This window comes from Mumia quercus (assembly GCF_025506335.1).
Classification (GTDB): domain Bacteria; phylum Actinomycetota; class Actinomycetes; order Propionibacteriales; family Nocardioidaceae; genus Mumia; species Mumia quercus.
Genome location: NZ_JANZYO010000006.1, coordinates 267,961 through 380,607, shown reverse-complemented (window position 1 = coordinate 380,607; position 112,647 = coordinate 267,961). Strand labels below are relative to the sequence as shown.

Sequence of the window (112,647 nt, the reverse complement as noted above, 5' to 3'; positions counted from 1 at the left end):
GAGCGCGAAGCCGAGGATCGCGATCGTCTGGAGGCGCGACTGCGCCTCGGGCTGGCGGGCGACGCCGTTGATGTAGGCGGCGAAGATCAGACCGATGCCGACGCCCGGGCCGATCGCAGCCAGGCCGTAACCGATCATGTTGAGGGAGCCGTCCACGGCTGTTCCTTTCGTCGTGACGCAGGGCTTGCGTCGCTGAGGTGAACCTCTGGGGGTTCGCTACGGGTCGATATGAAGTTGTCGGTCTGGGTCTGCCGGTCAGTGCTCGTCGGCGAGCGCGCCGCCGATGTACTGCGCCGTCAGCAGGGTGAAGACGTAGGCCTGCAGGAACATCACCAGCGCCTCGAGGAAGCTCACCGCGACGGCGAGCAGCCAGGCGACGACGCCGACCGGGGCGTACAGGATGTTGCCCGAGTCGAAGACCAGGTAGCTGCCGCCGAGCGTGAAGAGGATCAGCAGCAGGTGGCCGGCGAACATGTTGGCGAAGAGTCGCAGGGCCAGCGTGACCGGGCGGACCAGGATGTTCGACATGAACTCCAGGGGCACGATCAGCAGCAGGATCGGGCCGGAGACACCGCCGGGGACCGACTGGAGCTTGAAGTAGCCGAGGAAGCCGTGCTTGGCGATGCCGACCCCGTTGTAGAGGATCCACGTCAGCGCGGCGAGCCCGTAGGCGTATCCCGAGTGCGAGAACGTCGGGAACTGGAAGAACGGGATCAGGCCGTAGTAGTTGTTGACCAGGATCAGGAAGAACAGCGCCGTGAGGTACGGCACGAACTTCATGAAGTCGTGGCTGCCGATCGAGTCGCGGGCGATGCTGTTGCGCACGAAGTTGTACGCGTACTCGCCGGCGAACTGAGCCTTGCTCGGGACCACGGCGGCCCGGCGCGAGGCGATGTAGAAGCAACCGAAGATCAGCACGGCCGACAGCACGTACAGCACCATCGGCTTGGTGACGTCGCCGAAGATCGGCGGCAGATCGAAGTCGGCGGGTCCCGGCGGGTGGAACTCGGCGAGGACGGTCCGTCCTTCGGTGGTCACTCGATCACCTCATCTTGGGCACGGTCGCACCGTGGATCCACGGGCGTTGCGGGTACGTCGGGCGTCGCGGCGGCGAGCGACCGCGCGGTCAGGACCTGTCCTGAAGCGCCATGAACACGGTGTAGATCCCGAGCGCCGCTCCGAGGAGGATGCCGATCACCACCATGAACGAGGTCCCCCACCATTGGTCCAGCAGGTAGCCGAGGGCACCGTAGACCAGCACTCCACCGCCGATCCGCCCGACAGCGACCCACGGGTCGTGAGAGGAGGGAGGCTTCGGAGAATCGCTCATTGCCAACCGAAAGGTAGCACGTCGCCCTCATCGCCTTTCCCCCAGGTCCGAGGTCTTGTCCAGGTCGTAGAGCGGCTCACGGTGAGTCGCCGCGGAGACCACCTCGAGCACGGTCACCACGAGGGTGCAGGCGATGACGGTGATCCCCAGGGCCTGCGCGTCGATCCCGTCGCCGAGCAGGCCCGACTCGGAGAGCGCCACGGCGGCGGCCAGGAGGACGAGGATCTTGGTGCCGTAGAGCATGAGCGCGACGAGCATCGCCGAGCCGGTCGCGAGCCGCGTGAGCGGACGAAGGACCAGCTGGGTGATGCCGAAGAACGCGAGCACCACGACGGCCCCGATCAGCGCCCCGAGGGCGCCGGCCCCCCCGGCGACGGCGGCCGACACCGCGATGCAGACCAGACCAGTGGCGACAGCGACGCCGCTCAGCACGCGCGAGAGGCGTGCGGAGTGACGGTCAGTGCTCTTGGTGGTCGTCATAGGGGCGGCCGTCCAAACGTGCGGGTGGGTGTTTGTGAAAGTTAGCACAAGCCCTCAGGGCGCCCCAAACTCGGGGCCTCGTCAGGCCCTGCCCGGCCGCCCGGCACGGGGCAGCCAGAAGACGACGAACGCGGTCACGACCACCATGACGACGACGCCCGCGCTCGCCCGCCAGCCGCCGACGAGACCCAGCGCGACCGCCCCGAAGGCGACGACGCCGGCGATCATGTACATGGCGACGACGGCGCGGCGGTGGGAGTGACCGATCTCGAGGAGCCGGTGGTGCAGGTGGAGCTTGTCCGGGGCGAACGGCGAGCGACCGGCGCGGGTCCGGCGTACGACCGCCATCAGCAGGTCGACGAACGGGACCAGCAGCACCGCGAAAGGCAGCAGGAGAGGCAGCAGGGCGGGGACCAGCGACGCCTGGGCCCCTCCGAGGCCCTGGATCGCCTCGGCCGCCGAGAAGCGTCCCGAGAGCGAGACTGCAGAGCAGGCGAGGACGAAGCCGATGAGCATCGCTCCGGCGTCGCCGATGAACATCCGTGCAGGGTTGAAGTTGTGGGGCAGGATGCCCACGCACACCCCCGCGAGCGCGGCGCAGAGCATGGCGGCGGCGATGGCGTTGGTCTGGCGGTTCTCGGCGACGAGGACGAAGGCGAAGATGAAGAACGCCACCGCACCGATCCCGACGACGCCGGCCGCCAGCCCGTCCAGGCCGTCGACGAAGTTCACCGCGTTCACGCAGATCACGATCGTGAGCACCGAGAAGAGGATCGACTGCATCGGGTCGATGGCCCAGGTGTTGCCGGGGAGCGGGAGGTAGACGAGCTGGACGCCCATCGCGACCGTGATCACGGCCGCGAGAAGCTGGCCGGCGAACTTCGAGAGGGCGTCGAGCTCGTACATGTCGTCGATGACACCGACGACCGTGATCACCGTGGCCCCGACCATCACCGCGCCGGCGTCGGCGAGCACGGCGTCCTCCGAGCTCGACAGGAAGGGCATGCGAGCGGCGACCAGGTAGGCCGCCAGCAGCCCGAACAGCATCGCGATGCCCCCGAAGTACGGGATGGGCACCGCGTGGACGTCACGGTCACGGACGCGCGCGTACGCCCCCACCTTCATCGCGCCCTCGCGGGCCAGCACCGCGAGCAGGTAGGTCACCGCGACGGCGACGAGGAAGACGACGAGATACTCGCGCATGGGTCAGGAGACCTCGAGCCCCAGCTCGGTGAGACGCTCGGCGGTGACGGGGCCGGTACGGACGATCCGCGGCCGCTCGCCGGTGCAGTCGACGATCGTCGAGGGGACGCCGCCGCCCGCCGGCCCGCCGTCCAGGTAGACCGCGACCGACTCGCCGAGCTGGTCCTCCGCCTCGGCGACGGTCGTCGCGGCGGGGTGTCCGGTGAGGTTCGCGCTGGAGACCGCGAGCGGGCCGGTGCGCTGCAGGAGCGCCAGCGCGGTCGCGTCGTCGGGCATGCGGACCGCCACGGTCCCCCGCGTCTCGCCCAGGTCCCAGGCGAGCGAGTCCTGCTGGTGGCAGATCACCGTCAGCGGCCCGGGCCACAGTGCCTCGACCATCGTGTACACGTACGGCTCGACGCCGGTCGCCAGGGCGTCCAGGGTCATCGTCGAGCCGACGAGGACAGGAGGGGGCATGTGGCGGCCGCGTCCCTTCGCCGCCAGCAGCGCGGCGACGGCGTCGGCGTCGAACGCGTCCGCGGCGATGCCGTACACCGTGTCGGTCGGGACCACGACCAGCTTCTGACCTTGGAGGGCAGTCTTGGCGGCCTCCAGGCCTGCCTCACGCTCGTCGTCGTCCCCGACGCAGGAGAACCGTTCGCTCACAGAGCCATGGTGCCAGCCCACGTCTCGGGCTCGTCTGCGCCCTGCCCGAGAGCCGGTCTCAGTCGCGGACGCGGCGAGCGGTGACGAAGCGGGGCCTGCCGGCCAGGTCGGTCCTGTCGCGGACGTCGACGAAGCCCCCGTGCGCCACGAAGACCGCCGGCGCGGACTCGCCCTGGACGTCGGCGTGCTCGGCACCGACCGCCCCTCCCCCGCGCAGCAGCCGTGCCGCGGTCGCGGCGACGTCGCGCATCGCGTCGAGCCCGTCCTCACCCGACCACAGGGCCAGCGCGGGATCGTGGTCGCGCGCCTCGACCGCCACCGACTCCCACGCCGTCAGCGGGATGTACGGGGGGTTGGAGAGCACGAGGTCCACCTGTCCGTCCAGGTCGCCGAAGGCGTCCGCGAGGTCGCCGTGGCGCAGGTCGACGTCCAGCCCTGCGAGGTTGCGCTCCGCGTACGCGTACGCCTCGTCACTGAGCTCCACGGCATGGACCCGGGCGTGCGGCCGCTCGGAGGCGACCGCCCCGGCGATGGCGCCCGAGCCGGTCCCCAGATCGACCACGACGGGGTGCGCGACGTCCAGCGCGTCGAGGACGGTGAGCCCCCACTCCACCAGAGACTCGGTCTCCGGCCGGGGCACGAACACACCGGGCCCGACCGCGAGCTCGCGGTAGCGGAACGCCGCTGTGGCGGTCAGGTGCTGGAGAGGCTCGCGTCCGGACCGACGGATCACGAGCGCCTCGTACGCGCCCGCCTGCTGCGGGTCGAGACGGTCGACGAGGAGCAGGCCCGCACGGCCGGTGCCGAGCACGTGGGCGAGGAGGAGCTCCGCGTCGTTGCGCGGGGAGGCGACGCCGGCCTCGGCGAGACGGCGGGTGGCGTCGGCGAGGGCGGCCCGGGCGGCCGTCACCGACCGGCCTCGACCGCCGCGAGCCGCGCCGCGAGGTCGGCCTCGACGCAGGCGTTCACGACGTCGTCGAGGGCGCCGTCCATCACCTGGTCGAGGTTGTAGGCCTTGAACCCGACCCGGTGGTCCGAGATCCGGTTCTCGGGGAAGTTGTAGGTCCGGATCCGCTCCGAGCGGTCGACCGTACGCACCTGGGAGCGACGCGCGTCCGACGCCTCGGCGTCGGCGGCGTCCTGAGCGGCCTGGAGCAGCCGCGACCGCAGGATGCGCAGCGCCTGCTCCTTGTTCTGGAGCTGGCTCTTCTCGTTCTGGCAGCTCACGACGATGCCGGTCGGGAGGTGGGTGATCCGGACCGCCGAGTCGGTGGTGTTGACGCTCTGGCCACCCGGACCCGACGAACGGAAGACGTCGATCCGCAGGTCGTTGTCGTTGACCTCCACGTCGACCGACTCGGCCTCGGGGAGGACGAGGACGCCTGCGGCGGAGGTGTGGACGCGCCCCTGCGACTCGGTGACCGGGACGCGCTGGACCCGGTGGACGCCGCCCTCGAACTTCAGCTTCGCGTACGGGGCCTCGCCCGGGTCGGGAGTGCCCTTGGCCTTCACGCCGACCGTCACGGACTTGTAGCCGCCGAGGTCGGAGGCGTTCTCGTCGATCAGCTCGGTCTTCCAGCCCTGCGACTCCGCCCAGCGCAGGTACATGCGGAGCAGGTCGCCCGCGAAGAGCGCCGACTCCTCGCCGCCCTCGCCGGCCTTGATCTCGAGGATCGCGTCCTTGGAGTCGGCGGGGTCGCGCGGGACGAGGAGACGCTCGAGTCGCTCGGCGAGCTCGTGCTCGCGGGCGGTCAGGCTCTCGACCTCTGCCGCGAAGCCCGGGTCCTCCTCGACGAGCTCGCGCGCGGCGGCGACGTCGTCGGTGACCTGCTGCCACTCACGGTAGGTACGGACGATGCCGCTCAGCTCGGCGTACCGCTGCCCCAGCCGCTTGGCCTTGGCCGGGTCGCTGTGGACCGAGGGGTCGGCCATCTGGAGCTCGAGGTCGGCGTGCTCACGGACGAGCGACTCCACCGCGTCGAACCTGCTCATCGACTCCTCCTCGTTCCCGGTCCCGGCACCTCAGGACCTGACACGACAACGGCGCCGGCCCACGCATCGTGCGTGGCCGGCGCCGTGACGTCGTTACTTCTTGCCGTAGCGCTTCTCGAAGCGGGCGACGCGGCCGCCGGTGTCGAGGATGCGCTGCTTGCCCGTGTAGAACGGGTGGCAGGCGGCGCAGGTCTCGACGCGGATGACGCCGTCGGTCGCCGTGCTGCGCGTGGTGAACGTGTTGCCGCAGGTGCAGGAGACCTCGGTCGCCACGTACGTGGGGTGGATGTCCTTCTTCATGTCTTCCTCTCGATCGGCGCTGGGTCGGTCCGCCGGTCGGCCCGTGAACCAGTGCCTCAGTGATTGTGCCACCGTCGCTCCGTGAAACACGAATCGCGGGGGTGGCATTCCCGCGACCGTCGCAGGTGACGTGACGTCGCTCACGCCGTGATCATGGACCCGGTCAGCAGCAGGACCGAGACGATGATCATGGCCACCGCCGCCGTCAGGAAGACGGCGAGCTCGGAGATCGCGACCCCTTTGTTGGCCTCGGTGAGGGCGAAAAGCACCGAGGCCGCGGCGAGTGCGTTGAGCAGCACCACCGCGACGAGCAGCGGGTTCACCGCAGGAGCTTCTCGATGTCGTCGGCGATGTCCTCCGGCTTGGTCGTGGGCGCGTAGCGGTCCACGACGTTGCCGTCCGCGTCGACGAGGAACTTGGTGAAGTTCCACTTGATCCGGTCACCGAGAACGCCCGACTTCTGGTCGCGCAGCCACTTGTAGAGCGGGTGCGCGTCCGGGCCGTTGACGTCGACCTTGGAGAACATCGGGAACGTCACGTCGTACGTCAGGGAGCAGAACTCCTTGATCTCGGCCTCGTCGCCCGGCTCCTGGTTGCGGAACTGGTCGCACGGGAATCCCAGCACGACCAGGCCCTCGTCCTGGTACTTCCGGTAGAGCGCCTCGAGCCCTTCGTACTGCGAGGTGAAGCCGCACTTGCTCGCGGTGTTGACGACGAGGACGGCCTTGCCGCGGAACTCGTCGAGACCTCGCTCGTTGCCGTCGATGTCGACGGCACGGAACTCGTAGGCGTTCGTCATCAGTCCTCGTCCCCGCCCCGGCGCCCCGTCGAGGGCGTGCTCTGGTTGATCTGCATGAGGAACTCGACGTTGCTCTTGGTGCTCTTGAGCTTGTCGATCATGAGCTCGAGCGCCTGCTGACCGTCGAGGGCCGAGAGCACACGGCGGAGCTTCCAGACGATCGCGAGCTCCTCGCGGCTCATCAGCAGCTCCTCGCGGCGGGTGCCCGACGCCTCGACGTCGATGGCCGGGAAGATGCGCTTGTCGGCGAACTCGCGGCGCAGGCGCAGCTCCATGTTGCCGGTGCCCTTGAACTCCTCGAAGATCACCTCGTCCATCCGCGAGCCGGTCTCGACCAGCGCGGTGGCGAGGATCGTCAGGGAGCCGCCGTCCTCGATGTTGCGGGCGGCACCGAAGAACTTCTTCGGCGGGTACAGCGCCGACGAGTCCACGCCGCCGGACAGGATGCGGCCGCTGGCCGGAGCCGCGAGGTTGTACGCCCGGCCGAGGCGGGTGATCCCGTCGAGGAGGACGACCACGTCGTGGCCGAGCTCGACGAGACGCTTGGCCCGCTCGATCGCCAGCTCGGCGACCGTCGTGTGGTCCGTCGCGGGACGGTCGAAGGTCGAGGCGATGACCTCACCCTTGACCGTGCGCTGGAAGTCGGTGACCTCCTCTGGACGCTCGTCGACCAGGACCACCATGAGGTGGCACTCGGGGTTGTTGGTCGTGATCGCGTTGGCGATCTGCTGCATGACCATCGTCTTGCCGGCCTTGGGCGGGGAGACGATGAGGCCGCGCTGACCCTTGCCGATCGGCGACACGATGTCGATGATGCGGCCCGACAGCTGTGCCGGGTCGACCTCGAGGCGCAGACGCTCGGAGGCGTAGAGCGGCGTGAGCTTGGAGAACTCGACGCGCTGCTTGGCCTCCTCGATCGTCATGCCGTTGACCGACTCGATCTTGACCAGCGGGTTGAACTTCTCCTTGCGCTCGCCCTCGCGGGGCTGGCGCACCTGGCCGACGATCGCGTCGCCCTTGCGCAGGCCCCACTTGCGGACCATCGAGAGCGAGACGTAGACGTCGTTCTCGCCGGGCAGGTAGCCGCTCGTGCGGACGAAGGCGTAGTTGTCGAGGACGTCGAGGATGCCCGCAGCGGGGATCAGCACGTCGTCCTCGGTCACCGTGGGCTCGACCTCGCGACTGCCACGCTCGCCGCGGTCACGGTTGCGGTTGCGGTTGCGGTTGCGGTTGCGGCGGCGTCCGCCGCCCTCGCCGTCACGCTCGTCGCCGCCACGGGCGCGCGCGTCGCTGTCGGCCTCGGGCTTCTTGTCGGTGCGCTCGCGGCTGTCGTTCGTGGGGCGCTCGCCGCGGTCACGGCTCTCCTCGCGCGGCTTGTCCTCGCGCGGCTTGTCCTCGCGCGGCTTGTCGCGGTCGCGGTTCTTCTCGCTGCGGTCGCGGTTCTTCTCGCCGCGGTCGCGGTCACCGCGCTTGTCCTCGCGGGGCTTCTCGTCACGCGGCTTGTCCTGCCGGGCCGGCGCCTCGCTGCGGGGCGCCTCGGCGGCGGGAGCCGCGGGGGCCTGCGGGGCGGACGTCGCGGCGGTCGGGGCGGACGGGGCAGACGCGCCCCCGCCCTGTGCGGCCTGGATGGCCTCGATGAGAGCGCCCTTGCGCATCTTGCCGACGCCCTTGATGCCGAGGCCGGAGGCGATCTGCTGCAGCTCCGGCAGCACCATCGCGTTGAGCCCGGTGCCGCGGCGGCGGGGCGCCTTCGCGGGCGCGGAGGTGGGATCGCCGGCTCCGTCGAGCAAGGTGGGTGTTTCGGTCACGTGAGGTCCTTCCCACGTCAGGCGACGCGCGGGCGCCGCTCGTTGTCAGCGGTTCGTACGATGTCGCGAACCACCAAGCCCGGCCGCTGAGAGCACGGACGGACGAAGCATTGCGATTTCCGCCGCGGGTCCTGGAACTTCTGAGCGGGTGAACGACTCAGGAGGATGCGGGGAAGAGACGGGATCGAGGGGGAACGACCGATCGGACCCTCTCGGATCACCTGCTAGCGACTGTAACACCCCCCTCGGACCATCTGTTCCTCGCGCGCGCCGCGAGTCATCCAATCGTGACCTTCTGGAGGGTCGTCCCTCAGACGCGCAGGGCGCCGGGGCCGTCGACCGGCAGAGGAAGCACCGCCCAACCGTCGGGTGCGCGCCCGACCAGCGGGGCCGCGTCGAACGCGTCGGTGGCGAACGCGAGGACGGTCGGCCCGGCGCCCGAGATGATCGCGGGGACGCCGTCGGCGCGAAGCGCCTCGACGAGCGCGGCGGAGGCCGGCATCGCGGGCGCACGGTACGCCTGGTGCAGGCGGTCCTCCGTGGCGTCGAGGAGCAGCTCGGGGCGCCCGTCGAGCGCGGCCACGAGCAGCGCGGCGCGGCCGGCGCTGTGGGCAGCGTCGGTGTGCGGCACCTGCTCGGGAAGCAGCCCGCGCGCCACCTCCGTGCTCACCCCCTCCTCCGGCACGTACACGACGACCTGGGCCTCGACGTCGAGCCGGACCGCTCGCGCCACCTCACCGTCACACCAGGCGATGGTCAACCCCCCGAGCAGCGCGGCTGCCACGTTGTCGGGGTGGCCCTCGATACGGGTCGCGAGCGCCAGGGCGGCCGCGTCGTCGAAGCGTGACTCGCCGATCGGCACGACCGTGCCGGTCCCGGCCAGGAGGGCCCGCGCGGCGGTGATCCCGCCGACGATCGCTGCCGAGCTCGAGCCGAGGCCGCGGGCGTGGGGGATCCTGTTGACGCAGTGCACGCGCAGTCCCGGCTGCGCGAGCCCGAGCTCGTCGAAGACCGCACGCACCGAGCGGACGACGAGGTGCGACTCGTCGCGCGGCACGTCCTCCGCGCCGACCCCTTCCACGGTGATGGACAGGCCCTCGTCACCCACGACCTCAGCGGTCACCTCGTCGTAGAGGCCGAGCGCCAGGCCGAGCGCGTCGTAGCCCGGACCGAGGTTCGCAGACGACGCAGGCGTCCGGACCGTCACCGGCCCCTCGACGAAGGGGCTCATGCCAGCCCGGCGAGCTCGGCAGCCTTTCGGACGTCGGCGTCGACGACGTTCTCGGCGATCGCGCCGAGGTGCTGGAGCGGCGTGTCGATGTCCTTGAGGCCGTTGCCGGTGACGACGACGGCGATCGTGGCGCCGCTGGGGACCTCGCCCGCGGCGTGCGCCTTGACCAGGCCTGCGACCCCAGCGGCCGAGGCCGGCTCGACGAAGACGCCGTCGCGCCGCGCGAGCTCACGCTGGGCGTCGAGGATCTCGAGGTCGGAGACGGCCGCGATCCGTCCACCGGAGGTGTCCCGGGCCTCGACGGCGAGGTGCCAGGACGCCGGGTTGCCGATGCGGATGGCGCTGGCGACCGTCTCCGGGTCGGGCACGGGCTGGCCGGTGACCAGAGGTGCCGCGCCCTCCGCCTGGAAGCCCCACATCTGCGGGGTCCGGGTCGCCAGGCCGGCGTCGGCGTACTCGCGGTAGCCCAGCCAGTACGCGGAGATGTTGCCCGCGTTGCCGACCGGCATCACGTGCACGTCAGGAGCGTCCCCGAGCACGTCGACGACCTCGAACGCGCCGGTCTTCTGCCCCTGGAGCCGGACGGGGTTGACCGAGTTGACCAGCGCCACGGGGTAGGAGTCGGCGAGACCGCGCGCGATGTCGAGGCAGTCGTCGAAGTTGCCGCGGACCTGGACCACGAGGGAGTCGAACATGAGCGCCTGGGCCATCTTGCCCGCGGCGATCTTGCCCTGCGGGACGAGGACGATCGGCCGTAGGCCGGCCCGCGCGGCGTACGCGGCCATCGAGGCGGAGGTGTTGCCCGTGGAGGCGCAGACCACGGCCTTCGCGCCCTCGGCCGCAGCGACCGTGATGGCGGCGGTCATGCCGCGGTCCTTGAAGGAGCCGGTCGGGTTGCTGCCCTCGACCTTGAGCCGCACGTCGCAGCCGGTGAGCTCGGACAGCCAGTGCGAACGGACGAGCGGCGTGCCGCCCTCCCCCAGCGTCACGGCCGGCGTGTCGCCGACCACGGGAAGCCAGTCACGGTACTCGTCGATGACTCCGCGCCACGGGCGCGCGCCCTGCTGCTGGATCACAGTCCTTCTCCTTCGACCCGCATGACCGACGAGACGTCGCGGACCATGGGGAGGTCGCGCAGCTGCCGGACGGTGCGCGAGAGCGCCGCGTCGGTTGCGGTGTGGGTGATGACGACGAGCTGCGCGTCGTCGCCGTGGCCCTCCTGACGGACGGCCGAGATCGAGACCTCGTTGTCGGCGAACGCCAGCGCGACGGAGGCGAGCACGCCTGCCTTGTCGTCCACGTCGAGGGCGATGTGGTAGCGGGTGCGCGCCTCACCGATGCCGAGCACGTCGCGCCGGGCGTGGGTCCGCTCGGGCGGGCCGGTGACGCCGAGCAGGCGGTGGCGAGCGACGCTCACGACGTCGCCGAGGACGGCGCTCGCCGTCGGCGAGCCACCCGCGCCCGGCCCGTAGAACATCAGCTGACCCGCCGACTCGCTCTCGACGAACACGGCGTTGTACGCGCCGCGGACGCTCGCGAGCGGGTGGTCCTTGGGGATCATGACCGGGTGGACGCGTGCTGAGACGGACTCGCCGTCGGCGCTCTGGTCGCAGATCGCGAGCAGCTTGACCACGCAGCCCATGTCGTCGGCGGAGCGGATGTGCTCCGCGGTGACCTGGGTGATGCCCTCGCGGTGGACGTCGTCGATGGTCACCCGGGTGTGGAACGCCAGGCTCGCCAGGATCGCCGCCTTGGAGGCGGCGTCGAAGCCCTCGACGTCGGCCGTCGGGTCGGCCTCGGCGAACCCGAGCCGCTGAGCCTCCTCGAGCGCCTCGTCGAAGCCCTGCCCGGTGGTCGTCATCGCGTCGAGGATGAAGTTGGTGGTGCCGTTGACGATGCCGAGCACGCGGCGCACGTGGTCGCCGGCCAGCGACTCGCGCAGCGGCCTCACGATGGGGATCGCACCTGCGACGGCCGCCTCGTAGTAGAGGTCGCGCCCGGCCTTCTCGGCGGCCGCGAAGAGCGTCTCGGCGTCCTCGGCGAGCAGCGCCTTGTTGCCGGTGACCACCGAGGCCCCGGACTCCAGCGCCGCGAGCACCAGCGAGCGCGCCGGCTCGATGCCGCCGATCAGCTCGATGACCACGTCTACGTCGCCGCGGGTCACCAGCGCGTGCGCGTCGGTCGTGAGCAGCGCAGCGTCGAACGAGGTCTCACGGTCGGGCCGGGCGCTGCTCACCGCGACGCCGACCAGCTCGAGGCGCGCACCGACACGCTGGGCCAGCTCGTCGGCGTCACGCGTGAGAAGGCGCGCCACCTCGCTGCCGACGGCGCCGTGGCCGAGCAGGGCGACGCGGAGCGTACGGGTCTCGTGCGGGGTGGAGGTCACCACTCAAGCCTAGTCGTCGGCCCGGGGGGCCGGGCAGCGTGTTCGGAAGTCGGGCAGCCGACGCGCGGTGTCAGCCGACGTCGAGCCGCAGGAGGTCGTCCTCGGTCTCCCGCCGCACGATCAGCCGCGCCTCGCCGGACCTGACGGCGACGACCGCCGGACGCGGCACGTGGTTGTAGTTGGAGGCGAGCGAGCGACAGTAGGCACCCGTGCCCGGCACGGCGATCAGGTCGCCAGGCCCGATGTCGGACGGCAGGAACTCGTCCTTGACGACGATGTCGCCGGACTCGCAGTGCTTGCCGACGACCCGGCTCAGCACCGCGTCGGCCCGGGAGGCCCGCGACGCCAGCGTGCACGAGTAGTCGGCGTCGTACAGCGCCGTACGGACGTTGTCGCTCATGCCCCCGTCCACGGCGACGTAGCGGCGGGTCGCACCACCGTCGAGGGCGACGTCCTTGGTCGTCCCGACCTCGTACAGCGTGAACGTCGACGGACCGGAGATCGCACGTCCGGGCTCGATCGACAGCCGCGGGACGTCGATGCCGAGCCCGCGGCACTCGCGCACGACGATCGCGCGCATCCCGTCGGCGAGCTGCTGCGGGGTCGACGGGTCGTCCTGGGTCGTGTACGCGATGCCGTATCCGCCACCGAGGTCGAGCTCGGGCGCGGTGTAGCCGAGCTCGTCGGCGACCCGGGCGTGCAGCGTGACCACGCGGTGCGCCGCGACCTCGAAGCCCGAGGTGTCGAAGATCTGCGAGCCGATGTGCGAGTGCAGCCCGAGCAGGTGCAGCGACGGCTCCGCCAGGACGCGGCGCACGGCCTCGAACGCGTCGCCCTCGGTGATCGAGAGGCCGAACTTCTGGTCCTCGTGGGCGGTGGCGATGTACTCGTGGGTGTGCGCCTCGACACCGGCGGTCACCCGCACCATGACCCGGGCGGTGACGCCGAGGTCCGCGGCGACGGCGGCGACTCGCTCGATCTCGACGAACGAGTCGACGATGATCTTGCCGACCCCCGCCTCCAGGGCACGGCGGATCTCGCTGACGCTCTTGTTGTTGCCGTGCAGGCCGAGGTTCTGCGGGGGGACTCCCGCGCGCAGCGCGACGGCGAGCTCACCACCGGTACAGACGTCCATGCGGAGGCCTTCCTCGGTGATCCAGCGCGCGACCGCCGTGCAGAGGAAGGCCTTGGCGGCGTAGTAGACGTCCCAGCCGTCGAACGCCTCGCGGAAGGCCCGCGCGCGGGCCCGCAGGTCGTCTTCGTCCACGACGTAGAGCGGGGTGCCGAACTCGGCGGCCAGGGCCGTCACCGGGACCTCGGCGACGGCGAGCTCGCCGTCCTCGCGCCGCTCGACGTGGGCGGACCAGAGGTGGCCGACCAGGGCGTTGGTGTCCTCAGGCTCACGCAGCCACGCGGGCCCGCGGCTGCCGGCCTGCCCGTGGAGGGCGCCGGCCTCGTGCGCGCGCACGCGTCACATCCGCTCGGGCGCCGAGACGCCGAGCAGCTCGAGCCCGTTGGCGAGCACCGTACGGGTGGCGTCGACGAGGATGAGGCGCGCGCTGTGGATCGGCTCCGGCTCCTCGTCTCCCTGCGGGAGCACCCGGCACACGTCGTAGAACTTGTGGAAGGCCGATGCGGTGTCCTCGAGGTAGCGCGCGACACGGTGCGGCTCGTGCAGCTCGGCGGCCCGCGAGACCACCCGGGGGAACTCGGCGAGCGCCCGCAGCAGGTCGCCCTCGCGCGCGGTCGACAGCAGGGAGAGGTCGGCGGTGTCGACGGCGGGCACGAGGCCGAGGTCGGCGGCGTTGCGCAGGATGCTCGACAGCCGCGCGTGGGCGTACTGGACGTAGTAGACCGGGTTCTCGGCGCTCTGGCGCGTCACCTCGGCCACGTCGATCGTCAGCGGGGAGTCGACCGGGTGGCGCGCGAGCGTGTAGCGCAAGGCGTCGACGCCGATGAGGTCGACGAGCTCGGTCAGGGTCACCAGCGTGCCGGCCCGCTTCGAGAGCTTGAGCTCCTCGCCGTCGGACAAGATCTTCACGAGCTGCCCGATGAGCACCTGCAGGTTGTAGCCCTGCTGGTCGCCCGCGCAGGCGGCCATCGCCTGGAGCCGACCCACGTAACCGTGGTGGTCGGCGCCGAGGAGGTACAGGCACTGCTCGAAGCCGCGGGCGCGCTTGTCGAGGTAGTACGCGGTGTCGGACGCGAAGTAGGTCAGGTCGCCGTTGGAGCGGATCAGCACGCGGTCCTTGTCGTCACCGAAGTCGGTGGTCCGCATCCATGTCGCGCCGTCGGCCTCGTACAGGTGGCCTTCCTTGTCGATCACGCCGAGGGCGCGGTCGACCGCGTTCGAGTCGACGAGGCTGCGCTCGGAGAACCAGACGTCGAAGACCGTCCGGAACCGCGCGAGGTCGGCCTTCTGGTGGGCGAGCTGGAGCTCGTAACCCTTCTCGCGGAAGGCGACGAGCTGCTCGTCGGCCGGCAGGTCGCGGATGCCGGGGACCGCCTCCACGACCTCGGCGGCCAGGTCGGCGACGTACGCCCCGTGGTAGCCGTCCTCCGGGACGTCCTCGCCGTTGGCGACCGCCATGAGCGAGGCCCCGAACTTGTCCATCTGGCTGCCGCGGTCGTTGACGTAGAACTCCGTGGAGACCTTCGCCCCGGCCGCGGTGAGGACGCGGGCGAGCGCGTCGCCGACGACCGCCCAGCGCGTGTGCCCGAGGTGGAGCGGCCCCGTGGGGTTGGCGGAGATGAACTCCAGGTTGATCGCCCGCCCGCGGAGGGCGTCGGAGCGCCCGTACGCGCTGCCCGCGCGGACGACCTCGCCGGCGAGGGCCCCTTGGGCGCCCGTGTCGACGCGGACGTTGAGGAAGCCTGGGCCGGCCACCTCGACGGCGCCGACGCCCGGGGCCTGGGCGAGCTGCTCGGCGAGGGCGGACGCGAGGTCGCGGGGCGCCATCCCCGCCTTCTTCCCGAGCTGGAGCGCCACGTTCGTCGCGTAGTCGCCGTGGTCCTTGACCTTCGGTCGCTCGACGACCACCGTGGCCGGGACCTCGGGCAGGGAGACGGTGCCCGCGGCCACCAGGGCGTTCAGGGCGTCGACGATCGCGTCGGACAGCTGTTCGGGAGTCACCTACAAATCGTATCGAGGCCGGTCAACGGCTTAACTCCGCCTCGGTGGCGGGCCGCTCGGCGCCGCGGGTGCTCCCTCGAGCACCTCTCTGACCGTACGGACCAGCTCGGCAGGGTCGAAGGGCTTGGTCACGTACGCCTCCACCCCGGCCTCTTGCCCTCTCAGCAGGTCGTACGCCTGCGCCTGGGTCGTCACCATGACGACCGGGATGTGGCGGGTGCTCGCGGACCGGCGCAGGGCCCGCACGGTCTCCAGGCCGTCCATCCGGGGCATGACGACGTCGATGGTGACGACGTCGGGCTCGGTGTCCACGACCACGTCGAGGCACTCCAGCCCGTCGGCCGCCTCGAGCACCGTCCAGCCCTCCAGCTCGAAGTTGGTGCGCAGGAGCAACCGGATGGAGTCGGTGTCGTCCACCACGAGCACGCGCGGAGGACGGCCGAACGGGAAGGGCATGTGCGCAACCGTACTTCGCGTGCGATACCGTTGTCCGGCGCCTGCAGGAATGCGGGCGAGGGCCGCGCCGCGAGGCGCGCGCCCCCGTAGCTCAGGGGATAGAGCACCGCCCTCCGGAGGCGGGAGCGTAGGTTCGAATCCTACCGGGGGCACCCTGTGCCGAGAGCCCGTTGACCAGCACGAACGGTCGGCGGGCTTCGTCGTGCGACGGCGCCCCGCCCTAGGCCACCCCGGCCTCGGCCGCACGCAGCGCCGCAGCCTCGGCCCCGTCGCGCCACACCTCGCCGTGCCCCGGAAGCACCAGCCGGGCACCCGTGTCCGCGAGGGCGGCGAGCGACTGTCGCGCCCTGCCCGCGTCGTGCGTGCCCGCCCGGGCGACGATGCGGGGTCCCCGGCGCCCCGTGTAAGGGTCGAGCGTGACGAGCGCGTCGCCGGTGAGGACGGCGTCGCGGTCGGGCAGCACCAACGCGACGTGGCCGTCGGTGTGGCCCGGCGTCGGCACGACCCGGACCTGGGCGGCGAACGGCAGCTCGTCGTCGTACGTACGGGGGGCGTCCAGCCCGCCGACCCAGAACGCCCCCGCGCGCGCCATCGCCGCCAGGTGCGGGAGGGAGCCCGGGTGCTGGAACGGGTACGCGAGCCGCGCACGCCCCGGGACGTACCGGTACGGGTGGCGGGCGATCCGCAGGTCTCCCCCACCCACCCACACGACCGCGCCCAGCTTCTCGAGCCTCCGGGCGACGCCCAGGTGGTCGAAGTGGCCGTGGGTGAGGAGGACGTGGGAGACGTCACGGGGCGTGCGTCCCAGGCGGCGCAGCAGCGCGACCAGGTCCGTCCAGAACCCGGGCAGCCCGGCGTCGACCATCAGGAGCCCGTCGTCGATCTCGACGACGTAGCAGACCGTGGAGGCGCGCGTCAGTGCGTGCACCCCGGGTGCGACCTCGAGCGTGTCCATGGGCCACCGGTACCCAGGACCGGCCGCCCCGCACTCAACCCTGGTAGGAGTAGAAACCCTCCCCCGAGGCGACACCGAGCTTGCCCTGGTCGATGAAGTCGCGCTTGAGGATCTCGGCGAACTTCTGCTGCACCGGGTCGTCGGACGCCTTGGCGATGTTGTACGGGGTGACCATCCCGATCACGTCGTAGATCTGGAACGGGCCCATCGGTGCGCCGGTGGCGATCCGCCACGTCTTGTCGATCGTCTCGACGTCGGCGACCCCGTTGACCCACAGCGCCGCACCCGCGTTGAGGAACGGCACCAGCAGCGAGTTGAGGACGTAGCCGGGCTGCTCCTTCTTCACCTCGATCGGCACCATGTGGATGTCGCGCGCGAACTGGACCACCGTCGCGTAGACGGAGGGGTCGGTGTCGGCGGTGCCCATGACCTCGGCGGTGTTCTGGACCCACACGCGGTTCGCGAAGTGCAGGGCGAGGAACCGGTCGGGGCGGCCGGTCGCGTCCTTGAAGTCGCTGGGCAGCAGGGTCGAGGAGTTGGTCGCGAAGATGGTGCGCTCCGGAGCTGCGGCGCCGACCTTCTGCCAGGTCTCGCGCTTGATCTCGAGGCTCTCCGGCACGGCCTCGATCACGAGGTCGGCGTCGGCGACCGCCTGGGCGAGGTCGGAAGAGTAGGAGATGCGCTCGAGCCCCTCCGCGGCCTTGCCTCCGGCGGCGCCCTCGACCTCGGCTTCGTACGTCCGCACGAGGCCCTCGAAGCGGCTCTTGGCGGCCTCGAGCGCTGCGTCGTCGATGTCGTACGCGGTGACGTCGAAGCCGGCGTACGCCGTGGCGTAGGCGATCTGCGACCCGAGGACCCCCGTCCCCAGGACGGTCACGGTCTTCACGGGAGATCCCGCGGTGTTCGTCATGATGGTGCTCCTTCCCGAGCAGTGGTGGGCGCGGCGTCGAGGAAGCCGCGCACGATGAGGCCGACCTGCGCTTCGAGGTCGGACAAGAGGGCGGGCGTCGCCGGCGCCTCACGGGCGGCGCCGAGGATGGCGACGTGGAACACCGCGAGCACCGCCTTGGCGGCCGAGAGCGCCCCCTCGTGCGCTCCCTGACCTGGCGAGGCGGACGCCAGCACCTCGGCGACCTCGGCGACGAGGCCGTCGAACAGTCCCAGCGCCTCGGCGCGGAACGGCTCCTGCGGCGACCCGAACATGACTTCGCGCTGATAGGCGGCGGTGTTCTCGTCGTGCGCCCGCCCGTCCACGACGAGGGGCTCCAGCAGCGCCATGACCTTCGCCAGCGGGCTGCGCCGACGAGCGGCCGCCGCACGCCCCCGTACGAGGGAGTCCGCGACGCGGGAGTTGTAGACCATGAGCAGCAGCTCGGCCTTGGTGGAGGCGTAGCGGAACAGCGTGCCTGCGGCGACGTCGGCACGCTCGGCGACCTCTTGCGTCGTCACGGCGGCGTACCCCCGCTCGTCGAAGAGTGCGCCGGCGGCGGCCTGGATGCGCTCGCGCTTGTCGCGCTTGCTGCGCTCGCGACGGCCGACCGGCTCGGGCACTGCTCCTCCTCCGGGTTCCGGATTGGACTCAATGATGAGTCTACTCCGTTTTCTCGGAGTCCCCACCGAAGCGCCTCCGAGGGCACCGGGCCGACGTAGGCTGGTGTGCATGAAGCCGCAGCGGGAGCACCGGGTCGTGTCGTGGCTCGCCTGGCTGGGCGTCGCCGGCCTCGTCGGCGCCGGCTTCGGAGCGGTGATGGTCGTCGTCCTCATGAGCACGTGCCTTCTCGGGCTCGCGGCCGAGGAGATCAGCTACCGGCGCCGGACCCGCGTCTACTTCGCCCGACTCCACGAGTCCGCGCTGCGACGCCACGACGCCGTGCTCGACCGCTGGATGGAGATGCGCGAGGAGTCCGCCACGCGCCCGTCGGCGCGACTGGTCGACGACGTCACCAAGAAGCCCACCGCGCAGTTCGTGACGGTTGCCGGTCTCGCCACCGACGCGCGCGCGACCGCGCGTCCTGGCCACTACCGCACCATCGCCGCGTACGACGAGGTCGTCGGCGACCTCGAGCACTGCTGGCGCCGCCTCGAGCGTCGGGCCCGCGGCGCCGACGCCCTGGACGAGGCACGACGCTGGGGTCTCGACCGGCTCCCCGACGGGGCGGCAGCCGCCCTCAGTCCCCTCGTACCCGTCGTACGCGCGGCCGCCCGCGCCGCGTGGAGCGCGGCCGAGAGCCGGCTCGGCGCCCAGCAGCGCGCCTGAGGCACGCTCAGCCGCGAGCCCGCCTCCGCGGCACACCGTCCCCGCGCGCCGCGAGAACCGCGCCGAGCACCGCGCCGAGGTGGCCCAGGGTCGCGACCCACACGCCGGTGCCCGCGATCACGTCGATCGTGACCCCGGTCAGCGCGAAGACCGCGAACCCCGCCCAGGCCCCGACCAGCCCGGCCAGCACGCGCAGCGCGAACGGGCGCGCCGTCCGGGCCACCGGCCGTACGGACGCCCCGACGAGGACTCCGATCAGCGATACCGAGGCGAGGGGAAGAAGCATGTCCTCATGCTGCACCGTGACGGGCGCACGCGGATCAGGGAGCACCCTGAACCACCCCCTGTCGGACCGGTCGAGGACACCCCGGCATCGTCCCCGGACGTGACACGCCCCACGCCACGGTCCCGTGGCTGGCGACCCTTCGCTCGGGGTCTACCCTGGTACGCGTATGCCCTGTGGGCGTGGGAGACAACGGACAAACCGGAAGAGGCGATCGAGGCCGTGGCCGAGACCGACAGCCCCCTGCCAGACTTTGGCACCAACCAGTGGCTCGTCGAAGAGATGTACGAGCGCTACAAGTCGAACCCGGCGTCGGTCGACGCGTCGTGGTCGCGCCTCTTCGAGGGAGGTGGAACGAGCACCCCGCCGACGTCCGCACCTGCGAAGGCCCCCTCAGCGCCCGCAGCCCAGCCGTCAGCCTCGACGAAGGTCGCACCTGCCCCGCAGGCCCCGGCCGCCAAGCCCGCCGCCGCCAAGCCCGCCGCCGAGAAGCCCGCCGCGAAGGCTGAGAAGCCCACCGCGAAGCCCGCAGCCAAGGCCGCGCCGGCGAAGGCCGCCCCCGCGAAGCCGGCATCGCCCGACGTGGAGCAGGCGATCCTGCGCGGCGCCGCCGCCCGTACGGCCGCCAACATGGACGACAGCCTGAGCGTCCCGACCGCGACCAGCGTCCGCTCGGTCCCGGTCAAGCTGCTCATCGACAACCGCATCGTCATCAACAACCACCTCGCCCGCGCCCGCGGCGGCAAGGTGTCGTTCACGCACCTGATCGGGTACGCCCTGGTCAAGGCGCTCAAGGCGATGCCGGAGATGAACGCCGGGTTCGACGTCGTCGACGGCAAGCCGACCCTGCTGCGTCCCGCCCACGTCAACCTCGGCCTCGCGATCGACCAGAAGAAGTCCGACGGCACCCGTCAGCTCCTGGTGCCGTCGATCAAGCAGGCCGACACCATGGACTTCGCCGAGTTCTGGACGGCCTACGAGGCCATCGTCGACAAGGCCCGCAACAACAAGCTCACCGTCGCCGACTTCCAGGGCACCACGATCTCCCTCACCAACCCCGGCACCATCGGCACGAACCACTCGGTTCCGCGCCTGATGCGGGGCCAGGGCGCGATCATCGGCGTCGGCTCGATGGACTACCCGCCGGAGTTCCAGGGCGCGTCGGAGCACACGCTCGCGACGCAGGCGATCTCCAAGATGATGACGCTGACGTCGACGTACGACCACCGCATCATCCAGGGCGCGCAGTCCGGCGACTTCCTGCGCCGCGTGGCCGCGCTGCTCCTCGGCGAGGAGGGGTTCTACGACGAGATCTTCGCCGCGCTCAGGATCCCGTACGAGCCGATCCGCTGGGCGCGCGACATCGCCGTCAGCCACGACGACCAGGTCCACCGCCAGGCCCGCGTGCTCGAGCTCATCCACGCCTTCCGGGTGCGCGGCCACCTCATGGCCGACACCAACCCGCTGGACCACTCCCCGCGCAGCCACCCCGACCTCGAGATCTCCTCGCACGGGCTCACCCTGTGGGACCTCGAGCGGGAGTTCGCGACCGGCTCCTTCGGTGGCCGCGAGCGCCGCTTCATGAAGCTGCGCGAGATCCTCGGCATCCTGCGCGACTCCTACGCCCGCACCGCCGGCATCGAGTACATGCACATCCAGGACCCGGAGCAGCGCCTCTGGATCCAGGAGCGGGTCGAGCGCGAGCACTCCAAGCCGCCGCGCGAGGAGCAGCTGCGGATCCTCCACAAGCTCAACCAGGCCGAGGCGTTCGAGGCCTTCCTGCAGACGAAGTTCGTCGGCCAGAAGCGCTTCAGCCTCGAGGGCTCGGAGACGATGATCCCGCTCGTGGACGAGATCTGCGAGGCCGCCGCCGCGGACTCGCTCGACGAGGTCTGCATCGGCATGGCGCACCGCGGACGCCTCAACGTCCTGGTGAACATCGCCGGCAAGAACCCCGGGTTCGTCTTCCGCGAGTTCGAGGGCAACATCGACCCGCGCACCGTCCAGGGCTCGGGCGACGTGAAGTACCACCTCGGCGTCGAGGGCGAGTTCACCGCCGCCAGCGGAGACACGATCAAGGTCTCGGTCGCGGCGAACCCGTCCCACCTCGAGGTCGTCGACCCGGTGCTCGAGGGCATCACCCGCGCCAAGCAGGACCGTCTCAACCGCGGCGAGGAGTTCCCGGTCCTCCCGGTGCTCATCCACGGTGACGCGGCCTTCGCCGGCCAGGGCGTGGTCGCGGAGACGCTCAACCTCTCGCAGCTGCGCGGCTACCGCACGGGCGGCACGATCCACGTGATCGTCAACAACCAGGTCGGCTTCACCACGTCGCCGAGCTCGTCGCGCTCGTCCACGTACGCCACCGACGTCGCCCGCATGATCCAGGCGCCGATCTTCCACGTCAACGGCGACGACCCCGAGGCCTGCATCCGCATCGCCCAGCTCGCCTACGAGTACCGCAAGACGTTCAACCGTGACGTCGTGATCGACCTCATCACCTACCGCAAGCGCGGCCACAACGAGGGCGACGACCCGAGCTTCACCCAGCCGCTCATGTACGACGTCATCGAGAAGAAGAAGTCGGTGCGCGTCCTCTACACGTCGGCGCTGGTCGGCCGTGGCGACATCACGATGGAAGAGGCCGAGAGCGCGCTCAAGGACTACCAGGACCAGCTCCAGCGGGTCTTCGCCGAGGCCGGCACGGCCGCCGACGAGTACCAGACCGCGCCGGAGTACCCCGAGAAGCCCGAGCTGCCCAAGGTCGAGACCGCCGTCACCCCGGAGACGCTGAAGGCGATCGCCGAGGCGTACACGAGCGTGCCGGACGGCTTCACGGTCCACCCGAAGGTGCTCCCCCAGCTGCAGCGCCGCGCCGCGTCGATCACGGCCGGCCCGATCGACTGGGGCACGGGCGAGATCATCGCGTTCGGGTCGCTTCTGCTCGACGGGCGTCCGGTCCGCATGGCCGGCCAGGACTCGCGCCGCGGCACGTTCTCGCAGCGGTTCGCGACGATCATCGACCGCAACAACGGCGCCGAGTGGACGCCGCTGGCGCGGATGACCGACGACCAGGGCACGTTCTACATCTACGACTCGCTGCTGAGCGAGTACGCCGCCCTCGGCTTCGAGTACGGCTACTCGGTGGCGCGCCCGGAGGCGCTGACCCTGTGGGAGGCGCAGTTCGGCGACTTCGTCAACGGCGCGCAGTCGGTCATCGACGAGTACATCTCGGCCGGTGAGGCCAAGTGGGGTCAGAAGTCGGGCGTCGTCCTGCTGCTCCCCCACGGCTACGAGGGTCAGGGGCCGGACCACTCCTCGGCGCGCATCGAGCGGTTCCTCCAGCTCTGTGCCGAGGACGCCATGACGGTCGCACAGCCGTCGACGCCGGCGTCGTACTTCCACCTCCTGCGCCGGCAGAACCTCGAGAGCGAGCACCGCCCGCTCATCGTGTTCACACCCAAGCAGCTGCTGCGCCTCAAGGCCGCCACCTCGCAGCCCGAGGACTTCACCACGGGTGAGTTCCGTCCGGTGCTCTCCGACCCGTCGGAGTCGTCGCTGGACGCGAGCAAGGTCGAGCGCGTGATCCTCGCGTCGGGTCGTGTCTCGTACGACGTGCTCGCGACGCGCACCAAGGTCGAGGCCGAGGCGCCGCGTACGGCGGTGGTGCGGGTCGAGCAGCTCTACCCGCTGCCCGTCGAGGAGATCAAGGCCGAGCTCGCGAAGTACCCGAACGCGACCGAGGTCCGGTGGGTCCAGGACGAGCCCGCCAACCAGGGGCCGTGGCCGTTCATGGCGCTGAACCTGGCGCCCGAGCTCGATCTCCCGCTCGTCCGCGTGTCGCGTGAGGCGTCGGCCGCCCCGTCGGTCGGCAACCACAAGCGGCACCTCGAGGAGAACAAGGCGCTCATGGAGCGCGCGTTCGCCTGAGGAGCAGCCCGTGTACTTCACTGACCGAGGGATCGAGGAGCTCGACTCGCGCCGTGGCGAGGAGGAGGTCACGTTCGCGTGGCTCTCCGAGCGGCTCCAGGAGTTCGTGGACCTCAATCCCGAGTTCGAGGTGCCGATCGAGCGGCTCGCCACCTGGCTGGCCCGTCTCGACGACGACGACTGAGCCCCACCCGTTTGCCACGGTCCTGTGGGAAAGCCGACGGCCCTCCGCAAGTTTGCGGAGGGCCGCGGCATCTGCCACGGCCCGTGGCAAAAAATGCGAAGGGACGGCGGGACGGACGCGTCAGTCAGCGGGTGAGGACGATCTTGCCGAAGACGTCACCCGACGCCACGGCCGCAAAGCCTTCGCGCGCGTCGGTCATCGGGACCACGCGGTCGATCAACGGACGCGTGCCCGTCACGTCGAGGAACTCGACCAGCTGCGCCAGCTCCGTACGGGTCCCCATCGTCGAACCCTGGACCCGCAGCTGCAGGAAGAAGATCCGTGTGAGCTCCGCCTGCGACGGGTTGTTGCCCGACGTCGCCCCGGCGATGACGATCGTGCCGCCCGGCCGCAGCGACTTGATCGAGTGCGACCAGGTGGCCGCTCCGACGGTCTCCATCACCGCGTCGACGCGCGCCGGCAGGCGTGCCCCGGACTCGAAGACCTCGTGGGCACCGATCTCCAGCGCCCGAGCGCGCTTCGCCTCGTCGCGGCTGGTCGCGTACACGCGCAGACCGGCCGCCCGCGCGAGCGTGATCAGCGCGGTCGAGACGCCGCCGCCGGCGCCCTGCACCAGCACGGAGTCGCCCGGCTTGAGGCCCGACTGCGTGAACAGCATCCGGTACGCGGTGAGCCACGCCGTGGGGAGGCACGCGGCCTCCTCGAACGACAGCGCGGCCGGCTTCGGGACGACGTTGCGCCGCGGTACGACGACCTTGTCGGCGAACGTGCCCTGGTAGCGCTCCGAGAGCAGGGAGCGCTTCGGGTCGTGGGTCTCGTCGCCCGTCCACGACGGGTCGCTGATCACGGCGTGGACGACGACCTCGTGGCCGTCCTCGTCGTACCCCGCCGCGTCGCAGCCGAGGATCATCGGGAGCTGCTCGTCGCGGAGGCCCACGCCTCGGAGCGACCAGATGTCGTGGTGGTTCAGCGAGGCGGCCTTGACCGTGACGGTCGTCCACCCCTCCGGCGCCACAGGATCGGGACGCTCGCCCACGACCAGGCCGGACAGGGGGTCGTCGCTGCTGAAGGACTCGGCGTACACGGCAAACATGTCCGCACCCTACCGACGCGCCACACCATCGCGACGCGCTGCTGCCCTCACCGCCTCGGCCACCGCCGGCGCGACCCGGTCGTCGAACGGGGACGGGATCACGTACGACTCGCTGAGGCGGTCGCCCACGAGCTCGGAGAGCGCGCGTGCGGCGGCGACCTTCATGCCCTCGGTCACCCGCGACGCACGCACGTCCAGCGCGCCACGGAACAGGCCCGGGAACGCGAGCACGTTGTTGATCTGGTTGGGGTAGTCGGACCGCCCGGTCGCCACCACCCGCGCGTGCCGGCGGGCGATGTCCGGGTGGACCTCGGGCGTCGGGTTGGCGAGCGCGAAGACGATCGCGTCGTCGGCCATCCGCTCGACGGCAGATTCCCCCACCGTCCCGCCGGAGACGCCGATGAAGACGTCGGCGCCGTCGAGCGCGTCGGACAGCTGCCCCGTACGGCCCCACTCGCTGGTCTCGAAGGCGATCTCCGCCTTGATCGGCGTGAGGTCCGGACGGCTCGGGTGGATGACACCGCCGCGGTCGACCACGGCGAGCAGGCGGACGCCGCTGGCCTGGAGGATCCGCGCGATGGCGACGCCGGCCGCGCCCGCACCCGAGATGACGACCTTGGTCTCCTCGATCGTGCGCCCCGTGAGGCGGAGCGCGTTGAGCAGCGCGGCCAGGGTGACGATCGCCGTGCCGTGCTGGTCGTCGTGGAAGACGGGGATGTCGACGCGGGCCTGCAGCGCACGCTCGATCTCGAAGCACCGCGGCGCGGCGATGTCCTCGAGGTTGATCCCGCCGAAGCTCGGCGCCATCCGCACCACCGTGTCCACAAAGGCGTCCGGCTCGCGCTCGTCGAGGGCCAGCGGGATCGCGTCGACACCGCCGAACTGCTTGAACAGGACCGCCTTGCCCTCCATCACCGGGAGGGACGCCGTCGGGCCGATGTCACCGAGGCCGAGCACCGCGGAGCCGTCAGTGATCACAGCGACCGTGTTGGGGACCCAGGTGTAGTCGTCCGCGACCGAGGGATCCTCCGCGATGGCCTCGCAGACGCGAGCGACCCCCGGCGTGTACGAGAGGGAGAGGTCGTCGGCGTCGCGCAGCGGCGCGGTGCTGACGATCTGCATCTTGCCGCCGCGGTGTACGTCGAATACCGGGTCCCCCGCGTACGGCGACGAGAACGGGACACGGTCGACTGACTCGGCAACCACGAGAACCTCACTGTTGGGCGAAAGGGTGAACGGGACGACGGCCGCGCGGGCGACGTCGTCTGCAGACCGATCGAGAACGGGACCGGTGACCGGAGCCCCACACGCGGCCGGTCTGGCCGCGGGAGCGCACAAGAGGGGGTGACCCGAGAGTCATTGAACCACACGACCTACTGCTGCGACGCGCGCGCCTCCGCGTCGGCCTGTGCGAACAACCGGTTGGTCGCCGGGGAGAAGAGGCACCACAGCACCGTGGCGGCCGTGAGCGCGAAGGCCGCCGAGACCGCGGGGTTGGCGTCGCGGAGGTTCCACGCGAGGCCGAGCTGGATGAGCTGGGTGAACGCGAGAGCGCCGCGCCCCCAGCCGGAGACGTGCCAGAGCGCGCGGGCCGCGAGCAGCTGCAGGCCCGCGTACGCGAAGAGGAAGAGCGACGTGCCGATCGCCAGCACCGCACGGTCCGGGTGCAGGTCGAGCAGGTCGAGGACGGCGAAGACGATGAGCGCCAGAGCCTCGACGGCGACCACCACCACCGCTACCTTGATCCTGGGCGTCGGCGCAGGGGTGGTGTGACCCACGGAACAGGCTCCTTCCGTCGTATTGCCCTTGTGTTAACCAGCGTTTCTTGCGACGATCATAGTGCTGCTGTGCGGCGTCGATTGATGGGCGAGAGATCGCTGTGATTGCAGGCGTCGAGCGGTAGATCGGATCTTTCGAATCCCACCTCCACGGAACGGGTTTCGTTTGCCTCCGCCCAAGCTCGTGAAGAGATTCACAACTGCCGACGGCAGCTCCCCCGGCTGCCACATGAAAGGACGTTTCGCCATGGACTGGCGTCACCACTCTGCCTGCCTCGACGAGGACCCGGAGCTGTTCTTCCCGATCGGGAGTACGGGACCGGCGATCTCGCAGGTCGAGGAGGCCAAGATGGTGTGCCGCCGCTGCGACGTCCGTGAGCAGTGTCTCACGTGGGCACTCGAGTCCGGACAGGACCACGGCGTCTGGGGCGGGATGAGCGAGGACGAGCGGCGTGCACTCAAGCGTCGCACCGCCCGCGCGCGCATCCGCACCGCCTGAGCGGTCTCGCACCGCCGTACCCAGGTCCCGTCACCCGCACCGCGGGGGCGGGACCTTTTTGTGCGCTCTGCCGGCGGTGCCCGTCACCGACGCTTGACCGGGACCTCGATGCGTACGCGTGTCCCGCCGCCCCCCGTCGCCGGGTGACGCGGCCCGAACGCGAGCGTCCCGCCGAGCTCGGACTCCACCAGCGTCGCCACGATCGAGACGCCGAGGCTCGTCGTCGCCCGCGGGTCGAAGCCACTCGGCAGACCCACCCCGTCGTCCAGCACCGCGAGCTCCAGCCGGTCACCGCGACGTCGGACCTCCAGCACGACGTGCCCACGCTCCTCCTCACCGAAGGCGTGCTCGGCCGCGTTCTGGATGAGCTCGGTGAGCACCATGGCCAGCGGGGTCGCGACCTCGGCGGGGAGCTCCCCGAACGAGCCGATCCGCTCGGTGCTGACGCTGCGCGCCGGCGACGCGACCTCGGCGACCATCGTCCGCAGCCGGTCAGCGACCTCGTCGAACTGCACCATCTCGTCGAACGCCTGGCTGAGCGTCTCGTGCACCACGGCGATGGAGCCGATGCGGCGGACGGCCTCCTCGAGCGCCTCACGACCGGCCGCGGTGTCCATGCGTCGCGCCTGCAGGCGCAGCAGCGCCTGCACGGTCTGCAGGTTGTTCTTGACCCGGTGGTGGATCTCTCGGATCGTCGCCTCCTTGCTCATCAGCTCCCGCTCGCGCCGCCGCAGCTCGGTGACGTCGCGCAGGAGCACCAGCGAGCCTGACGGCTTGCCCGACGAGCGCAGCGGGATCGCCCGGAAGCTGAGCGAGGCGTTGCCGTTCTCCAGCTCGGCCTGCGACCCCGTGCGCCCGGTGAGCGCCGACTGCACCGCCTGGTCGGTCGGCTGGTGGGGCGCAGCGATCAGCGTCCTCGTGACCTCGGGGAGGTCGGCGCCCTCCAGGTCGCCGGTGACGCCGAGCCGTCGGAACGCCGAGACGCCGTTCGGGCTGGCGTACGTCACGCGGCCCTGGGGGTCGGTCCGGATCAGGCCGTCACCGACGCGCGGCGAGTGGGACAGGTCCGACTTCTCCCCCGGAAGAGGGAACTCGCCCTCGGCGATCATCTCCGTGAGGTCGTCGGCCATCGCGAGGTACGACAGCTCGAGCCGGCTCGGCGTCCGCACGCCCAGGAGGTTGGTGCTTCGCCCGATGACCGCGATCACCTCGCCGTCGCGGCGTACCGGGATGGTCTCGAGCCTCACCGGGATGTCGTCGCGCCACTCCGGGTCGCCCTCGCGCACCACGCGTCCCTCGCGGAACGCCGCGTCGATCGTGGGACGGCGGTTGCGGGGGACGAAGTCGCCCACGATGTCGTCGAGGTGCGCCGTGACGCCCGTCGTCGGCCGCATCTGCGCACCGGCCCAGAACCCCTTCCCCTCGGCGTCGGGCAGCCAGAGGACGAGATCGGCGAACGAGAGGTCGGCCAGGATCTGCCAGTCCGCCACCAGCTGGTGGAGCCACTCCATGTCCTCTTTCGAGAGGCTCGTCTGGTGACTGGCGACGTCGTCGAGGGAGGGCACACCGCCAGCGTAGCCAGGCCCTGCAGCCTTCCTGCGCGCCCCAGCAGAATTGGGTGTGGGGTGGGTCTCCTTTCGCGCCGCGAACGTGCGACCATAGGCCCGTGTCCGAGTCGTACTGGCAGTCCGTGATCGGCGCCGGGATGCAAGTGCCGAGCGACCGCTCGCTCAACGACCTGACGCTCGAGCTCATCGACATGCTCGCGAGCCCCGATCCTCAGCAGCGTGACGGCATCGCCTTCCCGCTGCTCGCCACCTGGATCCACTCCGGCGAGTACGACGCGCTCCTGCGCGGGTTCGGCAACGGCGTGGTCACCGGCCTGACGAACGGGCTCGGCAGCTCCGGCGACCTGACCGTGCTCCGCCGTTCGTACACCGCGCTGGTCCTCACCGAGATCATCACCCGCGACAACGAGATGCAGCTGCTGCCCGCCGCGACCGTGATGGGCTGGGGCGACCAGGCCACGTCCTGGCTCGTCCGCGAGAAGGACCTCCGCGGCTGGATCCCCGACGTCGGGTGGGCGCACGCGGTCGCCAACGGCGCCGACCTCCTCGGCGCGCTCGCGCGCTCGCCGCACTTCGACAAGCTCGAGCTGACGGTGCTGCTCGACGTGATCGCCGACCGCCTGCTGGCGCCCACCGAGCACGTGCTCCACCACGGCGAGGACGACCGGCTGGCGTACGCCGCGATGGCGGTCCTCCACCGCGACGTCGTCGCGCCAAACGTGGTCGAGCCGTGGATCGCGCGCCTCGGTGCCGGCACGCGGCGTCCGCGGACGCGGGGCAAGGCGTCAGGCGAGTGGCCGACGCCCGCGGCGCACAACACGTCGCGGTTCCTGCGGGCGCTCCACCTGCAGCTCGCGCTCGGCGTCAAGGGCCGCTCGGGCGTACGCGGTGACGACGCGCTGTTCGCCGCCCCGTCGCCGCACCGGGCCGACCTGCTCCTCGCCGCGCTCGAGCAGATCCGCGCGGAGAGCCCGTGGCTGTTCACCACCCCGAAGGCGCACCGCCCCGTCCCGTCGAGGGGCTGACAGGACGGCTCGGCTGGGCGGTCGCCCAGGTTCGCTGTACGGCCCTCTTACCGCTGGGTAACCTAGGTCACATGACCGCAGAGACCCCCACTGCCACCGACGCCGGCCCCGAGGGCCGCGAGGGCCACGGCGGCGACCACGCCGTCGACGCCGCACGCGCCCACGGCGTCGAGACCATGTTCACGCTCTCGGGCGCGCACGTGTTCCCGCTGTACGACGCCGCCGTGAAGGCCGAGTCGCCGATGCGCATCGTGGACGTCCGCCACGAGCCGTCCGCGGTGTTCGCCGCCGAGGCCACCGGCAAGCTGACGCGTACGCCGGGGCTGGCCGTCCTCACGGCGGGCCCGGGCGTGACCAACGGCGTGAGCCCGATCGCGCAGGCGCACTTCGCCGGGTCGCCGCTGGTGACGATCGGGGGCCGCGCCGCCACCCACACGTGGGGCATGGGCAGCCTCCAGGAGCTCGACCACCCGCCGATCGTGTCCACGGTGTCGAAGTGGGCCGACACGGCGCCGACCGTCGACGCGGTGGGCCCGATGGTCGACCAGGCGTTCGCGCTCGCCGGCTCCTCGCACCGAGGGCCGACGTTCCTGGACGTGCCGATGGACCAGCTCTTCAGCCGGACGACCATGACCGGCACCACGTACGGCGCCCGCCCGGAGGCGCTCGAGCCCGACGGCGACCAGGTGGCCGCGGTCGCCCGGCTCCTCGCCGGGGCGCAACGACCGGTGCTCGTGCTGGGGACCGACGTCTGGGCCGACGGGGCGGAGCAGGCGGCGCTGCGCTTCGTCGACGAGACGGGGATCCCCGCGATCGCCAACGGCATGGGACGCGGTGTCGTCCCCGGCGGTCACCCGCTGCTCGTCACGAAGGCCCGCTCGCAGGCGCTCGGCAAGGCCGACCTCGTGGTGGTCGTCGGGACGCCGCTCGACTTCCGGCTCGGCTACGGCGTCTTCGGCGGCAAGGACGGCGCCACCCCGGCGCAGGTCGTGCACGTCGCCGACAGCCCCGGCCAGGTCTCGACGCGCGCGAACCTCGCCGCGTCGCTGGCCGGCGACCTCACGTCGTGCTTCGACCAGGTCCTGCAGGCGCTGCAGGCGACGAGCGGCTCCCGGCCGTCCTGGGCACCGTGGGCCCAGCAGCTCCGGGAGGCCGTCGCGGCGGCCACCGACCGCGACCAGGCCCTGCTCACCGCCGAGGCGGACCCGATCCACCCGGCGCGGATCTACGGCGAGCTCATCCCCCGCCTCGCCGACGATGCGGTCGTGATCGGCGACGGCGGCGACTTCGTGTCCTTCGCCGGCAAGTTCCTCGATCCGGCGCGCCCGGGCTGCTGGCTCGACCCGGGACCGTACGGGTGCCTCGGTGCCGGCCTCGGTGCCGCGATGGCGGCGCGCATCGCCCGACCGGACAGTCAGGTCGTCGTGCTCTTCGGAGACGGCGCAGCGGGCATGTCGCTGATCGACGTCGACACGCTGGTGCGCCACAACCTTCCGGTCGTCATGGTCGTCGGCAACAACTCGGCCTGGGGCCTGGAGAAAGCGCCGATGCAGTTCCTGTACGGCTACGACGTCGCGGCCGACCTCGCCCCGAACACGCGCTACGACCAGATCGTCACTGCGCTCGGTGGTGGCGGGGAGACGGTCACGGACCCGAAGGAGATCGGTCCCGCGCTCGACCGCGCGTTCGCCTCCGGAATCCCGTACCTCGTGAACGTGATGACGGACGTCGACGCGCAGTACCCCCGGAGCACCACGGGCGTCTGAGGTCGCGTACGGGGCTGTTGTCCCCGCATGCGACCATGGAACGAGCACATTTTTCGAGGAGGACCCATGGGCAAGACTGGTCGCAAGCGCCGGGCGCGTCGCAAGAAGGGCGCGAACCACGGCAAGCGTCCCAACGCTTGAGCAGCACGCACTGAGGGCCTCGTACCAGACCGGTACGAGGCCCTTCTGCGCGCTCGCGCCCACTCGACCGTCGGCAACTTTCCGTTGGGCCCCACGCCACGTCCTTCCCCCACCGGAACGTTGCGGTGGGGGCGCCACTCTTCGGTGGGCCCAACGCAAAGTGTCAGAGGGTGCGGCTGAAGCCGATGAGCTGCGTCCCTGGCAGCGGTGACCAGTCGAGGTCGCGGCGACGTACGAAGCCGTGGCGCTCGTACACGCGGTGCGCGGGACGCATCTCGCGCAGCGAGCTGATCACGACCTCCGAGAGCCCTTCCTGCGCAGCCCGTTCGAGACACCAGCGCACCATCGCGGAGGCCACGCCTCGCCCTGCCGCCGACGGGTCGACGCCGAGCATCCGGAACTCACCCTGGTCGTCGCGTGTCGCCAGCTCGCGCATCGGCGACCCGTGGCCGCACCAGGTGAACGAACCGACCAGCTCGCCGTCCAGCTCGGCGACGAGGACGTCGGACTTCGCGACACGCGACGCAACGTCAGCGAGCATCGCGGCGTACCGGGTGTCGTACGACCCGTCCGTGAGCCGCAGGTAGTCCTCGGCCTCGTACGCGGCGACCACCACCTCGCCGGCCCGGGCGTACTCCTCCGGACGGACGGGGCGGATCGTGATCATGCGCCGACGCGGGCCAGGAAACGCTCGACGTCGACGACGACGCGCCGGACCTCGCCCTCGGCGAGAAGCTTGCCGTCGGAGTCGGTCGCCACGACCTCGAACGCCACCATGCGTCCGTCCACCGCTGTCACCGTCGCGACGACCGCGACGGTCGCGCCCACCGCAGTGGCCGCGAGATGGTCGAGCCGCACACGCGTGCCGACGGAGGTGGAGCCGCCCTCGAGAACCGGTGCGATCGCCTCGCACGTCGCCTCCTCGCACCACGCGAGGACGCGCGGGGTAGCCAGCACCTCCAGCGACCCGCTGCCGAGCGCACGCGCCGTGTCGTCGTCGCCGACAGTTCGGGTGAGTGTCGCGGTCAGCCCCTTCTCGAGGGCGCTCACGCGTCCGTCTCGCCGACGCGCTCGGTCCGGACCGTCACGGTGGTGGTGCGGATCGACGTCAGCACCTTCGCGCGGAGCACGTCGGGCGCTTTCTCGCGGCACGAGCGCGCGACGAGCTCCTTCACGATGCGCTCCACGTCGAACTGCGTGAGGCAGGGCGCGCAGTCCGCGATGTGCGCGTGCACCGCGTCCCAGTCACCCTCGGCGAGCTCGTGGTCGAGGAAGAGGTAGAGGTTCTCCAGGGCACGCTGGCAGTCCGGGCCCAGATTGATCTCGTCGCTCATGCCTTGTCACCTGCCGAAACCATCCCGCGCTCGCGCGCGTAGTCGGAGAGCAGCTCGCGCAGCTGCTTTCGTCCACGGTGGAGCCGCGACATCACGGTGCCGATCGGCGTCTCCATGATCTCGGCGATCTCCTTGTAGGGGAAGCCTTCGACGTCCGCGAGGTAGACCGCGTAGCGGAAGTCCTCGGGCAGCTGCTGCAGGGCCTCCTTGACGTCGCTGTCGGGGAGGTGCTCCAGCGCCTCCATCTCCGCCGACTTGAGTCCGCTGGAGGTGTGCGCAGCGGAGCGGGCGAGCTGCCAGTCCTCGATCTCCTCCGTCATCTGCTGCTGCGGCTGGCGCTGCTTCTTGCGGTAGGAGTTGATGTAGGTGTTGGTGAGGATCCGGTAGAGCCACGCCTTGAGGTTGGTGCCCGGCCGGAACTGGTGGAACGACTGGTACGCCTTGGCGAACGTCTCCTGGACAAGGTCCTCGGCGTCGTGCGGGCTGCGCGTCATGCGCAGCGCAGCCGAGTACAGCTGATCGAGGAACGGCAAGGCGTCGCGCTCGAAGCGCGCGGTGCGCTCCTCGGGGCTCTCGCTCGCCTCGGCCCGCTCGGTCGACTCCTGGGAGACGGTCGCGTCAGGGGCTTCGCTGGGATCGGTCATCACCGCCCAGCCTACCTCCGGAGCCACGTTCTGCCCCGGGTCGAGGGTGACGACGTCCGTGGGGCGAGTCAGGGTGGCGAGCACGCGACCTCCTCCGCTGTCAGGAAGCACCGCTCGTGTCGCGGTACGCCGGTGTCAACACTGCTTCGCGCGACGTCATTCCCCGGCGACGTCGACCCGTCCGACGCGCCGCCGGAGGAAGGTGTGGACCCCGTCGACGAGCAGCGCGTCCACCTCGACCTGGCCGGGCTGCGCACGCTTGGGCACCTTCAGCGCGTGGTCGGCGCCGGGAAGCACCACCATCGACGTCCCGACGGGAAACTCCGCCGGGGTGCCGAACGTGTCGCGCTCCCCCTGGACGACGAGCGTGGGCACGCCGGCACCGAGGAGCTCGTCGGCGCGGCTGCGCTCCGGCTTGCCCGGCGGGTGCAGCGGGAAGGCGAGCGCGACGACCCCGACCGCACCCAGCGCGCGTCCTCGTCGGCAGGCGACCCGCGCGCCCGCGCTGCGTCCACCGATGAACATCGGCACGCGAGGACGCAGGTGGTCGACCAGCGCGGTGAACGACGTGTCGAGGACGCTCGGCGCAGGAGCGATGCGCTTGCCCGCCGTCCGCCACGGCATCTCGACCCGCAGCACGCTGACGCCGAACCTCGGGAGGCCGGCCGTCAGGACAGCGAGGTCGTGACTCTCGATCCCGCCGCCGGCACCGTGGGTGAGGACGAGGGCCGCCCACGGCCGGTCCGCACGGCGCGCGACGATCCGCCCGGGCCCGTACGGGGTGTCGTACGTGGTCTCGGAGAGCGTCGTCATCAGAGGTCACCGAGACGGGGCTGTCCCCCGTCGTCGGTCTCCGGCTCTCCCTCGGCGGCGATCGGCTCCATCAGCTCCGGGCCGTTGTTGCGGACGTTGTTGACCGACGTCGATACCGGGTACGCCTCGAGCGCACCCGGCGCGGCGGGGACCAGGAGCCTGCCGAGGCGTTCCTTGTCGTCCAGGTCGGGATCGAGCCAGGTCGCCCACTGGTCCTGCGGCACGAGCATGGGCGCACGGTCGTGGATGCGCCCGAGCTCGTCGGTCGCCGTGGTGGTGATGATCGTGAACGTCCACAGCCACGAGTCGTCGTCCTCCTCAGGACGCGACTTGTCGTGCCAGATCTCGTACAGCCCCGCCATGGCGAGCGTGCCGCCGTCGGGGGCGTGGATGAAGTACGGCTGCTTGATCGGCTTGCCCTTGGCGTTGAGCCGGTCGGTCTCGTACCACTCGTAGAAGCCGTCCGCGGGCACCAGCGCGCGACGCTTCGCGAACGCCGCCCGGAACGACGGCTTCTCGCCGAGGGTCTCCGAGCGCGCGTTGATGAGCCGGTTGCCGATCGCCCGGTCCTTGGCCCAGCTGGGCACGAGCCCCCAGGTGAGCGCCTTGACCAGGCGGTGCTTCACCTCCGGGTCGTCGGAGGAGCGCCGCTCGAGGATGAGCGGGACGACCTTCGTCGGAGCGACGTTGTAGTCGGGACGCAGCTCGGGCAGGTCCTCGGCCGGCTCGGCCTCGAACTCGGCGCTGAGGTCGGCGGTGGAGCGGGTGGTGGCGTAACGACCGCACATGGGGCCAGCGTTCCACATCGCGACGACACGAGGCGGGACGACCGCCGACGTGCATACCGCTCCGGCGTCCGCCCGACCCGAGAGCGAGCGGACGCCGGCGCGGTCAGCCGAGCCCGTCCGCGGAGGACCCGCGTCCGAGCTCGTTGAGCAGGCGGCTCGCTGCGTGCGAGCTCGCCGGGACGCCCTCGACCCACACCCGGGTCGAAGGGACGTCGGACGACTGCGCGAGGAGCTCGCGCAGCGCTACGTACCCGCGTGTCGCGTCGGAGCGGTGGACCAGCGCGACGGCCCGGCGCTGGCCGAGTCGCGCGAGGGTCTCGTCACCGTCGAAGCACGCCCTGAGGAGCTCGGCCACCGCGATCATCGACAACGACCGCAGCAGCCCGATCTCCGGCCCACCGGTGGACGTCAGCTCGACGACCACGAAGGCCCACTGGTCCGACGCGGAGACACCGTTGCGCTCGGCGAGCCGATAGGCGTCGTCGAGCCTCGTGCGCAGGTGCTCCGGAGTCGTCAGACCCGTCAGAGGGTCTTCGCACGACATCGCGTACGCATCCTGGAGGGCGGTCTCGGTCCACGCGATGCTCATCGCGCGGACCATCTCGTACGGTGGGAGCGAGCCCGAGACGCTGCGACACACGTCTTCGACGTCGCGCAACAGCTCGCTCCACCCGATCCCCTCCGCCGCTGCCGTCGTCCCCAGCTCGACGGCAGCACCTTCGGGGTCACCTCCTCGACGAAGCACGTCGCGCAGGGCGTCCAGGTGGCGCGTCGGGACCACGAACAGCGTCTCGGCCGAACCCCGGAACGCGGGGTTGGAGGCCCTCTCGTCGTGCTTCATGGTCCTGAGACGCGGCTCCCCGCCGTCTATGACGCCGGTTCGACAACTTTTTTGTCCCGAGTGCCCCGGGTCGCCCGTTCTCGCCTACCGTGGGAGGCGCGATGACCGACATCCCTGCTGATCCGACCGTCCCGAGCGACGCCGAGCTGATCTCGGCCGTCCGCGCGGGCGACAACGATGCGTACGGTGTGCTGTTCGAACGGCACCGCGACGCCGCCCGCAGGCTGGCCGCACAGCTGGTGCGGGGTCCGGACGGCGACGACCTCGTCTCCGAGGCCTTCATCAAGGTCCTCGACCAGCTCCGCGCAGGAGGCGGTCCGGACGTCGCGTTCCGCGCGTACCTGCTGACGGCGGTCCGTCGGCTGCACATCGACCGCGTCCGTGCCGAGAAGCGCGTGCAGCCCACCGACGACCTCGAGAAGTACGACGGTGGGGTCGAGTTCGACGACACGGCCGTCGCCGCGTTCGAGAGCTCGGCCGCCGCGCGTGCCTTCGCCTCCCTCCCCGAGCGCTGGCAGCTCGTCCTGTGGCACCTCGACGTCGAGGGCGCCAAGCCTGCCGACGTCGCGCCGATGCTCGGGATGACCGCCAACGGCGTGTCGGCTCTCGCGTACCGAGCACGCGAAGGGCTGCGCCAGTCCTACCTCCAGCTCCACCTCGCCGACACCGCCGAGGAGCAGTGCCGCTGGACGACCGAGCACCTCGGTGCGTACGTCCGCCAGGGCCTGGGCAAGCGCGACAGCGTCCGGGTCCGCGAGCACCTCGACGAGTGCGCGCGCTGCACCGCCGTCTACCTCGAGCTCGTCGAGGTCAACTCCGGTCTGCGGGGCCTGCTCGCGCCGATCCTGCTCGGTTCGGTCGGCGCCGCGTACGTCGCCGCGACCCGCGGCGAGACCGTGGCCGGGGCGGCCGCCGCCGGTGCCGGCAGCAGCGCCGGAGGCGGGGGTGGTGGCGGTGGCAGCAGCACCGTCGCCGGGCGCGCCCGCGACTGGATCATGGCCGCACCTTCCCACGGCATCACCGCTGCCGGCGTCACCGTCGGCCTCATCGGCGCTGCTGTCGCCGGCACGATGCTGGCGATGACGCTCGGGACGCAGTCTTCTCCCACCTCCGACGAGGCCTCCGACGGTCCGCAGCTGCAGCTCCCCGGCCCGCAGGGCGGTGGCACCCCGGTGCCACCGGCCGCGCCGGGTCCCGACCCCGCCGGGCCTGCTCTCCTACCTCCGGCCCTGAGCCTCCCCGGCCCGCTGCCGACCACTCCCGGCTTCCCGTTGACCGATCCCGGCTCGCCGGTCGTCCCGGGCGTCCCGGACAGCGACGCACCCGGCCCTGACTCGCCGGAGGCGGACGGGCCCGGACCGGACGAGCCGGAGGTGCCGCGCGATCCCGGCGAGGGCCCCGTACCGACCGACCCCGTACCGACCGACCCCGCCCCGACCGAGCCCACCCCGACGGAGCCGACGCCCACGGAACCGACTCCGACCGAGCCGCCGGAGGAGCCTCCGTCGTCGCCCACCGGCCTGGCGCTGAGCGACGAGTCGGACGGGGTGACCCTGCGCTGGGACGAGGTCCCCCGCGCGACCGGGTACGAGGTCTACCGAGCCGCGAGCACCGCGGGAGCCGCGGGCCGCTTCTCCCGGGCCGCCGCCATCACGGGCGAGCTGATCTCTGGGCCCGAGCCGATCACGGCCCGGACCTTCGTCGACCGTGACGCACCGAACGGCGGACGTGTCCTCTACGAGGTCGTCGCCGTCGGCCGTGGCGGCCGCTCGCAGACGGCCACGGTCGGGCCCCTCGCGCTCCCGAGCACGGGCACCCTCTCGGTGCGCCCGGTGGGGCTCGGGACCCGTTGCCTGGACGTCCGAGGCCGCCCCGGCGCGGCGACGGTCCGGCTGACCGCCGACTGCGGCTCGGCGACGTCGTGGCGCGTCTGGGACGGGACCGAGGCGGACGGGTGGGTCACCCTGAAGGCGCAGACGGGTCCGTTCGCCGGCTCCTGCCTCGCCTCCGCCGCGACCCCCGTGATCTCGACCGTCACGATGACGGAGTGCGACCCGGGTGCGGCGCGCCAGCAGTGGGACCTCGACCCGACCGACGACGCCGCTCAGCAGGTGGCGGCGCGCGCACGGCCGGGCCAGGTGCTCGACGCGACGGTCGCCAGCGTCGGCGGCCCACTGCTCACCGCCCCGCGCATCCACGACGCCCGGCTCGACCGCAACCAGCGGTTCACCTTCTCCGTGGGCGACCAGGGTCCCCCGACGCGCTGAGCCGTCCGACCCCTGGCGGTCACCGCGCGGACGGCCTACCGTCTGGGCATGAGTGACGAGACCTATGTCGTCGTGGGCGGCGGACTGGCAGGCGGACGTGTGGCCGAGACGCTGCGCGACGAAGGGTTCGAGGGCCGGGTCGTGCTGGTGACGGTGGAGGACCGTCCGCCGTACGAGCGCCCCGTCCTCTCCAAGGGTTACCTCCTCGGCAACGAACCCCCGACGGCCGCGTACCTGCACGACGCGAGCTGGTGGTCCGAGCACGGCATCGACGTCCGGACGGAGACGATGGTGACCGGCCTGCGACCGGCCGAGCACGAGCTCGTCCTCGAGGACGGCACGCTGCCGTACGACAAGCTGGCGCTCGCGACCGGCTCGTGGCCTCGGCGCCTCGAGGTCCCCGGGGCCGACCTCGACGGGGTTCTCTACCTGCGCGACCTGCCCGAGGCCGAGCAGATCAAGGCCGTGCTCGACTCCGGGGGTCCCCTCGTCGTCGTGGGCGCCGGCTGGATCGGTCTCGAGGTCGCCGCGGCCGCCCGTACGCACGGTGTCCCGGTGACGGTCCTCGAGACCGCCGCGCTCCCCCTGCAGCGGGTGCTCGGGGACGAGGTCGCGACGATCTTCGCCGACCTCCACCGTCACCACGGCGTCGACCTGCGCCTCGGCATCGGCATCGCGCAGATCCGCGGTGAGGACGGCACCTCGGTGTCCGCGGTGGTGACCGACGACGGCGAGGAGATCCCGGCTGCAGCCGTGGTCGTGGGCATCGGCGCGACACCCCAGACCGACTGGATCCTCGCCGCCGGCCTGAAGGGGGACGACGGGGTCGACACCGACGCGAGCCTGCGGACGTCGGACCCCTCCATCTGGGCGGTCGGGGACATCGCCGCGGTCGACAACCCGACCCTCGGCCGCCGCGTCCGTGTCGAGCACTGGGCGATGGCCAACGACTCAGGACCGGTCGCCGCGCGGGCGATGCTCGGCCAGGACGCCGTCTTCGACAAGCTGCCGTTCTTCTACACCGACCAGTACGACCTCGGGATGGAGTACGTCGGGCACGTGCCCGACGTGACCGAGACCGACGTCGTGCTGCGCGGGGACACCGACGCCACGGGGGCGCTCGCGTTCCAGGCCTTCTGGCTGCGCGACGGGGTGGTCCAGGCGGCGATGCACGCGAACGTCTGGGACACCGGCATCGAGCCGCTCGAGGCACTCGTCGGTCGGCGTGTCGACGCGGCCCGTCTCGCCGACCCGTCGGTCTCGCTCGACGACGTCGCCGTGTAGCCGAGGTGTAACCGCGCCCGAGCCGGGGTACGAAGGAGCCATGACCCTCCTGCGTACCGTCGCCCGCCCGATGCTCGCCTCGATGTTCGTCTACGGCGGGGCCATGTCGCTCCGCAACGCCCCGGCGATGGCCGGGGCCGCTCAGCCGCTCTCCGAGAAGGTCGCAGGCGTCCTCCGCTCGGTCGCCCCCGGTGTCCAGCTCCCGACCGATCCCGCGACGCTCGTCCGGGTCAACGGCGCGCTGCACGTCGGGTTCGGCACCGCGCTCGCCCTCGGACGCTTCCCCCGGCTCTCGGCGCTCGTCCTCGCCGGCACTCTGGTCCCGACGACCGCCGCCGCCCACGCGTTCTGGGCGGAGGACGACGCGGGTGCCGCCGCGCAGCAGAAGATCCACTTCTTCAAGAACGTGTCGATGATGGGCGGCCTCCTGATGGCCACGCTCGACCCCGACCCGCACAAGAAGATCCTGCCGCGCCGCGCGAAGGACAAGGTGGTCGAGGCGAGCGGAGCAGTGCAGGAGACCCTTCACGACACCGCGCACCAGGTGAAGCGCTCGCTCCCCGGTCGTTGACGGAACCGCGGCCCCGGCGGCGAGGTCGGATAGGCTCGCACCGATGTCATCGCTGTGGGCCGCCCCGTTCCGTACCGATCCCGTCGACGCCACGGTGGCGCTGCCGGGGTCCAAGTCCCAGACCAACCGCGCGCTGGTCCTCTCTGCCCTCGCCGACGGCTCGTCGCGGCTGTCGCGGCCCCTGGACTCGCGCGACACCCGTCTGATGGCCGACGCCCTCCGGACGCTCGGCGCGACGGTCACCACCGACGGCGACGTCTGGACGGTCGAGGCCCTGTCGGGCACCTCCCTGGGCGAGACCACCGTCGACGTCGGGCTGGCGGGCACGGTGATGCGCTTCGTTCCGCCTGTCGCGGCGCTGGTCGACGGCGCCGTGACCTTCGACGGTGACGAGCGCGCCCGGGAGCGCCCGATGGCCACCACGCTCAGCAGTCTCCGGGCGCTCGGGGTCCGCATCGAGGACGACGGTCGCGACACGATGCCGTTCACCGTCGTCGGTGCCGGTCACGTCGCCGGCGGCCCGGTCACGATCGACGCCTCCGCGTCGAGCCAGTTCCTCTCGGCGCTGCTGCTGGCCGGCGCGCGCTACGATGAGGGGATCGACGTCCACCACGAGGGACCGCCGGTCCCCTCGATGCCGCACGTCGCGATGACGCTGACCGAGCTGCGCCGCCGAGGCGTGCAGGTCGACGACTCCGTCCCCGGTCGATGGACGGTGGCTCCCGGTCCGGTCGCCGCGTACGACAGCGCGATCGAGCCGGACCTGTCCAACGCCGGCGCCTTCGTCGCGGGCGCGCTGGTGACCGGAGGCCGCGTCCGGGTCCGCCACTGGCCGCGGACGACCGACCAGGCGGGCGACCGCTGGCGCGAGATCGCCTCCGCCTTCGGCGCCGAGGTGGCCTTCGACGGCGACGACCTCGTCGTCACGGCACCGGGCCGCCTGCGCGGAGTCACCCTCGACCTGCGCGACGAGGGCGAGCTGACCCCGGTCGTCGCCGCGGTGGCCGCGCTGGCCTCCGCGCCGTCGCGGCTCACCGGCATCGCGCACCTGCGCGGCCACGAGACCGATCGCCTCGCCGCGCTGGCGACGGAGATCACCCGCATGGGCGGGGAGGTCGAGCAGCTGGACGACGGCCTGGCGATCACCCCGCGCCCGCTCCACGCGGCCGCCCTCGAGACGTACGCGGACCACCGCATGGCCCACGCGGCCGCCGTGCTCGGCCTTGCCGTCAAGGACACCCTGGTCCACGACGTCGAGACGACCGCCAAGACGTACCCGGGGTTCGCGCAGGTCTGGGAGCGGTTCGCGTCGTGACGCAGCGCTACGACGCCGACCGGCCGCACGAGCAGTTCGACCGCCCGCGTCGTCGCACGCGACCTCGTACGAAGGACCGCCCCTCCTACGCCGATGCCGAGAACGGCTGGGTGGTGGGCATCGACCGCGGCCGCTACACGCTGCTCGTCGACGACGAGCGCGAGGTCACGGCGATGAAGTCACGCCCCCTGGGACGCAAGGCGGTCGTCGTGGGCGACCGCGTCCGCGTGGTCGGGGACACCTCCGGCGCCCCGGACACGCTCGCCCGCATCGTCGAGGTGGAGGAGCGCACGACCGTGCTGCGACGCACCGCCGACGACAACGACCCGATCGAGCGCGTGATCGTGGCGAACGCCGACCAGATGGTCGTCGTCGCCGCGCTCGCCGACCCTCCCCCACGCCCGCGGCTGATCGACCGCTGCCTCGTCGCCGCGTACGACGCCGGGATGACGCCTCTGGTGTGCCTCACCAAGGCCGACATCGGCGACCCTGCGCCACTGGTCGCGTCGCTGCTGCCGCTGGAGGTCGACGTCGTCGTGACCGAGCGCGGCGGGGACCTGGAGATGATGCGGGAGCGGCTGCGTGGTCGTACGAGCGTCCTGGTCGGGCACTCCGGCGTCGGCAAGTCCACGCTCGTGAACGCGCTCGTCCCCGACGCGGAGCTGGCGACCGGTGTCATCAACGAGATCAGTCGGCGCGGACGGCACACGTCGACCGCGACGCGCGTGCTCGCGCTGCCGTTCGGCGGTTGGATCGTGGACACGCCGGGCATTCGCAGCTTCGGCCTGGCCCACGTCTCCGTCGAGCGGCTCCTCGCCGCGTTCCCCGACCTCGCCGACGTGGCGACCGACTGTCCCCGCGGGTGCCAGCACACCGAGGCCGACCCCGAGTGCGCGCTCGACGACCCGGTCGCCGACGGCACGCTGGACGCGGCGCGCGTCGACTCCTTCCGACGGCTGCTGTCCTCCCGCGAGGGCTCGGACTGAGATCGTCGGTCAGACGCGCAGGCACTCCTCGAGGGACGTGACCTCTCCGGAGGACACGCCCGTGGCGCACCAGACGGCGCGGGATCCGCGGTCGCCGGTCTCGTACGTGATCCAGCCGGCGGTCACACCGGCGACGGCGAGCAGCACGGCCGCCACGGTCGCCGCCGTCCCGGCGGTACGTGTCGCGATCACCGCCGCGACCACGGCGAGCACCGCGAGCACGATCGACGCGTAGAGCAGCCGCTCTCCCCACGTCTGGTGCAGGTCGAGCGCCTTGCCGATCTCACCGGAGGCGCCGACGCGCGCCTTCAGCTCCTTGCCGGACTGCACCGTCACGTACGTCCCGGCGGCGGCGACCACCGCGACGATCGCCAGCGGCCAGCGCAGCGCCCAGCGCCACCGTGGGACCAGGAAGGCGAGCGTGAGCAGCGTCGTCACGGGGATCAGGACGATGGGCACGTGCAGGAACAACGGGTGCAAGGGCACCCCGTCGATGAAGTCGAACATCGGCCCTCCTCGTGGACGGTCTCCATCGTAGGGACCCGAACCTCTACTGTGGGGCCATGGCGCACTCCCACCACGACGATCTCCGGCTGTGCCACGTGCTCGCCGACAACGCCGACGCGATCTCGATGGAGAAGTTCCGCGCCGTCGACCTCGAGGTCTCGACGAAGCCGGACATGACCTGGGTGACGGAGGCCGACCAGGCGGTCGAGCAGGCGATCCGGCGTACGCTGCGCAGCGCACGCACCCGCGACATCGTGCTCGGCGAGGAGAACGGCGAGCAGTTCGGCACGATCGAGGACGCCACCCGTCGCTGGATCATCGACCCGATCGACGGGACCTCCAACTACGTCCGCGGTGTGCCCGTGTGGGCGACCCTGATCGCGATCGCGATCGAGGACGAGGTCGTCGCGTCCTGCGTGTCCGCGCCCGCCCTCGGACGACGCTGGTGGGCGTCCAAGGGCGGCGGCGCCTACACCGGCAAGTCACTGATGTCGGCCACCCGCCTCCACGTCTCGAAGGTGGACCGGATCGACGACGCGTCCCTGTCGTACGCCTCGCTCGGCGGCTGGGAGGAGATCGGCAAGCTGGAGAGCTTCCTCGCGCTGACCCGACGCTGCTGGCGGACCCGCGGGTACGGAGACTTCTGGTCCTACATGCTGCTCGCCGAAGGGGCCGTCGACATCGCCGCCGAGCCCGAGCTGGCGCTGTGGGACATGGCGGCGCTCGACCCGATCGTCCGCGAGGCAGGCGGCACCTTCACGGCCCTCAACGGCCAGCCCGGTCCGTGGCACGGCAACGCGCTCGCGACGAACACGCTGCTCCACGAGGCGGCGATGGCCTACCTGGGCTACTTCCCGGACACCGAGCCGTCCGACCCCGAGGGCGATCCCGGTTCCCGAGACACGCCCTCCCGCACCAACGTCACCGACCTCGCCGCGCACCGACGCTCTGACGGCTGAGTGCCCGCACGGACACCGTCGGCCTTAGGATCGGGCGCATGTCCACACCGACGCCGCCGCCGTCCGACCCTGGTCGTCCTCTGGGGCAGGACCCGTCGCCGTACGGTCCGCAGTACCCTCAACAACCCTCGTACGGGCCCCAGCAGTACGGCGGGTACGACCCGTACGCGGGCGGCCTGCCGCAGGCGAGCTACCAGATCCCGCGGGATCCCGACGCCCGTCCGGTGACGGTGACGCTGGCGGCCTGGATCACCATCGCGCTGTCGACGCTGACGGCGGTGGGATGGCTCTTGATCGCGCTCACGCTCGGGTTCGTCCTCGACGAGATGCGGAAGAACCCGGGCGACTTCGACCTGACGGCCTCGGACGTGCAGGCGGTCCAGGACAACCGCCCGGTGGTCTACGCGATGGTCGCGCTGTTCATCGCGGCGGCGATCCTCGCGGTCGTGGTCAGCATCTTCGTGCTGCGGCGGCAGGCGTGGGCGCGCATCGTCCTGGTCGTGATGGCATCGATCACGCTCGTCGTGGGGTTGGTGCTCATCTTGTCGTTCGTCTCCCTGCTGTGGGTCGCCGCCGGGATCGCCGTCATCGTCCTGCTGTTCACCGGTGGCGCGAACGAGTGGTTCTCGCATTCGCGCTCGCAGTGGGACGCCCCGTCGTACGGGCAGCCGGGGGGCTCCTACGGGCAGCAGGGACCGCCAACGGGCTGGTGAGAGTGGCCTGGATCACGCTAGGTTTGAGCGCATCGGCCACGTGAACCCAGGGGGTCAGCGATGAAGGTCAGCGACGTCGTCACGTCGAAGGGCAGCACCGAGGTCTTCACCATCGCGCCCGACGCACCGGTCTCCGCGCTCCTCGACGAGCTCGATGCCCGCAACATCGGCGCCCTCGTCGTGAGCGAGGACGGCACGCACGTCGCGGGGATCGTGTCCGAGCGCGACATCGTCCGCAAGCTGCGCAGCGCAGGCGATCCTCTGGCGCAGCCGGTCTCGTCGATCATGACCTCGGAGGTGCACACCTGCGGTCCTGACGACTCGATCGGTGCCCTGCTCGAGATCATGACGAACGAGCGCATCCGCCACGTGCCGGTCGTCGACGAGGACGAGGCACTCGTCGCGATCTTGTCGATCGGCGACGCGGTGAAGTTCCGCATGCAGCAGCTGCAGTTCGAGCGCGACCAGCTCAACCAGTACGTCGCGTCCGCGCGCTGACGCGACGTGCCGGACGACCTGCCGCGTACCGACGTCACCCGTCTCGCAGGCAAGCAGCGCCACGACCGCACCGAGCTGGACGGGCTCCTCGACTCCGCACGCGTCTGCCACGTCGGCCTCGTCGTCGACGACGGGCCCCTCGTCGTGCCGACCGCGTTCGCGCGCGACGGCGACCGGTTCCTCCTGCACGGGTCGACGGGTTCGCCATGGATGCGTGCCGCGGCTGGAGGTGCTCCCCTGTCGGTGGCCGTGACCGCGCTCGACGGGATCGTGGTGGCGCGTTCGGCCTTCGAGTCGTCGCTGCACTACCGCAGCGCCGTGCTGTTCGGGACGGCGTCGGTGGTCCCGCCGGAGCAGCGCGTCGCCGCACTGGACCGGCTGACGGACGCGCTGATCCCCGGCCGCGCCCGCGAGGTGCGCCCTTCGACCGCGCGCGAGCTCGCCGCCACGCTGGTGCTGGCGATGCCGATCGCCCGCTGGTCGCTCAAGGTGTCCGACGGCTGGCCGGAGGACGAGGACGTCGACGTGGCCGGTGACGCGTGGGCGGGCGTCGTTCCGCTGCGGGAGACGGCGGGCGACCCGCGGCCGGCTCCCGACCTGCGCTCGGGGATCTCGCTGCCACCGTCCGTACGCGACCTCACCGGCCCTGCCTGACCGCGCTCTGCCCGTTCGCTGGGGTACCCGAGCCAACGTGCACCGACCCGACCGTCCTCGCTCGGGTCGGTGCGGCTCCGTTGGGGTACCCCGTCGGAGCCGCACCAAGGGCCGGGGCGGTCAGGCGGTGACGGTCACCGGGGTGCCGGCGTAGACGAGGCGCCCGGCGTGGACGCAACCCCTCACCCTCACCTGCCCTTGGACGGGAAGACCGCGTCGACCTCGACCTCGACGAGCCAGCCGGCCACCGGGAGGTTCTCGATCTCGAGCGCGAAACGGCTCGGACGCGCCGGGTTGACGACGAACGGGCGTGCCGGCGCCGCCGACCCCAGCGGGACCAGCACCGGCTTGCCCGTGGACAGGCTGGTGTTGGCGAAGTACTGGCGGTACGCACGGTTCCACCCGGCGAAGTCGGCCGACGCCGCCCCTGCGGGATTCTGCAGGAACACCCGCATGGTGATCACGTCGTCGTACGACAGGCCTTGCCGGGCGAGGTTCTCGCCGATGCGACGCAGCACGTTGATGCCCTGCGCCTCGGTGATCGTCACGCCCGCCGGCAGGACACCACCCGGGAACACCTCGGTGTCGACGTAGCGCCCCTCGCTCCCCGCTGGCGCAGCGGTGTTGAGGGCTGCCGGGCCGAGCCCGCTCGACTTGTAGAGCGGGGTGTTCGCGCCGATCGCGACGCCCTCGGAGATCATCGGGTTGTCCTGGCCGGCAGGCAGCGCCGGGACGGCGGTCCCCGGCCTCGGCGGCTTGGCGAGCTGGCCGTGCGCGACGGCACCGACGGGCAGAGAGACGAGTGCGGTGGCGGCGACCACCAGGGCGAGACGACGGGACACGAGGCGCTCCTCAGGGCTGTGCGGACGGGGTCGGGGGAAGGGACGGGGGCTCCTCATGCCGCCGTCACCCGCTGGTGCAGCGACTCGACGACGGCACGGGCGGAGACGATCGCCCCGTGCTGCCACGCGATCGTGTACGACATGTGGTCGCCGGCGAAGTAGATGTTGCCGGTGGGGGCGAGGAGCCGGTCGTAGTTGCCGTCGGTGCGTGAGCGCCAACCCACCCACGCGCCCTCGGAGTAGCGGTTGGTCGCCCAGTCGGTCGAGAACGCCGCACGGACGTCGCGGGTGTAGGCGGGCCCGTGGATCTGGGCGCCCTGCTCCAACGCCTTGACGAGACGCTGCTGCGGCGTCAGCGCCCCGTACGTGTTCGCGCTGGCTCCGGTGTTGTAGTAGCCGATCATCACGCCGCGCTTGCCGTGGAACCCCGAAGACGGGTACCACATGTTTCCGAGCTCGTTGTTGGCATTCGTGATGCCGCCGTAGATGCCGTGGTCGAGCTCCCACCAGCGTCGGCCGTACTCGATGCCGATCTTGCCGGCGTTGGTCACCGTCGCCGACCTCAGCGCGGTGACGACCTCGGCAGGGAGGTTGCTCGTGATCTTGGCCGCGATGTGCGGCGGCAGCGCACAGACGAGGAAGTCCGCGTCGACGGTCCGCTGGCCGCCGTTCGTCCGGTAGTCGACCTCCACCCCTTGGCTCGTGTTGCGGTACGCCACGACCTCGGTGCCGTACCGGATCTTGCCGCGTCCGATCGCCCGCTCGAACGCGTACGCGATCTGGTCCATGCCGCCCACGGGCTGCAGCATCTGCATCGCCTGGTCCCAGCCGAGCTCGAACGAGAAGTACTGCCCGATCCCGCTGGCGAGCACGTCGCTCAGCGCGTAGGGCGGCAGCGGCGTCCCCGCGGTGACGCCGGGCTCGACCTCGTAACCACGCCGCCCTCCCCCGGTGTACCGGTAGCTCGCCGCCGGGTCGCCGGCCACCTTCGGGCCGATCGAGCCGACGCTGCGCAGCAGCGCGATCAGCGCGTCCTTGTCGGAGGCGCTGAGGTAGGTGTCGAGCGCCCCCTGGTCCGTCGCCTTGGCCAACAGCTCGGAGATGTATCCGAACGTGTCGGCCTTGGCCGCGCGGTGACGCACCGGCTGGCCAGACAGGCCGTGGTTGCCGACGCGGTAGAGGTAGCCCTCGGCGTTCGCGTTGACGAAGGTCTCGAGCTCCACGCCGAGCTCGCGGCAGTAGTCGACCGTCAGGTGGTGCTGCGGGAGACGACCGGGCCCCGCGTTCATGTACTGCCCCGCCGAGAACCCGGCGGTCTGCGTGTTCCCGGCGAGATCGGTCTCCTTCGTGCCCTTGCGGATCGTCCAGCTGCGCCCGCCCGGCCGGTCGCGAGCCTCGAGGACGGTGCACCGGTAGCCCGCCTTGCCCAGCTCGTACGCGGCGGTCAGGCCGGCGATGCCCGCCCCGAGGATGACGACGGACTTCGTCCCTCGGCCGCGGAGGTCGTCGGGCTTGGGAGGAGTGAACGGTGGACGGTCGGCGGCGGCTGCGGGGCTGAGCCCGAGCGCCCCCATGGACTGCAGCATGACGCCGGCTCCACCGGCGATGCCCACCTGCTTGAGAAAGTCTCGACGAGTCTGTGGCATCCCTGCTCCTTCGCGTCGCGCCCTCGGCAGGGGCGCTGTGGTCGCGACGCTAGGGAGCAGGTGTTTCGACCGGGGTGCCTTCCGGATTACGGCGTCGATACCTCAGCCCGCGTGCGGGAAGTCCTCGCCGCCGTACGGACGCCTCTCGACGAGCACCACCCAGTTGCCGACGACGTCGCGCATGACCGCCTCCACCCCGTACGGCCGCTCCGAGGGCGGCTGGACGAAGTCGACGCCGTGCGCGGTCAGCTCGTCGTACGTCTTCTGGCAGTCGTCGACCGTGAGGCCGAGCCCGCTCATCGTGCCGTTCTCCAACGCGCGCCCCACCGCGTCGGCCACGCCCGGGTCGAGCGGCGGCCCCGGCACCATGAGGGTGACCTCGAGCTCGGGCTGGGACGGGTGGCCGATCGTCAGCCAGCGGAAGCCGTCGCCGAGCGTCTGGTCGGTACGCGTCTCGAAGCCGAGACGGTCGACGTAGAAGTCGCGGGCGGTGTCCTGGTCGGTGACCCACAGGGTCACCAGCGAGATGTTCGTGATCATGGCTCGACGCTACGGCGGGTCGGCGCCGTCTGGCTTCTCCGATGTTGCGGGCTGCGCGACGTCGCTCAGTCCTCGCATGAACAGCCAGCAGCCCGGGATCCGTGGCGCGCCATCGGCAAAGCGACGCTGGTACGCCGACGGCGAGACCCCGACGGCCGCGGTGAACGTCCTGCTGAACGTCCCGAGGCTCGAGTAGCCGACGAGGTGGCAGATCTCGGTCACCGTGAGGTTCGTGGCGCGCAGCAGGTCCTGGGCGCGCTCGATGCGCCGACGTCGCAGGTAGTCACCCGGCGTCGTGCCGTACTCGGCGGCGAACGAGCGCAGGAAGTGGTGCTTGGAGATCCCTGCCGCGCGGGCGAGCGCGTCGAGGTCGAGCGGCTCCGCGTACCGGCGGTCCGCGAGATCGCGGGCTCGTCGCAGGTGGACCAGCAGGTGGCGCGGGACGGTGTCGGTGCTCACTCCTGCTGCTCCTCAGAGCGGTCACCGGCCCAGAGCGTGTGGAAGCTGCCCGGCTTGTCGACGCGGCGGTACGTGTGGGCGCCGAAGTCGTCGCGCAGCGCCTGGATCAGGGCGGCCGGGAGACGTTCGGCACGCAGCGCGTCGAAGTACGCCAGCGACGAGGCGAACGCCGGAGCGGGGATGCCCGTGCGCGCGGCGACCGCGACGACCCGACGCCAGGACTCCAGACCGGCCTGGACCGCCTCGACGAAGTACGGCGCGACGAGCAGCGTCGGCAGATCCGGATCGGCGTCGTACGCCTCGCGGATCCGGTCGAGGAACCGCGCCCGGATGATGCATCCCCCGCGCCAGATCGTCGCCATCGCGCCGGGGTCGATCCCCCAGTCGTAGTGGCGGCTCCCCGCCTGGATCTCGTCGAACCCCTGCGCGTACGCGACCACCTTCGACGCGTAGAGCGCGCGCCGCACGTCCTCGACGAACGCGGCCGGGTCCTCAGGACGCCACGACGTGTCCGCGTGCCCGTCCGGGTATGCGGCCCGCACCGGCTCGCGCTGCTCGGCATGCCCCGAGACCGAGCGTGCGAACGTCGCCTCGGCGATGCCGGTGACGGGAACCCCGAGGTCGAGGGCGGTCTGCACGGTCCATCGGCCGGTGCCCTTCTGCTCCGCCTGGTCGAGCACGACGTCGACGAACGGGCGGCCGGTCTCGGCATCGGTGTGCGCGAGCACGTCGGCCGTGATCTCGATGAGGTAGGACTCGAGGTCGCCCTCGTTCCACTCGGCGAAGATCTCGGCCACCGTGCCCGGCTCCGCACCCAGCCCGCGCCGCAGGAGGTCGTACGCCTCTGCAATCAGCTGCATGTCGGCGTACTCGATGCCGTTGTGGACCATCTTGACGAAGTGTCCGGCGCCGTCGGGCCCGACGTGGGTGCAGCACGGCGTGCCGTCGACCTGCGCCGCGATGCTCTCGAACATCGGCCCGAGCGTCTCGTACGACTCGGCGGAGCCTCCGGGCATGATGCTCGGTCCGTTGAGCGCCCCCTCCTCACCTCCGGAGACGCCGGCGCCGACGAAGTGCAGTCCTTTGTCGCGCAGGTCCGCCTCGCGCCGGCGGGTGTCCAGGAAGTGGGCGTTGCCGCAGTCGATGACGACGTCGCCCTCGTCGAGGAGCGGGATGAGCTCGTCGATGACTGCGTCGGTCGGCTCGCCCGCCTTCACCATGACGATGATCGGCCGCGGCCGCTCGATCGACGCCACGAAGTCCTCCAGCGACTCCGACGGGACGAACGTGCCCTCGTCGCCGTGCTCGGCGACCAGGGACTCGGTCCGGGCGTACGTCCGGTTGTGCAGGGCCACCGGGAAGCCGTGGCGCGCCAGGTTGCGGGCGAGGTTGCGACCCATCACGGCGAGTCCGGTGACGCCGATCCGTGCGCTCGGAGTGTCGTTCACGTGTGTCTCCCTTGTCTGTCGCGCAGCCTACGCGCGCTGGGACGCCGACGCGGTCGGCTCGAGGTCGGCGAGCGTGAGCGGGTGGCGCAGCGGACCGAACGCGACGGTGCGCGTCACCGCGAGGTCGCGGTCGACGTGCATGAGCTCACCTGGCTCCAACGCCGACCATCCCGGCTCGTCGTCCATCCGCTCGGTGGCCACCACCACGGTCCGGTGGTCGTCGTCAGAGGGAGCCACCCGCGTACGGATGCGCGCGCTGGCGCCGTCCCAGCCGGCTTCGCCGGGCACCCGGTCGGCGCGTTCGAGGTACCAGAGCGGGTGGGTCTCCGGGTAGCGCAGCGCCCAGAGGTCCTTCGCCGTCACCATGACGAAGTTCAGCGAGAGCACGGGGAGGTGCTCGGCGATCCACCCGATCGCCGCGTTCACGCCGTCGGCGACGTCCCCGCAGTTGCGGCGCACCTCGGCCGTGATCAGCGCGAACACGCGCTCGCTGTCCGTCTCGCCTTCGACGAGCGTGCGCGCCCCGAGCTCGTCCAGCCGCGCGTCGAGCGCGTCGAGCCCTTCAACGACGCCGTTGTGCGCGAAGATCCGGCCGTCCCGCTCGAACGGGTGCGTGTTGGCCACCGTGTGCGCCCCGGTGCTCGCGTACCGGACGTGCGCCACGAACGTCGTCCCGTGCATCGTGCGCGCGTCGCGGGCGAAGTCGGTGTCGTCCCACGCGTCGATCGGCTGTTTGTCGACGCGCGCGGTGCCGTCGGGCTCGAAGACGCCGATGCCTGTCCCGTCAGGGTTTCGGCGGCCCTGCAACCGCAGGCTGTCAGGCGCGTCGAGCAGCCAGAACGTCGCGGTCATCGGCAGCCGACCGCAGTGCATACCGAACAGGCGACACATGCCTTCAGCGTCTCAGCGCTCGCGCGATCCTGCTCGTCGTGCGATCGCGGCCGCCTCCGTCCGCGTCGACGCGCCGAGCTTGGCGAGGATGTTCGAGACGTGGACCGAGACCGTCTTGGTGCTGATGAACAGCAGCGACGCGATCTCGCCGTTCGTCCGGCCTTCCACGAGGTGCTCGAGGACCTCCTGCTCCCTCGCGGTCAGCGGCTTCTCCCCGTCCTGGGTGCGCGGAGCCTCCGCCCCGGAGGAGCCCGTCGTCGTGGAGCTCCGGGCGGACGTCGCGCCGGCGAGCTGCTCGAGCGTGCTCATCAGCGGCGCCGCGCGCAGCGCCGCCGCCTGCTCGTACGCGGCGCTGGCGACCTGCTTGGCGCCGGCCACGTCACCTGCGGCGTGCAGGACTGCGGCCAGTCGTGAGGCCGAGCGCGCCTCCTCGTACACGTGGCCGAGCGTGGCGAACGCCTCCGTCGTCTTGCGCCAGCCGTCCACCAGGTCGTCGAGGCCGACCTCGTCCCCCACGATCCAGCGCAGCCGCAGGATCTCCGCATCGAGCCGCCGCTCCCACGCCGTCCCCTCGGGCCCGAAAGGTCCGCGCTCGGCGATCGCCCGGTCGCCGACCGTACGCAGCTGCTCGGCGCGCTCCAGCCACGTGCTTCGCTCGACGGTCGACGCGTGCGGCGCAGCGTCGGCGAAACGACCGACCAGGAGCCCTGCCATGCGCAGGCGGCCGGGGACGAGCTCGGCGTCCCAGTCGGCCACGAGCGCCTCGACCAGGCCGTCGTGCCACCACGTCGCTGTGGCGACGTCCGGTGCCAGATCGATTGCCGCAGTCGCGGCGTGGATGGCGAGGGCGATGTCCTTCTTCCAGAAGCCGCGCAACCGCTCTGCCGTCTTCAGCGCCGACGCGTCGCCGCGGCCCGCCGAGACGAGCAGCCCGACCGCCTCGAGGCTGGCCGCGGGCACCTTCGGCGGTCTCAGTGCGGCGACGTCGACGAGCTCCACGACGCGGTCCCAACGACCTCGGAGGTAGGCGGTGACCGCGGCGAAGAACCGCCCGTCGAACCCGTACGGCGCCCACTGGCGCCCTGCCTTCGCCGCCGTCGCCATGACGTGGAGGAACTCGTCCTCGGCGCGGTCGAGATCGCCTCGGTCGTGGTAGTGGAAGGCGAGATGGTGGCGCGCCCTCAGCTCCGCGACCACGTTGTGCTCGCGTCGGGCGATCTCGGCGACCTCGAGGAACCGGCGCTCGTCCCCCTCGGGATCGTCTCCGATTCGCGACCGAGCGCGGGCCTTGGTGGCAGCCGCGTCGGACACGATCCGACTGAGGCCGAGACGCTGACCCAAGGTCATCGCCTGCGTCGCCCATCGCATCGCCTCCTCGTCGCGGCGTGTGGCGGTCATCATGAGCGCGGCAAGCTCTTCGACGGACGCCCGGAGCGGGGTCGGCTGCTCGGGCACGAGCGTGAAGAGCTCGTCCAGCACGTCGAGCACCTCGACGGCGTGGTCGGCAAGCACCGCCGACGACCCGTAGGCGACGAGGAGTCGCGCGCGTTCCTCCGTCGAGAGGTCGGATGTCGTCTCGAGGTAGTCGCCGAGCAGCGCCCAGGCGCGGCGGACGTACCCCGCGGCGGTCTTCGCCTCGGCCGTTGCGATCACGAGCCCGACGACGTCCGTGCCTGCAGGCGCCGCCGAGACGACCGAGAGCGCTCGGTCGTAGTGGTCGGCCGCCTCGTCGTGGCCGGTGACGCGCGAGGCGCGCTCGGCCGCGCGCACGCTGGCGGAGAAGGCCACGTCGTCGAGACCTGCCTCGAACGCGTGACGCGCCACGTCGGCGGCGTTGCCGCTGTCTCCGAGTGCCTCGACGTAAGCCCGGTGGAACCGCCGACGCTCGCCGGGCAGCAGGTCGTCTCGGACGACCTCCGCGAGCAGGGCATGGCGGAAGACGTAGCCGTCGCGTCTGGTCGGCGCCAGGATCCGGTGGTCGACCGCCGAGCGGATCGCCTCCTCCAGCGAGGCCGCCGGAAGGTCGACCACCGAGGCGAGGAGATCCTCCTTGACCTCACCTCCGGCGCACGCGATGGCCCGCACGACGTGCCGTGCGTCGTCGTCGAGGCGGTCGAGTCGCACGAGGAGCAGGTCGGCCAGCGTGGGCGGCAGCGGACCTGTGCGGTCGGCGACGTCCAGCAGCTCTTCGACGATGAACGCGTTGCCCTCGGCGCGGCGCACGATCGCGCTCATCCCCGCGACGCCGATGTCGCCGTCCGCGCGGGACCGCACGAGCCTGCGAACGTCGTCGTCGGCGAGCGGGCCAAGGTCGAGACGTTGTACGTGCGGCATCCGGCTCCACTCGGCGATATCGGTACGCAGCGGGTGGCGCCGGTGGAGGTCGTCGCTGCGGTAGGACACCACGATGCGGACCTGCCCCTCGTACCGCTGGGAGAGGACGTAACGGATGAGATGGCGCGTGGAGGCGTCCGCCCAGTGTGCGTCCTCGATAACGAGTAGCAGCGGCTGGCTCGCCGCGAGCAGCTCAAGGGCGGCCACGACGGACGAGAAGAGCTCACCGCGGTCGACTCCGGAGCCGGCTGCGGCGCCCCACATCAGTGGCCCCAGCGGGGGCATCGCCTCGGACATCGCCGCACGCGTGTCGTGGTCGAGGCCGGAGAGCACCTCCGCGAAGGGCTGGAAAGGGATGGCGCTGTCGCCGAGGTCGAGGCAGTGGCCGGCGAGCACGCGGTGGCCGGCGTCTGAGGCTCGGACGGCCAGCTCGCGCAGGAGCCGCGTCTTGCCGATCCCGGCGTCGCCGCTGAGGAGGACACCCCCGCGGGCCTCCGGGTCTTCGACGCCGGCGGCGGCGAGCAGGCGCGAGAGCTCGGCCTCACGTCCGACGAGGGGCTCGGCAGGTCTCCAGTCGGCGGACATACCCTCATGATCGCTCACGGGGCCGACAGGATTCGAGCCGATTCCTTGGGGCTGCACCGCCGCAGGTCCCCCGTCAGAGGCGCGACCGGCGGACCCGACGGCGAACCGTACGGCGGCGGGGACGCGGGTGAGCGTCCTCGAGCCGACGGTTGATCTCGGTGCTGACGTAGTACTCAGGAAGAAGGATCATGCCGTCGATGCTCGTCGTCTGAGGTAGGCAGGGGCATCAGGTGACCTCCCTAGTCTGGTCCCGCTGGTACCTCAGATCCGTGCCGTACCCCGCCACGCCCCTCTTGCCATTTGTTGTCGCCTGCGCAATATTCAGAAGCTGGGTATGACATACGTCACATTCGAGCGGAGGACACATGGACGCCACACCTCGAAGCACGGACGCAGCACCCCGATCCCCCTCCCGACGCGCCGCGCTCGCCCTGGGGGCGGTCACGGCCCTGGTCGCCGGCACCGTCGGCGTCGGCGCCGCCGCCGCACCGGCCACGCCCGCCAGCGCGCCCGGCCACGCGGCCGCGAAGGACCGCGGCAAGCCCGCGTACCTCAACCCGCGCCTTTCGACCGAGAAGCGGGTGAAGGACCTGCTGTCGCGGATGACGCTCGCGGAGAAGATCGGCCAGATGACGCAGGCCGAGCGGGCCAACGCCACTCCTGCCGACGTCACCGAGCTCGGTCTCGGCAGCATCCTCTCCGGAGGCGGCTCCGTCCCCGCCGACAACTCGCCCGAAGGCTGGGCGGACATGGTCGACGCGTTCCAGGACGGGGCGCTGGCGACCCGGCTCAAGATCCCCGTCCTGTACGGCGTCGACGCGGTACACGGCCACGGGAACCTGTACGGCGCGACCGTCTTCCCCCACAACATCGGGCTCGGCGCTACCCGCGACCCGAAGCTCGTCGAGAAGGCGGCCCACATCACCGCCGAGGAGACGCGCGCGACCGGGCCGCAGTGGAACTTCGCGCCCTGCCTGTGCGTCGCCCGCGACGACCGGTGGGGCCGGACGTACGAGAGCTTCGGGGAGTCGCCGCGGCTGGTCTCGCAGATGGCGGTCGCCGTCCGCGGCTTCCAGGGCAGGCGTGGTCAGCTCGACAACCCCGACCGTGTGCTGGCAACCCCGAAGCACTTCGCGGGGGACGGGCTCACCACCTTCGGCACGGCCGCCGGTGACTACACGATCGACCAGGGCATCACGATCGTCAGCCGCCAGGAGTTCGCGCGGCTCGCGCTCGCGCCGTACTGGCCGGCGATCCAGCGCTACGGGGCCGGCTCGGTCATGCCGTCGTTCTCCTCGGTGGACTGGACCGAGGACGGCGTCGGCAACCCGCTCAAGATGCACGCGCACTCCGAGCTTCTCACCGGCGTCCTCAAGCGGCGGATGGGCTTCGACGGGTTCGTGATCAGCGACTGGGAAGGCATCCACCAGATCCCCGGCGACTGGAACACGCAGGTCCGCACCGCCATCAACGCCGGCGTCGACATGGCGATGGAGCCCGCGCAGTTCCGCCAGTTCATCACGGCGCTCACCGAAGAGGTCGAGGCCGGGCGCGTCTCGATGCGGCGGATCGACGACGCAGTGAGCCGGATCCTGGCCCAGAAGTTCGAGCTCGGGCTGTTCGAGAAGCCCTACACCGATCGCCGTCACCTCGACGAGGTCGGGAGCAGGCAGCACCGCAAGGTCGCCCGCGAAGCGGTCGCGAAGTCGCAGGTGCTGCTGAAGAACCGCGGACGGGTCCTGCCGCTGTCGAAGCGCGCACCGCTCTACGTCGCCGGCAGCAACGCCGACAACATCGGCAACCAGGCGGGCGGCTGGACGCTGACCTGGCAGGGCGGCTCGACCAACGTGATCCCGGGCACGACGATCCTCGAGGGCATCGAGGACGCGACGCGCGGGGACGTCACGGTGAGCGAGACGGCGGCGGAGCCGGTGCCGAGTGACGCGACGGGTGTCGTGGTCGTCGGCGAGACCCCGTACGCGGAGGGCTTCGGCGACGTCGGCGGTCCGCAGTGGGCGTACGACCCGGGCGACAACGGCGTCCCGCGGCCGGTGAAGGACATGAAGCTGTCCGCGGCAGATCAGCAGGCCGTCGACAAGGTGTGCACACAGGCAGCGGAGTGCGTCGTGATCGTGGTCTCCGGTCGGCCGCTGGAGATCCCGCCTGCTCTCCTGAGCAAGATCGACGGGCTCGTCGCCGGCTGGCTGCCCGGAAGCGAGGGCGACGGCGTCGCGGACGTGCTCTTCGGCAAGAAGCGGTTCACCGGCAGGCTCCCCGTGACCTGGCCGCGAAGCGTCGACCAGGAGCCGATCAACGTCGGTGACGCGGACTACGACCCGCTCTACCCGTACGGGTTCGGCCTGCGCACGCGGTAGCAACTCGTCCGCCCTCCCGATCTGACGCGTTCGCCACCTCTCTCGTCCGCAACGAGGGGGGAACGCGTCAGATCGCGGGGCGGCGGGCGTCAGGGAGTGGGCTTGTCGTCCGTGGAGGTCGTCCAGGCGACCTCTTCCTCGACGTCGATGTGGGTGCCGCTCGGCGTGGTCGAGTACGTCCCGACGACGTCGTCGCCGGCGTCCGACGCGTCACCGCCCGGGGTGACCTTGTCGGCGACCTTGTGAGCGACCCCGGACACCTTGTCCTTGACGACCGGCGCCTGGTCCTTCATGGTCTCGGTCGCCTTCGAGACGCCGTCCTGCACCGGCTGACTCCCCATGAGCCTCTTGGCCTGGGTGACGATCTGGTCGTACCTCTCGCGTCCGGCCTTGGCGCCGAGGACGTACCCGACGCCGGCGGCGACGAGCAGCGGGATCTTACGCATGAGAGCTCCTCTCGACGGGCGTTGCCCAAGCTTCGACGCTAGCGCCTCGACCCGGGGTCAGCCACCCTCCTCCGGCGGGATCTCCGCTCCCTCCGCCTCGTCCCGCTCGGCCCACTCGAGCAGAGGCGCGATCGAGAAGACGGCGTCGTCGATCCCGGCATGGAGGTCGCCGAGCTCGCGGTAGCGCGCCGGCATGGTCGCGATCGTCAGCTCGGCGGGCTCCACGGTGTCCACCTCGTCCCAGCGGATCGGTGCCGACACCCGGGCGTCCGGGACTCCTCGTACGGAGTACGCGGCGGCGATCGTGTGGTCGCGCGTGTTCTGGTTGTAGTCCACGAAGAGCTTCGACGGGTCGCGGTCCTTGCGCCACCAGGTCGTGGTGACGTCGTCGGGAGCACGTCGCTCGACCTCGCGGGCAAACGCGAGCGCAGCACGCCGGACGTCGGAGAACCCGTGCTCGGGCTCGATGCGGACGTACACGTGCATCCCGGATCCCCCGGACGTCTTCGGCCACCCCACGGCGCCGAGCTCGTCGAGGACCCCGTGGACCACGTGCGCCACCCGGCGTACGGTCGCGAAGTCGCAGTCCGGGCCGGGGTCGAGGTCGATGCGCCACTCGTCGGGCTTCTCGGTGTCGGCGCGGCGGGAGTTCCACGGGTGGAACTCGACGGTGGACATCTGGACCGCCCAGATCACGCTCGCCAGCTCGGTGACGCACAGCTCGTACGCGTGGCGCCCGTACCGCGGGAACTCGACCCGCACGGTCTCCAGCCACGGCGGGGCGCCGGCGGGGACACGCTTCTGGTGGACCTTCTTCTCGGCGACGCCCTTCGGGAAGCGGTGCAGCATGCACGGCCTCTCCCGAAGGGCGTTCACGATGCCGTCTCCGACGGCGAGGTAGTAGTGGACCAGGTCGAGCTTGGTCTCACCGCGCTCGGGGAAGTAGACGCGGTCGGGGTTGGAGATGCGGACGTCGCGATCCCCGACCTCGACCTCGACCGCGTCGCCCATGCGAGTGATCCTCGCACGGGCGACGCTCATAGAGGGGTCACTCAGCGACGCGTGCCGCGACGACGACGCAGGCGCGGGCCGGTCGCTGCCCCGGCCCGGCGGTCGTCACCGGGGACCGGGAGCCGCTCGATGCGGTGCTTCATCTCGGTCTGCACCGACTGCACGGGATCGATGTACATCAGGTTCTCCTTCGCTCGTCCTGATGCCTCGACTCTCGTCGTCTGAGGTAGCGGCTCGCATCGGGAGGAGGCCCTAGGTTCGTGACCCCAGGTGCCTCAGATTCGACGGACGGCGACTTAGCGCCGCGAGCCCCTGGCGAACGCGCCAGGCGTCGTCCCAAGCACGGCGCGGAAGTGGCGTGTCAGATGCGCCTGGTCGTGGAAGCCGACCGCGACGGCGACCTCGGCGGGCCGCAGCCCGTCCAGCAGCATCCGCCGGGCGAGGTCGACACGTCGTCCCGTGAGGTAGCGGTGCGGCGGGAGCCCGAAGGCGTGCGAGAACGACCGTACGAGGTGGCTCGGGTGCGCGTCGAGCGTGCGCGAGGCCTCCTCGAGGGTCACACCGGTCGTGACCGCCTCGTCGAGCAGCGACCGGAGGCGGCGCGCCAGCGGCACGTCGGAGGTCGTCGACGGCGCGAGACCTCTGAGGTGCTGACGCAGCAGGTCCTGGACGCGGACGAGCTCGGACTCCGCTTCGAAGACGTCGCCGCCGGCGAGCGCCCCGTGCACCTGGCGTACGGTCGCGGCGACGTCGGCCCGGACGACCGTCGGCCGGTCGACGCTGGGCCCGACGGCGTCGAGCGGGAGCCAGGTCTCGTCGAGGTAGAGCACCCGCTTGCGGAACGCGTGCCCCTCGCGCGCGCTGCGCCCGTCGTGCGTCACGTGCGGCGGAAGGAGGGTGACCGTCGTCGGCTCCGCGGTGTGCGGGTGACGGTCGAGCGCGTACGAGACAGCGCCGGTGTCGATGAGCAGCACCGTCCAGTCGCCGTGGGTGTGGCGCGGGTAGGCGTGCTCGGTGAACTCGGCGTGCAGCACCTCGCGCAGGTGCGGCACGTCGGGTCGCCACGCGCGGACCCGGTCGGCCATGCAAAGAACGTACAAGACCCGCAGGCGCCGACGCGACGATGCTCGGGTCATGACGACCGTCGTGGACACCGCCACCCGCTTCGACACCAAGATCGCCATCGTCTTGCGGGACGACCTGCTCCCGTGGCAGGAGCTCAACGTCACCGCGTTCCTCGTGAGCGGCATCGCGACGCGGGCCGACGGCATGGTCGGCGAGCCGTACGAGGACGCCGACGGCCGGCGCTACCTGCCGATGATGCGCCAGCCGATGCTGGTATTCGTCGCCGACGCCGCGACGATGCGGCGCATCCACGCGACGGCGTTGCGGCGTGAGATGCCGATGTCGATCTACACCCGCGAGCTGTTCACGACGGGGCACGACGACGCGAACCGTGCCGCGGTCCGGGCGGTCCCGACCGACGGGCTCGACCTGGTCGGGATCGCACTGCACGGCCCGCGCAACGGCGTCGACAAGACCGTCAAGGGCGCACGCCTGCACCCGTGACCGGTCCGGCCTCGGCACCGGCACCGGCGACCAGCGTGCGGGCGACGAGCGGCACCCCGGGTCGGTACGCAAGGTGGACCGCCGAGGGCGCGTCCAGGACCGCGAGATCCGCCCTCGCGCCGACCCGCAGGTGCCCCACGTCCTGGCGGCGCAGCGACGCGGCACCTCCGACGGTGGCGGCGCGCAGCGCCTCGTACGGGGTCATGCCCATCTCGCGCACGGCGAGCGCGAGGCAGAACGGGATCGACGACGTGTAGCTGCTGCCGGGGTTGCAGTCGCTCGCGAGGGCGACCGTGACGCCCGCGTCGAGGAGACGGCGCGCGTCCGGGTACGGGTGGCGCGTCGAGAACTCCACGCCGGGGAGGAGTCCGGCGACGGTGTCCGAGCCGGCGAGCGCGTCGACGTCGGCATCGGTGAGGTACGTGCAGTGGTCGACCGCGGCGGCCCCCAGCTCGCAGGCGAGCCGCACCCCGGGCCCGTACGACAGCTGGTTGGCGTGGACGCGCATCCCGAGACCGGCGGCGCCTCCGGCAGTGAGGACGGTGCGCGCCGCGTCGACGCCGAATGCGCCCTCCTCGCAGAAGACGTCCACCCAGCGCGCGTACGGGGCGCAGGCGTCGAGCATGGGGCCGGTGACGAGGTCGACGTACGCCTCGGGGCTGGTGCCGTCGGGGACGACGTGGGCTCCGAGGTAGGTGGTCTCTGCCGTGTGCCGAGAGGCGATCGCCAACGACCGCGCCTCGTCGGCGACGGTGAGCCCGTACCCGCTCTTGACCTCGACCGTCGTCGTGCCCTGGCGACGCATCTCCGCGAGGAGCCGGCGGACGTGGGCGTCGAGGACGTCGTCGGAGGCGCGCCGGGTGGCAGCGACGGTCGTACGGATGCCGCCGGCGGCGTAGGGCCTGCCGGCCATCCGCGCCTCGAACTCGCCCGCCCGGTCGCCTGCGAAGACGAGGTGGCTGTGGGAGTCGACGAAGCCGGGGACGACCGCGGCGCCGGCGACGTCGAGGACGTCGTCGGCGGCAGGTGCGGCGCCGGCGTCCCCGACCCACTCCACGCGCCCGTCGGCGACGACCAGTGCGGCGTCGTGGCGGACGGGGCGTTCGTCGTCCCAGGTGACGAGCTCGCCGACGTTCGTGACCAGGAGGCTGCTCACACGCGCTCCCAGACGGCGCTGACCGCGCGGCGCATCATCGCCGCCACGTCCTCGGCCTCGTACGGCAGGGCCTTCGGCGGCTCGACGTCTGCGGCCGTCGCCACCCAGAGGGGTTCGACCACGCCGCCGAGTCGTACGGAGTCGCGCAGCGTGACCGCGTCGGCATCGGCGAGCTCGGGGGCGAACCCGAGCGAGGCGTAGCCCGACCGGGTCGCCGCCTCCCCCAGCGCGGCGGCGTCCCACGCGCCGCGGGTGCCGGTCACCAGCCGCTCGTGCATCTCCACCGCCCTCGCCTCCGCGAACAGGTCGATCACCGTGTTGCTGTCCGACCCGAGCGTGAGGCGGGCGCCGGCCTCGCGCAACCGTACGGAAGGGCCGACGCCGTCGGCGAGCTCGGCCTCGGTCGTCGGGCAGAGGCACACGTACGCCGACGCGTCCCCGAGGGTGGCGACGTCCGCGTCGGTCAGGTGCGTGGCATGGACGGCAGTGGTGCGCGGGGTCCAGACGCCGGCCTCGGCGAGGAGCGCGACCGGGGTGCGGCCGGTCGCGGTGAGGCAGTCCGCGTTCTCCGCCGGCTGCTCGGACACGTGCACGTGCAGCGGGGCCTGCGGCAAGGCGGACGCGACGGTCGCGAGCTGGTCGGCCGGCACGGCACGGACGGAGTGGATCGCGGCGCCCACCACGACGTCGTCGGCGCCGACGTGGCGGGAGGCGAGGTCGTTCACGCGTTCCGCCCAGTCGTCCGCGTCGCCGTCGGAGAAGCGGTCCTGGACGCCCGCCGGCGCGCCCCCGAAGCCCGACGAGAGGTAGCACGTGTCGAGCAGGCAGATCCGCAGCCCGACCTCGCGCGCGGCGGCGATCAGTACCTCCCCGGTGGCGTTCGGGTCGTCGTAGGCGACCCCGTCGGGGCCGTGGTGCAGGTAGTGGAACTCCCCGACGACGCCGATCCCGGCGAGCCGCATCTCGGCGTACGTCGCGACCGCCAGGTCGTGCAGGAGGTCGGGGTCGAGGACGGCCGCGACGGCGTACATGCGGTCGCGCCAGCCCCAGAACGTGTCCCCTCCGACCTCTCGCCCCCGAAGCGCCCGGTGGAAGACGTGGCTGTGACAGTTCGCCAGCCCCGGGAACGTCGTCCGTTCGCTGGTCGAGTAGCCCGAGCCGCTGGGCGAGGGCGTATCGAGGCCACTCATGCCAGCTCCAGCACCGTGCGGACGAGCGCGTCGACGCCGGCCGCGCAGTCCGCGTCGTCGGCGTGCTCGTCCGGCGAGTGCGAGACGCCGGACGGGTTGCGGACGAACAGCATCGCGGTCGGGACGAAGGCGCTCAGGACCCCGGCGTCGTGACCGGCGCCGGTGGGGAGAAGCGGGGCGTCGAGGGCCGCCGCCAGCCGTGTCCGCAGGTCGTGGTCGAACGTGACGGCCGGGCTTGCGGACTCGACAGCGGCCTCGACCCGTACGCGCGAGGCCGACGCGGCCTCCCGGGCGTCGACGAGGATCGCGTCCAGCATGCGTGCGAGGACGGCGTCGTCGGCGGCGCGGGCGTCCAGCCACGCCGTCACGCGCGACGGGATCGCGTTCGCGCCGCCGGGCTCGACCTCGACGCGCCCGAACGTCGCCCGCGCCCCCTCCTCGTACGCACGGCGGGTCGCCGCGACCACGGTGGCCGCGTAGGCCGGCATCGGGTCGCGCCGGTCCGGCATCGGCGTCGTCCCGGCGTGGTCCGCACGCCCCTCGAAGTCGAGCCGCCAGCGGCCGTGCGGCCAGATCGCGGTCGCCACGCCCACCGCGTCGCCGGAGTGCACCAGCGAGCGACCCTGCTCGACGTGCAGCTCGACGAACGTGCCGACACGGTCGAGCCATGCGCTGCGGCCGAGCGTACGGGGATCGCGGCCCCGGGCGGTCAGGACCTCGGCGAGCGTCAGGCCGTCGCGGTCCTTGAGCGCGAGCGCGCGGGCGGGGTCGAGCGTGCCGGCCGCCAGCCGCGACCCGGCGCACGCGACGCCGAAGCGCGCTCCCTCCTCGTCCGCGAAGCACGCGACCGCGATCGGGCGCGACGGCGTGAAGTCGTCGGCGCGCAGGCGGTCGACGGCGGCAAAGGCGGAGACGACGCCGAGCGGGCCGTCGTACGCCCCGCCGTCCGGGACGGAGTCGAGGTGCGAGCCCAGCAGCAGCGCACTGCCTCCCTCGTCGGTTGAGCGAGCGTGCGAGTCGAAACCCCACCACGCCACCTGGTTGCCGTTGCCGTCCTCCTCGTACGCCATCCCCCGCGCGGCGGCCTCGCCCGCGAACCACTCGCGCAGCTCCATGTCGGCGTCGTTCCACACGTACCGGCGATAACCCCCCGTACGAGGGTCGCGGCCGATGCGCTCGATCGGAGCGAGAAGGTTCACGCCTCCTCCATCGGGATCCGCACGCCGCGCTCGGCCGCGACCTCGCGCGCCCGGTCGTACCCGGCGTCGACGTGGCGCATCACGCCCGTCCCGGGGTCGTTGGAGAGGACCCGCGCGATCTTCTCGGCGGCGAGGTCCGTCCCGTCGGCGACGACGACCTGACCCGCGTGGATCGAGCGGCCGATGCCGACGCCGCCACCGTGGTGCAGCGACACCCATGTCGCACCGGACGCGGTGTTGAGCAGCGCGTTGAGCAGCGGCCAGTCGGCGACCGCGTCGGAGCCGTCGGCCATCGCCTCGGTCTCGCGGTAAGGCGAGGCGACCGAGCCGGAGTCGAGGTGGTCGCGCCCGATGACCACCGGCGCGCTCAGCTCGCCCGAGGCGACCATCTCGTTGAACCGGAGCCCGGCGCGGTGGCGCTCTCCGTACCCGAGCCAGCAGATCCGGGCGGGCAGGCCCTCGAACTGAACCTTCTCCCCCGCCTGGACGATCCACCGGCGCAGCTGCTCGTCCTCCGGGAACAGCTCGAGGATCGCGCGGTCCGTCGCCGCGATGTCCGCCGGGTCGCCCGACAGCACCGCCCAGCGGAACGGGCCCTTGCCCTCGCAGAAGAGCGGCCGGATGTACGCGGGGACGAACCCGGGGAACGCGAAGGCGCGGTCGTACCCGCCCTGGCGCGCCTCGTCGCGGATCGAGTTGCCGTAGTCGAAGACCTCGGCGCCGGCGTCCATGAACCCGACCATCGCCTCGACGTGCTTGGCCATCGAGGCCCGCGCACGTCGCGTGAACTCCTCGGGGTCGCGCTGCGCCTCGGCGTGCCAGTCGGCGACGTCGATGCCCTCAGGGAGATAGCTGAGGGGGTCGTGAGCGCTGGTCTGGTCGGTGACGACGTCGATCTCGACACCGCGCGCGAGCAGCTCGGGGAAGACCGCCGCGGCGTTGCCGACGACGCCGACGGAGAGGGGACGGCGCTCCTTCTTGGCGGCGAGGACACGTTCGACGGCGTCGTCGAGGTGGGGCGTGTACTCGTCGAGGTAGCCGTGGTCGACGCGCCGCGCGAGCCGCGTCTCGTCCACGTCGACGACGAGCACGACGCCCTCGTTCATGGTCACGGCCAGCGGCTGCGCGCCGCCCATCCCGCCGCAGCCTGCGGTGAGGGTGAGGGTGCCGGCGAGGGTGCCGCCGAACTTCTTGCGCGCGACGGCGCCGAAGGTCTCGTACGTGCCTTGCAGGATGCCCTGCGTGCCGATGTAGATCCACGAGCCGGCCGTCATCTGGCCGTACATCGTGAGCCCCTCGGCCTCGAGACGTCGGAACTCCGGCCAGGTCGCCCAGTCGCCGACGAGGTGGGAGTTGGCGATGAGCACGCGCGGCGCCCAGGCGTGCGTACGGAACACGCCGACGGGCTTGCCGGACTGGACGAGCAGCGTCTCGTCGTCCTCCAGGGTGGTCAGCGTGCGCACGATCGCGTCGTACGCCTCCCAGCTGCGCGCGGCACGGCCCGTACCGCCGTAGACGACGAGGTCCTCCGGGCGCTCGGCCACCTCCGGGTCGAGGTTGTTCATGAGCATCCGCAGCGGAGCCTCGGTCTGCCACGAGCGGGCGGTCAGCTGCGTGCCCCTCGGGGCGCGGACGGTGGTCATCGTGCTGCCTCCTGTGCGGGTCCCGTACCCAGTCGGGGACGGAGGGTGTGCGTACGGACGAGGGTGACCGTGGCGTCGATCTCGGGGGCGAGGAACCGGTCGGGACCGGGCCCGGGGACGTGCTCGCGGAGCGTACGGAGCGCCGCGCCGGTCATCGGCGCGGGCGTGAGCGGCGCGCGCAGGTCGAGGCCGCGGGCGGCGACCATGATCTCGATCGCGAGCACCCGCGTGAGGGCGTCCACGCTGCGTCGGAGCTTGCGTGCCGCGGCCCAGCCCATCGACACATGGTCCTCCTGCATGGCGCTCGACGGGATCGAGTCGACGCTCGCCGGGACCGCGAGGCGCTTGAGCTCGGAGACGAGCGCGGCCTGCGTGTACTGCGCGATCATCGCGCCGGAGTCGACCCCCGGGTCGCCCGCGAGGAACGGCGGGAGGCCGCGGTTGCGCGCCACGTCCAGGAACCGGTCCGTACGACGCTCGCTGATGCCTGCGACGTCCGCGACCGCGATCGCGAGGAAGTCCGCGACGTAGGCCAGCGGGGCGCCGTGGAAGTTCCCGTGCGACGAGACCCGCCCGTCCGCGAGGACCGACGGGTTGTCGATCGCCGAGGCGAGCTCGCGTGCGGCGACCTGCGCCGCGTGGTCGAGGGTGTCACGGGCGGCGCCGTGGACCTGGGGGGTGCAGCGCAGCGAGTACGCGTCCTGGACCACGCCGTCGCCGTGCCGGTGGCTCGCCACGATCTCCGAGCCGGCGAGCAGCACCCGCAGGTGGGCGGCCGACGTCGCCTGGCCTGGGTGCGGTCGCAGGGCCATCAGCTCCTCCGAGAAGACCTGGTCGGTGCCGAGCTGGCCCTCGATGCTCATCGCGGCCGCGAGGTCCGCGGTGTCGAGCAGGGCCTGCAGGTCGTGCAGCGCGAGCACCAGCATCCCGAGCATCCCGTCGGTGCCGTTGATGAGCGCGAGCCCTTCCTTCTCGTGCAGCACGACCGGCGTGATCCCGTGCTCGCGCAGCGCGTCGGCGGCGGGGCGTACGACTCCGCTCCGGTCCGTCACCTCGCCCTCGCCCATCACGGCCAGCGCGCAGTGCGACAGCGGGGCGAGGTCGCCGGAGCAGCCGAGGCTCCCGTACTCGCCGACGACCGGGGTCAGCCCGGCGTTCAGCAGCGCCGCGTACGCCTCCGCGGTCTCCAGACGCACGCCGCAGTGCCCCTTGGCCATGGTCGAGAGACGCAGCAGCATGAGCGCGCGCACCACCTCGTCCTCGACCTGCGGGCCGGTGCCGGCGGCGTGCGAACGGACCAGGCTGCGCTGGAGCTCCACGCGCTTCTCGGGCGGGATGTGGCGTGTCGCGAGGGCGCCGAAGCCGGTCGAGACCCCGTACACGGGCTCCTCGGAGGCCGCCAGCGCCTCGACGTGGGTGCGCGCGGCCTTGATCGCGCTGCGCGCCTCTTCCGACAGGGCCACAGGGGCGCCCTCACGGGCGACGGCGACGACGTCCTCGGGCGCGAGCGGGCCGGGTCCGACGATGACGGTGTGCATGGGTCCATTCCAGGCCGTACGCGGGCGCACCCGCTACGCTGTCGAAGGCGTACCTGTCTCGGATCCGAGACATCTTCGCCCACGCGTGCGTACGAAGCGAGCGTTCCTGGGACGAAGCGCGCCCTGTAACCGTGGCTTCGTCCCCGGAACCGTGGCTTCGTGACGACGAGGAGGCAACCGGACATGGTCCGCCCAGTCCCCGCGGCGACGGCGACGCTGCGCGCGCTGCGGTTCCTCTCCGCGCAGCCCGTCCCCGTCCCGGCCAGCCGGATCGCCGCGGAGATCGGGCTGCCCCGGTCCTCGACGTACCACCTGCTCGCCGCGATGGCGGAGGAGGACTTCGTCGTCCACTACCCCGACGACCGCACGTGGGGGGTGGGGGTCGGCGCGTGGGAGGTCGGGCTGGCGTTCGCCCAGCAGGAGCCGCTCGCCCGCCTCGCACGGGTCCCCCTGGCACGGCTCGTCGACCGGCTCGGGCAGTCCGCGCACCTCGCCGTCCTCCACGGGTCCGACGTCCTGTACGTGCTCGAGGAACGGGCACCCGGCCGCCCGTCGCTGGTCACCGACGTCGGCGTACGCCTGCCGGCGCATCTCACCGCCTCCGGTCGCGCCCTTCTTGCGACGCTCTCGCGCCCTCAGGTGCGTGCGCTCTACCCGGACCCGGCGGCCTTCGTGACCCGGACCGACGTCGGCCCCCGTACGCCGACGCAGCTGCGGGACCTCCTCAGCCAGACGCGCCGGCGCGGCCACGCCACCGAGGACGGCGAGGTCACCCCGGGGTTCCGCAGCGTCGCGGTCGCGCTGGCGGCACCGTCGGTGCGCGCCGCCGTCGCCGTGACGTGGGAGTCCACGGCCGGCGTCGCCGAGACCGACGTCGTCGCTGCCGTACGGAGCACCGCCGCGACTCTCGACCGGCGCCTGCACGCGCGCTGACGTACGCCCTACTGGCCCGTACGACCGTCGATGCACTCGCGGAGGAGGTCGGCGTGACCGACGTGCCGGGCGTACTCCTCGATCATGTGCACGAGCACCTCGCGCAAGGCGATCTCGCCGCGCGCGGTGCTCGCGGCGAGCATCCCCAGGTCGTCGGTGGCGGCGACGAGCTCGTCGGCGTTGGCGACCTCGTCCTCCCACCGACGCCACGCGTCGGCCACCACCTCGTCGTCGGCGACCGCGCCGTTGAAGTCGGCGTCGCGGTCCTCCGCGGTCCGGTAGTGGCGAGGCGCGTCCTCATCGGCCATCACCTGCCGGAACCACGTCCGCTCGACGTCGGCCATGTGGCGTACGAGCCCCAGCAGGGACAACGTCGACGGCGGGACCGAACGGCGGGCCATCTGCTCGGCGTCGAGCCCGTCGCACTTCATCTTCAGCGACAACCGGTAGGCGCGGAGGTAGTCCAACAACGTCTCTCGCTCGCCGACCAGCGGCGCATCGGGCTCACGCGGGTCGTCCTGGGGGTCGACCCACATGTCCGGTGCCTGGCGTTCGGTGCTCATGCGAGGCAGTCTGCCAGCCACCGGTGCCACGGCCACCACGCGCGGGAAGGACCCTATTCGTCCACCCAGAACCCGCGGCTGCCGAACCACCCGCCGTACGACTCGTACGCCGAGCCGGTGCCTCCTCGCGCCCCGAGATAGCTGTCGACGACGGCGACGCCGAGGTCTTCCAGCTCGGGAGCGACGACGCGCCCGTCGACGCGCCGCGCCATCTGCTCGATGAAGCGCGCGAGCCCTGGATCCTCGCCGAGCCGGAAGAACGTCGTCTGCGCACCGAGGCGACCCACGTCGTCGAGCGCCCGGACCGTGTGCGCGACCGTCCGGGGCGACGGTGGATACGTGAAGAAGACCTCGCCGTCGGGCTCCAGGTGCGAGGTCGGCTCACCGTCGGTGACGACGAGCAGCACCGGCTGGGCCGACGGGTGCTTGCGGAAGTGCCGGTGCGCGAGAAGCAGCGCGTGGTGCAGGTTGGTGCCCTTGTCCCACTTCGCGTCGAGGGCCGTGAGCTGGTCGATGTCCATGACCTCGGCGTACGGGCCGAACCCGACGAGCTGCAGGTGGTCGCCACGGAAGCGGCTCTGGATCAGCGTGTGGAGGGCGAGCGCGGTGCGCTTCATCGGCACCCAGCGTCCGTCCATCGCCATCGAGAACGACGTGTCGACCAGCAGGGCGACGGCCGCCTGCGTCCGCGCCTCGGTCTCGCTCACCTCCACGTCGCGGATGTCGAGGCGGACACCGGTGCGCGGATCGCCGCCCTCGGCCGTCGTACGGAGTACGGCGTTCGTCACGGTCTTGGTCACGTCCCACGGTTCGGTGTCACCGAAGGCCCACTCCCTCGAACCGCCGGAGAGCTCGCCTGCGGCCCCTGCCCGGCGGAGGTCGCGCGCGCCCTGGCGACCGGACATCCGGTTCGCGACGTCACGCAGCAGCGACCGTCCGAGCTGGCGGATCGCCTTCGGGGACAGCCGCAGCCCGCCGTCGGTGCCCCGCTTGAGAGACCCGCTCTCGCGCAGCGCGCGCTCGAGCTCGGCGAGCGCGCGGGCGTCGACCGCGGCGTCCTCACCGAGGAGCTCGCCGAGCTTGTCGAGGTCGATGTCGCTCATCCGCGCGCCGGGGTAGGACTGCGAGAGCTGCTCGCCGAGGGAGTCGAGGTCCGCCAGCTCCTGCAGTACCCCGGTCCCGTCACCGAGACCGAGCCCCTGCTCGCCGTCGAACCGCTCCGATCCTGTCCAGTCCTCCCCGGGCCGCAGCGCCTGGAGATTCGCGTCGAGCTGGCCCAGGGCGTCCTGCAGCTCGGGGCTGCCGAAGGCCTGGGCCGACAACGCCATCAGCTCGTCGCGCTGCTCGGGCGTCATGGAGTTGAGCATCCGCTGCGCGGCCGCCGAGCGGGCAGCGAGCGTGTCGATGAGCTCGTCGACGGACTGCGGGTTCTCCGGGAAGAAGTCGCCGTGCTTGTCCATGAAGTCGCGGAACTGCTCCTCGGTGTCCTCCCCGCGCCGGTGGGCCGCGAGGAGCTCGTTGAGGTCGCGCACCATCTCGGCGACCGCCTCGCGGTCGGCCTCCGTGGCGTTCTCCAGCGCCTCCTTCATGCCGGCGAACCGCTGGTCCAGCAGCTCGCGTCCGAGCAGGTCCTTGATGCGCTCGAAGTCCTCGCGCGCCTGCGCGCTGCGCCAGGAGTAGTCCGACAGCTCCGACACCGCGGCCGCCGGGGACGACGGCAGGTTCTCGATGCGCATCTCGGCGAACCGCGCGTCGTCGTCGAGGTCGCGGGCGAGCTGCTTGCGCTCCTCCAGCACCGCGCGGTCGAGGAGCTCGCGCACCTCGCGCAGCGTGCCGTCGAGGTCGTGCTGCTCGAGCAGGCTGCGTCGACGCTGCGCGACGCGTCGCGCGAGGTCGTCGAGACCCGTACGACTCTCGGTGCCGCGTCGCAGCACCTCCCGCATCGCGTGCTCGGGCGAGTAGCCGGCCATGACGTCCTCGCCGATGGCCTCGAGCGCCTCGGCGATGTCGACGGGCGGAGCCAGAGGGTCTCCGCCGGCGTACCGGCCGTACCGGCTGTCGCGCCTGCTCATCCGTAGACCGTCTCTCCTCCGCCCGAGTCCTTCCCGATCTTGCGTGCCAGGAAGAGCCCTTCGAGGGCGAGCTCCAGCGCGCTCGCCCGCTCACCGTCGCCGTCGGCTCCGAGCCGGTCCATCACCTCGTCGTAGAGGTCTGACTCCCCCAGCACGGGGAGCCCGGAGAGGAAGTCGTTCGCGGTCACCTGCTCGCCGGTGGTCACCGTCGCTCCAGAGGCGAACGCCTCGACCAGGAGCGCGAAGTCGATGCCGCGCAGCCGGTGCCGCACGGTCTCGGCGGTGGCCGTACGGAGGACGTGCTCGAGGATCGCCCGCTCACGCCCCTCCTCACCGGTCTCGAACTCGACCTTGCCACCCAGCACGTCCACTGCCGTCTCGAGGTCGACGACACGGGCGACGGCGTCGTCCTCACCGCCGACCGTCGCGCGGTGCAGGGCCGCGGCGGCGACCGTCTCGGCACCGGCGATCGAGAAGCGGGCGGACACGCCCGAGCGCTGGTCGACGGCCTGCGACTCCCGCAGAGCCCGCGTGAAGCGCGCCATGATCTCCAGCAGGAAGTCGGGCACGGTCGCGACCAGCGCCGCCTCCTGGCGGATCACGGCGATCTCGTCCTCGAGCTCCAACGGGTAGTGGGTACGGATCTCGGCACCGAAGCGGTCCTTCAGCGGCGTGATGATGCGCCCGCGGTTCGTGTAGTCCTCCGGGTTGGCGGTGGCGACCACCATGACGTCGAGCGGGAGCCGCAGGACGTATCCGCGGATCTGGATGTCGCGCTCCTCCATCACGTTGAGCATGGCGACCTGGATGCGTTCGGCGAGGTCGGGCAGCTCGTTGATCGCGACGATGCCGCGGTGGGAGCGCGGCACGAGCCCGAAGTGGATCGTCTCCGGGTCACCGAGCGACCGTCCTTCGGCGACCTTCATCGGGTCGACGTCGCCGATGAGGTCGGCGACGCTCGTGTCGGGGGTGGCAAGCTTCTCCGCGTACCGCTCGTCGCGGTGGCGCCAGGCCACGGGCAGGTCGTCGCCGAGCTGGGCGGCACGCCGACGTGCGACCGGCGTGATCGGCTCGTACGGGTGCTCGCCGAGCTCGGACCCCTCGATGACGGGCGTCCACTCGTCGAGGAGCCCCGCGAGGGACCGCAGCAGGCGGGTCTTGCCCTGGCCGCGCTCGCCCAGGAGGACCACGTCGTGCCCGGCGAGGAGCGCACGCTCGAGCTGAGGGATGACCGTGTCGTCGAGGCCGTGGAGGCCGGGCCAGGGATCGCGCCCCTCGCGCAGGGCGGCGAGGAGGTTGTCTCGGACCTCGTGACGGAGGGACTTCTGGATGTGGCCGGAGGCGCGAAGCTCGGCGACCGTGCTGGGTGCAGGCGCATTCACTCCTCCACGCTAGTCCGGCGTGGCCAAGATCACCGACGACCGTTCGCTGACGGCGGACAGAAGCCCGGCGACGACAAGGACGCGCTCAGGCGGCTCCCGTCCTCCACACTGGGTCTCATGGGGGCGACGAGGCGGCGGTTCTCGATCGGTGCCGCCGTCGCGAACGGGATCGACCGGGGGTTCGTCGCGTTCTCGGCGCTGGCGGCGGCGTGGTTCGCCTACCTGCTGCTCGTCGAGGGGGCGCGGCCGGGGTGGCAGTCCGGCCTGCTGGTCGTCTTCTGGCTGTTCGTCGCCTACCTGCTGCTCCCCCGGCTCCACCGGATCTTCACGCAGATCTACGTCCCGGGCTACTTCATCGGCCGTGCCCGTACGCCGGACGGCCGCCTGGGCGACCCCGTCAACCTGGCCTTCCGCGGTCGCGAGCAGCAGATCCACCAGGCGATGGTGCGGGGAGGGTGGACGCGTGCCGACGACCTCGACCTGCGCTCCGGACGGCGCATCGTCACGTCGACACTGAGCCGCCGCAGCTACGCCGCTGCCCCGGTGAGCCCGCTCGTGCTGTTCGACCACCAGCAGGACTTCGCGTACGAGCGCGAGGTGGACGGCAGCCCTTCGCAGCGCCACCACGTCCGGTTCTGGCGGTGCCCGGAAGGGTGGAAGCTGCCCGGCGGGTTCTCCGCGGACTGGCTCGCCGCGGCCACGTACGACCGCAGCGTGGGCCTGTCCACGTTCACCCTCCAGATCACCCACAAGGTCGCCCTCGACACCGACGTCGAGCGCGACTTCGTCCTCACGTCGGTCCGCGGCGCGGAGCCCGCCGTGTCGGTGAGGGTGATCGAGGACTTCTCCACCGGCTACCACGCCCGCAACGGCGGGGGCGACGCGATCGAGACCGACGGTGACCTGCCCGTCGTCGACGTCACCGCGGTCGACGCGCCCCCCGAGCCGCCCGCCGTGACGACGCCGGGCGGACGGTCCGGGCCCCCCGCGCCGACCGTCTTCGGAGCCGGCGTCGCCGCCCTGCGGTCGTTGGGATACCTCGTCTCCGTCGTCGTCGCCGTGCTGGCTCCCGACGTGGTCGCCGAGGTCGCCACCCGCGCCGGCGCGGACGTGTCGACCCGCGACATCGAGGCCGCCGCGCGATGGGGGGCGGCCGGGCTCGCCGTCTACGGCCTCATCGACCTCGTGCTGGCCGTGGCCGTGCTCCGCGGGGGCAACCTCGCCCGACTCGTCCTGATGTCGCTGTGCGCCGTGGCGACGGTGACGGCGTTCGTCGCCGACGTCGGAGGCGACCAGCCGGTGACGCTGACGCACCTGCCGACGGTGGGCGTCAACATCCTCGTCATCCTCGCGCTGACGAGTCCGCGCTCGCGCGCGTACGCGACGCAGGACGTCAGCGCGCGGGCAGCACCTCGGTCATCACGCGCTGGACGTTCCCGCCCATGACTGCGGCGATGTCGGCGTCGCTGAAGCCGCGGTCGACGAGCTCCTGGGTCAGCACGGCGAGGTCGGCGGTGTCCCAGCCGACGGCGACCGAGCCGTCGTAGTCGCTGCCGAGGCCGACGTGCGCGATCCCGACGAGGTCACGCACGTGCACCATCGCGTCGACGACAGCCTTCGCGGTGGTGTCGCACACGGCACCGTCGAAGTAGCCGATGCCGACGACGCCACCGGTCGCTGCGACGCCCCGGATCTCGTCGTCGGTCAGGTTGCGGTTGACCTTGCAGGTCGCCTGGACGCCGCCGTGGCTCGACACGACGGGCTTGGTGGCGCGGGCGAGCATCTCCGCGACCGCGGGGTGGCTGGCGTGGGCGACGTCGACGATCATGCCGAGGCGTTCCATCTCGTCGAAGACCTCACGCCCGAGGTCGGTCAGCCCGTCCTTCTCCTCCCCGTGCATCGAGCCCGCGACCTCGTTGTCGAAGAAGTGGGTGAAGCCCGCCATCCGGTGGCCGGCGTCGTACAGACGCTTGAGGTTGTCCGCATCCCCTTCGAGGGACTGCAGGCCCTCCAACGAGAGCAGTGCCCCGGTGACGTCCTTGCCGGCCGCGCGGTCGGCGACGAGCGTCGTGAGGTCCTCGCGCGTACGGACGATGCGCAGGGCGCCGTCGGAGCGCTTCTCGGCGTCGCGGAGCTTCTCGGCGTGGTACATCGACCGCTCGAAGATCGAGCTCCACGTCCGTGGCGGCTGGAGCTGGGCGAACGTCAGCAGCGTGATGTTGTCGGTGTCGGCGCTGTTGGAGTCGAAGTTCTGCCCCTTCGGCGACTTGCTGACCGACGAGAACACCTGGAGGGCGACGTTGCCCTCCTGGAGCCTCGGCAGGTCGACGTGTCCTCGCTCGCTGCGCTCGAGCAGGTCGCGCTTCCACAGCAGGGTGTCGGAGTGCATGTCGAGGATCGTGAGGGAGTCGTGCAGCTTCTGCGTCTCGGCGGTCACCTCGGGCTGCGGTCCCTCGACGATCTCGTTCATGCTGCGCTCGACGATGCCCGGCGCGAGGGTGAAGAACGCGACCGCGGCGAGCACGAGGAGCACGAGGAGGGTGACGAGCACACGCTTGGTCTTGACGAAGCGACGGCGGCTCGGTGCGGGCTCCGAGGCAGCGGGAGACGACATGGGGGTCCTTCCGTGGCGGGCGTCACACCGTACCTGTCTCTGACAGCGACGCTGTCACCCGGCCTCGCCCCGCGGGGACGTACGCTGTGGCCGTGATCTCGCACCTGCCGACAGGTCCCCGCGCGTGAGCGCCGGACTGGCCGCCCTCCTCGACGACATCGCCGCGCTCGCCAAGCTGGCTGCAGCCTCGATCGACGACGTCGGTGCGGCTGCCGGACGTGCCAGCACGAAGGCAGCCGGAGTCGTCGTCGACGACGCCGCGGTCACCCCGCGGTACGTCCAGGGGCTCAGACCTGAGCGCGAGCTGGCGATCATCAAGAAGATCGCGATCGGCTCGCTGCGCAACAAGCTCGTGTTCATCCTCCCCGTCGCGCTGCTGCTCAGCCAGTTCGCGCCGTGGCTGCTCACCCCGATCCTCATGGTCGGTGGCACCTACCTCTGCTACGAGGGCGCGGAGAAGATCTGGGAGAAGGTCTCGGGCCACCACGGTCCCGACGTCCCCTCGTCGTCGCAGGGGCCCGTCGAGGAGAGCAAGGTCGTCTCAGGCGCCATCACGACCGATTTCATCCTGTCGGCCGAGATCATGGTGATCGCCCTCAACGAGGTGGCCGACGAGCCGTTCGTCTCGCGTGCCGTGATCCTCGCGGTCGTCGCGATCGCCATCACGGCGCTCGTCTACGGCGCTGTCGGTCTCATCGTCAAGATGGACGACATCGGACTGTCTCTGGCCGCCCGCAGCTCCGCCTTCTCGCAGAAGGTCGGCCGGTTCCTCGTCCGCGCGATGCCGGTCGTCCTCGGCACGCTGTCGATCGTCGGCGTCGCCGCGATGCTCTGGGTCGGCGGCCACATCCTGCTCGTCGGCGTCGACGACCTCGGATGGCACGGCTTGTTCGACGCCGTGCACCACCTCGAGGAGATCGTGCACGACGCCGTCCCGGGTGCGGGCGGAGTCCTGCCGTGGCTGGTCAACACCGCCGCCTCGGCACTGCTCGGTCTCGTCGTCGGCGCCGTCGTGGTCGCCGTCAGGCACCTGCTGGGGCGCCGCAAGAAGCACTGACGGCCGCAGGTCACGCCGGTCGTACGCTCAGCGTATGCCGTGGCGTCAGCGTGAGCTCCAGGCCTTGGGGCATCAGCGTCAGCCGCTCGTCGATGCTCAGCTCGTACGACGGGTCGCCGACGAGGTCGTAGCGGTGCAGGATCCGCGCCAGCGCCATCGTCGCCTCGTGCACCGCGAACTGGCGCCCGATGCAGGCGCGCTCACCGGTCCCGAACGGCTTGGCCGTCCCCGCGAGCCGCGGCCTGGGGCGTTCGGGCTCGAAGTCGTCGGCCGTCTCGCCCCACACCGCCGGGTCGCGCTGGACCAGCGGGAGGAACACGAGCGCCCAGTCGTCGGGCGTCATCGTCCAGCGGCCGCCGAGCGTCGTCGTCTCGCGCGGGCTGCGCGCGTAGCCGGGAGCCGTCGGCCACAGGCGCAACGACTCGTCGAGCACCTTGCGGAGGTAGCGGAAGCGCGCCACCTGCTCGTACGACGGGGTCGCGTCGGGGTCGGCACCGAGGATCGCGTCGGTCTCCGCCTGTGCCTTGGCCATCGCCTCGGGATGGCGCAGGAGGTAGTAGAGCGCGAACGACAGCGCACCGGAGGTCGTCTCGTGGCCGGCGACGAGGAACGTCAGGATCTGGTAGCGGATGTTGGCGTCGCTCAGCCGTTCGCCGGTCTCGGGGTGGGCCTGGTCGAGCATGATGCCGAGCAGGTCGTCGCCACCGGTGGCCGGCGACCGCCGCCGCGACGCCACGATGTCGTCGAGGAACCGGTTGACGTACGACAGCTGGTCGGCGTGCTTGCGGTCCAGGCGCCGCTCGAGGATCCGCGCCCCGGGCAGCGCGCCGATGACGCCCTTGCGCCGCCCGAGCGTCAGCGCGGTGACCATGCCCTCGACGAACGGGTGGACCTCTCGGGTGGTGAACGAGCCGAACGCCTGGCTGAACCCCGTACGACCGATGGTCTCCAGCGTCAGGCGTGTCATGTCCGCGGAGACGTCGATGCGGCCCGGACCTTCGTCCCACACCCCGAACAGCTCGTCGAGCGTCTCGGCCATCACGGGGTGGTAGCGCTGCATCGCCTGCTTGGTGAACGCCGGGACCAGAAGGTCGTGCGCGAGCCGCCAGTTGGGCTCGTCGTTGTACGCGGTGAAGAGCCCGTCGCCGGCGATGCCGCGCAGGCCGTCGAGCGCCGGCGAGTTCGCCTTGACGAACCGCTTCTCGTCGTTGAGCTCGGCGGCGAGCTCCGCGCTGGTCACGAACACGAACTTCTGCCCGAAGACGACGATCTCGAAGATCGGCCCGAGGCGGCGGTGGTGCTCGAGGATGTACTGGACGGGACGGTCGGGATCCATGCTCTCCGCGTCCTTCATCCAGCGCCGACGCCCGGCAGGATGAGGGAACGTGTGTCCGGACCAGGCGTTGCGCATCGGTAACTCCTTGTTGCACGTCGGTTCAACAAAGACTGAACCGCTACTGAACGCGTGTCAAGTAGTGTTCGCCGCATGGCGTCCCGCACGAGGCTCTCTCCGGAGCAGCGCCGCGCGCAGCTGCTGCAGCTCGGTGCGCAGCTCTTCGCGACCCAGCCGTACGAGGACGTCCACATCGAGCGGGTCGCGGAGATGGCGTCGGTGTCGCGAGGGCTGCTCTACCACTACTTCCCGACGAAGCGCGCGTTCTTCGCCGCGCTCCTCGCGCAGGCCGCCGACCAGCTCGCGGAGGCCACGACGCCCAAGCCGGACGTCAGCCCGCGCGAGCAGCTGCTCGCGGGCGTCGAGAACTACCTCCGCCACTGCGCCGCCAACCGGCTCGGGGTGAGCACCATCCACCGCGGAGCAGCCAGCGGCGACCCCGAGATCGAGTCGATCCTCGAGCGCTCGACGCGCCAGCACGAGGAGCGCATCCTCACCGTCCTCGCTCCCGGAGCCGAGCCACACCCGCTGCTGGTCCTGGCCGTCCGCGGCTGGCTGCTGCACCTGCGCACCGTCGGGCACGAGTGGGCGACGACCGCCGCCGACGTCCCGCTCGACGACGTTCGCGACATGTGCGCCGGAGCCCTCGTCGGCGCACTCGTCGCGCTGCCGGCCGCCGCTCAGCCGTCCGAGCTCGGGTCGCTGCTCGCCGACTGAGCGCGTGCGGCTACGCCAGCCGCCGGTAGTCGAGGAGCAGGCTGCCGCTCGGTGCGGCGACGGACTTCTCGAGCTGCCAGCGCTGCGGCTCGGCGAACCCGTCCCAGAGCCGCCTCCCCTCCCCCACGGCGACGGGGGTCACGACGAGCCGCAACGCGTCGACGAGGTCGGCGTCGAGCAGCGACCGGGTCAGCGCGAGGCTGCCGTGGATCCCGATGTCGCCGCCATCCTCCTTCTTGAGGACGCGCACGGCGTCCTCGAACGGGCCGTCGACGACCGTCGTCGCGGCCCAGTCGGGCGCGAACGGCTCCGACGCGGCGACGTACTTCGGGACGGTGTTGATGAACGACGCGAACGGCTCGTGGTCCGAACCCGGCCAGTACGTCGACCACTCGTCGTACATGCGGTGCCCGAGCAGCACCGCGTCCTGCGTGCCGATCACGCGCCGCAGGTTGTCGTACATGACGTCGTCGAACTCGAGGACGTACCGGTCAGGTGACTCGGCGACCCCGTCCAGCGAGAGCAGCATGTAGGCGACGACGTTGCGCATGGGTTCCTCCGTACGGTCGGTGGTGACAGGCTTGTGGACCCCACCCAGCCCTCGAACTCATCGGCGTCCTACCGGGCACCGTCGCCGTCGGGGCGGAGCCGTGCAGCCAGGTACGCGAGGATCTCGTCGCGCGCCTGCACGGTGGGGTGCCCCTCCTCGTCGACCAGGTGCGCGGTCACCACGCTGTGGGGCGTGCCGACCACGTCGCGGAAGAACGGCGGCGGCTCGGGGTTCGCGACCCCGCCGTCCAGGACGCGACCGTCGAACCGGTCGCCCAGCAGCTTCCGGTACGCCGCGAACCGCTGGCCTGTGCACCACCGGTCGTTGTCGAAGCGGTACGCGAGCGCGCTCAGGTCGTCCCGGTCGAAGCGCTCCCGTACGGCGTCGGCGTCCTCGGGCGAGATCTCCAGCACCGACGGGTCGTCCAGCGGGAGCGACGGCTGCCCCAGCACCGGGGCGATCACCGACGTCTCCAGCGTCATCGTCAGCGCGAAGTTGCCGGTGAAGCACATCCCGACCGTCCCGACCCCCGGTCCGCCGCACTCCGAGTGCGCCTGCCGCGCGAGCGCCCGTAGCCACCGGACGACCGGGCTGGTCCCGCCACCGGCGAACGCGCGGAACTCCGCGCTGACGCACGCCCGCTTCATCACCGCCGTGCCGTCGTCCGCGGTGGGGACGGCGCCGTCGGTCCCGAACAGCGAGGGGACGTAGACGGTGAACCCCGCCTCGCGCACCCAGCGCGCGAAGCGCAGCACGTCCGGGCTGATCCCCGGCATCTCCGGCATCACGACCACCGCCGGCCCCTCGCCGGCCACGTGCACGACCTTCTCCGTGCCCTCCGCGGCGAACCTCCGCCGCGTGAACCCGTCCAGCACGCCTGCCTGCCCCTCGATGTCCGTCATCGGGCCTCCTCTGCTCGTCGATCCCCCATCGTCGAGGGGGCGAGACAGACCAGAACACCGGCGGGATCGCCATGATCCGGGCTAATCTCGCCAGATGACGGAGTCCTTGCGCGTCGGCGTGCTCGCGTACCCGGGGTGCTTCGGGTCCGAGGTCTTCGGCGTCCTCGACCTGCTGGCGATGGGGGCGCACGTGTCCGCGGCGCACGGTGGAGCAGAGACGCCCTTCATCACGTCTGTCGTGTCGCCGCGACGCCGCGTGCTCGCCGCGGGCGACGTGCCCGTCGGCGTACGCCCGCTGCACGAGGCCGACGTGCTCGTCGTGCCCGGCTTCGCGCTCGCGCCGTCGCTCGACCTGGACGCGCGGCTGGGGGCGCTCGGGCCTGAGGTCGCGGCGATCCGTGCGCACGCGGAGTCCGGGCGCGCGCTCGTGTCGATCTGCGTCGGCGCCTTCCTCCTGGGTGAGGCGGGGGTGCTCGACGGACGCCGCGTGACGACGTCCTGGCTGTTCGCCGACGCGCTCGCACGTCGCTGTCCGCGTGCGGACGTCGACGCGCGCGTCCTGGTGGCCAACGACGACGGCGTCACGACGACCGCCGGCTTCACCGCGATGTACGACTTCGTCCTCGACCTCGTCGGCCGTCACTGCGGCCCGTCCGTCGCCCGCCGCACCGCCCGGCTCGCCCTCGTCGACGACGCACGTGCCACCCAGGCGCCGTACGTCGACGCTGCGCTGCTCCCGGCGACGGGCGGCAGCTTCGCGGCTCGGGTCGAGCGCTGGCTCGACCGGCGGCTCGACGCGCCGTACGACCTCGCTGTGCTCGCCGACGCCTTCCACACCAGCACCAGGACGATGCTGCGCCGCTACAAGGCCGAGGCGGGCCGCAGCCCGCTCCGCCACCTCCAGGAGGCCCGCGTCCGCCGCGCCCAGCACCTGCTCGAACGCACCGGCCGGACGTGGAACGAGGTCGTCCGCGACGTCGGCTACCGCGACCCGGCGGCGTTCGCGCGGCTGTTCAGCCGCCACGTCGGCGTCGGGCCCGGTGAGTACCGTGCGACGTTCGGACAGTCGCTCAGCTGAGCCGACCGCGGGCCCGCACGACCTGGGCGGCGAGACCGTCGAGGACGGTGGGCAGGTCCGCGTCCACGACGAGAGCGTCGACCAGGCTCCGGCGCATGAAGGCGGCCTCGGCGATCCGGTCCAGCATCGCGACGAGCGGGTCCCAGAACCCGTCGGGGTTCAGCACGCCCAACGGCTTGGCGTGGAGCCCCAGCGTCTGCCAGGTCCACACCTCGAACATCTCCTCGAGCGTCCCGAGACCGCCGGGCAGCACGAGGAACGCGTCCGACCGCGCCGTCATCATCGCCTTGCGCTCGTGCATGGTGCCGACCACGTGCATCTCGAGCCCGGGCTCGTCCCTGCGCCCCCACTCACGGTCGACCATGAAGGTCGGGATGACGCCGCAGACACGTCCTCGATGGTCCAGCACTCCTCGCGAGAGTGCTCCCATCAGACCGCTGCCTCCCCCGCCGTACACGACCTCGATGTCACGCTCGGCGAGCTGCGTCCCCACCTCGTACGCGCACTCGACCAGCGCAGGGTCGTTGCCGTCGCTGGACCCGAGGAAGACGCCGAGGCTCGCGAGAGGGCGGGACGCGGATCGCTGCATCCCCGGATCGTACGGGTCGGCCGACCCGAACTCACCCTCGGTGAGTGAGGCCGACCCACCCTGCGCTGGGGCAGGGTGAGGCATGGCTGCCTGGATCGGGACTGTGCTCTACCTGCTCGACCTCACGATCAAGGTGGTCGCGCTCGGTGTGGTGCCGCGCAACCGGAGGCCGTCCAGCGGGATGGCGTGGCTGCTGCTGATCCTCGTGATCCCCTTCGTCGGGCTCCTGCTCTTCCTCATGCTCGGCAGGACCTCGCTCGGCCGGCGGCGCCACGCCCAGCAGGCCGAGGTCAACGCCGAGGTGGCCGCCCGTACCGCGCCCGTGCCGACCCTGGACGCCGACTTCGACGGGCCCGCGTACGTACGCTCCGCCGCAGCGCTCAACCGCAACCTCGGGGCGCTCCCTGCGATGCCGGGGAACGCCGTCACGCTGTTCCCCGGGTACGAGGAGAGCATCGCGGCGATGACGGCGGAGGTCGCTCGCGCCGAGACGTCGGTGCACGTGGAGTTCTACATCAGCGCCTGGGACGAGGTCACCTCGCCGTTCTTCGAGGCGCTCGTCGCCGCGCACGAGCGCGGGATCAGTGTCAGGTTCCTCTTCGACCACCTCGGGTCGCGAGGGATCCCGGGATACCGGGACTTCCTCGCGCGGCTCGACGCGGCCGGCCTCGACGCGCACGCCATGCTCCCCATCCGGCCGCTGAAGGGACAGTGGCGTCGCCCCGACCTGCGCAACCACCGCAAGATCCTGGTCGTCGACGGCACGGTCGCGTTCACCGGCTCGCAGAACCTCATCGAGCCGGGCTACGACAAACCGAAGAACCACAAGGCCGGTCGCGAGTGGGTGGAGCTGATGGCGCGCGTCGAGGGACCTGCGGCGACGGCGCTGAACGTCCTGTTCGCGACCGACTGGTACACGGAGACCGGCCAGCGGCTCGACGCCGAGGTCAGCACGCTCGCCCCGCCTGCCGGCAAGGTCGACGCTCAGGTGATCCCGAGCGGGCCGGGGTTCGTCACCGAGAACAACCTGCGCCTCTTCACCACGCTCATCTACTCCGCCCAGCGGCGCCTGTCGCTCACCAGCCCGTACTTCGTCCCCGACGAGTCCCTCCTCTACGCGGTGACGACCGCGGCGCAGCGCGGAGTCGACGTCGAGCTGTTCGTCAGCGAGCAGGGCGACCAGTTCATGGTGTTCCACGCCCAGCGCTCGTACTACGAGGCGCTGCTGCGTGCCGGGGTGCGGATCTACTTCTACCCCGCCCCCGCGATCCTCCACGCGAAGTTCTTCAGCGTCGACGACGACGTCGTCGTCCTCGGCTCGAGCAACATGGACATGCGGTCGTTCGCCCTGAACTACGAGGTCTCGCTGATGATGCTCGGTCCCGGCATCGTGTCGGAGGTCCGCAAGGTCCAGGACGCCTACCGCAGAGTCGCCAAGGAGCTCACGCTCGACGAATGGCTCGCCCGCGGGCGCACCTCCGCGTACGTCGACAACGTCATGCGCCTGACCGCTGCCTTGCAGTGACCTGCCGTACGGCGATCCAGGTCGGCGCCGGGGTCGCCATCCGGGTCGTCGGCGTCCCCGTCGGTCCTGCGGCGCCGAGCGCGTACGAGGCGATCGTGCCGGACCGCTCGCCGGCGACGAGGAGAAGGTCGAGGTCGTCGACGCACGCGAAGTGGCGCGGCCACCCGGCGCCTGCCGGCACCTCGGCGACGCGGTCCAGCGCGGGCGTACGGGCGTCGAAGACGGCGAGCGTGTCCGGGCCGCGGTTGGAGACCAGGACGTGGGACCCGTCTGGGGTGTTGACGAGCTGCGCGGGGAAGGTCGGCTCGTGGCCGGCCGTCGTCGCGACCTCGGTCACGACCTCCGCCGGCGCCGCGTCGCCGCCACCCGCGGGCAGCCGCACGTGCAGCAAGGTCGCGGACAGCTCGCCGGCGACCAGCATCCCGTCGCCGCCGGGATGCGCGAGGGCCTGACGGGGGCCGGTCCCGGGCGGGAGCGTCCATGCCTCCCCCGCCTCGAGCCGGCCGTCGCCGGTGACCGTCAGCGTGGTGATCCGGTCGGTCCCGAGGTCGACGCACATCAGCGCCTCCCTCGACGCGTCGGGCGCAGCGATCATGTGCGGGTGCGGCGCGTCCTGCCGGTCGGCGTCCGGCCCCGAGCCCTGCATCGGCAGGGAGTCGGCCGTCGCGCGCGGCCGCCCGTCCGACGCCAGCGCCACCAGCGTGACCGTGCCGCCCACGTAGTCGGCCGTGAGCAGCCACCGTCCGTCCGGCGTGACAGCGGCGTGGCACGGCGCCGCGCCCGTCGTGGCCGTCCCGAGGACACGCATCTCGCCCGACTCGGCGACAGCGACCGCGGTGACGCCGCCCGCGAGAGTCTCGTTCGTCGCGTAGGCGACCGGAAGGGTCGGGTGCCAGACCACGCACGACGGCGACTCCATCGCCAAGGAGTGCAGCGGCTCGACCACCCCGTCGCTCGCCAGCCGCACGGACTGCAGGCCCGGCACTCCGTCCGTGGTGTAGCACCCGAGGAGGGCCAGCTGCGTCGTCACGCACGGGACCCTACCGCGCCCAGCCGACCACCTCGCCTGCTCCGTCGGCCGGTGTTGAGCACGGCGCAGCAGAGCAGGAGCACGGCGCCGCAGAGCCCCACCGCGTGCAGGGCGTCCGTCCCTGCGAGGGTCAGTGCCTCCAGGATCGACTCGCGGTCGGGCGAGCCTTCCGCAGCGGCACGGGCCTCGGCCATCGTCTCGCCGCCGGTCGGTCGCAGCGCCAGCACGAAGACCGCGGTGGCGAGACTGCCCACCGCGGCGAACCCCAACGACGAGCCGACGTGGTTGCTCGTCTCCGCGAGCGCGGCCGCCCGCCCCGCCGCTGACGGCGGCGCGCCGGAGACCACCCGGCTGGTGCCGAAGGCGAACAGCGGGCCGCACCCGAACGCCGTGAGCGCGATCGCGACCAGCATCGGCCAGTACGCCGACCCCGCAGACACGGTCAGCTGGAGGAGCGCCCCGACCGCGGCCACGACGAGCCCTGCAGGGATCAGCACGTCGGGGTCGACGCGCCGGGCGAGGACCGGCGCGAGGTACGACCCCGCACCGATGCCCAGCCCCATCGGCATGAAGGCCACCGCCGCGGCCAGCGGCGAGAGGCCCACGACCGACTGGAGGTACTGGGTCACCCAGAACCCCGTACCGGCAAGGACGACGGCGACGAGGGCGAGGCTGGCGACGGAGACGACGACCACGCGCTCGCGCAGCAGCGCCAGGTCGAGGAACGGAACGGTCAGCCGCTGCTGGCGGCGTACGAAGGCCACCGTGCCGACGACCACGACGACGACCGCCGCGACCGCACCCCGGGCCGGGGTCGGCGAGCCGGGGACGCCCGCCTTGAGGGCGGTGAAGAGCGCGAGAAGGACACCCATCAGAAGACCGGCGCTCGCCATGTCGACCCGCGGCGCTCGCTCGCTCGGACGCGGCTCCGGGAGGAGCCGGGGCCCGAGCAGCAGCACCGCCGCACAGGCCGGGACGGCGAGGAGGAAGACCGACCCCCACCAGAACCAGTGCAGCAGCACGCCCCCGACGACCGGACCGAGCGACGCGCACGCGAACTGGCACGTCGCCCACGTCCCGATGGCACGCGTCCGTGCGGCGTCGTCAGGGAACACGTCCCCGATCAGGGCCAGCGTCGACGGCATCAGGGTCGCGCCCGCGACGCCCTGCAGGACACGGGCGAGCAGCAGCGTCTCCGGGGTCGTCGCGGAGGCGGCCAGCAGCGACGCCACGAGGAAGCCCGCGCAGCCGAGCAGGAGGAGCCGGCGACGGCCCACGCGGTCGCCGACCGCGCCGGCCGCGATCGCGAGGACGCCGACCACCAACCCGTACACGTCGGTGATCCAGAGCTGTTGGGTCGCTGAGGCGTCGAGGTCCGCGGTGAGGGAAGGCACGGCGAGAAAGAGCACGTTGAGGTCGACGGCGACGACGGCCGTCGGCAGCAGGAGCAGGCAGAGGCTGAGCCAGGGAGACGTCATACGTGCCGGTCGTCGCGGCGGTGGCGATCTCGACAGCACCGCCGTAGCTTCGCGAAGATTCTCGTGTCGTGGTGTCGTGTCGACGCCTCCGGTGACGACCACCCAGTGGCGCCCCGCCCGGGGACGCCTCGTCCCGAGGAGGAACCGTGAAGTACCTGATCTTGATGCACGTCAACCCCGAGGTCCTGGAGAAGCTCACGGACGAGCAGCAGCAGGCGATCGGCGACGGCCACGGCGCGTTCATGGAGACGACGAAGGAGAGCGGCGAGTTCCTCGCGACCCAGGCGCTCGGCGACCCGACCCGTTCGAAGGTCGTCCGCAGCAACGGTGACGACCCGGAGGTCACCGACGGACCGTTCGTCGAGGCCAAGGAGTTCATGGGCGGCTTCTACCTGATCGACGTCGAGGACGAGGCCCGCGCGGTCGAGCTCGCGACGATGATCCCGGACGCGCGCATCCCCGGCCTCGCCCTCGAGGTCCGGCCCGTCGTGTTCTCCGACCTGGGAGACGGGTGAGCACCACACCTCCCGCCGGCGACGGCCCGTGGCGCGAGCTGGCGCCACGGACCCTCGCCCGGCTGCTGCGCACCTACGGCGGCGGCCAGTTCGACCTGTGCGAGGACGCCGTGCAGGAGGCGCTCCTCGAGGCGTACGTCCGGTGGCCGTCGGCGCCCCCTGCCGACCCGCAGGCCTGGCTCACCGCGACGGCGCGGCGCCGCTTCGTCGACCGCGTCCGCAGCGAGCGGCGTCGCCGGGAGCGCGAGGACCGGGTCGCGCTGCTCGAAGCGCCGCTCAGCCACGAGGGTGCCCACAGCGACGACACCCTGCTTCTCCTGCAGCTGAGCTGCCACCCCGCCCTCTCACGGTCGGCGCAGGTGGCGCTCACGCTGCGCGCCGTCGCCGGCCTCACGACCTCGCAGATCGCCAACGCCTACCAGCTGCCCGAGGCGACGATCGCGCAGCGGATCACGCGGGCGAAACGCCGCGTCGCCACGCTCGGCGCCTTCCCGCAGCCGGCGGGCGTCGAGGAGCGCCTCGGCCCCGTCCTGGACGTCCTCTCGGTCATGTTCACCGAGGCGCACCACACGACGAGCGGCGCTCCCGCCCACGACGCCGACCTCGCGGCGGAGGCGATCCGAGTGACGCGCATGCTGTCCGCGGCTGCGCCGGGATCGCGGGAGGCCGCCGGTCTCCTCGCGCTCATGCTGCTGACCGAGGCACGGCACCCGGCGCGGGTCGGGCCTCGCGGTCAGCTCGTCCCGCTGGACGAGCAGGACCGCTCGCGCTGGGACCGAGCAGCCGTCGAGGAAGGACTCGCCCTGCTGGACGCGGTCGTCCCCGGCGCCGACCCCGGCCCGTACCTCCTCCAGGCGTGCATCGCCGGGGTGCACGCCCAGGCACCCGACACCGAGTCGACCGACTGGGACGAGATCCACGCCTTGTACGTGGTCCTCGAGCACACGACCGGGCACCGCAACCCGATGGTGAGCCTCAACCGGATCGTCGCGCACAGCATGGTGCACGGACCCGACGACGGCCTCGCCCTCCTCGACGAGCTGGCCGCAGCCCACCCGCGGCTCGCGCGCGTCGACGCCGTCCGCGCCCACCTGCTCGAACGGGTCGGCTACGTCGACGCCGCCGCGGACGCGTACCGTCGGGCGATCGCCGCCACCGTCAACGTCGCCGAGCAGCACCACCTGCGCGACCGCCTCCGGCGTCTAGGGGCGTGAGGCCGCAGACGCCTGTCAGCTCAGGGCAGCCAGGGCGGCACCGGCCACCAGGCTCGCGGCGACGACGAACGCCGCGGTCGCGACCGTGGCCCGCCACCCGAACGCCTTCCCCACCATGAGCATGGACGGCAGCGAGAGCGCCGGGAGCGCGATGAGCAGGATGCCGCCGAGGCCGGCGCCCGCTCCCGCCGCCGTGAGGGCCGCGATCACCGGGATCTCGCCACCGGTGGGCACGACCAGCGCGGTCGCCACGACAGCGATGAGCAGGACGGCCACGATGCCGAGCTGACGCTGCACCCCTTCGAAGTCCGAGAGCGGCCCGCTGACCATGCCGACCGCGAAGACCGCGATCGCGTACTCGGGCACGAGCACGACCGTGAACCGGGTCAGGGAGCGGAGGTAGCGTCCCGGCAGCTCACCGACCGAGCGGGCATCCTCGGCGGGCGCGACCTCGACGACCGACGGCGCCGCCCGCTGCGGCTCCAGCAGGCGGGCGACGAGCGCCGCTGCCCCCACCACGAGGAGCCCGCCGACGACGAGCCGCACCGCGGCGTACTGCCACGGGAGCACCAGCAGCAGGAACACCAGCACGGCGGGGTTCAGCACCGGGTTGCCGACCCAGTAGGCGAGGCACGCCGCCATCGGCGACCCGCGGCGGCGCAGGCTGGCCGCCACCGGAGCGGCGCAGCAGGTGCACATCATGCTAGGTGTCGACGCCATCCCGCCGACCAGCGACTGACCGACCAGGGTGCGCCGCGTGAGGACCGTCAGCAGCCACGCACGCGGCACGAGCGCGTCGACGGCAGCCGCGACGAGGACCGCCACGAGCAGCGCGCGCCACACGGCCGCGAAGTAGGCGGTGGTGAACTCCCACCCCGCCGCGAGGGGCGAGCTGGCATCGGCGGCGGAGTCGAAGATCGCCGCCCCGTCCCACGCGCCGGAACCCGACAGCGCGGTCGTCTTGTCGACGTACGGCATCCACTTCGCCCACGCCAGCCCGACGACGAGGAGCACGAGCAGGACGGCGACCCCGATGATCCCTGCACGACGACGGTCGACGTCGTCGATCCTCGGCTCCGGTGCGTCCATCTCGCGCTCCTCGCGTCGGTGGATGGTCTGTCGACCGTACGACGCTGGTGCCGAGCACGCGACCGCGTGCCGGCGGCGCGCGTCAGACGTCGGTGACCCCTCGTGCGGCAGCATCGATCAGGTCCGCGACCGCCACCGGCTGGGAGACCGTCACCGCGTGGGACGCGTCGATCTCGACCGTGTGGGACTGCGCCCGCTCGGCCATGAACCGCTGGGACTCGGCCGGGATCGCCAGGTCCTGGGTGGCGATCAGCGTCCACGAGGGGATGGTCCGCCAGGCCGCCTTGGTCGCCGGCTCGTCCAGGGCGGCCGCGGCGATCGGACGCTGCGTCGCCGCCATCAGCCGCGCGGTGTCGCTCGGCACGTCTGCCGCGAACACCTCGTGGAACCTGCTCTGGTCGATGTAGACGTCCGCCCCGCTCCCCTCCCCGGTGACGAACGGCACCGGCTGGGCCGCTGTCCCGAGCTTCGCACCCGGGAACTTCGACGAGAGCTCGTTCGCACTCTCGCCGACTTCGAGCGTGAAGCTGGCGAGGTAGACGAGCGCGGTCACCCCCGCTGCCCCCTCCGCGGCCTCGCTCATCACGACCCCGCCGTAGGAGTGGCCCGCGAGGACGACGGGCCCCTCCACGCTGTCGAGGTAGCTGCGCAGGTACGTCGCGTCGCTGCGCAGTCCGCGCAACGGGTTCGCGAGCGCGACGACGGGATAGCCGCGCCGCTGGAGCTCGGGGACGACGCCGTTCCAGCTGGCGGACTCGGCGAACGCACCGTGGACGAGGACGATGGTGGGGGTCGTGTCGGAGTCGGGCGACGGAGCGGTCATGACGGTTCTCCTTCTCGAAGGCCCCGAAGGGCGACTGCACGGACTTCGAGCATCGGCGTCCGCTCCCGTCGTCGCCCCCGTGCTCGTCCCTGGTCCACCCCCGGGACTTCTTCGTGTTCCCCTGCCCGCAGCGCGCCGCGCAGCTGGCGCCTGGACGAGATGCCGAGCTTCCCGAAGACCTTCCCCATGTGCCACTCCACCGTGCGAGGGCTCAGGAAGAGCTCGCTACCGATGTCCGGGTTGGTCAACCCCTCCGCCGCCAGGCGCGCGACGTGCAGCTCCTGCGGGGTGAGCGCGTGCCGGTCGTCGTCGACCCGCTTGCGCACCGTCTCTCCCGTCGCGGCGAGCTCTCGCCGCGCACGCTCGGCGAACGCCGCCAACCCGAGCGTCGTCAGCAGCTCGTGGGCCGCGCGCAGCATCGCCCGCGCCTCCGTCCGCCGCCCGGCGCGCCGCAGCCACTCCCCGTACGCGAGCTGCGCCCGTCCGAGATCGGCGCGCATCGTCGTACGCTCGAGCCGGTCGATCGCCTCCCGGTAAAGGCTCTCGGCACGTTCACCGTCTCGGAGCTGGGCCTCGCACCGTGCGGCCACGCCTCGCGACCAGTCGCTGCCGCTGGGCCGCGCGATGTCGCTGAGCTGCGCCATCGCCCGTTCGGCGGTGGCGCGCTCCCCCGCGCGTGCGGCTGCCTCGACCCTCTCGACGAGCATCCAGGCTGCGACGGCGAACCCGTGGGGGTGCACGGCGGCCTTGCGGGTGGACTCCAGCGCTTCCGGATATCGACCGAGCCCGTTGTACAGGACCGAACGCGCCCACTGCGCGACCCACGCCCCCATCCCGTCGCCTCGGGCGGCGGCTTGCGCGTCGGCCGACGCCAGCAGCCGCTCCGCCTCGTCCTCGTCACCGCGGAAGGCGGCAAGCCCGACGGCCCCGTACGGCGTGGGCGCCGGCCCCCTCTCGAGCCCGCGGATCTCCTCGGTCATCGCGGCCGCCGCCTCCAGGTCACCCTCGAACAGCGTCACGAAGACCCGCGCGTGCAGCGAGGTCATCAGCTCGCCGAGCGCCCCCGCGCTGCGCGCCAGCGCCACGTGACGGCGGGTCGACCGATCCCAGGCTCGGTCGTCCCAGAGTCCGGCGGCCACGAGCTCGACCAGCCACAGCACGCGGGCCGCCTCGTCGAGCGTGACGTCCTCGGTGTCGAAGGCCTCGATCGCGCCCTTGAGCACCGGCACTGCGGCGGCGTAACCGTCGGTGTAGAGCGTCGCCACCCCGTGGAGCAACCGGTCACCCCGGCGCAGGTCCTGCGGTACCGGCGCTCCGCGGACCGCCTCGGCCACGTCCTTCAGCCCCGCCGTGGGGTCCGTGCGCGCGGAGAACAACGCAGCGGCGAACGCATCGGCGTAACCGTCGAGCGCCAGCTGGGAGTCCCATGCCTCGAGCCGCCGCGCGACGGCGAGCAAGACCGGCGACACCTCGGTGGACGTCCCCGAGACGGCCTCGATCCGCGCACGCAGCAGGTCGAGCCGCGCTCGGCGCGCCTCGTCCAGGACCTCGCCCTCGGCGACCCGGGACAGCGCGCGCGCTGCGTCGACGGCGCCGACGTGAAGCAGGGCTTCGATCGCCGCGAGCTGGCGGCGCGCCCGCACTCCGACGTCAGGAGTGAGCGCAGCCGCACGTTCGAGGAACGCGGCGGCCACGGCCGGGCCACCGCACTCGGTCGTACGGTCGGCCGCTTCTTCGAGCGCCACCGCTGTCGCCTCGTCGGGCGCGCCCACCGCATGAGCCTGGTGCCAGACGCGCCGGTGCGGGTCCTGGTCCGCGTCCGTGGCATGCGCGAGGGCCTCGTGAACGGTCCGCCGCTGCGCCGCAGTGGCGGCGCGGTACACGACCGAGCGCATCAGCGGTGGCCTGAACCGGACGGTGTCGCGGAGCTCGAGCACCCCGGTGACGCCGGTCTCGACGCAGAGGTCGGTCGCGAGACCGAGCCGCTCCACCACCCGGCGAAGCAGGGCGACGTCTCCTGTCGGATCGCACGCTGCCGCCAGCAGGAGCTGACGTTCTGACTCTGCGAGCGGCTCCAGGAGCCGCCGGAGCGCGGCATCCTGCTCGCTCGGCGAGGCGAGCGTCATCGTCTGCGGGCCGAGCACCATCTCGGCAGCCGAGAACCACCTGGGCAGCGTACGCAGCGCCGACGGGTTGCCGCGGGTCTCGGACAGCAGGCGGTCGCGTACCCGCCTGTCCAGGGGTGAGGGGATCACCGCGCTCAGCAGGGTTTCGGCGTCGTGCCTGGGGAGTCCGCGCAGCGCCGTACGAGGAAGCCCCGACCACTCGTTCCCGGCCCCGGGCCGGGTGGCGACGAGGAGGACCACCGCCTGCGTCCGGAGCCGGTGCGCGACGAACGACAGCGCCTGCGCCGATGCCCTGTCCATCACATCGGCGTCGTCGACCAGACACACGAGCGGCTGGTCTCGCGCTGCCTCGGTGAGCAGCGACAACGTGGCGAGGCCGACCATCAACCTCTCAGGCGCCGGCCCGCTGCAGAGTCCGAACGCGACGCCCAGCGCCTGGGCCTGGGGCGCCGGCAGGCGGTCTCTGAGATCGAGCAGAGGGTGGCAGAGCTGGTGAAGACCGGCGTACGGCAGGTCGTTCTCCGCCTGTGCGCCCACCGCCCTCAGTACGCGGCCTTCCGCGGCGCCCGCGGCGTTTGCGACGTGCTCGAGCAGAGCCGTCTTCCCGATGCCTGGTTCGCCGGTGAGCACCATGGCGCTGCTACGGCCCGCTCTCGCGTCCGCGACGAGATCGTCGAGCCTCGCGCACTCCCGGCGACGTCCGACCAACAGCGGCGGTGTGACGTCGTGTTCCCCCATCGGTGGTCCCCCTCGGTCGACACGCTCCATGGGCTCGCCCGCCGAACGTGCCGCGGCGGGCTCATTCCTCGTCCGCTGCTGCGACCTCCGCCTCGATCTCGACGGCCAGGCTGGCGAACGTGCTGTACTCGATCGCGCCGGCGCCCTCGCCGTCCCCGGACTCGCACAGCGCGATGAGGTGGTCGTGGCGCGCGACCGACTCGCGGGCTGCCGACGACGAGAACCGCAGCCGCTCGGCTCGCCGCAGGACGGGCACGTACTGCTCGAGCACCGCCGTCAGTGCGCGGTTGCCGGCCACCCGCACAGGGACGCCGTGCAACGCGTCGTCGGCCTGCAGCGCCTCGACCACGTCGCCCCTCGCGATCGCCTCTGCGAACCGGCGGTTGGCCTCGCGCATCTCCTCCAGGTCGAAGGGCGTGAAGCGGTCGATCGCCTCGCGGACGGCCGCCGCGTGCATGGCGGCGACCACGACGCGGGCATCGTTGATGTCCTGCGCATGGAGCGAGCTCACCGTGGTGGATCTGCCAGGGCGCGCCACGACCAGGCCGGCCTCCGCCAGTCGCAGCAGCGCCTCGCGGACAGGTGTGCGGCTGACCCCCAGGCGCTCCGCCAGGTCGGCGTCGCGAAGTTGCTCGCCCGGAGCAAGCGCACCGTCGACGATCGCGTCGCGCAGGCGCCGATAGACGTCGTCGCGGAGAAGGCGACGGTCGATCGTGAACGTGTCGTCCCGGCGCGGCATGCGATATATTACACACTGCGGGTCACCGATCCGGCAACGCTTTTGTCCGCAGACGAGGAGCGTGCGTGATGTCGCTGGAGGACTTCCCCCGCTATCCGCTGCTCTTCGGACCGAGCCCGGTCCACCGGCTCGACCGCCTGACTGCCCACCTCGGCGGCGCACAGATCTGGGCGAAGCGCGAGGACTGCAGCTCGGGGCTCGCGTACGGCGGGAACAAGACGCGCAAGCTCGAATACCTGGTGCCTGACATTGTGGAGCAGGGCGCCGACACTCTCGTGACGCTCGGCGGCTACCAGTCCAACCACACGCGTCAGGTCGCCGCGGTCGCCGCCCATCTCGGCCTCGAGGCCGTCCTCGTGCAGGAGCGTTGGGTCGACTGGCCTGATCCCCTCAACGACCGGGTCGGTAACATCATGCTGTCGCGGATCATGGGCGCGGAGGTGCGTCTCGACCCCGCGGGCTTCGGCATCGGCATCAAGAGCAGCTGGGAGCAGGCGCTCGAGGACGTCCGCCGACGCGGCGGCACGCCGTACGGCATCCCCGCCGGCGCGTCGGACCACCGGCTCGGCGGGTTGGGGTTCGCACGCTGGGCGGCGGAGGTCCGGCAGCATGAGCAGGAGCTCGGCGTCTTCTTCGACACGATCGTCGTCTGTGCCGTCACCGGCTCCACCCAGGCCGGCATGATCGCCGGCTTCGCCCTGCAGGACCGCCCGCGCCGCGTGATCGGCGTCGACGCCTCGGCGGAGATCGAGGCGACGAGGTCACAGGTCGCCCGCATCGCCCGCAGCACCGCAGACCTCCTCGGTCTTCGACGCGACCTCACCGACGACGAGATCACCGTCCTCGAAGGGTGGGCAGGTGAGCGCTACGGCGTTCCCGTGGAGTCGACACTCGCCGCGATCAGGCTCACCGGCCGCCTGGAAGGCGTGATCCTCGACCCGGTGTACGAGGGGAAGTCGATGGCCGGCCTCGTCGACCTGGTGACGAACGGGGACATCCCCGCGGAGTCGAACGTGCTCTACGCCCATCTCGGAGGGCAACCCGCGCTCAACGCCTACAGCGCCCTGTTCACCGACTGAGGCGGGCGCGCGTCACCAGGGCGACGGCTCGTAGTCCTTCACGAAGCACCCGTACAGGTCCTCACCGCGCTCGCCCCGCACGATCGGGTCGTACACGCGGGCGGCCCCGTCGACCAGGTCGAGCGGCGCGTGCCATCCCTCGGCGGCGATTCGCAGCTTCTCCTGGTGCGGTCGCTCGTCGGTGATCCAGCCCGTGTCGACGGCGGTCATGAGGATCTTGTCGGTCTCGAACATCTCGCCGGCGCTCGTCCGGGTCATCATGTTGAGCGCCGCCTTGGCCATGTTCGTGTGCGGATGCCCGGCGCCCTTGTAGCGCCGGGAGAACTGCCCCTCCATCGCCGAGACGTTGACGACGTACGCCCGCCGCGCGCCCGCCTGGACGGCCGCGCGCATCGCCGGGCGGAGGCGGGAGACCAGCAGGAACGGTGCGATCGCGTTGCAGAGCTGGACCTCGAGGAGCTCGAGCGGGTCGACCTGGTCGACGACCTGCGTCCACGAGTTCGTCGTCTGGAGGTCCGGCAGCAGGCCACCGGCGTCGACGGCGGTCCCGTCGAGGTGGGCGGCCAGGGACGCCGATCCTGCCTGGAGGGCCAGCGCCGTCATCGACGCGGCCGTGTGCGCGGCGGCGGCGACCTCGCGCGACTCGCCCTCGTGGTGGGCGACCGCGGCGGCAGACAGGGCACCGGCGATCGCGGCCGGGTGCGCTTCGGAGATGCCGTCGAAGGAGACCATCTCGGGGAGCGCGACGTGCGTCGGCAGCGGGGCGTCCTCGCCCTCGACCAGCTGCGCGTACGCCCCCGGCGTGCGCCGCACGGTCTGGCAGGCGTTGTTGATCAGGATGTCGAGCGGGCCGTCGGCGGCCACGTCGTCGGCGAGGCTGACGACCTGTGCCGGGTCACGCAGATCGATCCCCACGACCTTGAGCCGGTGAAGCCACTCCCCCGAGTCCTCCATCGAGGAGAACCGGCGTACCGCGTCCTTGGGGAAGCGGGTGGTGATCGTCGTGTGCGCGCCGTCGCGGAGCAGCCGCAACGCGATGTACATGCCGATCTTTGCCCGGCCGCCGGTCAGCAGCGCACGCCTGCCCGTGAGGTCGGTGCGCTGGTCACGCTTGGCGTGGGACATCGCCGCGCAGCGCGGGCACAGCCAGTGGTAGAAGGCGTCGACGAGGGTGAAGTCCTCCTTGCAGATGTAGCAGCCGCGCGCGGTGATCAGCTCACCGGCGAAGGCGCCGGCCGCCTGCGAGACGAGCGGGATGCCGGCCGTCTCGTCGTCGATGCGCATCGGAGACCCGGTCGCCGTCTTCTCGATGATCTCCTGGTCGTGGCGCTGCCGTTCCTGGCGGATCTCCTGGCGGCGCGCCTTCTTGATCAGCTTGTACATGAACGACGCCTCCCGCTTGACCGTCCGGAGGTCCGGGTGGTCGGGGTGGAGCGTGGGGAGCTGCCGAAGGACCTTGAGGGTGGTCGCGAGGTCGTCGGGGTCAATGCCGGGCTGATCGTGCACCCCGGGATCGTACGTGGCGGACGGTACGCCCCCCGGCGGCAGGTGTGCCGGCGGCTCGATCCGGGTGTGCACGCGACCAGCGCGGATGGCGCTCGTCGGTCAGGTGACGGGGACGAGCTCGGACACCTGCCACGTACCGTCACGCACCTCGGTGCGCGGTCGGTAGAGGCGGACCAGGAAGTTCCACCCGGCCGGAGTGGGGATCACGTTCGTGACGTCGGCGCCGAAGTCGCCGAACCGCACCGTCACCGAACCGTCCTCGTCCGCGACGGCCGTGATGTTGTTGAGGGTGTAGGAGTCACGGTCGTTCTTGACGAAGAAGCCCTTCGCGTCGTAGACGGAGATCGACCAGAAGCCGTCGACGGGGACATCCCTCATCGTGAGCTCGAAGGGCCCCTCCCCAGGCGGCTGGACTCCGACGTACATCGCCTCCGAGGTGGGCAGGCCGCCCCAGCCGGCGGCCGCGCCGAGCAGGTGGCGGACCGGGTCGACGTCCTCGGGACGGCCGAACATCCGGTCGAACCCGGTGAGGCCGCTCGCCAGCTGGAGAAGGGCGTCCCGGGTGGCGTCAAAGCTGGCGCGGTCGTAGTCGGCCATGGTGAAGGGTTCGGCGGACCCCGCCTCGAGCACCACCGCGTCCTGCAGCCGGTTGACCTCGGCGACGTCGTCGGGGTTCTGGGAGTCCACGAGGATCCGGATGGCCACTGCGGCATAGCGACTGCCCACATCGGCCTGGGTCAGCCGGTGAGTCCCCGCATCGTGCAGCACCAGGGGGACGAAGTGCCCTTCGTTGACGATCATCGCCGACAGGTAACGCTCCCCGCAGTCGGGCAGGGTCAGCGTCGCGTCCTGGGCCAGGTCGACCACCGCGAAGCTGTAGAGGGTGTCCCGGTTGAGCCGCACCACGAGCTGGTTGTCGATCGGCGAGGGCTCCCTGACGTGCGAGAACGTATTGACCGCGCCTGCCTCGGCCTGCAGGTCATGGAACATGCGCGCGTTCTCGGCCTCGACGAAGTTGTCGACATTCACCTGCACGGACATTCGGCTCCTCCTGAGCATTTTCGGGTGCTCATCGTCCCAGTCCTCAGGCGTGCGTGGGGGGTCGACGTCGTACGGCGCGGCGGATGACCGAGCCGGGCTTCGACGCGAGCAGCGGGTCGAAGTCCTCGCTCACCGGAGTCAGCTTGCTCTCGTCCACGAAGACCGCACCGTCGCGCACCTCCTGCGCCAGGTCACGGCCGAGGACAGCGCCCGCCGTGCCCATGCCGCCGCACATCGTGGCGTTGATGCCGAAGAGGTGCTCCGTGCTGTTGCCGGCAAGGAACAGGCCCGGAATGTGGGTGGTGACCCGCGGTCGGAACGGGCCGAGGTTCTTCAGCAGCGGCGCGATGCCGTAGCAGCTCCCGTCTGAGGTGAGGGTGAAGCGTTCCTGCGTGATCGGCGTGGAAGCCTCGCAGAACACCATGCGCTGCCGGATGTCGGGGATCATCAGCTCGGCGGTGTCCAGCACGCGCTGGGTGAGCTCGTCCTTGAGCTGCAGGTAACGCTCGTCACGCCCGTAGCTGCCGCCGTCGGCCGGTCCGGTCTTGACGTTCCAGAACGCGTACTCCTTGGGCGCCCAGCTGACCAGCTCCAAGGTCGAGTACCCCGGCGGCGCCGAGTGCGTCCCCTGCGGGTCCTTGGCCGTGGGACAGCTGATGCCGACGGGCATCCTGTCGGGGCAACGGCCGGCCGCCACCTCGCGGTAGTAGCCGTCGATGTCGTTGGTCGGCCACACCCAGGCCAGCGGCGGGGTGTCTCGCTCGCGCAGGTCCACGTCGAGTGCGACGTAGACGGCGAACATCGGCAGCGTCATCTCGAGGTTCTTCAACCGCCGGCGCAGCCGCCGGGTCAGGTGCTCGTCGCCGACGAGCTCCGCCCACGTCTTCTTGAAGTCGGCCGCCGACACGACGACGTCGCAGCGGATCTCCTCACCACCGCGTACCCGCACGCCGACCGCGCGTCCGTCCTCGATCAGGATCTTCGCGACCCGCGTCTTGGTCCGGACCTTCCCGCCGTGGGTCTGGATCACGTCGGTGAGGTGCGCGCCGATCATCTGTCCGCCGCCACGGGGGTAGTACGCACCCGCCTGGAGGTAGTGGTCGAGGAACCCGGCGTGGAACGCCGCCGGCGTGCGGTGCGGCGGCCACGTGTAGTCGCCGTTCTCCGCGAGGATCACCGCCTGCGCGTCTGCGCTCAGCCCGCACGCCTTCATCAGCGTGGTGATCGGCCGCAGACCCCAGCGGAGCAGGGCGAACGGACGCTTGAACCGGCGGTCGTTCGTGGCGATCCCGCGCATGATCGTGACGCAGCGACGCAACCCGGCCTCCTCGTCAGGGAAGGCGGCGATCAGGCGCTCGAGGTAGGTGTCCCACCCGGTCGGCGTCTGGAAGGTGGTGCCCGGGACCATGATCTGGCAGTGCCCCTCCGGGCGCTGACGCAGCCACTTGATCCGCTCGGTCAAGGCCAGACCGGAGAGCGTGGTCTGCATCCGGCCGCCCGGACCGCACTCGCCCACGTAGTGCGTGCCGACGTCGAACTCGAACTTGTTGCCAGCTCGGCGGAAGACCTGGGTGCTCCCGCCGACGACCTGATTGGCCTCAAGCACCAGCACACGCTTGCCGTTGGCCGCCAGGTACGCAGCGGTCGTCAGGCCTCCAGGGCCAGCCCCCACGACCACGGCGTCCCAGACCTCGGGTTCAGTCTCGCTCGTGGGCGTCGGAGGCGGCGCGGTCTGTGTCATCGGAGGATCACTTTCGGGACGAGATCTAGAGTGAGACTCTAGTTAACTCGATCCGAGGTCCTCGCGCCGCGTCAACCCGTCAAGAAGGGCCACTCCCGCCTCCGTCGCCGCCTGCTCGACGCGCTCCGACGGGAGCCTCAACGCGTCGCGGCGCAACGTCAGCGCCGCGACACCGTTCCAGGCGCCGAACAGCATGTACGACAGGAGCTCCGGATCGACTCGACGGATCGCACCTGCCTCCACGGCCTCGCGGATGCTCTGCTCGAACTCCTGCCGCAGCTCGGTGAAGCGCGCGACGACCTCCTCCTCGACGGGGCTGCGAGGACCACGCTCCCCAGTGACCGTGAGGTAGCGCAGCAGGGCAGGGTGATCGAGAAGGAGCCTCAGGTACGCGATGCCGACGCCGGCAAAGCGCTCGAGCGGGGGCGCCTGAGATGCGTACGCCGACCGCAGCGCGTCCGTCGCCACGGCCAGCACCCGCTCGGCCACGGCCGCCAGCAAGCCGTCCTTCGTGCCGAAGTGGACGTACACCGAGGCCGGCGAGATTCCCGCCTGCGCGGCGACGTCCTCGATCCTGATCTCCTCGGGCGCTCGCTCCGACAGCAGCTGCTCGGCCGCCTCGAGCAGGAGCGTACGTGTGCGCTCCCGGCGGCGTGACCCGCGGGCCGCAGGCGTCTGGGCATCCGTCACGAGGAACCACCCTAGGCCCGACCCCAGCCATGGTTGGTCGAGTAGCGGGCGAGGCGCTGACCCGGTGGTCTCGATACGCCCGCGCCCAGCGGCTCGGCCTACTCGACCACCCACAACGCCTTGCCGGTCGAGTAGGGCGGAGCGCCAGCGGAGCCCGTATCGAGACCTGGACGAGGGTCCCGATACGCCCTCGCCCAGCGGCTCGGGCTACTCGACCACCCACAACGCCTTGCCGGTCGAGTAGGGCGGAGCGCCAGCGGAGCCCGTATCGAGACCTGGACGAGGGTCCCGATACGCCCTCGCCCAGCGGCTCGGGCTACTCGACCACCTGCACGTCACCGAAATGCATCAGGCCCGGATCCCTGAGGGATCCGGGCCTGATCTTTGTAGCGGGGGCAGGATTTGAACCTGCGACCTCTGGACGAGATCGGCTCGTCGCGAGTGCTACGGAGTCGGGCCGGAAAGTACCGATTCCTTCGGTGTGGTGAGGGATTCGCCCTCGCTTCCGAACTCAGGATACCCGCTTGGTGCGGACTCGAGCGGGTTCAATCTGGACACTAAATGGACCTCGATCGAGTCCGGCCGGGAACGGACCACCCGCACCCGTTGGCGGCGGGAGGACGCCGCGCTCGTGGCCCTGAAGGCTGGCCATCGAAGCACGTTGCTCGGTAACCTCATCTCATCAGACGGAGACATACACGCTCCGAACCGGGCCGAGCGACTTCAGCCGCGAACCCATGATGCCGGGCTGGATATAAGCCAGCTGAGCACGCGTCCCAAGGAACGGTCGCCGTGCTCGACTGCTCGAAGAACGCCTATCCAAGCCAGTGGGCCGCGGAACGCGCCCTGCATGCGATTCAGGCATCCCGCCGGTTCCATGGTCGAAAGGCTCCAACGGGGTCCTACTGGTGCGGCCTCTGCAAAGCCTGGCACCTGACCTCGAAGTCGAAGAGTCAAACTCCGAGCTGGAGCAGAGAGAAGCGCCCCGGCCGCATGGGATAGGCAGTCGCGCCGGTGAGACGCAGCGTTGAACTCGATCCGGGGGTGGCTACTGCTCGGGCTCATAGACGCGCAACATGATCCCGTCGCGCTCGGCAAGCTCGTCCGTGTCGACGTAGGTGATTGACCCTCCACCTACGTCCTCGAACGGCATCGGTTCGCCGAGCGCCGGATAGTACGTCACCTCGCCGTCGGCAGGTCCACCGCGCAGAATCACGTTCGGCTTGTTGTTCATGCCATCGATGCTAGAAGTAGTCACTCTCCAAGTCCCGATGGGCTTCAGCGGCGGAATGGGTCACGCTCGTACAGCGCGATTCGCCGCAGATGTGGAGAAGAGTAGGCGGCCGAATCGCGGCTGCTGGAGTCCGGGACGGTACACGTGCACGACGATTACCTCTCGCCTTGACCCTGCCGGGGGCTGCAGCCGGTGGGCGACGCGCTAGGAGTCGCGGCGCGTGTGTACGCCGAGATCGACGAGCTTCGCGTGTCATGGCATCTTGCAAGATGGGAGGCTTTACAAGACACGGGTTGTGTTACCGGGCGCCGGGGTGGCGGGCAGTGAAGACTTGCGCAACCGACGCGGGAGCACTACTGCGGCGACGGCGTGCCCGAAGCGTCGGCAGGCGGCGCTGGGGCATCCCCGTCGTCAGACGCCTCGTCGTCGGGCGACCGCGTCATGCTCCACAGTGGCACGATCACCAATCTCACGCACAGCCACCAGACGTAGAGCGACGATGCGCTCCACGCTTGGTTGTCGTCAAGGAGCCCATGGGCGGTGTTGTGCCGCAGGTTGGGCCCATGCTGGTCGACCAGCATTGCCTGGAGTTCGAACTGCAGGGACTCGCCCAGGATCTGCGCTGTCTCCGACATTGCGAGCAGCGAGGGCAGGCTCTTCTCCGACTCCACGCCGTAGGAGTCGACAAACAGTGTGTGCACGCCTCGCCGCTTGAGGACTCCGCGCACCAGTTGTTCCATCTGGGGGATCAGGACGGCTGCAGCGGAGGCGAAGTCGCCGTTCAGGCCGTGGCGGAGGCCGCGGGCCCAGAGGTCCTCGTGTCCTGGCGGCACGAGGGGGGACTCGACGCAGACGCGCTGCAGGAAGCCCAGGTCGTACCGGTGCTCGAAAGTCACAACCTCGTGTGCAGGGATGATGAAGCCGGTGGCCACGATCCCGGCGGTCATCTGGAGGCCCCGGATCATGTCCGATTGGATGGCCGCTTCTGCGTGGTCAAGGGCGCCGTCGGAAGAGGCGACCTTCCGCCCATCAGAGCTGTAGGTGACGTTGCCGAGTAGGTGCCGAAGCGAGCCCTCAGCAAGTTCTTCGGCCTGCGCGCGTGCGCGTGCAACGTCCGTGAGCGGGTAGATGGTCGCCATGGCCACTAGGGCGTCGAACTTGGCGAGACCGGATACCCGGCGCCGGGTCTCAGCGACCGCTTCGGTGAGGTCGATGGGGTCGGTCGTGATCCGCATCATGGATTCCAGTGCGTGTTCGCGGCTGTCGTCCAAACGCTGCCGCAGGTCCTTGAGCCGTTGGTCGTGTCCTTGTTGGAGCCGGTAGCTGCGCGGAAGCGTTCGCAGTGTCGCGATCGCCTTCTCGAGAAAGTGGTCGGCAGCGAGCGCTGCCCCACTGCCGGCTGCCAAGCGTTCTTCGGCCTCCGCGACGTACAGCTCGGCGACGCGCTCCACGGACGCGTGCAGGCCCCCTTGGTCGTCCACCGTCGCCAGCCATTGCTGGGCCGTACGCTCCAGGTGCCGTGACAGGCGGGCCTTGTCCTCAGCGGCGTCAGCGGCGTCAGCGGCGTCAGCGGCGAGTTCAACGAACTTCGCGGCCAAGGCGGTGCGTTCAGCTGCCTCCATAGTGGCGCATCGCTTCAGGATGTCGGACATGTCGCACAGCACGAACCCGTCGCTCAGGTCACCGCTGAGGACGCGAGCGAGGAGAGTGTCGCTCATCTCCTGGAGCCTCGCCAGTTCCGCACGACCGCGTCGGCGCGCGAGCTCGACTGCGCGTTGCCACTCGGTGTGTCCGGTTCGGTGCCAGGTGTCGGGCTCTAGAGAGGCGGCGCGGTACGAGTCGATTGCCAGTCCGAGCATGGTGTGATCTGAGCGGTCGGCCATCCAAAGGACATCTGCGAGCCTTGCTCGCATGGGCCGCTGTTCGACCAGCGGGAGCGTACGGCGCAGCAGGTCCAGCTGCGTCCCGTTGAGATCGTCAGGCAGCGCGGAGCGTTGGCCGTCCCACATCATCATCGGCTTGAACGGCTCATCCCAGTCTTCGGGGCGCAGCATCGCCGACGTCGCTAGGTGCAAGGCGGTCAGGAGTTCGCTTTGGAGGCTGCCAGCGGGGGCGACCTTCGCGAGGTCCGCGATTCGCATGCTGGCGAGTTCAACAACGCGTCGCGGCCCGTCATCATCGGCATCGGCAAACGCGTCCGCCCACCAGGACGGGTCGATGCTCGACTCCTCCAAACTCATGCGAACCCCCTGTGCAGAAAGTGGGAAGCCACCTTAAGTGAGCGATGCCGGCGTTGCATCCGCAAAGAATTGGGAAGGGTGGCGCTGGGCCGTCAGCCGCTGGCCAAGCCGCCCCATCCACCGGGGTAGTGCCGCGAGCGACAAGCTGCGGCGAGTACCAGAGACAACACCGGCCCTGTTGGAGCGCCCGAGAGAGCCTGCGCGCTCTGCACATCCCACGGTTCGAACTCCACCCGGGGCACCGGCCACACGTCGGCGCCGCCCCGAGCCCACCGGGCCTTCTCCTCGTCGGCGCTTGCGGCCTCGGGGACGATTCGGAGCGCGTTGAGGTTGTCGCGCACCGCGTCGTACAACTCCTTCTCTCTAAGGTGAAGGGCGAGATCGAGCACGGCGGTCGCGAGGTAACTGGATGTTCGGCGGTCCATCGTGGTGCTCGCCAGCGAGCCCGCGAGCAAGCGCTCGGCAGTCGTCTCCTCGTCCTCGGCGAGAGAGGCCAGGCCCAGGCCGGCCAGGTCCTCGTCGTACCGATCGAGCACCCACTGGGCCACTCGACCCAGGTAGGACTTGGCTGCCTCCGGGTCAAAGGTTCCGAGCATGACGGTGACCGCGACGATCGAGGGGGCGAACAGGTCACCGGGGGGTCGGGCAGCACCGGGTTGGTCAACGAAGGTACGCAGCACCTCTTGGAATCGGGCTGCGGCGTCTTCGTCCTCGACGTCCCGCGCCAGCGCCAGCCCGAGGGCAAGAGCCTCGGCCACCCGGCAACAGATCACCGGGTACGTCAGCAAGGCCAGCTGCCCCACCGTGTGCCGGACGAAGTCGAGCGGATCCTTCAGCAAGGGCTCGGCCTGGTCACAGATCTGTGAGGCCAACCCGAGGAGCAGTCTCTTCGCCGCCGACTTCGCGTTGTCGGAAGCAGCCGGGTCCTGCTCGATCGCCCGGATCAACTGCAGCCCGACACTCAGCGCAAGATCGAGACGCTTGGTCCGCAGCAACGCGTTCACGAGGATCGCGGCCTCGACCGCCGCGCGCGAGGCGCTGCCCGCGTCCGGGAGCCAGCGCCGTGTGTACACCTCGATGCGCCGATCCGTGATGCCGCCGTCCATGACGGCGGTCAGCGTCCCCATCAGGTCAGCCTGCACCCTCTCCCCGGCTACGCCGACGACCGGGTCGTCGCAGAGCCACTCAACGATGTCGGACCTCTCCCAGATCTCAAGGTCCGCAAGACCACGGGCCTCGACAGACTTGCGGTACTCGGTGACGTCGGCCGGGGCTGCACCCTTGAGGCGGCCAGTGGTTACCAGCACCGCGACGCGTGGAAGGTCCGCGTCGAACGACGGGTGCCCGATGGTGTTGTACTCGCACTCCTCTAACTGCGGGCGAACCGCTCGCCACTCGGGCTGACCGATGTCCCCCGCCTTGGACTGGATGACGTACTGCCTCGTTTCGCCCGTGTCCGCGTCGGTCTTCTTAGCCAGCACGTCCTTCCCGAACTCGAACGCACCGTGGATGAAGTGAATGTCCGTGAAGCCACGCGCGCCGAGCACCGCCAACAGTGGGCCGTCGAACTCGCGCTCGGTGAGGGTGTCAAGGAAGGTCCCGACGACGTCGCGAAGCAAGCCACTCCTCCCTTCGGCGGTCCAGGATCGCGTTGATGCGCGCTTCCTGTTCGGGCGTTGGTTGCTTGTCGCGCAGTTTCTCCATCTGGTCGGGGTGCATAACGATCGTGAGGTTGGGGCGGCCCTCCTCGTCGAAGGTCGTGTCAATGGTCTCCAGGGCGTCGGCGAAGACGTCGAAGAAGTCGCGGCCCGAGGCGTCGAGGGTGTTGCCGTACTCCTCGGTGACGGCCGAGATGTGCTCCAGCATGCCGCGGACCATCTGACCGCCCATGGCGTCGGCCAGAGCATGCAGATCTGCCAGAAACTGGTCCAAGTTGAAGGCGGCCACGTCCTCGATCGACACCGTCCACTCGTGCCGGACGGCCATGGGGCGGTACAGCGACGATGCCTCGCTCGGGAGCGGAGCGCCCTCGGGCTGCGGTGGTGGCCCCTCAGCCAGTTCGCTGCGCGTCACCTGAGCCAGCAGCGGGTGGAGAGCGCGGGCCATCTCCCTGGATGCCTCGCTGAACCAGCGCACCCCGCCGATTTCGTACTCACGCGGCATGACCCACGGCTCGTCTGGCCGGTGGTCCGCCGAGTGCTCGCTGTCCATGTCGCCCATCTTGTCCGACGCCACCGACAGTCTCCAGGACGATCTTGTCGGGGCGTGCCCGCCGAAGGGGAAGCGACTCCTCAGGCGATCTGTGGGTGGCGAGTCATTCTGGGCGATGTGACGCACCCGTCGGCATGTCCGTGAAAGCCCGCGCCGACTCGCGGAGTGGGTCGCCTCAGATGGAAGGAAGCGGCACGGCTCTGGCGCCCGTTTTCGATCACCTACCGGCTGCGCTCATGGTTGCATCCGGTCATTGACCCAGGCCCAGTCGATCCGCTCCTGTTCCAGTCGCACCTTGGGCCCGAGGACGTCGCCAACGAGGTCGGCATAGAGCTCGCGTTCGGTCGTAGTCAGGCGGCGCAGCGACGAGGTTGCGGGCCGGTCGTCGGTCACCCAGCGGTCGCGGTGGGCCAACAGCGTTTGTAGATCCATCAGGATCGAGCGGGTTTGCGGCAGCCATGCGCGGAGTCGGTCGAGGATGGCGAAACCATGTGTGTCGATGTCGCCCCAGTAGACGACGTCGGCGTTCGCAAGCCACGGCAGCCGGCCGACTCGGTCGACCTCGAAGCCTTTGCCCCAGATGACGACCCCGTCGTCAGGGACATCGACGCTCAGGTAGGTGATTTCGTTCTCGATGACGACGGCGACGCGAGGGGTGATCGGGAGTTGGGCAAGCTCTGCGGAGCGCAACGCCACTTCGGTGACTTGCGGCGGTAGCCCGAGTCCTGGCGCCGGTCGGATGCGGACGAGCTCGGGTTTCGCTCGCAGGCCTAGATCTGCCAGGAACCCTGCTGCCGCGCCTGACACCCCGAGGATGGCTGCGAGCACGGAGCGATGGTGTTCGGCGAACTTGGTGTCGACGCCCGGAGCACTGATCTCACGCAAGTACCGGTTGGAGCCCCGGTGCCCGTTGAGCCATTCGTATGCGGCGACGATCCTCGCCATCTCGCCGCTGAGGTCGAGTGCCCGGTGCGGGTGTGCGACCGTCCAGTCTCGGACGGCGGGATGCCCGCCCACGGTCGTCAGGATTCGATCGAAGCACGCCACTTTGTCGGCGACGCCCAGGAGCGCCCAAGCTTGGGGATACGTCGCGACGATGGCACGGACGGGTATCTGGTTGCGACCGATGTGACGCCCTCCGATGGTCTGCCACGTCAGTGTGTAGCGGCGATCATTGCGACGCCCGACGTCGAGTTGGTCGATCCAGGCCCGTACCGCTGACAGGTCGTCGCCGATTTCGGATGCCTTGGGACCTCGCAGGGGCACGTCGATGACATCGAACTCCAGCGCCTGGGCGTAGGAGCGAAGGAGAGTGCCGTCGTCCCATCGCCGGCGGACCTTCGCAACGACATCCGCGGGTGTAGACCACGACCTACTCATGTCGGAGGACTCATGTCTGACGTCCGTCCCGACGCGTGCGGTACTCCTCGATCGTCATCGTCTGCAGCTGTGACGAGGTTCCGGTCGGATTGGCGACGAATCCGATGGCGCTGACGTAGGGCTCGATGACATGGATCTTTTGAAGCGGCGTGACGACGAGGACCTGCAGACCGAGCTTGGCGAACAGGTCGAGCGCGTATCGGGCGGAGTCCTCCGATCCGCGCCCGAAGGCCTCGTCGATGACGGCGAATCGGAAGTCCTTGGACTTGACTGCACCCCACTCCAGGCCGAACTGGTAGGCGAGCGATGCGGCGAGGATGGTGTAGGCGAGCTTCTCCTTCTGTCCGCCGGACTTTCCGTCGGAGTCGCTGTAGTGCTCCCACTCATCGTGCGTCTCGAGGTCGCGCTCGGAAGCGGAGAACACGAACCAGTTCCGTACGTCGGTTACCCGCCTGGTCCATGTCTTGTCCGCGTCGGCATACCCGTCCCGGCCGCGGAATCGTTCGATGATCCGCTTGACGTCGAGGAAGCGTTGCTCGGAGTACTGGTCCCCGTCGGCTGCGAGGCTGTCGTTGGTCAGGTTGCGCAACTCCGCACGGAACTGCACGATCTCCTGGCTCGTAGTCGGTTCCTTCTCTAGCTTGATGTAGCGGCCGGGGTTGTAGGGCACCGCACCGAGGGCGTCGTTGATGCGGTCGACCCGTTCGTCGATGGCGGCGGCCTGCCGGTTCAGCCAGTTGTTGAATCCGGCGAGCTCCTGGATTGCGTTCTTGTTGAGCTGTTCCTTGAACTCGTCTTCGAACCTCGGCAGGTCGTCGGTGGCGACCCGCTCCCGGAATGCGAGAAACTCAGCTCGCGACTCGACGCTGGCATCGAGGTCTGCACGCAGCTCGGGCCAGCGCCGCAGCACTTCACTCATGTACTGAACCAGGCTCTGGCCGAAGCCGCCCAGCTCGCGTCCGAGATGCTCGATCTGCTTGGACAGCTCGTCGGAGAGCGCCGACTCGACGGGAGCGCACTGTTCGGCGCGGGTGGGCAGACTTGAGCCGAGGCGGTCGGTGAGTGCGGCATAGGCCGTCCGCGCGAGGTCGAGGTCATCCTCGCTTTGGTCTGCGATGAGCTCGTCGTCGCGTTGCTTGTCTCGTTGGGCTTGTTCGTGTGCTCGGGCGGTGGCCTTCAGGTCCCCGGCGAGGTCCTCGATTCGCGCGGCGACCACGCCTGATTGGTCGGTGTTGAGTTGCATCGCCTTGGTGATCTCCGCGATGCGGGAGGAGCCTGACTCGATGCGCTTGCGCTCGTCGTCGTGCGAGTTCGCTCGTGCTCTTGCCTCGTCGGCGTCGAGTTCCTCCCAGGACCGGAATCCCTCCAATCGCGCAATGGCTTCGCGCCGCGCCTGGACGCGTTCACGGTTCCTGTCGACCTCGGCGTAGTCCTGTGCGGCCTGTGCCCGTCCGGCTTCGAGTTCGTCGACCTCTGCCCGCAGTGCGGCGATCTTGCGCTCGTTGGCCCACCCGAGCACCCAGCGCCGAGGGTCGTCGACGCGGTGGCGATCGTCCTTGTCGTGGCGCTCGCCGGAACGGACCTGTCCTTCGCGCGTGACGGACTTCCGCGCGGATCGAAATTCCTCGAGGGTCGCGGCGCATGTGTAGTCGGCGCGTCTGGCGAGCTCGTTGGCGAGGTAGTTGCCGAACGGACCGTCCTTGACTTCGATGCAGTCGGCCAGGAGGAGCGCGCCGGAGGAGCTGGGCTGGATCGGCAGCCGTCGGTCTGGGACTCGTTCATAGGTGAGGCGCGCGCCCACTAGCCGGTCGCCGCGTCCGCGGACGGTGAGGCGACGCGCGTTCACCCAGGCTGCGACTGCGTCGTAGTGGCCTTGCGGGACGAGTAGGGAGAGCGCGAAACCTCTCAGGACGCGCTCGGCGGCGCCACGCCACTCGGTGTGCTCCTCGTGAATGTCGAGGAGTTCGCCCGCGTAGGGCAGGTCGTCCGGGGTGAGGGCGAGGTCGTCGCACAGTTGAGCACGGATGTCGACCTGCTCGGAGGGAAGGTTGCTGGTCCGTTGCTCCAGGCTGCCAAGCTCTGCGGCCACGAGATCGCGGCGCTTCTCGAAGTCCTTCTCGCGCGCAATCGCCGCGGCCCCTGCCGAGTCGAGTTCCCGCTTCTGGGCGATGAGACGGGGTCGCTCGTCGGCAGCGAGGGACGTGAGTGTGGCGAAGGCATCTGGTCCGTCGATTGCATCGAACCCGGCTTCGGAGACGGCAGTGTCGAAGCGGAGGCGGTTCTGGTGGCGTTGTTCAGCCTGGGAGCGCGCCTCTCTCGCGAGTCGCTCCAACTCGCCGATGCGGTCGCCTCCAGCCTTCGCGCGTTCCTCGATCAGCACCTCGCGCTGGTCGGTCAGGCGTTGCTGCTGGCCACGTGCCTCGCGCTGTCCGTGTTGCAGTCGATTGACCTCGACGTCGAGTCGAGCAAGCTCGTCCGCGAGGAGATTCGCGCGGAGTTCGGCGGTGAAGAGCCGGACCGCGCGTCGCTCGCTCTCGGCGGTGCCTCGTTCGGCCAGGGTGGCGTCGTACTTCTGGACGGTGGTGACGACGGGCTCAAGTGCTTCGAGTTGTTCGCGGGCGCGTTTGACCGCGTCGTGGGCCTTGGTGAGGTCGTCGAAGTGGCTGATCATGTCGCGGACCCGGTCGCCTGAGTCGCTCGGTTCGAGCATGTGGTCGCGGACGAAGTCGTTGAGGTTGCCGACCGACTTCATGGAGACCGTCTGGTGGAAGAGTTCGAGGGCTTGGTCGGAGCGAACCCCCAGGTGTCTCTTGAGTGAGACGGCGTACTTCGGGAACTCGTCGAAGATCTCGGCTCCGGATGCGCGCAGGCGCTTGCGCAGGTCGCGCAGATCCGTCCCGAAGTCGGCGAAGTCTGTGGTGATCGACAACGCCTTTTGGGCCGTGACGAAGAAGCGATAGGGCTGGCCCGCCGAGTCGCGTTGCTGGAAGACCTGGGCGAGGGTGACGGTCTCGTCGTATCCGTCGTTGGCGAAGACGCCGACGATCACCGAGTAGGTTCGCCCGCCAGTTCGCAGGCCGATCGGGCGTGACCTGCCGGTCGACTCGTTGCGTTCGGACTTGAAGTGGCCCTCGACGTAGGAGCGGAGCGTGCGTTCGCGCGCATCGGCGCCTGCTGCCTTGTTGTAGGCGATCCGATGGGCGGGCATGAGAAGGGTTGTCAATGCGTCGACCAGGGTGGACTTGCCCGAGCCGATGTCACCGGTGAGGAGGGCTGTCTCGCCGTCAGCGGTGAAGCGCCAGACGTGGCCGTCGAACGTTCCCCAGTTGAAGACCTCGAGGTGCTGGAGTCGGTAGCCGGCCCGCCCGGGGCTTGCCAGTTCGGTGCGGGAGAAGAGGCCGTCAGCCATCGGAGGCCACCGTGCCTGCGTATTCGCGGAGCTTGCTGGCGAAGTCCGCCAGCGTCTGGGCGTCGACGTACGCCTTGAGGATGCGCCGGACTTCCCAGTGGTCGCTGTGCCCACGCAGCAGGCGTAGGAAGCCCAGCTCAGCAGCCTTCTTGATGGTGGTCTCAACGTTGTCGACGATGCGTGCTTCGTTGGTCGACTCTGCTTGGAAGAGTCTGAGCATCTCGGTGATCTGCTCGGTGGTGAGCACCAGGCGTCCTTCGCCCCCTGCCGTCTCGAACTCGACGAGGCGTTTGCGCAGGAGGACCAGCAGCAGGCTGACCGGGTAGGTCAGAGATCGGCGACGCACGAGTCTCGGCAGTGGATCATCCTCGCCCTCTTCGTCCGGCTTGGTGCGGAGGTAGGCATAGCCCTCGTCCTCATCGATGACGACGTCGACCCCGATGGTCGCGAAGTGATCACGGACGCTGGCTCCGGCACGTTCCAGAGTGCGCCAGGTGTCCTCGTCTGCTTCGCGGTAGATCACGCCCTGCATCAGTCGGATGATGGCGCTGGCGACCGCTCGTTCGTCGCTCATCGTCGCTTCACCGTGACCTTCGGCAGTCGTGCGCGGTTGGCTTTCTCGGGGTCTTCCGGGTTGGGGTAGTCGAGGATCGTGACGTCGCTGTCGTCCATCTCGATGTCGACCTCGTCGTCGGCAAGCGCTAGGTAGCTGACGATCTCGGCCGCGCCGTGCTCAACGGGATACATCGCCACGATGTCGGACAGGAGGGCGGTCGAATGTGCAGGCAGGACGGCGCGGATGTTGTCCAGAAGCCGGGTCTGGTCGATGAACGTCTGGGCGAACAGCACATCGGAGTCGACTTCGGCGACCGTGGGTGGGATGAGGCTTTCCACTTCGGCGGCTGCGGGCGGGGTGTAGAGCGGCCGTTCGAAGGGCAGAGCGATCGCGATGCCGGGTTCGTCCACGGTGAGCCCGTGGGCGGGCGGGTTGTCCCGGACGGATAGCGCGGCGCTCTCGACGTCGCGGACGAGGTCAAGCACCCGTCGGTTCTCCAACCACACTTGATCATCCAGGAATCGCCGCAGCTGTTCGGAGATCTGGCGGACGGTTCTTTGTGCTCGTTCGGCTGCCTCCGACCATTCGTGGTGGACGCCTTTCACCCGCCGATCGGCGTCGACGGCGTCGAGGCCGGTGACCCGATCGAGCAGGTCGGTCAGTTCCTGCTGTCGTGACGCGGAGAGGAGGAAGTCGTGGAAGGCCTGGAAGCTGTGCCCTTGGTCTGAGTTGGTGATCTCCGAGCGACTGCCGACGAGTTCGTTCAGCAGCTCGCCTTTGGCGTCGTCCCAGGTCGCAATCCGTTCCCGGGCTGCGCGGTCCAGGCGACGGAAGTTCTCCTCGACCTCACGAAAGTCGGACAGCAGCTCGCGGGCGGTGGTGGTGAACTGTTGGAAGCGATCGCGCACGCTCGCAGGTGCGAGCAGTGGCAGTTCGCCGCTCTCGACGGCTGCGATCTCCGCGTCGAGCTCGTCGCGTCGGCGACGTAGTTCGGTCAGGCGGCGCTGCGGGTCGTTGTCGGTGCCGTGCACGATCTGCCGCAACAGCTCGACGGCCGTGTGCAGTCGGGACTCGGTGGCGACGAATGGGCGAGTCTTCAAGGACTCGACCCATGCGTATGCCTTCTCAAAGGCAGGGGTGATCTCGTAGTGCACCTCATCGTCGCCGGCCGGGTAGAAGCGGCGCAGGTAGCCAGCGTCGGGTGCCGCCCAGTCCTCCAGGTAGGTCTTGGGCGGCTTGGGGTATCGCGGTTCACCGCTGTCAGTGTGGATGGCGGCATTCAGGGAGTAGAGGTGGTCGTCGAGTGCAGCCGCGAGCTCGCTGGCGGCACAGGCTCCGCGGTTGCCTTCGACGAAGAAGTGGCCGAGGAACGACAGGATGAGGCTTGCATTGCCCGCACGCAGAAGTCGCCATGCGGCGTGCTTCTCTCGTAGTGCGTCGATCGCCTCGTACTCCACGACGCAAGCCTAGAGAGGGGCGGCGACAGTTTCCCGGTTTGGGGCCGACGAGCTCGCCCACTCCCTCGTGGCCGGCGAGGATTGCCCGGTCTGCCTGCAACAAGTCCCGGTCGTGCCACTGCGCCCGCATCACCAGGGCATCGCCGAAGCCGAGGCCGCCCTGAGGGATGCCAAGACGGCGGCAAGCACGGCAGCGCGCGGTCTGAGCCAGGCGGAACGCGAGCACGGCAAGGCGGAGGACGAAGGCGACCGGCTCCGGACCGAGCTCGACCAGGTTCAAGCGAGCCTTGACGGTGAACCTGCAGCCGCCGAGGCGTCACAGCTGCTAGAGCTGGCGACACGGGCGCACGCCAGCCTCACCGCCGCACGCAAAGCATCGCGGGCCGCCCTCGAAAGCCAGCGCAAGGCCGAAAAGGAGCTGAAGGAACTCGAGGAGCGCTACACCGTGGCCGGGCGGACGCTGGGCCAGCTCCGCGACCGCTTCGCCGAGCAACGGCCCCCCGCCCTCACCGGCGACCACGTGGTCGACTGGGACGTCTTCATGGACTGGGTCCAGGAGACGGGTGCCACGCTGGAAGCGAAGGTGTCGGAACGCGCCCAGGAGATGAAGCGGGCCGAGCTGGTCGCGGACCGGCAACGAGACAAGGTGATGGAGTTCCTGGCCTCGGGAGGCATTGCTGCCCCACCGTCGCTGACCGAGGTGAGCGTGAGCACGACCGTGGCCAACGCCCTCACCGCGGGACAGCTGGCGGTCCAGCGGGTAGAGGAACGTCGAGCGCACGTGGCACAGCTGGTGGCCGACGTTGCGGAGGCCGAACAGACCGAGCGACTTAACAAGGGCCTGGGCCTGCTGCTGAGCGCCAGGAACTTTGAGCGCTGGATGGTCGAAGAGGCCCTCCAGTCCATGGTGATCGAGGCTTCGGCAACCCTCAACGAGCTCTCCAACGGTCAGTTCGAGCTCACCGTCGACTCGAAACAGGACCTCTTAGTGGTCGACCACAACGACGCGAGCAGCCAACGGCCGGTCCAGACCCTCTCCGGCGGGGAGACCTTCCAGGCCTCGCTGGCGCTGGCGCTGGCGCTGAGCTCTCAGATCGCGAGCCTCTCCTCGGGCGGCGGTCAGCTCGACACCATCCTGCTCGACGAGGGGTTCGGCACCCTGGATGCCTCGACCCTCGACGTCGTCGCCTCGACCCTCGAGCAGCTCTCCGGCGGTGGTGAGCGGACCGTTGGTCTGGTGACGCACGTGGCGGCGCTCGCCGACCGGGTTCCGGTGCGGTTCCAGGTCACCCGCGAGGGCTCGAGATCCCGCGTCGAGAAGGTGTGGACATGACCGCACCCCGGATCGCGGTCGACCCCTGGGATCCGTCGTACGGCACACCCATGGGAGAAGCCGCGATGGAGGAGTCGACGGCTCGACTGACCCTCGACTTCGAGGTGCCGGGAGACCGGTGGGCGCCGCAGGACCCCCCTGAGTCTGTGTGGCAGCCGGATGAGGTGCTGCTGGTCGACGGCATCCGCCGAGTCGACGCCAGGGTGTGGTTCATCGTCGACGGACAGCCAGCACCGACCCTTGGGTTGGCCGGCAGCTTCGCGGCGGGCGTGGTTCGGATCAACGGCCGGGCCGCGCTCGCAGAGGCCCAGGTCCGACGCGCCATCTTCACCGCCTGTCCCACGGCGACCGAGATCCGGGCACCTCTGACGACATACCCGATCATTCACAGCGCCGGCGGGGATCCGGACGCCCTGTCATTGACCCTGCAGCAGCAGATGCGCGACCTCGAACTTCTAGTCGCCCACTCCACCAGATCCAGCAACAACGACCTGCTCCTCCTGGACGGTCCGCTGCGCGGACGCACGACCATCCCCCGGACCGTGGGCTACATCAAGACCCACCACGCGGCATACCTACCGACAGAACTCAACACGGTGGTAGCCGCCCTCCGGCCAGGCCAGCGGACGCCCGTATTCACCATCGGCACGTCCTGGTCGCGCCACACGTGGTACGTCAGATTGCCCGTCGCCTCCGACGCGCCCTGGTCCGGTGTCGTCCGGTGTGAGTGCGCCGACAGTCTCTCTCGCGACGAGGCCGTCAGACTGGCTGACGCAACAACAGCTCTTCTCCCGGGGCTCGCAAGCCGCCCACACAAGGACCCTCGCGCCCCGCAGAATCTGATTCCCATCGGAGGACTCGAGAAGCTGTTACGGCACCGTCTGGGCGACCCGACAAAGCTCCACCGGGGTCTGGTCGCCGCCAGTAGAGGAGGCTCCTGATGGAAAGTGCTGAGATCGGAGCGGCGGCGCGGGCGTTCGCGGCCGAACGAGAACTGATTGTCTGGGAGTCATTCCCCTGGGGCGGCGCGACCGTAGTCTGGCCTGCCGCCGAAGACCTAAAGGGCTACTTGGACGTGCTCCAGCGTGTTGGCGCCCGCATTCTCTACTTGGAGGACGATGGCGCTGTCCTGGGATTCGCCGCCAATGGCGTCATACATGCATTCCCGAGCGCCGATCTGCGACAACGGCTCGTCGACGACCCGGTGGCGGAAGGCGCCGACGTCGACGAAGGTGACGAAGTACGGCTTTTCTGTGTCGATGGCGGACTACTCCAATCCGTACTACGACTACCGCAGCGGGCGGACCATCGAGGGCGAGCTTCGCGAGCTGGTCGACAGAATTGTGGCGGACGAACGC

Annotated in this window: 106 protein-coding genes and 1 tRNA gene (2 of these 107 cut by a window edge); 31 read left to right on the top strand and 76 right to left on the bottom strand. The window is 70.9% G+C overall.

Going from position 1 to position 112,647, the window contains the following annotated elements:
- The 18 genes from atpE to NYZ95_RS16265 all read right to left on the bottom strand — a co-directional run.
- Positions 1–138 carry the 5' portion of an ATP synthase F0 subunit C gene (gene atpE / locus NYZ95_RS16350; RefSeq protein WP_179428207.1) on the bottom strand. The gene continues 48 nt to the left of window position 1, outside the view, so only the first 138 of its 186 coding nucleotides appear in the window; it begins with the start codon at positions 136–138; the stop codon falls past the left edge of the window.
- 117 nt (positions 139–255) lie between these two features.
- Positions 256–1,038 (bottom strand): F0F1 ATP synthase subunit A, encoded by a 783-nt coding sequence (gene atpB, locus NYZ95_RS16345; protein ID WP_262852387.1) that lies wholly within the window; start codon positions 1,036–1,038, stop codon positions 256–258.
- Positions 1,039–1,126: 88 nt separating this feature from the next.
- Positions 1,127–1,330, bottom strand: coding sequence for an AtpZ/AtpI family protein (locus NYZ95_RS16340; protein ID WP_262852386.1), 204 nt, complete (start codon positions 1,328–1,330; stop codon positions 1,127–1,129).
- A gap of 27 nt (positions 1,331–1,357) precedes the next feature.
- Positions 1,358–1,810 carry a Cg1360 family ATP-synthase-associated protein gene (locus tag NYZ95_RS16335; protein ID WP_262852385.1) on the bottom strand — a complete coding sequence of 151 codons (453 nt, stop codon included), beginning with the start codon at positions 1,808–1,810 and terminating at the stop codon, positions 1,358–1,360.
- Positions 1,811–1,891: 81 nt separating this feature from the next.
- The gene (locus NYZ95_RS16330; RefSeq protein ID WP_262852384.1) at positions 1,892–3,013 is read right to left on the bottom strand and encodes an MraY family glycosyltransferase; all 1,122 of its coding nucleotides are present in this window, start codon (positions 3,011–3,013) and stop codon (positions 1,892–1,894) included.
- Positions 3,014–3,016: 3 nt separating this feature from the next.
- Positions 3,017–3,658 carry an L-threonylcarbamoyladenylate synthase gene (locus tag NYZ95_RS16325; protein WP_262852383.1) on the bottom strand — a complete coding sequence of 214 codons (642 nt, stop codon included), beginning with the start codon at positions 3,656–3,658 and terminating at the stop codon, positions 3,017–3,019.
- A 58-nt stretch (positions 3,659–3,716) separates the two neighbouring features.
- A complete protein-coding gene (gene prmC / locus NYZ95_RS16320; RefSeq protein ID WP_262852382.1) occupies positions 3,717–4,568 on the bottom strand; it encodes a peptide chain release factor N(5)-glutamine methyltransferase in 852 nt (283 codons plus the stop codon).
- A complete protein-coding gene (gene prfA, locus NYZ95_RS16315; protein WP_262852381.1) occupies positions 4,565–5,650 on the bottom strand; it encodes a peptide chain release factor 1 in 1,086 nt (361 codons plus the stop codon). Before prfA ends, prmC begins: the two co-directional genes overlap by 4 nt.
- Positions 5,651–5,743: 93 nt before the next feature.
- Positions 5,744–5,950 carry a 50S ribosomal protein L31 gene (gene rpmE, locus NYZ95_RS16310; RefSeq protein WP_149769341.1) on the bottom strand — a complete coding sequence of 69 codons (207 nt, stop codon included), beginning with the start codon at positions 5,948–5,950 and terminating at the stop codon, positions 5,744–5,746.
- Positions 5,951–6,090: 140 nt separating this feature from the next.
- On the bottom strand, positions 6,091–6,273 hold the full coding sequence (locus NYZ95_RS16305; RefSeq protein ID WP_262852380.1) for a hypothetical protein: 183 nt from the start codon (positions 6,271–6,273) through the stop codon (positions 6,091–6,093).
- A complete protein-coding gene (locus NYZ95_RS16300; protein ID WP_262852379.1) occupies positions 6,270–6,749 on the bottom strand; it encodes a glutathione peroxidase in 480 nt (159 codons plus the stop codon). The genes NYZ95_RS16305 and NYZ95_RS16300 overlap by 4 nt, the downstream gene beginning before the upstream one ends.
- Entirely contained in the window at positions 6,749–8,464 is a 1,716-nt protein-coding gene (gene rho / locus NYZ95_RS16295) for a transcription termination factor Rho (RefSeq protein ID WP_262852444.1), read from the bottom strand. Before rho ends, NYZ95_RS16300 begins: the two co-directional genes overlap by 1 nt.
- 403 nt (positions 8,465–8,867) lie before the next feature.
- The gene (gene thrB, locus NYZ95_RS16290) at positions 8,868–9,788 is read right to left on the bottom strand and encodes a homoserine kinase (RefSeq protein ID WP_262852378.1); all 921 of its coding nucleotides are present in this window, start codon (positions 9,786–9,788) and stop codon (positions 8,868–8,870) included.
- Positions 9,785–10,861, bottom strand: coding sequence for a threonine synthase (thrC, locus tag NYZ95_RS16285; protein WP_372500506.1), 1,077 nt, complete (start codon positions 10,859–10,861; stop codon positions 9,785–9,787). The genes thrB and thrC overlap by 4 nt, the downstream gene beginning before the upstream one ends.
- Positions 10,861–12,174, bottom strand: coding sequence for a homoserine dehydrogenase (locus NYZ95_RS16280; protein WP_262852376.1), 1,314 nt, complete (start codon positions 12,172–12,174; stop codon positions 10,861–10,863). Before NYZ95_RS16280 ends, thrC begins: the two co-directional genes overlap by 1 nt.
- A gap of 70 nt (positions 12,175–12,244) precedes the next feature.
- Positions 12,245–13,642: a diaminopimelate decarboxylase gene (lysA, locus tag NYZ95_RS16275; RefSeq protein ID WP_262852375.1), complete on the bottom strand. Its 1,398-nt coding sequence runs from the start codon at positions 13,640–13,642 to the stop codon at positions 12,245–12,247.
- A gap of 3 nt (positions 13,643–13,645) precedes the next feature.
- Positions 13,646–15,307 (bottom strand): arginine--tRNA ligase, encoded by a 1,662-nt coding sequence (argS, locus tag NYZ95_RS16270; RefSeq protein WP_262852374.1) that lies wholly within the window; start codon positions 15,305–15,307, stop codon positions 13,646–13,648.
- Positions 15,308–15,337: 30 nt separating this feature from the next.
- On the bottom strand, positions 15,338–15,763 hold the full coding sequence (locus NYZ95_RS16265; protein ID WP_262852373.1) for a response regulator: 426 nt from the start codon (positions 15,761–15,763) through the stop codon (positions 15,338–15,340).
- Positions 15,764–15,843: 80 nt separating this feature from the next.
- On the opposite strand from NYZ95_RS16265, the gene NYZ95_RS16260 reads away from it, so the two are divergent.
- Positions 15,844–15,915, top strand: a tRNA-Arg gene (locus NYZ95_RS16260).
- 68 nt (positions 15,916–15,983) lie between these two features.
- Here the strand turns inward: NYZ95_RS16260 and NYZ95_RS16255 are convergent.
- Genes NYZ95_RS16255 through NYZ95_RS16245 form a run of 3 tightly spaced genes read right to left on the bottom strand, consistent with a single transcriptional unit; the run spans position 15,984 to position 18,269 of the window.
- Positions 15,984–16,718 (bottom strand): MBL fold metallo-hydrolase, encoded by a 735-nt coding sequence (locus NYZ95_RS16255; RefSeq protein WP_262852372.1) that lies wholly within the window; start codon positions 16,716–16,718, stop codon positions 15,984–15,986.
- A gap of 34 nt (positions 16,719–16,752) precedes the next feature.
- Complete coding sequence (locus tag NYZ95_RS16250) at positions 16,753–17,628, bottom strand: 3-hydroxyacyl-CoA dehydrogenase (RefSeq protein ID WP_262852371.1); 876 nt, start codon at positions 17,626–17,628, stop codon at positions 16,753–16,755.
- Entirely contained in the window at positions 17,625–18,269 is a 645-nt protein-coding gene (locus NYZ95_RS16245; protein ID WP_262852370.1) for a TetR/AcrR family transcriptional regulator, read from the bottom strand. The genes NYZ95_RS16250 and NYZ95_RS16245 overlap by 4 nt, the downstream gene beginning before the upstream one ends.
- Positions 18,270–18,378: 109 nt before the next feature.
- Between NYZ95_RS16245 and NYZ95_RS16240 the strand changes: the two genes are divergently transcribed.
- A complete protein-coding gene (locus NYZ95_RS16240; RefSeq protein ID WP_262852369.1) occupies positions 18,379–18,975 on the top strand; it encodes a hypothetical protein in 597 nt (198 codons plus the stop codon).
- Between the two features lie 7 nt (positions 18,976–18,982).
- On the opposite strand, the gene NYZ95_RS16235 is transcribed toward NYZ95_RS16240, so the two are convergent.
- On the bottom strand, positions 18,983–19,261 hold the full coding sequence (locus NYZ95_RS16235; RefSeq protein ID WP_262852368.1) for a hypothetical protein: 279 nt from the start codon (positions 19,259–19,261) through the stop codon (positions 18,983–18,985).
- Positions 19,262–19,471: 210 nt separating this feature from the next.
- Between NYZ95_RS16235 and NYZ95_RS16230 the strand changes: the two genes are divergently transcribed.
- Both NYZ95_RS16230 and NYZ95_RS16225 read left to right on the top strand, forming a co-directional pair.
- On the top strand, positions 19,472–23,185 hold the full coding sequence (locus NYZ95_RS16230; protein ID WP_372500505.1) for a multifunctional oxoglutarate decarboxylase/oxoglutarate dehydrogenase thiamine pyrophosphate-binding subunit/dihydrolipoyllysine-residue succinyltransferase subunit: 3,714 nt from the start codon (positions 19,472–19,474) through the stop codon (positions 23,183–23,185).
- A 10-nt stretch (positions 23,186–23,195) separates the two neighbouring features.
- Positions 23,196–23,369: a DUF6104 family protein gene (locus tag NYZ95_RS16225; RefSeq protein ID WP_262852366.1), complete on the top strand. Its 174-nt coding sequence runs from the start codon at positions 23,196–23,198 to the stop codon at positions 23,367–23,369.
- 124 nt (positions 23,370–23,493) lie between these two features.
- On the opposite strand, the gene NYZ95_RS16220 is transcribed toward NYZ95_RS16225, so the two are convergent.
- The 3 genes from NYZ95_RS16220 to NYZ95_RS16210 form a co-directional block, all read right to left on the bottom strand.
- A complete protein-coding gene (locus NYZ95_RS16220) occupies positions 23,494–24,462 on the bottom strand; it encodes a zinc-binding dehydrogenase (RefSeq protein WP_262852365.1) in 969 nt (322 codons plus the stop codon).
- A gap of 9 nt (positions 24,463–24,471) precedes the next feature.
- Positions 24,472–25,584 carry an NAD(P)-dependent malic enzyme gene (locus NYZ95_RS16215; protein ID WP_262852443.1) on the bottom strand — a complete coding sequence of 371 codons (1,113 nt, stop codon included), beginning with the start codon at positions 25,582–25,584 and terminating at the stop codon, positions 24,472–24,474.
- A 251-nt stretch (positions 25,585–25,835) separates the two neighbouring features.
- Complete coding sequence (locus tag NYZ95_RS16210) at positions 25,836–26,240, bottom strand: hypothetical protein (RefSeq protein ID WP_262852364.1); 405 nt, start codon at positions 26,238–26,240, stop codon at positions 25,836–25,838.
- Between the two features lie 247 nt (positions 26,241–26,487).
- On the opposite strand from NYZ95_RS16210, the gene NYZ95_RS16205 reads away from it, so the two are divergent.
- On the top strand, positions 26,488–26,739 hold the full coding sequence (locus NYZ95_RS16205; protein ID WP_262852363.1) for a WhiB family transcriptional regulator: 252 nt from the start codon (positions 26,488–26,490) through the stop codon (positions 26,737–26,739).
- Between the two features lie 83 nt (positions 26,740–26,822).
- Here the strand turns inward: NYZ95_RS16205 and NYZ95_RS16200 are convergent, their stop codons facing one another.
- Positions 26,823–28,304 (bottom strand): sensor histidine kinase, encoded by a 1,482-nt coding sequence (locus NYZ95_RS16200; protein ID WP_262852362.1) that lies wholly within the window; start codon positions 28,302–28,304, stop codon positions 26,823–26,825.
- A gap of 101 nt (positions 28,305–28,405) precedes the next feature.
- Between NYZ95_RS16200 and NYZ95_RS16195 the strand changes: the two genes are divergently transcribed.
- The 3 genes from NYZ95_RS16195 to NYZ95_RS20590 all read left to right on the top strand — a co-directional run bounded on the left by NYZ95_RS16195 (position 28,406) and on the right by NYZ95_RS20590 (position 31,239).
- Positions 28,406–29,332, top strand: coding sequence for a DUF2785 domain-containing protein (locus NYZ95_RS16195; protein ID WP_262852361.1), 927 nt, complete (start codon positions 28,406–28,408; stop codon positions 29,330–29,332).
- A gap of 71 nt (positions 29,333–29,403) precedes the next feature.
- Positions 29,404–31,098 carry an acetolactate synthase gene (locus NYZ95_RS16190; RefSeq protein ID WP_262852360.1) on the top strand — a complete coding sequence of 565 codons (1,695 nt, stop codon included), beginning with the start codon at positions 29,404–29,406 and terminating at the stop codon, positions 31,096–31,098.
- A gap of 66 nt (positions 31,099–31,164) precedes the next feature.
- Positions 31,165–31,239 (top strand): 50S ribosomal protein bL37, encoded by a 75-nt coding sequence (locus tag NYZ95_RS20590; RefSeq protein WP_369797015.1) that lies wholly within the window; start codon positions 31,165–31,167, stop codon positions 31,237–31,239.
- A 163-nt stretch (positions 31,240–31,402) separates the two neighbouring features.
- On the opposite strand, the gene NYZ95_RS16185 is transcribed toward NYZ95_RS20590, so the two are convergent.
- The 7 genes from NYZ95_RS16185 to NYZ95_RS16155 all read right to left on the bottom strand — a co-directional run bounded on the left by NYZ95_RS16185 (position 31,403) and on the right by NYZ95_RS16155 (position 35,659).
- A complete protein-coding gene (locus NYZ95_RS16185) occupies positions 31,403–31,906 on the bottom strand; it encodes a GNAT family N-acetyltransferase (protein ID WP_262852359.1) in 504 nt (167 codons plus the stop codon).
- Positions 31,903–32,289: a thioesterase family protein gene (locus NYZ95_RS16180; protein WP_262852358.1), complete on the bottom strand. Its 387-nt coding sequence runs from the start codon at positions 32,287–32,289 to the stop codon at positions 31,903–31,905. Before NYZ95_RS16180 ends, NYZ95_RS16185 begins: the two co-directional genes overlap by 4 nt.
- A complete protein-coding gene (gene rsrA / locus NYZ95_RS16175) occupies positions 32,286–32,573 on the bottom strand; it encodes a mycothiol system anti-sigma-R factor (RefSeq protein WP_262852357.1) in 288 nt (95 codons plus the stop codon). The genes NYZ95_RS16180 and rsrA overlap by 4 nt, the downstream gene beginning before the upstream one ends.
- The gene (locus NYZ95_RS16170; protein WP_262852356.1) at positions 32,570–33,301 is read right to left on the bottom strand and encodes a sigma-70 family RNA polymerase sigma factor; all 732 of its coding nucleotides are present in this window, start codon (positions 33,299–33,301) and stop codon (positions 32,570–32,572) included. Before NYZ95_RS16170 ends, rsrA begins: the two co-directional genes overlap by 4 nt.
- 72 nt (positions 33,302–33,373) lie before the next feature.
- Positions 33,374–34,030 (bottom strand): alpha/beta hydrolase family protein, encoded by a 657-nt coding sequence (locus tag NYZ95_RS16165; protein WP_262852355.1) that lies wholly within the window; start codon positions 34,028–34,030, stop codon positions 33,374–33,376.
- Positions 34,030–34,818, bottom strand: a complete 789-nt coding sequence (locus tag NYZ95_RS16160; RefSeq protein WP_262852354.1) for an SOS response-associated peptidase — start codon at positions 34,816–34,818, stop codon at positions 34,030–34,032. The genes NYZ95_RS16165 and NYZ95_RS16160 overlap by 1 nt, the downstream gene beginning before the upstream one ends.
- A gap of 103 nt (positions 34,819–34,921) precedes the next feature.
- The gene (locus NYZ95_RS16155) at positions 34,922–35,659 is read right to left on the bottom strand and encodes a hypothetical protein (protein WP_262852353.1); all 738 of its coding nucleotides are present in this window, start codon (positions 35,657–35,659) and stop codon (positions 34,922–34,924) included.
- 101 nt (positions 35,660–35,760) lie between these two features.
- On the opposite strand from NYZ95_RS16155, the gene NYZ95_RS16150 reads away from it, so the two are divergent.
- Genes NYZ95_RS16150 through rsgA form a run of 5 tightly spaced genes read left to right on the top strand, consistent with a single transcriptional unit; the run spans position 35,761 to position 42,082 of the window.
- On the top strand, positions 35,761–37,926 hold the full coding sequence (locus tag NYZ95_RS16150) for a sigma-70 family RNA polymerase sigma factor (protein ID WP_262852352.1): 2,166 nt from the start codon (positions 35,761–35,763) through the stop codon (positions 37,924–37,926).
- 48 nt (positions 37,927–37,974) lie between these two features.
- Positions 37,975–39,210 (top strand): NAD(P)/FAD-dependent oxidoreductase, encoded by a 1,236-nt coding sequence (locus NYZ95_RS16145; protein WP_262852351.1) that lies wholly within the window; start codon positions 37,975–37,977, stop codon positions 39,208–39,210.
- Positions 39,211–39,250: 40 nt separating this feature from the next.
- Positions 39,251–39,781 (top strand): DoxX family protein, encoded by a 531-nt coding sequence (locus NYZ95_RS16140; RefSeq protein ID WP_262852350.1) that lies wholly within the window; start codon positions 39,251–39,253, stop codon positions 39,779–39,781.
- Between the two features lie 43 nt (positions 39,782–39,824).
- The gene (aroA, locus tag NYZ95_RS16135; RefSeq protein WP_262852349.1) at positions 39,825–41,096 is read left to right on the top strand and encodes a 3-phosphoshikimate 1-carboxyvinyltransferase; all 1,272 of its coding nucleotides are present in this window, start codon (positions 39,825–39,827) and stop codon (positions 41,094–41,096) included.
- On the top strand, positions 41,093–42,082 hold the full coding sequence (rsgA, locus tag NYZ95_RS16130) for a ribosome small subunit-dependent GTPase A (RefSeq protein ID WP_262852348.1): 990 nt from the start codon (positions 41,093–41,095) through the stop codon (positions 42,080–42,082). The genes aroA and rsgA overlap by 4 nt, the downstream gene beginning before the upstream one ends.
- A gap of 9 nt (positions 42,083–42,091) precedes the next feature.
- Here the strand turns inward: rsgA and NYZ95_RS16125 are convergent, their stop codons facing one another.
- A complete protein-coding gene (locus NYZ95_RS16125; RefSeq protein ID WP_262852347.1) occupies positions 42,092–42,589 on the bottom strand; it encodes a DUF2231 domain-containing protein in 498 nt (165 codons plus the stop codon).
- A 56-nt stretch (positions 42,590–42,645) separates the two neighbouring features.
- On the opposite strand from NYZ95_RS16125, the gene NYZ95_RS16120 reads away from it, so the two are divergent.
- The 4 genes from NYZ95_RS16120 to NYZ95_RS16105 are packed head-to-tail and all read left to right on the top strand — an operon-like array spanning position 42,646 to position 45,413.
- A complete protein-coding gene (locus NYZ95_RS16120; RefSeq protein WP_262852346.1) occupies positions 42,646–43,548 on the top strand; it encodes an inositol monophosphatase family protein in 903 nt (300 codons plus the stop codon).
- A 38-nt stretch (positions 43,549–43,586) separates the two neighbouring features.
- Positions 43,587–44,261, top strand: a complete 675-nt coding sequence (locus tag NYZ95_RS16115) for a hypothetical protein (protein ID WP_262852345.1) — start codon at positions 43,587–43,589, stop codon at positions 44,259–44,261.
- A 60-nt stretch (positions 44,262–44,321) separates the two neighbouring features.
- Entirely contained in the window at positions 44,322–44,759 is a 438-nt protein-coding gene (locus tag NYZ95_RS16110) for a CBS domain-containing protein (protein ID WP_262852344.1), read from the top strand.
- A gap of 6 nt (positions 44,760–44,765) precedes the next feature.
- Positions 44,766–45,413: a pyridoxamine 5'-phosphate oxidase family protein gene (locus tag NYZ95_RS16105; RefSeq protein WP_262852343.1), complete on the top strand. Its 648-nt coding sequence runs from the start codon at positions 44,766–44,768 to the stop codon at positions 45,411–45,413.
- Positions 45,414–45,601: 188 nt separating this feature from the next.
- Here the strand turns inward: NYZ95_RS16105 and NYZ95_RS16100 are convergent, their stop codons facing one another.
- The 7 genes from NYZ95_RS16100 to NYZ95_RS16070 all read right to left on the bottom strand — a co-directional run bounded on the left by NYZ95_RS16100 (position 45,602) and on the right by NYZ95_RS16070 (position 54,158).
- Positions 45,602–46,255, bottom strand: coding sequence for a Rid family hydrolase (locus tag NYZ95_RS16100; protein ID WP_262852342.1), 654 nt, complete (start codon positions 46,253–46,255; stop codon positions 45,602–45,604).
- 53 nt (positions 46,256–46,308) lie between these two features.
- Positions 46,309–47,901 (bottom strand): flavin monoamine oxidase family protein, encoded by a 1,593-nt coding sequence (locus tag NYZ95_RS16095; RefSeq protein ID WP_262852341.1) that lies wholly within the window; start codon positions 47,899–47,901, stop codon positions 46,309–46,311.
- Between the two features lie 102 nt (positions 47,902–48,003).
- Positions 48,004–48,441 carry a VOC family protein gene (locus NYZ95_RS16090; RefSeq protein ID WP_262852340.1) on the bottom strand — a complete coding sequence of 146 codons (438 nt, stop codon included), beginning with the start codon at positions 48,439–48,441 and terminating at the stop codon, positions 48,004–48,006.
- A gap of 9 nt (positions 48,442–48,450) precedes the next feature.
- Entirely contained in the window at positions 48,451–48,900 is a 450-nt protein-coding gene (locus NYZ95_RS16085; protein WP_262852339.1) for a helix-turn-helix transcriptional regulator, read from the bottom strand.
- Entirely contained in the window at positions 48,897–50,300 is a 1,404-nt protein-coding gene (gene gnd / locus NYZ95_RS16080) for an NADP-dependent phosphogluconate dehydrogenase (RefSeq protein ID WP_372500504.1), read from the bottom strand. The genes NYZ95_RS16085 and gnd overlap by 4 nt, the downstream gene beginning before the upstream one ends.
- Positions 50,301–50,375: 75 nt before the next feature.
- Positions 50,376–51,239 carry a class II glutamine amidotransferase gene (locus NYZ95_RS16075; protein ID WP_262852337.1) on the bottom strand — a complete coding sequence of 288 codons (864 nt, stop codon included), beginning with the start codon at positions 51,237–51,239 and terminating at the stop codon, positions 50,376–50,378.
- 12 nt (positions 51,240–51,251) lie between these two features.
- Positions 51,252–54,158 carry a helix-turn-helix transcriptional regulator gene (locus NYZ95_RS16070; RefSeq protein ID WP_262852336.1) on the bottom strand — a complete coding sequence of 969 codons (2,907 nt, stop codon included), beginning with the start codon at positions 54,156–54,158 and terminating at the stop codon, positions 51,252–51,254.
- 365 nt (positions 54,159–54,523) lie between these two features.
- On the opposite strand from NYZ95_RS16070, the gene NYZ95_RS16065 reads away from it, so the two are divergent.
- Entirely contained in the window at positions 54,524–56,533 is a 2,010-nt protein-coding gene (locus tag NYZ95_RS16065; RefSeq protein WP_262852335.1) for a glycoside hydrolase family 3 protein, read from the top strand.
- 89 nt (positions 56,534–56,622) lie between these two features.
- On the opposite strand, the gene NYZ95_RS16060 is transcribed toward NYZ95_RS16065, so the two are convergent.
- The 4 genes from NYZ95_RS16060 to NYZ95_RS16045 all read right to left on the bottom strand — a co-directional run bounded on the left by NYZ95_RS16060 (position 56,623) and on the right by NYZ95_RS16045 (position 59,075).
- Complete coding sequence (locus tag NYZ95_RS16060; protein WP_262852334.1) at positions 56,623–56,979, bottom strand: hypothetical protein; 357 nt, start codon at positions 56,977–56,979, stop codon at positions 56,623–56,625.
- A gap of 57 nt (positions 56,980–57,036) precedes the next feature.
- Positions 57,037–57,990, bottom strand: a complete 954-nt coding sequence (gene ligD / locus NYZ95_RS16055) for a non-homologous end-joining DNA ligase (protein WP_262852333.1) — start codon at positions 57,988–57,990, stop codon at positions 57,037–57,039.
- A 41-nt stretch (positions 57,991–58,031) separates the two neighbouring features.
- Complete coding sequence (locus NYZ95_RS16050) at positions 58,032–58,169, bottom strand: hypothetical protein (protein ID WP_262852332.1); 138 nt, start codon at positions 58,167–58,169, stop codon at positions 58,032–58,034.
- 117 nt (positions 58,170–58,286) lie between these two features.
- Positions 58,287–59,075: an AraC family transcriptional regulator gene (locus tag NYZ95_RS16045; protein WP_262852331.1), complete on the bottom strand. Its 789-nt coding sequence runs from the start codon at positions 59,073–59,075 to the stop codon at positions 58,287–58,289.
- Between the two features lie 49 nt (positions 59,076–59,124).
- On the opposite strand from NYZ95_RS16045, the gene NYZ95_RS16040 reads away from it, so the two are divergent.
- Positions 59,125–59,559, top strand: a complete 435-nt coding sequence (locus tag NYZ95_RS16040; RefSeq protein WP_262852330.1) for a DUF2000 domain-containing protein — start codon at positions 59,125–59,127, stop codon at positions 59,557–59,559.
- Here NYZ95_RS16040 and hutI read toward each other — a convergent pair.
- Genes hutI through hutH form a run of 5 tightly spaced genes read right to left on the bottom strand, consistent with a single transcriptional unit; the run spans position 59,534 to position 66,285 of the window.
- Positions 59,534–60,715, bottom strand: a complete 1,182-nt coding sequence (hutI, locus tag NYZ95_RS16035) for an imidazolonepropionase (protein WP_262852329.1) — start codon at positions 60,713–60,715, stop codon at positions 59,534–59,536. The genes NYZ95_RS16040 and hutI overlap by 26 nt on opposite strands.
- Positions 60,712–61,905: a formimidoylglutamate deiminase gene (locus NYZ95_RS16030; protein WP_262852328.1), complete on the bottom strand. Its 1,194-nt coding sequence runs from the start codon at positions 61,903–61,905 to the stop codon at positions 60,712–60,714. The genes hutI and NYZ95_RS16030 overlap by 4 nt, the downstream gene beginning before the upstream one ends.
- Positions 61,902–63,104, bottom strand: coding sequence for an allantoate amidohydrolase (locus NYZ95_RS16025; RefSeq protein ID WP_262852327.1), 1,203 nt, complete (start codon positions 63,102–63,104; stop codon positions 61,902–61,904). The genes NYZ95_RS16030 and NYZ95_RS16025 overlap by 4 nt, the downstream gene beginning before the upstream one ends.
- Positions 63,101–64,747, bottom strand: coding sequence for a urocanate hydratase (gene hutU / locus NYZ95_RS16020; RefSeq protein WP_262852326.1), 1,647 nt, complete (start codon positions 64,745–64,747; stop codon positions 63,101–63,103). The genes NYZ95_RS16025 and hutU overlap by 4 nt, the downstream gene beginning before the upstream one ends.
- Positions 64,744–66,285, bottom strand: coding sequence for a histidine ammonia-lyase (gene hutH / locus NYZ95_RS16015; protein ID WP_262852325.1), 1,542 nt, complete (start codon positions 66,283–66,285; stop codon positions 64,744–64,746). The genes hutU and hutH overlap by 4 nt, the downstream gene beginning before the upstream one ends.
- A gap of 183 nt (positions 66,286–66,468) precedes the next feature.
- Between hutH and NYZ95_RS16010 the strand changes: the two genes are divergently transcribed.
- The gene (locus NYZ95_RS16010) at positions 66,469–67,218 is read left to right on the top strand and encodes an IclR family transcriptional regulator (protein ID WP_262852324.1); all 750 of its coding nucleotides are present in this window, start codon (positions 66,469–66,471) and stop codon (positions 67,216–67,218) included.
- Positions 67,219–67,226: 8 nt separating this feature from the next.
- Here NYZ95_RS16010 and NYZ95_RS16005 read toward each other — a convergent pair whose 3' ends face one another.
- Genes NYZ95_RS16005 through NYZ95_RS15995 form a run of 3 tightly spaced genes read right to left on the bottom strand, consistent with a single transcriptional unit; the run spans position 67,227 to position 71,235 of the window.
- Positions 67,227–67,781 (bottom strand): DinB family protein, encoded by a 555-nt coding sequence (locus NYZ95_RS16005; protein WP_262852323.1) that lies wholly within the window; start codon positions 67,779–67,781, stop codon positions 67,227–67,229.
- Between the two features lie 53 nt (positions 67,782–67,834).
- Positions 67,835–69,853, bottom strand: a complete 2,019-nt coding sequence (locus tag NYZ95_RS16000) for a vWA domain-containing protein (protein ID WP_262852322.1) — start codon at positions 69,851–69,853, stop codon at positions 67,835–67,837.
- Complete coding sequence (locus tag NYZ95_RS15995) at positions 69,850–71,235, bottom strand: sigma 54-interacting transcriptional regulator (protein ID WP_262852321.1); 1,386 nt, start codon at positions 71,233–71,235, stop codon at positions 69,850–69,852. The genes NYZ95_RS16000 and NYZ95_RS15995 overlap by 4 nt, the downstream gene beginning before the upstream one ends.
- Before the next feature lie 117 nt (positions 71,236–71,352).
- On the opposite strand from NYZ95_RS15995, the gene NYZ95_RS15990 reads away from it, so the two are divergent.
- On the top strand, positions 71,353–72,681 hold the full coding sequence (locus NYZ95_RS15990) for an LssY C-terminal domain-containing protein (RefSeq protein WP_262852320.1): 1,329 nt from the start codon (positions 71,353–71,355) through the stop codon (positions 72,679–72,681).
- Here NYZ95_RS15990 and NYZ95_RS15985 read toward each other — a convergent pair.
- Positions 72,629–73,849: a dipeptidase gene (locus NYZ95_RS15985; protein WP_262852319.1), complete on the bottom strand. Its 1,221-nt coding sequence runs from the start codon at positions 73,847–73,849 to the stop codon at positions 72,629–72,631. The two genes, NYZ95_RS15990 and NYZ95_RS15985, sit on opposite strands and share 53 nt — an antisense overlap.
- A gap of 124 nt (positions 73,850–73,973) precedes the next feature.
- Here NYZ95_RS15985 and NYZ95_RS15980 point away from each other — a divergent pair, with 124 nt between their 5' ends.
- Positions 73,974–74,906, top strand: a complete 933-nt coding sequence (locus tag NYZ95_RS15980) for a DUF808 domain-containing protein (protein WP_262852318.1) — start codon at positions 73,974–73,976, stop codon at positions 74,904–74,906.
- Positions 74,907–74,916: 10 nt separating this feature from the next.
- Here the strand turns inward: NYZ95_RS15980 and NYZ95_RS15975 are convergent, their stop codons facing one another.
- Positions 74,917–76,317, bottom strand: a complete 1,401-nt coding sequence (locus NYZ95_RS15975; protein WP_262852317.1) for a cytochrome P450 — start codon at positions 76,315–76,317, stop codon at positions 74,917–74,919.
- 75 nt (positions 76,318–76,392) lie between these two features.
- Between NYZ95_RS15975 and NYZ95_RS15970 the strand changes: the two genes are divergently transcribed.
- A complete protein-coding gene (locus NYZ95_RS15970) occupies positions 76,393–77,016 on the top strand; it encodes a TetR/AcrR family transcriptional regulator (protein WP_262852316.1) in 624 nt (207 codons plus the stop codon).
- A gap of 10 nt (positions 77,017–77,026) precedes the next feature.
- Here NYZ95_RS15970 and NYZ95_RS15965 read toward each other — a convergent pair whose 3' ends face one another.
- Both NYZ95_RS15965 and NYZ95_RS15960 read right to left on the bottom strand, forming a co-directional pair.
- Complete coding sequence (locus tag NYZ95_RS15965) at positions 77,027–77,566, bottom strand: dihydrofolate reductase family protein (protein WP_262852315.1); 540 nt, start codon at positions 77,564–77,566, stop codon at positions 77,027–77,029.
- A 68-nt stretch (positions 77,567–77,634) separates the two neighbouring features.
- Positions 77,635–78,468, bottom strand: a complete 834-nt coding sequence (locus NYZ95_RS15960) for a dienelactone hydrolase family protein (RefSeq protein ID WP_262852314.1) — start codon at positions 78,466–78,468, stop codon at positions 77,635–77,637.
- A 94-nt stretch (positions 78,469–78,562) separates the two neighbouring features.
- Here NYZ95_RS15960 and NYZ95_RS15955 point away from each other — a divergent pair, with 94 nt between their 5' ends.
- Positions 78,563–79,546: a GlxA family transcriptional regulator gene (locus NYZ95_RS15955; protein ID WP_262852313.1), complete on the top strand. Its 984-nt coding sequence runs from the start codon at positions 78,563–78,565 to the stop codon at positions 79,544–79,546.
- On the opposite strand, the gene NYZ95_RS15950 is transcribed toward NYZ95_RS15955, so the two are convergent.
- Positions 79,539–80,135 carry an LOG family protein gene (locus NYZ95_RS15950; RefSeq protein ID WP_262852312.1) on the bottom strand — a complete coding sequence of 199 codons (597 nt, stop codon included), beginning with the start codon at positions 80,133–80,135 and terminating at the stop codon, positions 79,539–79,541. The two genes, NYZ95_RS15955 and NYZ95_RS15950, sit on opposite strands and share 8 nt — an antisense overlap.
- Before the next feature lie 82 nt (positions 80,136–80,217).
- Here NYZ95_RS15950 and cls point away from each other — a divergent pair, with 82 nt between their 5' ends.
- The gene (gene cls / locus NYZ95_RS15945) at positions 80,218–81,660 is read left to right on the top strand and encodes a cardiolipin synthase (RefSeq protein WP_262852311.1); all 1,443 of its coding nucleotides are present in this window, start codon (positions 80,218–80,220) and stop codon (positions 81,658–81,660) included.
- Here cls and NYZ95_RS15940 read toward each other — a convergent pair.
- Positions 81,632–82,690, bottom strand: a complete 1,059-nt coding sequence (locus tag NYZ95_RS15940; protein ID WP_262852310.1) for a lactonase family protein — start codon at positions 82,688–82,690, stop codon at positions 81,632–81,634. The genes cls and NYZ95_RS15940 overlap by 29 nt on opposite strands.
- Entirely contained in the window at positions 82,687–84,168 is a 1,482-nt protein-coding gene (locus NYZ95_RS15935; protein WP_262852309.1) for an MFS transporter, read from the bottom strand. Before NYZ95_RS15935 ends, NYZ95_RS15940 begins: the two co-directional genes overlap by 4 nt.
- Before the next feature lie 146 nt (positions 84,169–84,314).
- Between NYZ95_RS15935 and NYZ95_RS15930 the strand changes: the two genes are divergently transcribed.
- Together NYZ95_RS15930 and NYZ95_RS15925 are read left to right on the top strand one after the other, a co-directional pair.
- A complete protein-coding gene (locus NYZ95_RS15930; RefSeq protein WP_262852308.1) occupies positions 84,315–84,683 on the top strand; it encodes a YciI family protein in 369 nt (122 codons plus the stop codon).
- A complete protein-coding gene (locus NYZ95_RS15925; protein WP_262852307.1) occupies positions 84,680–85,897 on the top strand; it encodes an RNA polymerase sigma factor in 1,218 nt (405 codons plus the stop codon). The genes NYZ95_RS15930 and NYZ95_RS15925 overlap by 4 nt, the downstream gene beginning before the upstream one ends.
- A 15-nt stretch (positions 85,898–85,912) precedes the next feature.
- Here NYZ95_RS15925 and NYZ95_RS15920 read toward each other — a convergent pair whose 3' ends face one another.
- The 4 genes from NYZ95_RS15920 to NYZ95_RS15905 form a co-directional block, all read right to left on the bottom strand.
- A complete protein-coding gene (locus NYZ95_RS15920; protein WP_262852306.1) occupies positions 85,913–86,986 on the bottom strand; it encodes a permease in 1,074 nt (357 codons plus the stop codon).
- An 82-nt stretch (positions 86,987–87,068) separates the two neighbouring features.
- Positions 87,069–87,809 carry an alpha/beta hydrolase gene (locus NYZ95_RS15915; protein ID WP_262852305.1) on the bottom strand — a complete coding sequence of 247 codons (741 nt, stop codon included), beginning with the start codon at positions 87,807–87,809 and terminating at the stop codon, positions 87,069–87,071.
- The gene (locus NYZ95_RS15910) at positions 87,806–90,673 is read right to left on the bottom strand and encodes a helix-turn-helix transcriptional regulator (protein WP_262852304.1); all 2,868 of its coding nucleotides are present in this window, start codon (positions 90,671–90,673) and stop codon (positions 87,806–87,808) included. Before NYZ95_RS15910 ends, NYZ95_RS15915 begins: the two co-directional genes overlap by 4 nt.
- A 61-nt stretch (positions 90,674–90,734) precedes the next feature.
- The gene (locus NYZ95_RS15905) at positions 90,735–91,412 is read right to left on the bottom strand and encodes a GntR family transcriptional regulator (protein WP_262852303.1); all 678 of its coding nucleotides are present in this window, start codon (positions 91,410–91,412) and stop codon (positions 90,735–90,737) included.
- A gap of 68 nt (positions 91,413–91,480) precedes the next feature.
- Here NYZ95_RS15905 and NYZ95_RS15900 point away from each other — a divergent pair, with 68 nt between their 5' ends.
- Positions 91,481–92,491, top strand: coding sequence for a 1-aminocyclopropane-1-carboxylate deaminase (locus NYZ95_RS15900; protein ID WP_262852442.1), 1,011 nt, complete (start codon positions 91,481–91,483; stop codon positions 92,489–92,491).
- A 12-nt stretch (positions 92,492–92,503) separates the two neighbouring features.
- Here NYZ95_RS15900 and NYZ95_RS15895 read toward each other — a convergent pair whose 3' ends face one another.
- The 12 genes from NYZ95_RS15895 to NYZ95_RS15840 all read right to left on the bottom strand — a co-directional run bounded on the left by NYZ95_RS15895 (position 92,504) and on the right by NYZ95_RS15840 (position 109,956).
- Entirely contained in the window at positions 92,504–93,997 is a 1,494-nt protein-coding gene (locus NYZ95_RS15895) for an SDR family NAD(P)-dependent oxidoreductase (RefSeq protein WP_262852302.1), read from the bottom strand.
- Between the two features lie 99 nt (positions 93,998–94,096).
- Entirely contained in the window at positions 94,097–95,038 is a 942-nt protein-coding gene (locus NYZ95_RS15890) for a DUF1214 domain-containing protein (RefSeq protein WP_262852301.1), read from the bottom strand.
- A 43-nt stretch (positions 95,039–95,081) separates the two neighbouring features.
- Positions 95,082–96,779: a phytoene desaturase family protein gene (locus NYZ95_RS15885; protein WP_262852300.1), complete on the bottom strand. Its 1,698-nt coding sequence runs from the start codon at positions 96,777–96,779 to the stop codon at positions 95,082–95,084.
- 42 nt (positions 96,780–96,821) lie between these two features.
- A complete protein-coding gene (locus tag NYZ95_RS15880) occupies positions 96,822–97,469 on the bottom strand; it encodes a TetR/AcrR family transcriptional regulator (RefSeq protein ID WP_262852299.1) in 648 nt (215 codons plus the stop codon).
- A gap of 1,048 nt (positions 97,470–98,517) precedes the next feature.
- Positions 98,518–98,703, bottom strand: coding sequence for a hypothetical protein (locus tag NYZ95_RS15875; RefSeq protein ID WP_262852298.1), 186 nt, complete (start codon positions 98,701–98,703; stop codon positions 98,518–98,520).
- A 353-nt stretch (positions 98,704–99,056) separates the two neighbouring features.
- Complete coding sequence (locus tag NYZ95_RS15870; RefSeq protein WP_262852297.1) at positions 99,057–100,943, bottom strand: DUF7380 domain-containing protein; 1,887 nt, start codon at positions 100,941–100,943, stop codon at positions 99,057–99,059.
- Between the two features lie 92 nt (positions 100,944–101,035).
- Positions 101,036–102,562, bottom strand: a complete 1,527-nt coding sequence (locus tag NYZ95_RS15865; RefSeq protein WP_262852296.1) for a PDDEXK family nuclease — start codon at positions 102,560–102,562, stop codon at positions 101,036–101,038.
- Positions 102,531–103,154 carry a phage major capsid protein gene (locus NYZ95_RS15860; RefSeq protein ID WP_262852295.1) on the bottom strand — a complete coding sequence of 208 codons (624 nt, stop codon included), beginning with the start codon at positions 103,152–103,154 and terminating at the stop codon, positions 102,531–102,533. The genes NYZ95_RS15865 and NYZ95_RS15860 overlap by 32 nt, the downstream gene beginning before the upstream one ends.
- Positions 103,155–103,388: 234 nt before the next feature.
- The gene (locus tag NYZ95_RS15855; protein WP_262852294.1) at positions 103,389–104,534 is read right to left on the bottom strand and encodes a Wadjet anti-phage system protein JetD domain-containing protein; all 1,146 of its coding nucleotides are present in this window, start codon (positions 104,532–104,534) and stop codon (positions 103,389–103,391) included.
- Positions 104,535–104,544: 10 nt separating this feature from the next.
- Positions 104,545–107,943: an ATP-binding protein gene (locus tag NYZ95_RS15850; RefSeq protein ID WP_262852293.1), complete on the bottom strand. Its 3,399-nt coding sequence runs from the start codon at positions 107,941–107,943 to the stop codon at positions 104,545–104,547.
- Positions 107,936–108,517, bottom strand: coding sequence for a DUF4194 domain-containing protein (locus NYZ95_RS15845; RefSeq protein ID WP_262852292.1), 582 nt, complete (start codon positions 108,515–108,517; stop codon positions 107,936–107,938). The genes NYZ95_RS15850 and NYZ95_RS15845 overlap by 8 nt, the downstream gene beginning before the upstream one ends.
- On the bottom strand, positions 108,514–109,956 hold the full coding sequence (locus tag NYZ95_RS15840) for a DUF3375 domain-containing protein (protein WP_262852291.1): 1,443 nt from the start codon (positions 109,954–109,956) through the stop codon (positions 108,514–108,516). Before NYZ95_RS15840 ends, NYZ95_RS15845 begins: the two co-directional genes overlap by 4 nt.
- Before the next feature lie 67 nt (positions 109,957–110,023).
- Here NYZ95_RS15840 and NYZ95_RS20495 point away from each other — a divergent pair, with 67 nt between their 5' ends.
- From NYZ95_RS20495 to NYZ95_RS15825, 3 genes are all read left to right on the top strand, one after another.
- Positions 110,024–111,289, top strand: a complete 1,266-nt coding sequence (locus NYZ95_RS20495; protein WP_262852290.1) for an SbcC/MukB-like Walker B domain-containing protein — start codon at positions 110,024–110,026, stop codon at positions 111,287–111,289.
- Positions 111,286–112,230, top strand: coding sequence for a DNA double-strand break repair nuclease NurA (locus tag NYZ95_RS15830; protein WP_262852289.1), 945 nt, complete (start codon positions 111,286–111,288; stop codon positions 112,228–112,230). Before NYZ95_RS20495 ends, NYZ95_RS15830 begins: the two co-directional genes overlap by 4 nt.
- Positions 112,231–112,407: 177 nt before the next feature.
- Positions 112,408–112,647: the 5' portion of a hypothetical protein gene (locus NYZ95_RS15825; RefSeq protein ID WP_262852288.1), read on the top strand. The gene runs 696 nt beyond the window's last position; only the first 240 of its 936 coding nucleotides appear in the window; it begins with the start codon at positions 112,408–112,410; its stop codon lies beyond the right edge, outside the window.

Bases quoted from the DNA above. Each gene is read 5' to 3' on its own strand.
- hutU (WP_262852326.1), bottom strand. From the start codon at position 64,747: ATGACCACCGTCCGCGCCCCGAGGGGCACGCAGCTGACCGCCCGCTCG.
- NYZ95_RS16040 (WP_262852330.1), top strand. From the start codon at position 59,125: ATGACGACCGTCGTGGACACCGCCACCCGCTTCGACACCAAGATCGCC.
- NYZ95_RS16110 (WP_262852344.1), top strand. From the start codon at position 44,322: ATGAAGGTCAGCGACGTCGTCACGTCGAAGGGCAGCACCGAGGTCTTC.
- NYZ95_RS15990 (WP_262852320.1), top strand. From the start codon at position 71,353: ATGGGGGCGACGAGGCGGCGGTTCTCGATCGGTGCCGCCGTCGCGAAC.
- NYZ95_RS16255 (WP_262852372.1), bottom strand. From the start codon at position 16,718: ATGGACACGCTCGAGGTCGCACCCGGGGTGCACGCACTGACGCGCGCC.
- NYZ95_RS15985 (WP_262852319.1), bottom strand. From the start codon at position 73,849: ATGTCGTCTCCCGCTGCCTCGGAGCCCGCACCGAGCCGCCGTCGCTTC.
- NYZ95_RS16060 (WP_262852334.1), bottom strand. From the start codon at position 56,979: ATGCGTAAGATCCCGCTGCTCGTCGCCGCCGGCGTCGGGTACGTCCTC.
- NYZ95_RS15870 (WP_262852297.1), bottom strand. From the start codon at position 100,943: ATGAGTTTGGAGGAGTCGAGCATCGACCCGTCCTGGTGGGCGGACGCG.
- NYZ95_RS15975 (WP_262852317.1), bottom strand. From the start codon at position 76,317: ATGCGCAACGCCTGGTCCGGACACACGTTCCCTCATCCTGCCGGGCGT.
- NYZ95_RS15955 (WP_262852313.1), top strand. From the start codon at position 78,563: ATGACGGAGTCCTTGCGCGTCGGCGTGCTCGCGTACCCGGGGTGCTTC.
- gnd (WP_372500504.1), bottom strand. From the start codon at position 50,300: ATGGGTCGCAACCTCGCCCGCAACCTGGCGCGCCACGGCTTCCCGGTG.
- ligD (WP_262852333.1), bottom strand. From the start codon at position 57,990: ATGGGCGACGCGGTCGAGGTCGAGGTCGGGGATCGCGACGTCCGCATC.
- NYZ95_RS16190 (WP_262852360.1), top strand. From the start codon at position 29,404: ATGACCGCAGAGACCCCCACTGCCACCGACGCCGGCCCCGAGGGCCGC.
- NYZ95_RS16065 (WP_262852335.1), top strand. From the start codon at position 54,524: ATGGACGCCACACCTCGAAGCACGGACGCAGCACCCCGATCCCCCTCC.
- NYZ95_RS15875 (WP_262852298.1), bottom strand. From the start codon at position 98,703: ATGAACAACAAGCCGAACGTGATTCTGCGCGGTGGACCTGCCGACGGC.
- NYZ95_RS16235 (WP_262852368.1), bottom strand. From the start codon at position 19,261: ATGCTTCTTCCCCTCGCCTCGGTATCGCTGATCGGAGTCCTCGTCGGG.
- NYZ95_RS16220 (WP_262852365.1), bottom strand. From the start codon at position 24,462: ATGTTTGCCGTGTACGCCGAGTCCTTCAGCAGCGACGACCCCCTGTCC.
- NYZ95_RS16075 (WP_262852337.1), bottom strand. From the start codon at position 51,239: ATGTGTCGCCTGTTCGGTATGCACTGCGGTCGGCTGCCGATGACCGCG.
- NYZ95_RS16155 (WP_262852353.1), bottom strand. From the start codon at position 35,659: ATGAAGCACGACGAGAGGGCCTCCAACCCCGCGTTCCGGGGTTCGGCC.
- NYZ95_RS16250 (WP_262852371.1), bottom strand. From the start codon at position 17,628: ATGACGAACACCGCGGGATCTCCCGTGAAGACCGTGACCGTCCTGGGG.
- NYZ95_RS16205 (WP_262852363.1), top strand. From the start codon at position 26,488: ATGGACTGGCGTCACCACTCTGCCTGCCTCGACGAGGACCCGGAGCTG.
- NYZ95_RS15960 (WP_262852314.1), bottom strand. From the start codon at position 78,468: ATGACGGACATCGAGGGGCAGGCAGGCGTGCTGGACGGGTTCACGCGG.
- NYZ95_RS16340 (WP_262852386.1), bottom strand. From the start codon at position 1,330: ATGAGCGATTCTCCGAAGCCTCCCTCCTCTCACGACCCGTGGGTCGCT.
- NYZ95_RS16165 (WP_262852355.1), bottom strand. From the start codon at position 34,030: ATGACGACGCTCTCCGAGACCACGTACGACACCCCGTACGGGCCCGGG.
- thrB (WP_262852378.1), bottom strand. From the start codon at position 9,788: ATGAGCCCCTTCGTCGAGGGGCCGGTGACGGTCCGGACGCCTGCGTCG.
- NYZ95_RS16090 (WP_262852340.1), bottom strand. From the start codon at position 48,441: ATGATCACGAACATCTCGCTGGTGACCCTGTGGGTCACCGACCAGGAC.
- NYZ95_RS16140 (WP_262852350.1), top strand. From the start codon at position 39,251: ATGACCCTCCTGCGTACCGTCGCCCGCCCGATGCTCGCCTCGATGTTC.
- NYZ95_RS15900 (WP_262852442.1), top strand. From the start codon at position 91,481: ATGTCGCTGGAGGACTTCCCCCGCTATCCGCTGCTCTTCGGACCGAGC.
- NYZ95_RS16265 (WP_262852373.1), bottom strand. From the start codon at position 15,763: ATGCCCTTCCCGTTCGGCCGTCCTCCGCGCGTGCTCGTGGTGGACGAC.
- NYZ95_RS15860 (WP_262852295.1), bottom strand. From the start codon at position 103,154: ATGGACAGCGAGCACTCGGCGGACCACCGGCCAGACGAGCCGTGGGTC.
- rho (WP_262852444.1), bottom strand. From the start codon at position 8,464: ATGGTGCTGCCGGAGCTGCAGCAGATCGCCTCCGGCCTCGGCATCAAG.
- rpmE (WP_149769341.1), bottom strand. From the start codon at position 5,950: ATGAAGAAGGACATCCACCCCACGTACGTGGCGACCGAGGTCTCCTGC.
- NYZ95_RS15970 (WP_262852316.1), top strand. From the start codon at position 76,393: ATGGCGTCCCGCACGAGGCTCTCTCCGGAGCAGCGCCGCGCGCAGCTG.
- prfA (WP_262852381.1), bottom strand. From the start codon at position 5,650: ATGAGCAGGTTCGACGCGGTGGAGTCGCTCGTCCGTGAGCACGCCGAC.
- cls (WP_262852311.1), top strand. From the start codon at position 80,218: ATGGCTGCCTGGATCGGGACTGTGCTCTACCTGCTCGACCTCACGATC.
- NYZ95_RS15885 (WP_262852300.1), bottom strand. From the start codon at position 96,779: ATGACACAGACCGCGCCGCCTCCGACGCCCACGAGCGAGACTGAACCC.
- NYZ95_RS15905 (WP_262852303.1), bottom strand. From the start codon at position 91,412: ATGCCGCGCCGGGACGACACGTTCACGATCGACCGTCGCCTTCTCCGC.
- NYZ95_RS16300 (WP_262852379.1), bottom strand. From the start codon at position 6,749: ATGACGAACGCCTACGAGTTCCGTGCCGTCGACATCGACGGCAACGAG.
- NYZ95_RS15890 (WP_262852301.1), bottom strand. From the start codon at position 95,038: ATGTCCGTGCAGGTGAATGTCGACAACTTCGTCGAGGCCGAGAACGCG.
- NYZ95_RS15910 (WP_262852304.1), bottom strand. From the start codon at position 90,673: ATGGGGGAACACGACGTCACACCGCCGCTGTTGGTCGGACGTCGCCGG.
- NYZ95_RS15855 (WP_262852294.1), bottom strand. From the start codon at position 104,534: ATGAGTAGGTCGTGGTCTACACCCGCGGATGTCGTTGCGAAGGTCCGC.
- NYZ95_RS15830 (WP_262852289.1), top strand. From the start codon at position 111,286: ATGACCGCACCCCGGATCGCGGTCGACCCCTGGGATCCGTCGTACGGC.
- NYZ95_RS16000 (WP_262852322.1), bottom strand. From the start codon at position 69,853: ATGAGCAGGCGCGACAGCCGGTACGGCCGGTACGCCGGCGGAGACCCT.
- NYZ95_RS16160 (WP_262852354.1), bottom strand. From the start codon at position 34,818: ATGTGCGGTCGTTACGCCACCACCCGCTCCACCGCCGACCTCAGCGCC.
- hutH (WP_262852325.1), bottom strand. From the start codon at position 66,285: ATGCACACCGTCATCGTCGGACCCGGCCCGCTCGCGCCCGAGGACGTC.
- rsrA (WP_262852357.1), bottom strand. From the start codon at position 32,573: ATGAGCGACGAGATCAATCTGGGCCCGGACTGCCAGCGTGCCCTGGAG.
- NYZ95_RS16045 (WP_262852331.1), bottom strand. From the start codon at position 59,075: ATGGCCGACCGGGTCCGCGCGTGGCGACCCGACGTGCCGCACCTGCGC.
- NYZ95_RS16185 (WP_262852359.1), bottom strand. From the start codon at position 31,906: ATGATCACGATCCGCCCCGTCCGTCCGGAGGAGTACGCCCGGGCCGGC.
- NYZ95_RS16335 (WP_262852385.1), bottom strand. From the start codon at position 1,810: ATGACGACCACCAAGAGCACTGACCGTCACTCCGCACGCCTCTCGCGC.
- NYZ95_RS16125 (WP_262852347.1), bottom strand. From the start codon at position 42,589: ATGTTCGACTTCATCGACGGGGTGCCCTTGCACCCGTTGTTCCTGCAC.
- NYZ95_RS16005 (WP_262852323.1), bottom strand. From the start codon at position 67,781: ATGAGCACCGAACGCCAGGCACCGGACATGTGGGTCGACCCCCAGGAC.
- NYZ95_RS16095 (WP_262852341.1), bottom strand. From the start codon at position 47,901: ATGCCACAGACTCGTCGAGACTTTCTCAAGCAGGTGGGCATCGCCGGT.
- NYZ95_RS15965 (WP_262852315.1), bottom strand. From the start codon at position 77,566: ATGCGCAACGTCGTCGCCTACATGCTGCTCTCGCTGGACGGGGTCGCC.
- NYZ95_RS16150 (WP_262852352.1), top strand. From the start codon at position 35,761: ATGACCGACATCCCTGCTGATCCGACCGTCCCGAGCGACGCCGAGCTG.
- NYZ95_RS16145 (WP_262852351.1), top strand. From the start codon at position 37,975: ATGAGTGACGAGACCTATGTCGTCGTGGGCGGCGGACTGGCAGGCGGA.
- NYZ95_RS16115 (WP_262852345.1), top strand. From the start codon at position 43,587: ATGTCCACACCGACGCCGCCGCCGTCCGACCCTGGTCGTCCTCTGGGG.
- NYZ95_RS16120 (WP_262852346.1), top strand. From the start codon at position 42,646: ATGGCGCACTCCCACCACGACGATCTCCGGCTGTGCCACGTGCTCGCC.
- NYZ95_RS16030 (WP_262852328.1), bottom strand. From the start codon at position 61,905: ATGAGTGGCCTCGATACGCCCTCGCCCAGCGGCTCGGGCTACTCGACC.
- NYZ95_RS15920 (WP_262852306.1), bottom strand. From the start codon at position 86,986: ATGGACGCACCGGAGCCGAGGATCGACGACGTCGACCGTCGTCGTGCA.
- aroA (WP_262852349.1), top strand. From the start codon at position 39,825: ATGTCATCGCTGTGGGCCGCCCCGTTCCGTACCGATCCCGTCGACGCC.
- NYZ95_RS16330 (WP_262852384.1), bottom strand. From the start codon at position 3,013: ATGCGCGAGTATCTCGTCGTCTTCCTCGTCGCCGTCGCGGTGACCTAC.
- NYZ95_RS15915 (WP_262852305.1), bottom strand. From the start codon at position 87,809: ATGACCGCTCCGTCGCCCGACTCCGACACGACCCCCACCATCGTCCTC.
- NYZ95_RS16050 (WP_262852332.1), bottom strand. From the start codon at position 58,169: ATGTACATCGATCCCGTGCAGTCGGTGCAGACCGAGATGAAGCACCGC.
- NYZ95_RS16240 (WP_262852369.1), top strand. From the start codon at position 18,379: ATGAAGCCGCAGCGGGAGCACCGGGTCGTGTCGTGGCTCGCCTGGCTG.
- NYZ95_RS15935 (WP_262852309.1), bottom strand. From the start codon at position 84,168: ATGACGTCTCCCTGGCTCAGCCTCTGCCTGCTCCTGCTGCCGACGGCC.
- NYZ95_RS16070 (WP_262852336.1), bottom strand. From the start codon at position 54,158: ATGTCCGCCGACTGGAGACCTGCCGAGCCCCTCGTCGGACGTGAGGCC.
- NYZ95_RS15950 (WP_262852312.1), bottom strand. From the start codon at position 80,135: ATGCAGCGATCCGCGTCCCGCCCTCTCGCGAGCCTCGGCGTCTTCCTC.
- NYZ95_RS15850 (WP_262852293.1), bottom strand. From the start codon at position 107,943: ATGGCTGACGGCCTCTTCTCCCGCACCGAACTGGCAAGCCCCGGGCGG.
- NYZ95_RS15845 (WP_262852292.1), bottom strand. From the start codon at position 108,517: ATGAGCGACGAACGAGCGGTCGCCAGCGCCATCATCCGACTGATGCAG.
- NYZ95_RS16215 (WP_262852443.1), bottom strand. From the start codon at position 25,584: ATGCAGATCGTCAGCACCGCGCCGCTGCGCGACGCCGACGACCTCTCC.
- NYZ95_RS16010 (WP_262852324.1), top strand. From the start codon at position 66,469: ATGGTCCGCCCAGTCCCCGCGGCGACGGCGACGCTGCGCGCGCTGCGG.